Raw genomic sequence first — 113,724 nt, 5'->3', positions numbered from 1 at the left:
GACATGCTCGACGCCGACGTCAGCGAGGTGAATATCGGCCCGTACGAAAAGCTCAACTGGGACGGTCAGAAAATCCGCAGTCTGAGTACCGTGCTGCACGACCACCAAGGCCGACGCCTGGCGGTACTGTGCATCAACCTGAATATTTCACTGTTTGAAAACGCCAAGGCGGCGCTGGACCTGTTCCTGTCGCCCAGCAAGCTGATCCCGCAGCCGGACTCGTTGTTTCGCGATGACTGGCAGGAACGCATCAACACGTTTTTGCATGCCTGGATGCGCGAGCGGCAGTTGAGCCTGAATTTGCTGACCCGTGACCACAAGCGCGAGCTGGTGCTGGCCCTGCATGCCGAAGGGGCGTTCAAGGGCAAGAGCGCGTCGAACTATGTGGCCAATGTGCTGGGCATGGGGCGGGCGACGGTCTACAAGCATCTGAAAGAACTGAAGGGCTGATCGTTACGGCTGAAAACACCTCTGGACAAGTGTGGGAGCGGGCTTGCTCGCGAATGCGGTGGCTCAGTTGGCCTATCTGGTGACTGACAGTCGGTATTCGCGAGCAAGCCCGCTCCCACATTTAGTCCGCGTAGACCTCTCAATCGCCGTAGATGTCGGCCTTGAAGTACTGCTGCGAAATCTTCTGGTACTCACCACTGGCGCGAATGCCGTCGATGGCTGTGTTCAACGCGCTGACCAACTCGCTATTGCCCTTGCGCACCGCAATCCCGGCGCCCTCGCCCACGTATTTCGGGTCCTTGAGTTCCGGGCCGACGAATGCGTAGCCCTTGCCACGGGGCATCTGCAGGAAGTCATTCAGGGGGATGGTGTCGGCGAAGATCGCATCCAGCCGCCCGGCGGCCAGGTCCATGTAGATCTCTTCGTTATTGCTGTAGCGCTTGACGGTAATGCCCTTGGGCTCGAACACCTCGGTGGCGTAGCGATCCGTGGTGGTCGCCCGTTGTACGCCGACGGTCTTGCCCTTGAGGCTGGCGTACTGATCGTCCACCACGGCGCCTTCCTTCATCACCAGCCGCGATGAAGTGAAGTAATACTTGTGGGTGAAATCCACCGACTTCTTGCGGTCTTCGTTGATGGTCATGGACGACAGCGCCATGTCGATTTTCTTCACCTTGAGGGAAGGAATCAGGCCATCGAACTCACCTTCGACCCACACGCACTTGACCTTCATCTGCGCACACAGCGCATTGCCGATGTCGTAGTCGAAGCCGACGATCTTGCCTTCCTCGGTCTTGGACGCAAACGGTGGGTAAGCCGCCTCGATGCCGATGCGCAGGGTTTTCTCGGCGGCGACCAAGGGGCCGGATGCAAGCAGGCTCAAGGCCAGGACGGTGATGAGGGAGCGTTTCTTCATGATCGGGTTCTCGCAAGTTGTTGTTGGTTTGGCAAGAGTGTGAAAGAGATGAATCGCATGCTTTTGTACTTATAATTCCATCTTGGACTTTTATGTCTTAACCGTCAATCTCACTGCTGCCTGGCGCAACACCCATGACTTTTTTGCACAACGCACCGGTGTTTTTGAGCGTTCTGCTCTGATTTATGCGTGCCTATACTCGGTCCAGCCTCTCGGTCCAGCCGGGGGTCAGTCCCCACAACAATAATTAAGGACAGCCACCATGACCCAGCCCTTCCTGGCCGCTCGGGATTTTCTGCTCGCTCACCGCACCGACTACGCCACCGCTGTCCGGGATTTCCGTTGGCCGCAACTGGACGAATTCAACTGGGCTTTGGACTATTTCGACACAATGGCCGAGGGCAACGCGGCAGATGCACTGTGGATCGTCGAAGAAGACGGCAGTGAGCAGCGCTACAGCTTCCAGCAACTGGCCACGCGCTCCAACCAGGTGGCCAACCACTTGCGCGCCCTCGGCGTGCGTCGCGGTGACCGGGTGCTGTTGATGCTCGGCAACGATGTGGCGCTGTGGGACACCATGCTCGCCGCGTTCAAGCTCGGCGCCGTGGTCATCCCCGCCACCGCCCTGCTGAACCCCGACGACCTGCGCGACCGCATCGAGCGCGGGCAGGTGCGTCACCTGGTGGTCGGCGAAGCCCACGTGCATAAATTCGCCGGGCTGGCAGACGGTTGCAGTCGCGTCTGCGTGGGCTCGGCGCCGCAAGGTTGGGTCGCCCACAGCGCCGCCTTTGAACACCCCGAGCAGTTCAAGGCCGAAGGCCGCACCCTGGCCACCGACCCGATGCTGCTCTATTTCACCTCCGGCACCACGTCCAAGCCGAAGATGGTGCTGCACAGCCACCAGAGTTACCCGGTGGGCCACCTGTCGACCATGTACTGGATCGGCCTGCAACCGGGCGACCTGCACCTGAATATCTCGTCACCCGGTTGGGCCAAGCATGCGTGGAGTTGCCTGTTCGCACCGTGGAATGCCGGTTCCTGCATTTTTATCCATAACGTCGCACGGTTCAGCGCGCCAGCCTTGCTCAGCGCCCTGGAACGTTACGGCGTGACCAGCCTGTGTGCGCCGCCCACTGTGTGGCGCATGCTGATCCAAGAGGATCTTGCCAGCTACAAATCGCGCTTGAGCCTGCGTGAGCTGGTAGGCGCGGGTGAACCACTGAATCCGGAAATCATCGAGCAGATCCAGCACGCCTGGGGCCTGCCGTTGCGCGACGGCTTTGGCCAATCGGAAACCACTGCGCTGGTGGGCAACACTCCAGGACAAGTGCTCAAGCCCGGTTCCATGGGCCGTCCGCTGCCAGGCTACCAGGTGGCTTTGCTAGACCCGGATGGCAATCCCGGCGACGAAGGCGAAGTCGCCCTGCCCCTGGACGTACGTCCCCTCGGCCTGATGCTGTGCTACGAGGACAGCCCGGAGAAAACCGCCGAGGTCATGCGTGACGGCTACTACCGCACCGGCGACACCGCGCAGGTCGACGCCGACGGCTACATCACCTTCGTCGGTCGCGCCGACGATGTGTTCAAGGCGTCCGACTATCGCATCAGCCCGTTCGAGCTGGAAAGCGCCTTGATCGAACACCCGGCGGTCATGGAAGTGGCCGTGGTGCCGAGCCCCGACCCGTTGCGCCTGGCGGTGCCCAAGGCGTTCCTGATCCTGGCCCACGACGAACCGGGCAGCCATGAACTGGCCCGCCAGATCCTCGCCTTCGCCCGCGAAAACCTCGCCCCCTATAAGCGGGTGCGACGCATCGAGTTTGTCAGCGAACTGCCCAAGACCATCTCCGGCAAGATCCGCCGCGTGGAGCTGCGGCAGATGGAGGTGGTGCGGCGCCAGAGCGATACGCGGGGTGAACAGGAGTACTTCGAAGAAGACTTTGTTGTGAATACGCCCACGGTTTGAATGACTGTTACGGTAAAAATGTGGGAGGGGGCTTGCCCCCGATGATGGCTTGTCAGCCACAAATGTGCTGACTGATACACCGCCATCGGGGGCAAGCCCCCTCCCACATTGTAAGTGCCTCTGAGTTATCGGGTCAGAAGTCCACTGTCGCCGACAGCTGCAAGGTGCGCGGGTAACCCGGCGAAAACGCGCCATACGACGCCACGCCCGACCAGTACTCACGGTCAAACACGTTCTGCACCGTAGCCCGGAAGGTAGTGGGCCGGCCTTCGATCCTGGTCGCATACCGCGCACCCGCATCGATGCGCGTCCACGCGTCCAGTTCCTGGGTGTTGGCCTGGTTGACGTATTGGCTGTCGGTGTAGATCGCCCCGCCCGTGAGGGTAAAGCCTTCCAGCCACGGCGTGTCCCACTCGGCCCAGAGGTTGGCCTGGATATCCGGCACGCCCACGGGTTTGTTGCCCCGGTTGGCGGCAGTGGCGGACTTGGTCAGTTCGCCATCGAGGAACGTCACGCCGCCCATCAAGCGGGTGCCGGGCGCCACTTCGCCGAACATGCTCAGTTCGACGCCGCGGTTACGCTGTTCGGCCTGCACCGAATACACGCCGTTGGCGCCCAGTTCGCCGCTGGGCTTCTCGATCTGGAACAGTGCAATGGTGGTCATGAAGGTGCCGTGTTCGTATTTCACACCCACTTCGTGCTGCTTGGATTCATACGGGGCGAAGGTCTCGCCGGCATTGGTCGCCGTGCCCGGTGCCGCATCGCCTTTACTCAAGCCCTCCACATAGTTGTAGTAGAGCGACACATCCTCCCAAGGCTTGATAACCACCCCCAGCAGCGGCGTATTGGCGCTGGCGTCATAGCGCGAGCTGACCCCGCCGTTGCTGTTGTAGTTGCGCGATTCGATCGATTGGTGGCGCATGCCGAGGGTCAATTGCAGGCGATCATCCAGAAAGCCCAAGGTGTCACTGAGCGCCACGCCGGACAATTCGGTCTCGGAAATACGCAGTACCTTCGGGGTGTTGATGGATTGCTTGGGCGTGTCCACCGGGTGGTAGATGTTGGAACGGATCTCCTTGCCGTTGGTGATGCCCCGCGACAGTTCATCCTGGTAACGGGTCGCCATCAGCGTGGTGATGTGGGTCACCGGGCCGGTGGCGAACAGCCCGCGCAGGCCCACGTCGGCGGTCGAGCGGTCGACGTTGAATTTGTAGTAGCCGGGAATATTGCTGGTGTCGCCGGCGTCGTTGAGGATGCGTGGCACCTGGTCGGACATGCGTTTCACATCCGACCTGCCGCCACCGGCGTGGGCGAACACGCTCAGGTTGTCGTTGAGGTCGTATTCACCGCCGAGCAGCAGTGACTGTTCCTTGGTATCGGACCAACCCCATTTCTGCGGCAGGCTGGTGCGACCATTGGGCGCCGACGGCACCTCGACGCCCGGCGCAATCGTGAACGGCCGCGAGGCGCCCTCCCAGCTTTCCTTCTGGCTGATGTAATCGAGGTTCAGACGCAGCCGCTCGCCACGGTAATCCAGGGCAATCGCGCCGATGCCGACATCGCGGTTCTGATTGTCCACGACGGTGTCGCCGCCCTGCAGGCTGCCGTTGAAGCGCACGCCAAACTGGTTTTCATCACCGAAGCGGCGGCTGATGTCCAGGTGGCCGCCCACCTGCGTGTCCGACGCATAGCTGCCGGTGAAGCGGGTCAGGTCCTGGTCCAGCGGGCGCTTGGGCACGATATTGATCACCCCGCCCACGCCGCTGTTGGGTGAAATCCCGTACATCAGCGCGCCCGGCCCCTTGAGCACTTCGACCCTTTCGGCGTACTCGGTGAACGCCCGGTAGTTGGGTGCCACGCCGTACACACCGTCGTAGGCCAGCTCTCCCAGGTTGCCCTCGCCAATCGCAAACCCTCGGATGAAAAACGAGTCGACGATGCCACCGGCCTGCCCGGTGGAGCGCACCGAGGGGTCGCGTTCCAAGGCATCAGCCACGGTCACGGTCTGCAGGTCGGCCAGGGTCTTGGCGGTGTAGCTGGTGACGCTGAACGGTGTGTCCATCACGTCCTTGTTGCCCATCATGCCCAGGCGCGCACCACGGGCGACCTGACCACCGGCGAGCACCTCCGGCAGGTCGGTGGGGCCGCTGTAGCGGGCGTTGACGTTCGTCGCATCAAGCGTCAGGCTCTGCGCGCTGTCGTCGCTCGCGTCTACCGTGGCGGCCCAGGTGGGGGTGCTGGCGGCGGCCAGGATCAGGGCGGAACGAACAGCAAGGGTTAACCGGCTGGCAACGGGCATGACATCAGGGTCCTTTCATCGTGAGAAAATGAGAATTACTCCTGATGCCAGCCGACGCGGGAAAAAGTATCAGCGTCCCGCGCGTTTTTTTCATACCGAGGCCGTTTCATGCCACCGACCCGTGTCCTGATTTACCTGCTGTTCACGATCCAACTCGTGTCGATGGGCGCCATGGAAATGAGTGGGCCGTTCTGGCCTATTCATCTACGCGGACTGACCGACTCCGACACGCTGTTCAGCTTCGCCAGCATCGTGGTGTACGTGGGGCCGATGCTCGGCATCCTGCTGACCAGCGCGTTCTGGGGGCGCATCGGTGACCGTTACGGCCACAAGTGGATGATGATCCGCGCACTGGTCGGGCTGACGTTGACCCAACTGGGCCTGGCGCTGTTCAGCGACCTGTGGGCGATCCTGGTCCTGCGGTTCCTGCAGGGCGCCTGCGCCGGTTACATCGCCCCGGCCCAGGCCTATGGGGTGAGCATCGAGGCGCCGTCACGGCGGGCGCGGCTGTTTGCGCTGCTGCAGATTTCCACCAACGTCGGCTCGTTGCTCGGGGCGGTGGTGGGCGGCCTGATCCTCGACCATGCCACGTTTTTCTGGATCAACCTCAGCGCCGCCGCACTCTGCGCGGTGTGTACGCTGGTGGCGGCGGTGACCCTGCCGGATGTTGCGCCGGTCAAGAAAACCGCATCCACTGCCAAGGGCGGTGTGTGGCAAGGGCCTGCGCTGCTGCCGCTGCTGAGTGTGATGGGCCTTCTGCTGCTGGCGCGGATGCTGCCGCAGACTTCGTTCTCGCTGTATGTGAGCACCACGTTCAACCTCAGCAATGCGCTGGTGGGCCTGTGCTACGGCTTGCTGGCGCTGGGGTTCATCCTGTCGGCCACCGCGTGGTCGCGGCATTTCGAGGGGCGCACACAAGCCGACACACTGCGGCGCATCGGCTACGTGGTGGTCGGCTGCATCGCCCTCACCGGGCTGGCCGGGATCACCCACAACCCTGGGGTGTTTGTCGGCAGCTACTTCGTGTGGGGCGTGCTGTTGGGCGCGACCACGCCGGTGCTGATGGCGCTGATTTCGAAAAGCGCTGACAGCGCCCGTCAAGGCCATGTGCTGGGCATCGCCCAGGGCACCGCGCAGTTCGCATCGATTGCCGGTATCGCCCTCGGCGGATTGCTCAGCCAAGTGTATGGCCTGGCGTATACCTACCTGTTCGTATGTCTCGCGTATGCGGTGACGTTGCTTGCGATTCTCGCATTGCGCTACCGCAGGGTTGTCCCTTAGCATTGGGAATACTTCTCAATTGCACGGATCCGCGCCATGAGCGAAATCCTCACCGCCGACAAGCACCAGCACCTGCGCGCGATCGAGGCCCTGTACAGCGGCCATCACAGCTGGCTGTACGCCACGCTCAAGCGCAAGCTCGGCAACGCCATGGATGCGGCCGACCTGGCCCAGGACACTTTCACGCGTATCCTCGCCTCCCAGGTCACGGTGATCGACCAGCCAAGGGCTTACCTGAGCTGCGTGGCCAGGGGCATCCTGGTCAACTGGTATCAGCGCAAGGCGCTGGAGCGCGCTTACCTGGAGGCGCTCGCCAGCGTGCCAACCCAGGAAGTGCCTTCGCCGGAAGCGCATTTCGTGGTGCTGGAAACCCTGCACGAGATCGACGCGATGCTCGATGCCCTGCCCCCGCTGGTCAAGCGGGCGTTCCTGTTGTCACAGCTGAACGGCCTCAAGTACCAAGACATTGCCGAGCAACTGGGTGTGTCCTTGATCACCGTCAAACGCTACATGAAACAGGCGTTTGTGCAGTGCCTGATGCTGGTGGAATAAGTGCTCAGCCTGCGCAAACAACCACCACTCGCCCCCGAAATCCTCGAAGAAGCCGCCGAATGGCTGATGCGCCTGAGCGAAAACGACCTCAGCGACCACGAGCGCGCCGAATGGGAGCGCTGGAAAACCAGCAGCCCCGAACGTGATCGCGCCTGGGCCCGTGCGCAATTGCTGCAAAGCAAGCTGGGTGGCCTGCCGCCGTCCCTGGCGATGTCAGCCCTCGACCGCCCGAGCCACCCGGAACGCCGCGCCGCCCTGGGCAAGCTGGCCCTGCTGCTGGCGGTGATGCCGGTGGGCTGGGGCAGTTGGAAACTGGCGCAGACCCAGCAGTGGACCGCCGACTACCGCACTCGCGTCGGCGAGCGCCGCGAACTGACCCTGGCCGATGGCTCGCGCATCACCCTCAACACCGACTCCGCCATCGACGTGCGCTACGACAGCCAGCAACGCCTGGTGCACCTGCGCGAAGGTGAAATCCTGGTGCAGACCGCGCAGGATCCGTCCCGCCCGTTCCTGGTCAGTACGCGCCAGGGTCGCATGCAAGCCTTGGGCACGCGCTTTACCGTACGCGAACTGAGCGGGCGCACCCACCTGGCCGTGCTCGAAGGCGCCGTCAAAGTGATGCTGGCCGAGAACCCACAGAGCACGCCGCTGATCGTCAACGCCGGGCAACGCACGGACTTTTCCGCACAGACCTTTGGCACGCTCAGCGCAACCGACCGCAATGTCGGCGCCTGGGCCCAGGGCATGCTGATGGCCGACAAAATGCGCCTGGCGGATTTCATCGCCGAGCTGACCCGCTATCGCCGTGGTTTCGTGCGCTATGACCCAGCGATTGCCGACCTGCGCATTTCCGGCGCCTTCCCCATCAGCGATCCGCAGCGCACCCTGAACATGCTGGTGCAAACCTACCCGGTGCTCGTCAGCGGCCACCTGAACGGTTACTGGGTCACCCTGTCCCCCGCCTGAGTGGGCGGAAAAAATAAAGCGCCGGGCGGCTGATACTTTTTTCGATCTCGACTGGCAAACACAGCAATACCCTTTTTCCTTTCGTCCACAGGGCCCCCCTTCATGCTTGTGATTCGCAGCGCGCTGCTCAGCCTGACCCTGGTCGGTGCCGCCATGGCCGCGCAGTTGGATGCGGTCGCGGTCCGTGCCTACCAGATCGCGCCGGGGCCGCTCGGCGCAACGCTGTCGAGCTTTGCCGTGGATGCGGGCATTGCCCTGTCGTTCGTCCCGGCCCTCACCGAAGGCCTGTCCAGCCCTGGCCTGTCGGGTACTTACTCGACCCAGGAGGCGGTCACGCGCCTGCTGGCCGGCAGCGGCCTGGAGATGGTGTTGCGCAGCGACGGCACCTACACCCTGGTGCAACGCCGAATCACCCTGTCGGACACCACGGTCAGTGGCGTCGAACAGCGCGCCGACAGCCTGCCGCCGGTGTATTCGGGCGGCCAGGTGGCCGTCGGCGGGCGCCTGGGCATGCTGGGCAACAAGGACGTGATGGATGCGCCGTTCAGCGTCAGCACCTACACCGCCTCGTTGATCAAGGACCAGCAAGCCACCACCGTCGGTGACCTGTTGGAACGCGATTCCTCGGTGCGCTCCACCGGGCAGACCGGCGGCATCGTCGACTCGTTTTTCATCCGTGGGTTTCCGGTGGGCGAAGGCAACCTCGGCGAATTGGCCTTCGACGGCGTGTATGGCGTGGCGTCCAACTACCGGGTGTTCACCGAATACGCCGAACGCATCGAAGTGGTCAAAGGCCCCGGTGCCCTGCTCTACGGCATGTCCCCCAACAGTGCGGTGGGCGGCGTGATCAACGTGGTGCCCAAGCGCTCGCTGGACGAGGACCTGACCCGCTACACCGCCAGTTATACCCAGGCTGCACACCTCGGCAATCGCATCGATATCAGCCGGCGCTTTGGTGAAGAGCGCCGCTTCGGCATGCGCTTCAACGGCGGCGTGCAGCAGGGCGACACGGTGATCGACAAGCAATCGCGTGAAGTCGACATCGGTGCGCTGTCCCTGGACTATCAGGGCGAGCGCCTGCGCACCAGCCTGGACCTGATTTCCCAGGAAGAAACCTTCGACGCCGCCTCCCGACCGTTCCTGATCGCCTCAGGGGTAAAGATTCCCGACGCCGCCAATGGCCGCACCAGCGTGAGCCAGGACTGGGGCTGGTCGCGCACACGGGATCAATCCGCCCTGCTCGGCGGTGACTATGACCTTACCGACAACCTCAGCCTGTTCGCCCATGCCGGTGGCGGTAAATCGGCGGTGGCGCGCCTGTCGGACCAGACGCCGACCATTGTCAACGCGGCCGGCGACACCTCGTCGATCCCCGGTTACTACCGCTTCGAAGTGCAGCGCTATACGGTCGACACCGGTGCGCGCCTGCGCTTCGACACCGGCCCGGTCAGGCACAGCAGCACCGTGCAGGTCACCCGTTACCGCGATGAACTGTCACGCGGGATTATCTCCGGCGCACCGGTGCTGTCGAATATCTACCACCCGGTCGAGCGCCCCAAGCCGTCGATCGCCAAGCCCGACGCGCCAAAAGTCTCCGCCACCGAATTGTCCGGCGTGGCGATTGCCGACACCCTGTCGATACTGGATGAGCGCGTGCAGGTCACCGCAGGCCTGCGCAAGCAGACTATCCAGTCCCACAACTACAACACTGCCGGTGCGGTGACCACGGCCTACGACGCGGACAAGACCACGCCGCTGTTCGGCGCAGTGCTCAAGCCCTGGGCGCATGTGGCGTTCTATTACAACTACCTCGAAGGCCTGAGCAAGGGCGACGTGGCGCCGTCCAACGCCTCGAATGCCGGGGAGATCTTTGCGCCTTACGTTTCCAGGCAGCATGAAGTCGGGGTCAAGCTCGACTACGGCACGTTCATGTCCACCCTTGCGCTGTTCCAGATACAGAAACCCAGCGGCGAGCTGGCTGCCGGCCGCTTCTCGGTGCAAGGCGAGCAGCGCAATCGCGGCGTGGAAGTGAGTGTGTTTGGCGAAGTCGCCCCAGGCACACGACTGCTAGGTGGTGTGACCCTGCTGGATGCGCAGCTGACCAGAACCAGCGTCGCCGCCAACCAGGGCAATACCCCAGTGGGCGTGCCCAAGGTACAAGCCAACCTCTGGGCCGAATGGGACACGCCGTGGGTCGAGGGGCTGACGTTGACCAGCGGCGCAATCTACACCGCCAGTCAGTACGTCAACCAGGCCAACACCCAACAGCTCGACGCCTGGACCCGCTTCGATGTCGGCGCGCGCTACAGCACGCGCATCGCCGAGCGGCCGACCACCTTCCGCGCCACGGTGCAGAACCTGTTCGACCGTGAATACTGGTCCGGCGTGGCCTCCTACGGCGCGTTTTCCCAAGGCTCGCCACGCACCCTCCTCCTGTCGGCCACGGTCGACTTCTGATACCTGCAAGGGCTTACATGATGCTTTCGATTGTTCGTTGCGGCCACCGCCTGGCGGCACTGGTGTTGACCGGGTTACTCGCGCTGCCTGCGTTGGCGGCGCCCACCACCGTCACCGATCTGCTCGGGCGCCAGGTCAAGGTCAACCTGCCGGTGCAGCGGGTGATCCTCGGCGAAGGCCGTCAGTTGTACCTGGTAGCCGCGCTGGATACGCAGAATCCCATCGAGCGCATCGTCGGCTGGCGCAAGGACCTGATCCAGTCCGACCCGGACACCTACACCGCGTACCTGCGCATATTCCCAGGCATTGCCAACATCCCCACCTTCGGCGGGTTTGAAGACGGCACCTTCGACATCGAACAAGCGATTTCCCAGCGCCCGGACGTGATCATCCTCAATATCGAGGCGCAACACGCTACCGAAGACGCGCGCTACATAGAGAAACTCGACGCCCTGGGCATTCCGGTGGTGTACGTGGATTTTCGCAACCAACCCATGGCCAATACCGAACCGACCATGCGTTTGTTCGGCCAGTTGTTCGGCAAAGAGGACCGGGCCGAGGCATTCATCGCGTTTCGCAACCAGCAAATCCGCCGGGTGACCGATGTGATCGCGGCCCGGCAGCCCAGGCGCCCGGCGGTGTTTGTCGAACGTATCGGCGGCTACACCGACGACTGCTGCCTGAGCTTCGGCAACGAGAACTTCGGGCTTTTCGTCGAGATGGCTGGTGGTGACAACATCGCCAAAACCATCATCCCCAGCACCTTCGGCCAGTTGAACCCCGAGCAGGTGATCGTGGCCAACCCGGACCAGGTGGTGGTCACCAGTGCCAACTGGGAGGCGTTCGCGCCGGGCGGTCATTGGGTCGGCGTCGGCCCCGGTGCCGACATGGCCCAGGCCCGGCACAAACTCGCGTGGTACACCCAGCGCCCGGCCTACGCCGGGATCAAGGCCCAGCAAAACCAGGCCTTCCATGCCATCTGGCATCAGTTCTACAACAGCCCCTATCAGTTCGTGGCGATCCAGCAATTGGCCAAGTGGTTCCACCCGTCGCTGTTTGCCGACCTCGACCCCGAAGCGACGCTGCGTGAGCTGCACGAACGGTTCTTGCCCGTGCCCTACGCACCCGGCTACTTCGTGAGCCTCAAGCCATGAGCGCTTACCGCCAATTGGTGCTGCGCAAGCGCCTGATCCTTTGCGGGCTGGCCCTGCTGTTGCTGTGCAGTGTGCTGCTCGACCTGGCCCTGGGCCCGGCGCGCTACAGCCTCAGTGAAGTGCTCGGCGCGCTGCTGTCGCCGGACAGCGCGGCGCCGCAGGTGCGCGTGGTGATGTGGGATATCCGCCTGCCCGTCGCGCTGATGGCCGTGGCGGTGGGCGCCGCGCTGTCCCTGGCCGGCGCGCAGATGCAGACCATCCTCAACAACCCGCTGGCCAGTCCCTTCACCCTCGGGCTTTCCGCCGCCGCCAGCTTTGGCGCGGCCATGGGCCTGGCGTTCGGCGTGGCGCTGTTTCCGCTGGCGGCGCAGTACATGGTGCCGGTCAACGCGTTCATCATGGCAATGCTCTGCGCGCTGCTGATCCACTTCCTCAGCCTGCGCCGTGGCGTCACTGCCGAGACCATCGTGCTGCTGGGCATTGCCCTGGTGTTCACCTTCAACGCGCTGTTGGCGCTGGTGCAGTTTTTCGCCACCGAGCAAGCTGTGGCGGCCGTGGTGTTCTGGACCATGGGCAGCCTGACCAAGGCCACCTGGCCCAAGCTAGGCGTGATCTGCCTGGTGATCCTGATCACGCTGCCGATCTTCGCCAAGCGCGCCTGGGCCCTGACCGCCCTGCGCCTGGGCGACGACAAGGCCGCCAGCTTCGGTATCAATGTGCGCAGCCTGCGCTTCCAGACGTTGATCATGGTCAGCCTGCTCGCCTCGTTCCCGGTGGCGTTTGTCGGCACCATCGGCTTTATCGGTTTGGTGGGCCCGCACATCGCCCGCATGTTGATCGGCGAAGACCAGCGCTTCTTCCTCCCCGCCTCGTTGCTCACTGGCGCGCTGATCCTGTCGGCCAGTTCGGTGGTCAGCAAAACCCTGATTCCGGGCGCGATTTTCCCGATCGGCGTGGTCACCTCGCTGATCGGCGTCCCGTTCTTTATCTCCCTGATCCTGAGCGGGAAGAAACACCCATGGTAAGCATTCAGTTGCAGGACCTCGGCGCCAGCTACGGCCAACGCAGCATCATCAGCGGCGTGACCACGGCGCGCTTTGTCGGTGGCCAGGTGGTGGCGGTGGTCGGCCCCAACGCGGCGGGCAAGTCCACCTTGTTCAAGCGCATGGCCGGGCTGATCGACGGGCCGGGCCAGGTGATCCTCCAAGGTTCGACAAAGGGCACCCAAGCCATCAGCTACATGCCCCAGGGCCTGAATGCGAGTGCGCGGTTGACCGTGTACGAATCGGTGTTGCTGGCACGCAAGCAGCTGTCCCCCGCCTGGGCCGTGCTGGATGACGAACTGGCGCTGGTCGATGAAATGCTGGCCGCGCTGGGCATCACCGAATTGTCCTTTCGCAACCTCGGCGAACTCAGTGGCGGCCAACAACAACTGGTGTCCATCGCCCAGACCCTGGTGCGCGAACCCGAGGTGCTGCTGATGGACGAACCCACCAGTGCCCTCGATATGCATCGGCAGGTGCAGGTGCTGAACTTCATGCAGGCCCTGGCACGCAAGCGCCAGGTGATCGTGTTTATCGCCCTGCATGACCTGAACCAGGCGCTGCGTTTTGCCGACCAGGTGCTGGTGATCGCCGACGGCACCGCCCAGGGCAGCGGGCCGAGCCATGAGGTGATCAATGAGGCGATGCTGCGCGAGGTGTACAAGGTCGAGGCGCGGATCGAGCGGTGCAGTCGGGGGCAGCCGCATATTTTGATCGACGATATTGTGTGTGCCCGAACGAAGGCATGAATCGGTGGCAAGCCCAAATGCCAGTCCGTTAAGGGCGAACACTGTACCTGTGGCGAGGGAGCTTGCTCCCGTTGGGTCGCGAAGCGGCCCTAAAATGGGACTGCTGCGACGGTTCGACAAGCCCGCTCACTACAAATGGCTGCGTAGGCGAGGGTCATACCACTGGAACACGAACCATCTGCCAAGCGGCAAAGTCGCCAATTGCCCAAGCACCTCGACCCCTGATGCAAAACCGCCGTATAGCCTTGGCTACAGCGCTTTCACCCGATCCTGTTGAATACTTGCCCGATCCTCCGATTTGTCGACCATTGGGTATCTCCCCCCTTGCACTCTGGTCTAGAGTTCGACAATAAGCGGCCACTGCGTTCACACCTAAAACAGGCCGCACCTACCGATGATCAGCAGGTGAGCCATGGAATTACGAATCAACCAAAAGGCCTATCAGGTCGATGCCGACGCGGACACCCCATTGCTGTGGGTAATCCGCGATGACCTGGGCCTGACCGGCACCAAGTACGGCTGCGGCCTGGCCCAGTGCGGCGCCTGTTCGGTGCTGGTGGACGGCAATGTGGTGCGCTCCTGCGTCACGCCGGTGGCCGGGGTGGTCGGGCGGGAAATCACCACCATCGAAGCGATTGAAGACGATGAGGTGGGCAAGCGTGTGGTCGCGACCTGGGTCGAGCAACAGGTGGCGCAATGCGGCTACTGCCAGTCCGGGCAGGTAATGGCGGCCACGGCGCTGCTCAAGCACACCCCCGCACCGAGCAAGGCGCAGATCGACGCGGCCATGATCAACTTGTGCCGCTGCGGCACGTACAACGCCATCCATGCGGCCGTCGACGCCCTGGCCAAGCAGGAGGGCGCGTAATGAATATCCTCAACGAACTGCTCGATGCACCGGTCAACCTGTCACGCCGCCGCTTTCTGGCGAGTACCGCCGTGGGGGCGCTGGTCATCGGTTTCGGCCTGCCACTGGGCTCGGGCCGGGTACAAGCCGCCACTGCCGCTGAACGCGGCACCCAGGTGCCGGCCTTTCTGGAGATTCGCCCGGACGGCACGGTGCGTCTGCTCAGCCCGTTCATGGAAGGCGGGCAAGGCACCCACACCGCCATGGCGCAGATTGTCGGCGAAGAACTGGACGCCGACCCCGCCACTTTCATCGTCGAGGCCGCGCCGCCCGGCGAAGACTATGTGGTGATGGAAAACGGTATGCGCATCACCGGCGGCAGCATGTCGGTGCGCATGAGCTACCCGACCATGCGCCGCCTCGGCGCCCTCGCCCGCGCCATGTTGCTGCAGGCCGGCGCCAAACAATTGGGCGTGCCGGTGGGCGAACTGACCACCCAGCCTGGCCGTGTGGTACACGCGGCATCCGGCCGCTCGTTGGGGTATGGCGAACTGGCCAGTAGCGCCCTCGACATGCCAGTGCCCGATCCCGCCAGCATCACCCTGCGCGATCCGAGCCAGTTCCGCTGGATCGGCAAACCGGTCAAGCGCCTCGACGCCTACGACAAATCCACTGGCAAGGCGCTCTACAGCATTGACCTGAAAGTCGACAACATGCTCCACGCCGCGGTCCAGCATGCGCCACGCCTGGGCATGACCGTGGGCAGCCTGCGCAACCAGGCGCAGGTCGAAGGCATGAAGGGCGTGCATTCGGTGCACGTGCTGCCGGGTGCGGTGGCGGTGGTGGCTGAACGCTGGTGGCACGCCAAGCGTGCGGTGGAAGCGGTCCAGGTCGACTGGCAGGAAGCGGCCGCCGACTCGACACTGCGCGTGATGCCGGCGGACTTCTCCAGCGACAAGCACTTCGAATTCCTCGCTGCCCAGCAAGGGCCGGCCCGTGATGACGAAAACGAAGGCGACGTGGCCGCCGCGCTCAAAGGCGCCAAGACCCAGGTCGAAGCGACGTATCACAACCAGTACCTCAACCACGGCCAGTTGGAGCCGCCCTCCGCCCTGGCCCGCTTCAACCCGGACGGCACCCTGGATATCTGGCTGCCCAACCAGGCGCCGGACATGTTTCGCGCCGACATTGCCAAGCGCACCGGCCTGGACCCTGCGCAAATCAACCTGCACTCGCCGTTGCTCGGCGGCTTTTTCGGCCGGCATTTCCTGTATGAGTCGGCCAACCCCTACCCGCAGGCCATCGCGCTCGCCAAGGCGGTGGGCCGTCCGATCAAGCTGATCTGGAGCCGTGAGGAAGAGTTCCTGCGCGACGTATTGCGCCCAGTGGCGGTGGTCAAGTTCCGCGCCGCGCTGGATGACAAAGGCCTGCCGGTGGCCATCGAAGCGGTAAGCGCCACCGAAGGCCCGACTGAAGCCCTCACCGGCAAACAGGGTGACAAGATCGACCCTACGGCGCTGGAAGGATTGTCGGGCAAGTCCTACGCCATCCCCAACAAACGCATCGCGCAGATCTACGTCAAAGGCGCGCCCATGCTCGGCTACTGGCGTTCGGTGGGCAATTCGCTGAATGACTTTTTCTATGAATCGTTCCTCGACGAACTGGCGGACAAGGGCAAACAGGATCCCTATGAACTGCGCCTGCACCTGCTGCGCGACAACCCACGGCTGACCACCCTGCTGAAAGCCGCGGTTGAACTGTCTGGCGGCTGGAAGCGTGGCCCCTTCACAGCTGAAGACGGCAGCCGGCGCGCACGCGGCGTGGCCATGGCGTCGCCGTTCGGTTCGCACACGGCGGCGATCGCCGAGGTGTCCATGGAGAATGGCAAGGTCAGGGTGCACGACATCTGGCAGGCCATTGACCCGGGCAGCATCGTCAACCCGGCGATTGTCGAGGCGCAGGTAAATGGCGCGGTGGCGCTGGGCATGTCCCAGACCTTGCTGGAAGAAGCGGTGTACGTGGACGGCAAGCCACGGGCGCGCAACTACGACCTGTATCCGATCCTGGCACCGGCGCAGATGGCACGGGTGCATGTGCGGATCGTCGAGAGTGGCGAAAAGATGGGCGGTATCGGCGAGCCACCGTTGCCCGCCGTGGCACCAGCCGTGGCGAATGCGGTGGCGCAATTGACCGGCCAGCGTGTACGCAGCCTGCCCTTGAGCCGACACACCTTCAGCTGACTTTCAGGAAATGCCCATGAACAACCGTCGATTCGCAAGAACCGCAGGCTGGCTGGCGCTGCCCTGCCTGGTCGCGGCAGGCCTGCTGGCCTGGTACGTCACCCGTGAGCCCGCCACACCGTTTGCACAAGCACCGGCCACCGCCACCTTCGAGCCGGCCCTGGTCAGCCGTGGCGAATATGTCGCGCGCGTCAGCGACTGCGTGGCCTGCCACAGCCTGCCGGGCAAGGCGCCGTTTGCCGGTGGCCTGGAAATGGCCACGCCGTTGGGGGCGATCCATGCCACCAACATCACCCCGGACAAAACCACCGGGATCGGCACCTACAGCCTGGCCGACTTTGACCGCGCGGTACGCCATGGCGTCGCGCCGGGTGGTCGACGGTTGTACCCGGCGATGCCCTACCCGTCCTATGTCAAGCTCAGCGACGACGACATGAAAGCGCTGTACGCGTTCTTTATGCAGGGCGTACAACCGGCCAACCAGCCGAATATCCCCAGTGATATTCCGTGGCCGCTCAACCTGCGCTGGCCCATCGCCCTGTGGAACGGCGTGTTCGCACCGACCGCCCCGTACGCAGCCAAACCCAACCAGGACGAGCTGTGGAACCGTGGCGCTTATATCGTCCAAGGCCCCGGCCACTGCGGCAGTTGCCACACGCCACGCGGGCTGGCCTTCAACGAGAAGGCACTGGACGAGTCAGGTGCGCCGTTCCTTGCCGGCGCCCTGCTCGACGGCTGGTATGCACCGAGCCTGCGCCAGGACCCCAACACCGGACTGGGCCGCTGGGACGAGGCGCAGATCGTGCAGTTCCTCAAGACCGGGCGCAATGCCCATGCGGTGGTCTACGGTTCGATGACCGAAGCCTTCAACAACTCCACGCAGTTCATGCAGGACGACGACCTGGCCGCCATCGCCCGCTACCTCAAGTCACTGCCCGGCGACCCGCAGCGCGACGGCACTCCCTGGCAGTATCAGGCGGTCGCCGCCAACCCGGACACCCCCGGCGCCCACACCTACGCGACCCGCTGCGCTTCTTGCCACGGCCTTGACGGCAAGGGCCAGCCCGAATGGATGCCACCCCTGGCCGGCGCCACCTCGGCCCTGGCCAAGGAAAGCGCCTCGGCGATCAACATCACCCTCAACGGCTCGCAACGTGTGGTGACGGCTGGCGTGCCGGACGCCTATCGCATGCCGGCGTTCCGCGAGCAACTGACCGACCCGCAAATCGCCGAGGTGCTCAGCTATGTACGCGGCACCTGGGGTAACAACGGCGGCGCGGTGGATGTGAAGGCGGTGGGCAAGCTGCGCGGGCACACCGACCCGGCGAGCAGCAGCCCGATTATCTTGCACATGCGCTGAGTTCAACGCTTCAGGTTTTTCACACTGGCAAACGTTGCCTCGCCCCGCGCCTGCTCCAATACATTCATTGGCGCGGGCGCAGGCAATGTATGCAACGTCGGCTTGAGCACGATGGACCGCTCGCTGTCCGTGACGGAACGCTCGTCACTGGGCGGCACGCCGAAGTACTCGCGATAGCACTTGGAGAAATGCGGCGTGGACACAAAGCCGCAGAGCACGGCCAATTCGACGATTGAAATCGGTGTCTGCTTGAGCAACTGCCGCGCGCGGATCAGCCGCAAGCGCAGGTAGTAGCGCGAGGGCGAACAGTGCAGGTACTTCTGGAACATGCGCTCGAGCTGGCGACGCGACAGCGCGACATACGCCGCCAGTTCATCCAGGTTGATCGGTTCTTCCAGGTTGGCTTCCATCAATGCCACGACCTCCTGCAGCTTGGGCTGCTGGGTGCCGAGCATGTGCTTGAGGGGCACACGCTGGTGGTCCTGCTCGTTGCGGATGCGCTCGTAGACAAACATGTCCGAGATCGCCGCCGACAGTTCATGCCCGTGATCACGGCCGATCAGGTGCAGCATCATGTCCAGCGGTGCCGTGCCGCCTGAACTGGTGAGCCGGTCACGGTCGAGGCTGAACAGGCTGGAACTGACAGTCACCCGTGGAAACGCCTCCTGCATCGCCGCCAACCACTCCCAATGCACGCTGCATTCATACCCGTCGAGCAAGCCGGCCCGCGCCAACACAACGCTACCGGTGCAAATGCCCCCCAGTCGCTTGGCGTAACGCGCCTGGCCGCGCAGCCACTTGACCAGTTCGCCGGTCACGGTGCCCTGGATGCCGATGCCGCCACACACCATCACAATATCGGCGGGCGGCACACTGAGGATCGAACCGTCAGGCGTGATCGGCACACCGTCACTGGCCCACACCGGGTTGCCGTCCGGGCTAGCCGTGTGCCACTTGTAAAGCTCCTGGCCCGACAACTGGTTGGCCATGCGCAACGGCTCGACCGCCGCCGCCAGCGACATCAGGGTGAACTGGTCCAGCAGCAGGAAAACGATACTGCTGACCGGGCGGCCACTCATGATTGCGAAACTGCGGCCACTGGTTTTTGCGTGGGTTCCGGGTGCCGGGCGGTGAGCAAGCCGATCAAGGAAATCATCAGGGCCAAAACGAGGGTCGAAGACACTTCGAAACGGTGTTCGGGGGTCACCAGCATCACCGTCAAGGCCGCGCAAATGAACGCGATGACCAGCCAGGTCAGCCACGGAAACAGCCACATCTGGAAGCTCAGCGTGACCTTGCGCTGGCGCAGGATCTTGCGCATGCGCAACTGCGAAACCGCGATCACCAGGTACACCAGCAAGGCGATGGCCCCCGAGCTGGCCAGCAGGAACTGGAACAGCCCGGCCGGCATGAAGTAGCTGAGCAGGGTCACGCCCGCGCCGAGAATGGTGCTGGCGATCACCGCCGCCCTCGGCACACTCGCCGCCGAGGTCTTTTTCATCAGCGCCGGCGCATCTCCCCGCTTGCCGAGGGAAAACAGCATGCGCGAGGCGATGTAGATGGAAGAGTTCATGCAACTGGCCACGGCGATCAGCACCACCACGTCCACCAGCAGCTTGGCGTGGGGAATATTCATCAGTTCAAGTGCCCGCTGATAAGAGCCGACCGAGGCCAGCAATGGGTCATCCCACGGCACCACGGAGATCACCACGAAGATCGACAACAGGTAGAACACCCCGATGCGCCACATCACCGAGCGCGTGGCCCGGGCGATGTTCTGCGCCGGGTTGCTGGACTCGGCCGCCGCGATGGTGACCGCTTCAGTGCCGATAAAACTGAACATGATGGTGATAAAGGCGCCGACCACCGCCGACAGCCCGTTGGGCGCAAACCCGCCATGGTCCTGCATCAACTGGCCGAGCCCACTGGCCTCACGTTCCGGCACCCAGCCCATCAGCACCGCAAAACCCACGCCGATAAAAGCGATGATCGCGATCACCTTGGCCATGGCAAACCAGAACTCGAATTCGCCGTACTTGGACACGCTGAACAGGTTGGTGACCACCAACAAAAAGATCGACAACAAGGCAAACAGCCAAGCGTCGATCTGCGGGAACCACTGGTTGAGGATATACCCGGCGGCCAGGGCTTCGATGGGAATCACCAGCACCCAGAACCACCAGTACAGCCAGCCGATGGTAAAGCCGGCCCAGCGGCCGATGGCCTGGTCGGCGTAGGTCGAGAATGAACCGGTGTCCGGGTTGGCTACCGCCATCTCCCCCAGCATGCGCATGACCAGCACCACCAGCAGGCCGGAAAACAGATAGGCCAGCAGCACCGCCGGCCCCGCCGCCGCAATCGCATGCCCAGACCCGACAAACAACCCCGCGCCGATAATCCCCGCAATGGAAAGCATGGTGACATGGCGCGGCTTGAAGCCTTGCGCCAACTGGCCGTTCGAGTCGTTGGAATGGAGGCTATTCATTGTTTTTGTTGTTCTCGGTGATCGGCGTGAGGACTGACTGGAGGGTCAGGCGATCATCATTTTTGAATGATGAGTCACCTTACGCGGGCTGACCGGCGCGAAAATAGCCTGGAAACGGCGGGGGTTGGTCTGATATCGACATAAGACCTTATCTGGCTATGGAATCGGAATCTGACTACTTAACGCATCACCGGTTACGCACGGACATACGCGGGCACCCTCCTCAAAATCGATCCCTCACTGATAGGTAGGGATGTGCGTACCCAAATCGGGACCCGCAGACGCTGAACCAATGCCCTGACTGTCGCTTTGTCCAATTGCTTTTATATGCATATAAAATATGCATAATGAGAACTTTCAGGATTCAATACGACAAAGCAAAAAGCATCACTAATCAGCAAAAGCACAAGGGAGTGAGCCTTGCCGATGCAGAACCGGTGTTTTACGACGAGACCGCTCTAACCATACAAGACAATGATCACGACGAAGAGCGTTGGATAATCATGGGTACGGACGCAAAGGGACGCGTATTGGTAGTGGCCTACACCTACCGCGATCCAAATTTTGTACGGATTATCAGTGCCAGGCGCGCATCCAAAAATGAACGGCGCCAGTACTTGGAGGCTTGAACCATGAAAGACGAATACGACTTCAGCTCCGGCAAGCGCGGTGCAGTCGCCAGCAACAAAGGCAAAACCCGAATCACTATCATGCTGGATGATGCGGTGATTGCAGCCGCCCGCGAGCGAGCGGAAAATGCAGGTACCGGTTATCAAACCGTGATCAACAACCTACTGCGCCAAGTGTTGGTTTCCCAAGACGCGCATAACCTCGGATCCGCACTGACGAGAAAAGCCAAAACCCTGCAAGTCATCAAGGAGGGAATCAGCCTTTGCGAAGTCGAAGCGCTGGAACAGCAGCTGATCGCGCTCGCCGGAGAGTTGAATCGAGTATTAGTCACACCAAAACCGACCAAACCAAAGGCTAAACCCACTCCGCTGAGGTAATCACTTGCCTACACGCTCGATAAACATCCGCCAGGCCACGCCCGACGACGTGCACGCCCTGATCGAACTGGATGCTTACGCCACGGCCCATACCCACCGCCGTGTATTCATCCATGATGCGGTGGTTCGCCAACACTGCCTCGTCGCCGTCAATAGCGCTGGCCGGTGTGTGGGATACCTGGTGCTGACCCATGATTTTTTCGATCATGGCTTCGTGGCGCTGGTGGTTGTGTCGCCAGTTTATCAGCACCAAGGTGTTGCGCTGCGGTTGCTGACGGCGGCACAAGCAGCGTGCAAGACGCCCAAGCTGTTTACTTCAACCAATGCGTCGAACACCGCCGCCCAGGCGCTGTTTGCAAAGGCCGGGTTCGTGCCGAGCGGGCGCATCGAAAACCTTGACGATCACGACCCTGAGCGGGTGTATGTGAAATTCATCCAACCTCTGTGAGTGCTGGCCTCATCGGCTCCACGCCGCCTCCATCAAACCTCCCGCAAACATCCACCCCCCTCGCGCACACTGGCGCCTCCTGAAACCGCAAAAACGCTTCAGAGGTGCCCATGTTCCGAACCCTTGCGGCGAGTGTCCTGCTGATGTCCGCGCCCCTGGCGATAGCCACCCCGCTCACGGACGAACAGCGCTCGGCCATCGACCGCTATGTCAACGCAGAGATAACCCGGCAGCAGTTACCAGGCCTGGCCCTCGGTATCTATCGAAACGGCCAGGCCGTGCTCGTCAAGGGCTATGGCCTGGCGAATGTGGAACTCGACGTGCCCATGAGCGCCGACAGCGTGTTGCAATCCGGCTCGGTGGGTAAATCCTTTACCGCAACCGCCGTCATGATGCTGGTGGAGCAAGGCAAGGTCGGCCTGGACGACAGCATCCGCACGTACTTCCCCGAGGCGCCGACAAGTTGGGCGCCGATCACGGTTGCCCATCTGTTGTCCCACACGTCCGGCTTGTCGGCCTACGACACGCCAGCGTTGCAAAAGCCCGGTGGCCCGCTGGATATACGCCGCGACTTCACCGAAGCGCAGCTGGCAAAGGCGATCACCAAGCTGCCGCTGGACTTCAAGGCCGGGCAGCACTGGGCCTACGAAAACACCAATTTCGTGCTGCTCGGCATCCTGATCCAGCGTGTCAGCGGGATGCCTTATGGCGAGTTTCTCCAGCAGCGTATCTTCACACCGCTGGGCATGCGCTCGACACGGGTCATCTCGGACCTCGCGATTGTGCCCAACCGGGCGTCGGGTTACGAAAGGGTCGACGGTGAGCTGAGGAACCAGGAATGGGTGTCGCCGACCTTCAATGCCACGGCTGACGGCACGCTCTATTTTACCGTCCGCGACCTGGAGCGCTGGGACCGCGCCCTCTACGATGAAACCCTGCTCACACACGCCTCGCTGCAACGCATGTGGACGCCCTACCCCTACGCCGGCAAACAGCGGGCGCAAGGCTACGGGTTCGGCTGGGAAATCCGCACGGTCAACGGCCACCCCGTGGTCGAGCACGGCGGCTCCTGGCAAGGTTTTACCTCGTCCATCGCGCGCTACCTCGATGACCGGTTGACGGTGGTGGTGCTGACCAACCTGGATGCCGAACACAGTTACCCGGAGGTTATCGGGCGTGGCGTGGCCGGTTTGATCGAACCCGGATTGAAGTGATCAGGGCCAACAAAAAATGCCGCTCTCCATCATTCCTCCACAAAACCTCCCCTGAATGCGCACGTTCGTTGCGCACAATGGCTTTCATCAGAGTGCCCGGTCGACCGGGTTCACACGGAGAACGGCATGATTCCAGCCCTGTACGTCGCAAAAACCGGCTTGTCGGCCCAGGACACGCAGCTGACGACGATTTCCAACAACCTGGCGAACGTCTCGACCACCGGGTTCAAACGTGATCGCGCCGAGTTCCAGGACTTGCTCTACCAGATCAAGCGCCAGCCGGGCGCGCAGTCGACACAGAACAGTGCGCTGCCGTCGGGGTTGCAACTGGGCACTGGCGTGCAGATCGTCGGCACCCAGAAAAACTTCAGCGCCGGCAGCCTGCAGACCACCGGCCAACCGCTGGACCTGGCGGTGAACGGGCGCGGTTTTTTCCAAGTGCTGCAGCCGGACGGCACCACCGGCTATACCCGCGACGGCACCTTTCACCTGAATGCCAATGGCCAGGTGGTCACGGCCAGCGGCTTTGCGCTGGAACCGGCTGTCGTGGTGCCGGACAACGCCAAGACCTTCACCGTGGGCCAGGATGGCACGGTGTCGATCACCGTGGCCGGCAACCCCGCTGCGCAAGTGATCGGCAACCTGCAGACCGCCGATTTCATCAACCCTGCGGGCTTGCAGGCAATCGGCAATAACCTGTTCCTGGAGACCGCCTCCAGCGGCGCGCCACAGGTCGGTACGCCGGGGCTCAATGGCTTCGGCACCACCCTGCAACGGTCCCTGGAGACCTCGAACGTGAGCACCGTTGAAGAGATGGTCAACATGATCACCACGCAACGGGCCTATGAGATGAATTCCAAAGTGATTTCCACCGCCAACCAGATGTTGGGCGCCCTCACCCAGAAGCTATGATCAACACTTGCAAGCGTGGCCAGGGAGCGGCAAACACGACAAAGCTTATTCACCGAGCAGACTATGAACGATTTTCCCGTTGCATCGGCGCCCCGTCCGAACAGCGTCCGAGACGCCCAGGCGCTGATCCTGATCGCCGAAGACGAGCCCGAGATCGCCGACATCCTGATCGCCTATCTCAAGCGCAGTGGCTTTCGTACCGCCCACGCCCTCGATGGCCGGCGCGCCCTCGAACTGCACCAGACCCTCAAGCCGGACCTGATGCTGCTGGACGTGCTGATGCCGCATGTGGATGGCTGGAAGGTCCTGGCCGAAGTGCGCCATCGCGGCAATACGCCGGTGATCATGCTGACTGCCCAGGACCAGGACATGGACAAGCTGATGGGGCTGCGCATCGGTGCCGACGACTATATCGTCAAGCCGTTCAACCCGGCCGAGGTGGTGGCACGTACCCAGGCCGTGCTGCGACGCTCCATCGACTACAAATATGCCGCCGGTGCCAATGTATTGCGGGTGGATGGGTTTGAAATCGATATCGAAAGCCATCAGGTCACGCTGAATATCGAGGGCAAGGTGCTGCCGCTGCTGCTGACCGTCACCGAATTCAAATTGCTCGCCCAGTTGGCTAGGGCCCCCAAACGCGTGTTCAGCCGCGCGGAATTGCTGGCGCTGTGCTCACCGGAAAGCGACAGCCTGGAACGCACGGTCGACAGCCATATCAGCAAGTTGCGCCGCAAGATCGAAGACCTGGGGCTGCAAGGCGTGCCGGAAAGCATTCGCGGCGTGGGCTACCGGTTCGGGAGTGGCCTGTGAAAAAACTCAATGGCTTGAGTCGCCAAATCATTGCCGCCATGTCGGCGGTGGTGCTCTGCGTGATCGCCCTGGCCGTGATCGGCTCCTACGTGTTTTATGCGCTGTTATGGACCTACTGGCCGCTCTCGGACGAGCAGGCCGATGCCTGGCTGCCGGCCAATGTCGAGTGGGCGTGGATGGCCTTGACCACCTGCGTCAGCCTGGCGGTGGGTGCCTTCGTGGCCACGCGGCTGTCGCGGCGGATCCTGATGCCGCTCAACTCGGTGGCCGAGAACCTGCGCAAACTGGCGGATGGCGACCTCGACGTGCAAGCCGTCGCCGGTGACCAGTCCATCGGTGAGGCGGCGATCCTGGTGGATGACTTCAACAGCATGGCCCAGCGCTTGAAGCGCATGGCCCAGGAACAGGCATTCTGGAATGCGGCGATTGCCCATGAACTGCGCACGCCGCTGACCATCCTGCGCGGCCGCCTGCAAGGCTTGGCCGAGGGCGTATTCGAACCGGACACGGCGCAGTTCTACAGCCTGCTCGGTCAGGTCGAAGGGTTGGCGCGGATGATCGAGGACCTGCGGGTGGTGGGCCTGGGCGACAGCGGCTACCTCGAACTCAATGTCCAAGAAGCCGACCTGGCCGCCGGCATTGAAGAGGATGTGCGGCTGTTCGAACCGAGCCTGGTCGCCGCCGGTTTTACCCTGCAACTGGACCTGCAACGCCGCACCCTGCGCTGCGACCCCGCGCGGATACGCCAGGCCTTGCTGGCCCTGCTCGACAACGTGCGTCGACACGCGACACCCGGCAACGTCAACGTACACCTGAGCACCCGCGACGGCATGCACTACCTGAGGGTGCGCGACGATGGCCCCGGCATCGATGAGGACCTGGCCACGCACCTGTTCGATGCCTTCCAGCGCGGCGAAAACTCGCGTTCCCGCGCCCAGGGTGGCAGCGGCCTGGGCCTGGCGGTGGTGCGCGCGATTGCCCTCGCCCACGGCGGTGCGGTGACGTGCCGGAAAATGGAAAACGGCGGAACGCTGTTTGAACTCAGTTGGAATCTTTGAGTAACCCAGGCCCACCATGCGCATCTTTTCCATGATGTTCAAAACCACCCGGTGCTATCGATGCTTTGTCCTATTGGACGCCAAGGGTACGTGCGTTGCGTTCAAAAACTGCTTGGCACAGCCTGAAAACGGGCACTGGATAGAAGTTGAAAGCGTCAACTTGTCGTGGCTGGGCAATCCCTTTCCCAGCTACGCCCGGATAGCTCAGCGAGCATGAGAAATGAATTCGTCCTTATCACTCCTTGAAGAGTCGTTGAAACTGCACACTGCCCGGCTGAAAAGGCTGCAGCGGTTCTGGGTGCCGCTGCAACAGCGCGCGCCCAAGTGGGTATTGGCGCTGTGGATCATCGGCGTAGCCTTTTCGCTGGCAACCCAATGCTGGTGCCACTGGTTCTTCACCGCGCCGCTGATCTGCACGTTGATCATCGCGGAAATCGTGATCGACGAGGCGCAGATGACCCTGCTGTTGCGCACCGATGCCGTGCGCGATTTGTTGAGAGCAGCCCATGGCAGTTCATACGCCTGACGCTGGGGTGAGCGGGCTTGCTGTGGTTTGCGGGCTTGTTGTGGTTTGTGGGCTTGTTGTGGCGAGCGGGCTTGCCCCGCGTTGGGCTGCGAAGCAGCCCCATCCAGGCGCCCCCTATTACTTCAGACACACCGAGGTGTAGGGTTTTGGGGCGGCTTCGCCACCCAACGCGGGGCAAGCCCGCTCACCACAACAAGCCCGCTCACCACAACAAGCCCACTCACCACAATGAGCCCGCTCACCACAGCAAGCCCGCTCGCCACAATGAGCCCGCTCACTACAACTTGAACATCCCCTCGAACCGCGCCCTGTTCGCCGCGTAATACGCTGCCACCGCCTTGTCCGCCGTGCTCTCCCTTGCCTGCATCATCAGCGCTTCCAGGTCCGCCTGGGGGATGGAGAAATGCGCAAAGAAGTACGCCACCTCCGGATGCTCCTGGCTGAAGCCTTTGCGGGCCATGGCGTGGATCTGCTCGGCGCCGCCGAAAATCCGCTTCGGGTCGTCCAGGTAGCGCAGCGACCATTTGGAGAACATCCAGTGCGGGCTCCAGGCGTTGACCAGTGACCACTTGTCGCGCTTGAGGTTGCGGTCCAGTTCGTTGAGCATGCCGCTCTCCGATGAGCCCACCAGTTTGTACCCCACCAACTGGTAGTCCTCGATCGCCTTGACGGTGAGCTTGTACTGGCCGTTGCCGACTTCGGAGGTGAAGATCTTGCCGTCGAATTTCTCGCGGATACCCGGCGTGTTCAGGTCTTCCACACTGGCCACTTCAGCCACCGGCACCGACGTAGGCACGGCCATGCCGATCCGCCCTTCATACAGCACGCCGAGGTCTTCGAGGCGGTCCTTGTATTTGTCGTAGAACGCCTTGTGGGTGCTGGGCAGCCAGACCATCGGGATCAGGTCAATGTTGCCGTTGGCCAGGGCCTGGAACTGGATGCCGATGTCGGCCATCACCAACTTGACCGGTTGCTTGAGGTGCTCCTGCAAGGCCGTACTGGCGAGCTTGACGGTGATTTCAGTGTCGGACCAGTTCACCCAACCGATGCGCACCGGTGGTTTTTCCTGCGCATGGGACAGTGCAGCGCTGGCCCCCAGCACAAGGCCAAGCAGGTAGGCACAGGCTTTTTTCCGATAGTGCACATGAGCATTCATCAGGCGTCCTCCTCTAGGGGTGAAGGCGATCTTAGCGATGACCTTCGGAGGCTGCAATAAAAATGTACATACGTGTCGACCATAATTGACACACCTGTACATTTACCTTAATTTCAAATCGCCAAGCCTGATGATGCCCACGACGGAGCACACCCTGATGTCCAGCGATCCCCTGCTGCAGCCCTACAAGATCAAGCACCTGACCCTGCGCAACCGGATCATGACCACGGCCCACGAACCGGCCTACCCGGTGGACGGCATGCCGCAGGCGCTGTACCGCGCCTACCACGTCGAACGCGCCAAGGCCGGTGTGGCCTTGACCATGACCGCAGGCTCCGCCGCGGTGTCGCGGGACAGCCCGCCGGTGTTCAACAACGTGCTGGCGTACAAGGATGAAGTGGTCGGCTGGCTGAAGGATCTGACGGACGAGTGCCACGAACACGGCGCGGCGGTGATGATCCAGCTGACACACCTGGGCCGCCGCACACGCTGGGACAAGGCCGACTGGCTGCCAGTGGTGTCGCCTTCGCACCGGCGCGAGGCCTCGCACCGCTCCTTCCCGAAGAAGCTGGAAGACTGGGACATCGAGCGAATCATCAAAGACTACGTCGACGCGGCCGAGCGCATGCAGGCCGCCGGGTTGGATGGCCTGGAGCTGCAAGCCTACGGGCATTTGATGGACCAGTTCTGGTCGCCGCTCACCAACGATCTGGATGGCCTGTACGGCGGCTCGCTGGAAAACCGCATGCGCTTTACCTTTGACATCCTGCGCGGCATTCGCCAGCGGGTCGGCGAAGACTTCCTGCTGGGCGTGCGCTACACCGGCGACGAGGCGCTGCCGGGCGGGTTCGGCGCCAGCGAAGGGTTGCAGGTGTCGCACATGCTCAAGGACAGCGGCCTGGTGGACTTCCTCAATGTGGTGCGCGGGCATATCGATACCGACGCGGGCCTCACCGATGTGATCCCGATCCAGGGCATGCGCAACTCGCCGCACCTGGATTTTGCCGGCGAGATTCGCGCGTCTACTGGGTTCCCCACCTTCCATGCGGCGAAAATCCCCGATGTTGCCACGGCGCGCTACGCCATCGCGTCGGGCAAGGTGGACATGGTCGGCATGACCCGCGCCCATATGACCGACCCGCATATCGTGCGCAAGATCATCGAGCGGCGGGAAGAAGACATTCGGCCCTGCGTCGGCGCCAATTACTGCCTGGACCGCATCTACCAGGGCGGTGCCGCCTATTGCATCCACAACCCCGCCACCGGTCGCGAAACCAGCATGCCCCATGCCATTCCCAAGGCGGCGGTGCGGCGCAAAGTGCTGATTGTCGGCACGGGACCTGCCGGGCTGGAAGCGGCGCGGGTCGCCGGCGAGCGCGGGCATGACGTCACGGTGCTGGAAGCGGCGGACCGGCCTGGCGGGCAGATCCGCCTGACCGCCCTGAGCGAGCGGCGCCGCGAGATGATCGGCATCATCGACTGGCGCATGAGCCAGTGCGAACGCCTGGGGGTCAAGTTCCACTTCAACACCTGGGCCGAGGCGGAGACGGTGCTGGGCTTTGAGCCGGACGTGGTGATCGTGGCCACTGGCGGCCTGCCCCACACCGAGGTGCTGGCCCAGGGCAATGAGCTGGTGGTGTCGACCTGGGACATCATTTCCGGCGACGTCAAGCCGGGGCGCCATGTGCTGATCTTCGACGACGCCGGCGACCACGCGGCGCTGCAAGCGGCCGAGGTGATTGCGCAGAGCGGTGCCAGCGTGGAAATCGTCACGCCGGACCGCTCGTTCGCGCCGGAAGTCATGGCCATGAACCTGGTGCCCTACATGCGCAGCCTGCAGGACCTGGACGTAACCTTTACCGTGACCTATCGGGTCGAGATGGTGGAGCAACGCGACGGTCGGCTGCTGGTCACTTTCGGCAGTGACTACGGCGCGGTGCACAAGCAGCGGGTGGTGGACCAGGTGGTGGTCAACCACGGCACCCTGCCGCTGGATGACCTGTACTTCGACCTGCGTGGGCATTCCAGCAACGGCGGCGCGGTCGAGCAGCACGACTTGATCGCCGGCAACGCACAGCACCTGGTGACCAACCCCGAGGGTCGCTTCCAACTGTTCCGCATCGGCGATGCGGTGGCCGCACGCAACACCCATGCGGCGATCTACGATGCGTTGCGGTTGGTCAAGGACCTCTAAAGCGGCTCAAACTCCCCCGGTGCGGTCTCGGCGTAGCCAAACGCCCCGAAGAAGCGGTCCAGTTCGCGCCGCTTCAAGGCCTTGCCGGTGAACACACTGACGTACTGGGGAATACGCCGGAAGCGCACCACTACGTCCTCGCTGGTGTTCATCGAGATGTAGCCGATCTGCGTCAGGTAGATGGTCCGCGCGCGCACATCGGCGGCCTCGTCATCGTAGCCAAAGCGCCGGAACATGCCGGTCAGGGCGCTGATGCGGGTGTCATCGGCCAGGGCGATTTCCGCACTGACTTCTGCCGACTGCATGGCCCAACTGCGCACGGCAAATTCGAACTGCGAGTCGAACAGCTCAGGGTTCAGCCAGCATTCAAAGACGTTGAGAATCGCTTCGGAAATGCTTTCAGCGTAACGCTCGCACTGGTGCACCAGGTTGCCGGTGTTCTTGTCGCGCCAACGGGCCAGCAACGCGGCGAGCAGTTGCTCGCGGTCCTCGAAGAACCAATAGAAACTGGTACGCGACAAGCCCAACTGCTTGGCCAGCGGCATCACGCGCACGGCGTCGATGCCAGACTCTTTCAACGCGACGTAGGCGGCGTCCAGCCACACATCGACCGAGCCTCGCCAGCCCGTGTCCTGGTTCTTGCCTCGCGGTTTTGCCGATTGCGCCATCCGGGGGTCACCTTTGCCTGGGAATTGCCGGCCACTCTACACGCCAAGCACACCTGGTGCACAGCGAGTGTACAGCGGCGTACATTTACCAGCCTGCGCCCTACCCCAACTCACGCTTGAGTTGCTCGCGATCCAACGCCCCATCCCAGCGCGCAATGAACAGCGTGGCAACGCCGTTGCCGATCACGTTGATCAGCGCGCCACCCTCGGAGATAAACCGGTACACGCCCAACACCAGCACCAGGCCCGCCGCCGGGATCACATCGATGGAGCCAAGTGTGGCGGCCAGGGTGATAAACGCACCACCCGTCACGCTCGCCGCACCTTTGGATGTCAGCAGCAGAATCAACAGCAGGGTCACCTGGTGGTACAGCGACACGTCAATGTCCAGCGCCTGGGCAATGAAGATCGCCAGCACCGTCATGTTGATGCAGCTGCCATCCAGGTTGAAGCAGTAACCGGACGGCACCACCAGGCCGACGGTGGATTTCTCGCAGCCGAGCTTTTCCAGCTTGCCCATCAGGCGCGGCAAGGCCGATTCGGAGGACGACGTACCCAGCACCAGCACCAGTTCTTCACGGATGTACTTGAGGAACTTCCACAGGCTGAAACCGGCCAGCCGCGCCACCAGGTTGAGCACCACGAACACGAATACCAGCCCGGTAACGTAGTAGCACAGCAGCAGGTTCACGTAGGCGCCCAGGGACTGCACGCCGTACTTGCCCACGGTGAACGCCATGCCGCCGAACGCGCCCAGCGGCGCCAGGTACATGACGATCTTGAGCATGCGAAAGAACGCCTTGGCCACCAGGTCGATGGTGTTGAGCAGCGGTTTGCCGGTGTCGCCCAGCAGTTGCAGGCCAAACGCGAACAGCACCGAGATAAACAACACCTGGAGGATGTCGCCGTCGGTAAACGCACCGAAAACGGTGCTGGGCACGATGTGCGTGAGGAAACCGACCACGCTCTGGTCGTGGGCCGCCTTGGTGTAGCCGGCGATGGCCGAGGCGTCGAGGCTGGTCGGGTCAATGTGCATGCCCGCGCCCGGCTTGAACAGGTTGACGCCGATCAGGCCGACCACCAGGGCGATGGTGGTCAGTACTTCAAAGTAGACCAGCGACTTGAAGCCGATGCGGCCGATGCGCTTGAGGTCCTGCATGCCGGCGATACCGCTGACCACCGTGCAGAAGATGATCGGCGCGATCAGCATCTTGATCAGCTTGATGAAGGTGTCGCCCAAGGGCTTCATCTGTTCGCCCAGGCCCGGGCTGAAGTGACCGAGGATCACCCCCAGCACAATGGCCGCGAGCACTTGCACATACAGGTGCTGGTACAGCGGTGTGCGCCGTGCCGGCGCTTGATCCACGGAGTCGACGGACGAGCTGATTATTTTTGTCATGGCTCTGCCTATAGGTTTCAGGAAGGAAGTCGCTGGGGCGTTCAGGTCACCACGTTGGTCGGTCGGTGCGCCGCGAATGCCTCAATGTTGGCGGCCAGCACGGCCTTGAGGCGCGCAACGCTGCTTTGGCTGGCCCAGGCGACGTGGGGCGTGACCAGCAGATTGGGATGCTCACAATGCAGCAACGGGTGGTCGGCCTGCGGCGGCTCCACGTGCAGCACGTCCAGCGCCGCGCCGCCCAATCGACCACTGGCGAGCCCATCGAGCACGGCGTTTTCGTCCACCAGCGCACCGCGAGCGGTGTTGATCAGCAAGGCGCCGGGCTTCATCCGGGCGATCTCGGCGGCGCCGATCAGGTAGCGCGTGTGGGCCGTGAGCGGGCAATGCAAGGTCAGCGCATCGGCCCTGGCCAACACCTCCTCAAAAGAGGTGTAGCCCGCCCTCACCTGCGGCGCGCCACGGTGTTCGGCGAACAGCACGGTGATGTCGAGGGCCTTGGCCAGGCGCGCCACGCGGCTGCCGATATCACCACGCCCGACAATGCCCAGGGTCGAGCCTTGCAGGTCCTGGATCGGCGCGCCGTGCACGCAAAAATGCGACGACTGCGGCCAGCGGCTGGCCGATGCTGCACGGTACGCCAGCAGGTGGCGGCGCAGCGCAAACAAGGCGCCAATCACCGATTCGGCCACACTGACCGCGCTGTACGCTGGCACGTTGCACACCGTCACGCCCTGATCGCGGCAGGCGGCGATGTCCACGCAGTCGTAGCCGGTGGCCGCCACGCAGATCAGTTGCAAGCGCGGCAATTGCGCCAGTGTGGCGCGGTCGATGCGGACCTTGTTGGTGATCGCCACGTCGGCGTCGGCCAGGGCTTCAAGCACTTGGTCGGGGCGGGTTGTTTCGCGCGCGGTCCAGGCGCTGGCCTGGGCTGGGCGCGGCAACGCTGACGGCAGGCTCGCGCCGTCGAGAAATACGATATTCATGCAGGCACCTGCTCGGAGATTTCGATGAGGTTCAGGTCCGGGTCACGCACATACACCGAGCGGATCGGCCCGGTCACGCCAGTACGCAGCACCGGGCCTTCGATGATCGGCCAGGCCTGGGTGTTCAAATGACTGACCACCGCGTCCAGCGAGACACTGGCGATAAAGCACAGGTCCAGCGCACCCGGCACCGGCAGGTGGGCCTTGGGCTCGAACTCATGCCCACGCTCGTGCACATTGATTTTCTGGTTGCCGAAACGGAAAGCGATGCGGCCATTGCCAAAGGTCTCCAGGCGCAGGCCCATGACGCGGGTGTAGAAGTCTGTGCAGGCGGCAAGGTCAATTGTGGTGAGGACCAGGTGGTCGAGATGATCAATCATGGTGGGCTACCTGTTGGCTGAGGCTGTGCACGTGTGCAGGAATGGGATGCAGGTCCAGGCGCTTGCCGGCCTTGAGGATCTGGCTGGGGGTGGCATGGCCGATCAGCCCCGGCAACCGGGCGGACGCCGCCAGTACGCGGTCCAGGTGCAGGCCGGTGTCATAGCCCATCAGGTCGAGCATGTGCACCAGGTCCTCCATGCAGACGTTGCCGCTCGCGCCGGGGGCATAAGGGCAGCCGCCGAGGCCGCCAAGCGACGCGTCGAAGCGCTCGATCCCGGCCTGCAACGCCCCCAGGGTATTGGCCAGCGCCATACCCCGGGTGTTATGGAAATGCAGGGTCAGTTGCAGCTCGGGAAAGCGTTCGCGCACCTGCCGTGACAAAGTCTCCACCTGCGTCGGATAGGCCATCCCGGTGGTGTCGCACAGCGTAACGCCGCGCACACCCAGCTCGGCGAACCGCCCGACCCAGGCCAGCACCTCGTCGACCGGCACATCCCCCTGCATCGGGCAGCCGAACACCGTGGACAGCGACACATTGACCGCCACCGGCCCACGCCCGATCACCCCCACCACTTCCCTGAGCTGGGCGAACGACTGTTCGCGGGTCATGCGCAGGTTGGAACGGTTATGCGGCTCGCTCACCGACATCACCAGGTTGGCCTCGTCGATGCCACAGCCCAGTGCCCGTTCGGCACCCCGCACGTTGGGCACCAGCACCGTGTATTCCACGCCGCTTTGGCGCTGGATCCCGGCCATCACCGCCTCGGCGTCACGCAACGCGGGGATGGCCTTGGGCGAGGTGAACGAGGTCACTTCGATCTTGGCGTAGCCGCACTGGCTCAGCGCATCGATCAGGGCGATTTTCTGCTCGGTGTCGATAAAGCTCTTTTCGTTCTGGAAGCCGTCACGGGTGGCGACTTCCTGCAGGTACAGGCGTTTCATTGAAGGGCTCCTTGGTTCAGATCAGGCCGCGAGCGCGCCAGGCGGCGCGGGTCGGTGCGTCAATACCGATGCCGTCGAGCACCGCATCGGTGTGCTGCCCCAGGCTCGGCGCGCGCGACTGCACGCGGCCGGGTGTGGCGGTCAGCTTGGGGACAATGCCGGGCAAGGTGACGGCGGTGCCGTCGTCCAGCTGGCTGGCGAGCAGCATGTCGCGCGCCTGGTAATGGGGGTCGGCGGCAATGTCGGCGGCGTCGTAGATCTTGCCGGAGGGAATGTTGGCGTCCTTCAGCGCGGCGAGCACTGCATCGAGGTTACGCTCAGCCGTCCAGGTGGAAATCGCTGCGTCGATGCGGGCCACATGGCGTACGCGGCCATCGTTCTGCGCCAGTTCCGGGTCGTCGGCCAGGTCCAGGCGTTCGATTTTCTCCATCAGGCGCCGATAGATGCTGTCGCCATTGCCGGCGATCAATGCGTACTTTCCATCCTTGCAACGGTAGGCATTGGTCGGCGCGATCCCGGGCAGGCTGCTGCCGGCCGGTTCACGCACGGTGCCGAACACCGAATACTCGGGAATCAGGCTTTCCATCAGGTTGAACACCGACTCGTACAAGGCCACATCCACCTGCTGGCCGGCGCCGTGCTGCTGCTCGCGGTGGCGCAGGGCAAGCAGCACACCAATCACCCCGTGCAAGGCGGACAGCGAGTCGCCGATCGACACCCCGACGCGCACCGGCGTGCGCCCCGGCTCGCCGGAGAGATGGCGCAAACCGCCCATGGCCTCGCCGATCACCCCAAAGCCCGGCAGGTCGCGATACGGCCCGGTCTGGCCGTAGCCGGATACGCGCAGCATGATCAGGCCGGGGTTGATCGCCGACAGTTCATCCCAACCCAGGCCCCATTTTTCAAGGGTGCCAGGGCGGAAGTTCTCGATCAGGATGTCGGCGTCCTTGACCAGCCGCTTGACCACTTCACGGGCTTCGTCCTGGCGCAGGTCGAGGGTGACCGATTGCTTGTTGCGCGACTGGGCGGCCCACCACACCGACGTGCCGTCGTGCAGCAAGCGCCATTTGCGCAGAGGGTCGCCGGTGACCGGCGGTTCGATCTTGATCACTTCGGCGCCGAACTCGGCGAGGATCTTGGCGGCGAAGGGTCCGGCAATCAGTTGGCCCATTTCGACCACCTTGATGCCTTCCAGGGGTAGGCTCATGACGTTGTCCGTTGTTGTTGGAGGCGATGACTGGATAATCGCGCCAAAGACAGGTCGTGAGAATTTCAAAGATTTCCACTACTCTTTCCAGATTGGAAACCCAGGGCGTAAATATGATCAACCTGCTGCAACTGGACCTGGTGTCGCTGCGCCTGCTGGTGCTGGCCGCCAACACGCAAAACCTCACCCAGGCAGCCAACAGCGCGCACATGACCGTTTCCGCCGCGAGCAAGCGCCTGGCCGAACTCGAACGGGTGACCCATTGCACCCTGTTCAACCGCGTCCCCCGCGGCTTGCAACTCACGCCGGCCGGTCGAGGCCTGGCGGAGCATGCGCGCACAATGCTCGATGTCGCCCAGCAAATGGCCCATGACGCCGACGATTACGCCAAGGGTGTACGTGGGCATGTGCGACTGTTTGCCAACACCTCGGCGGTGATCCAGTTCCTGCCGGCAGACTTGGCGGCCTTTCTGGCGGCCAACCCCCACGTGCGTATCGAACTGGAAGAAGCCCTGAGCGACCGCACGATCCACGCCGTGGAAAACGGCGAGGCCGAGATCGGCATTTTTGCCGACAACGTGCCCGCACCCGGCTTGCACATGCGCCCCTATCGACGCGACCGGCTGGTGGTGCTGGTGCCGCAGACGCATGCGCTGGCGCAGTGCTCAAGCGTGTCCCTGGCCGACACCCTGGACTTTGACTACGTCGCCTTGAACCAGGGCAGCTCGCTGCTGCGGCGCATCAACGATGCCGCCGCCGGCACCGGCAAGCGCTTGAAGGTGCGTATCCAGGTCAGCAGCTTTGATGGGATCTGCCGGATGATCGAGGCGGGATTGGGGATTGGTATCCTGCCGTTGGGGTCGGTGCATCCCGAACTGTTGCAAGCGAAACTGCGGGCGATACCGCTGGAGGGGGAATGGGCGGCGCGGACCTTGTATGTCGGCGTGGCGGATCCAACGCGACTGTCACCGGAAGCGGCGAATCTGTTCGGCTATTTGAGCAGCCTTGAAGATTGACGCACATCAAAACCCACCATGAACAATGCACGCTCGAGACTGAGGAGCGTTGTACCCTGCCCCTGTACCGTGAGTATCCGGATCACCTCACACAGGATGCGGCTTGTGGTTCGCACAAGCTCGGCCCACACCTCGGATTGATGTGGCTGCCCTGCACGGCTTTTTTTGTAAAGATCGTCAAATTTGAAGTTCCCTCGCGAAGGGTCACGTGTTTCGACTGTGTTATTGGCCGTTTTCTGCCTGGGGCCCCAGCGAAAAGCAAGATCCGGCGGGACCATACATTCCTCGGTTGCATCCAGCCATTTTCGCACTAACAATCCCAGCGCAGCCCCCACCCGGCCATCGTAGATGATGATGCCCTCAGGAGCCGCAGCAGCGTAGATCTTGGTCATCGCGGAGTTCATCAGCAGGTTCGTGCCATCGAAAACCGCCAGTGACTCGTTGTTTGTAGGGTCAAGCAGTGTGATCGCATGAAGGATAGAGCGGCACAAGGTCCCCCTGGCAGCCTGCGTCTGCACCCACCGCACGGACGCATTACCGGGCCTGTTGCCTACGCCTCCCCATTTGAATATTTCCAGGCAGGCCGTTCGCGCAGCAACACACTGGTTCTTAACCAATGCCTCGCGAAGTCGCGCCGCAATACTGGCGAAGTCATCAGGTGCTTTTTTTTCCGGCCAGGAGTAATGCTTGGCTGCCTCGGCCAGGGACAAACACCACCAATCCTTGCTCTGCCGCTGATGGTGTTGCCGCCATGGCTTCCACACCCAACTTCTGGTGATCGGATAACGATGCTCGAAAGCACCTGGAGCACCTGACCAGAGTTTCGCCAGATAGTCAGCGAACGCGTGTTGAGCCGGACTCAGGTTGCCAGCGGAGGATCGTATTTGAACCGTATCCAGTTCAACCCATACTGCGCACGCCGATGAGACTGTCTGAGCCGCCAATTGCGTCATGCTGACATCCTTGCCTGGTTCAAAAATGGGATTGACGGCAAACACTAAAGGTCGCCTTGCGTCCCGCGCAAGGTTTCAATTTAGGCTGTCCTACTAAAGCTTTCATCCGCAGGGCCGATGTAGTGCTATGGAGCATGCTTTGCAAGCATGAAGTCCCACACCAACAAGGATGTTGTGAATGCCTCAGGCAACTTATTCCACGGCTCTTTTTGAGCCGATCTCGCGACGCACTCCTCCTGTACGCCTAATACCGTTTCATTGCCGCTGGACTGAACCGGCCATGGCGGCTGCCTGCGATTCACCCATGTGCCAGACCAACGAGCAGCACCCCTCCCACCGTGGGCTCGCGTAACACTCGGCACATCACCTCCTGACGTTACACCTTCATCCCTTAGACGCCAGCACACAAGGAACTGTAATGAACGCGCCCCAAGACCTTAACCGCCTGTACTCCGACGTTTCAGACAGTATCGCCAGCGCCATGGCCGATATTCTGGAACTGAATGTCGAGCACAAAGAGGGCAAGCGCGAAGTTGGCAACATGACCGAGAAGCTTCGCGCCATCCAGGTTCGTTTCGATGGTGAACTCGACCAGTTGAAAACCCATGCCGAGTGGGACGTGTTCACCCTGGCGTTTTTCGGCGAAACCAATGCGGGCAAGAGCACGATCATCGAATCATTGCGCATTCTGTTCAAAGAAGAGTCCCGGCAAGCGCTGCTGGAACATAACGCCCACGACTTGGTGAAGTATGAAAAGGCGCTGGCTGAACACATCGATGGATTGCGCGAAGGGCTGAATGCGGTTTACGCGGAGTATGCCGCGCAAATCACTGAAATCCGCCAGGGGACGCGTCATCTTTCCGAGATTTTGCAGGAAGAGGCCCTGTCCAGAAACCGCATCGCTGAGTCCGAGGCCCTGGCCCGAACCGCTCTCGCGCAGCAAGAGGCCAATGCCCGATTAAAGAATGAGCAAGCAGCCGCCGCGCAACAGTTGGAAGCCGAACAGGCAATAGCCGCCCAACAGCTGAAGGCCCAGCAGGAAGAGGCGGCGCAACGACTGCAACTGGCCCATGAACAATCCAACGCCAGAATCAGGACGAAGTTGATTGTTTTTACCTGCGGCGGACTGGTTCTGGGGGCTGCGGCATCGGCAGCGCTCTTGAAACTGGCAGGAGCGTGAAATGAGCAATTTCGAGCTCGACGAACTGTTCGATGAAGCGACCACCCTGTCGAATGAGGGGACCATCGCAAGCCCCTTCACTCACATCAAGACCGCCTCGGCCACCCTGGATGAGGTGTTGAACCAGCGGCTGGCCAGCGTGTATTCCGGGACCTTGGTCCTTAGCCGGAAAAAGGCGCTGGCCTCGCGCACAGACGGTCGCATCATTGGTACAGGCGAAGAGGACTTCACCAAGGGCAATACGTTCTACACCCTCAACTACAAGGGCAAACGCTTTCAGTTGATCGATGTGCCCGGCATTGAGGGTGACGAAGGAAAGTATGCTCATATGGTCCGCGAAGCAGTAGCCAAAGCGCACCTGGTGTTCTACGTCAATGGCACCAACAAGAAGCCTGAGAAAGCCACTGCAGAGAAGATTCGCGCCTATTTGCGCCTCGGCACTAAAGTGTGTCCCCTGGTGAACGTGCGCGGTAACGCTGACCAATTCGAATTCGACGGCGTTCCTGCATCTCTGGAAAGCGATGGCGACTCGACAAAGGCATTGCAGCAAACCATCGGTGTACTTGAGTCCGCGCTGGGCGCCAAGGCCATGCAGCCCGGACATTGCGTGCAGGGCTTGCTCGCCTTTTCATCCCTGGCCATTGCACCAGGGACCGAACGCACGAGCATCCACCCGTCCCGGGATCGGGACCTGGTCATTCACCAGCGCAATTACCGCAAGTATTTCGCCTCGTCCAAAGCCATGTATGAGTTCAGCCAGATCAAATCAGTCGCCCGCGTGCTTCACGGAAAACTGGGCACGTTCAAAGAAGACATGATCGAAAGCAACAAGACCAAAGTGCATGAATTGCTGGTGGAAAACCTCGCCATCCTGCAAGCGCTCCACACGCAGCACGAAATGTTCATCGCCCGGACAGAGCCGGAATTCAAAAAATGCCGCGCGGCTATCAAAGATGGGCTGGTCAGGTTCGAACGCCTTTTGCAGGATGGCCGAAAAAACCTGTGGAACGGACTCTTCATCGATTTGAGTGCCCGCGCCGACAACATCGTTGAGGAACATTTTGGCAACAACGATTTGATTTCCACCAAGATCCAGCGCGCCTTCCGCGAGCGTCAGGAGCAACTGAAAGACGACTTGCAGACCCAGTTCGAAAAGTACCTGGCAGAGCTCCAGGGTGACCTTGTGCAGGCCATGCAGCGCTTGCTCGAGGATGTTTCGCGGGTTGAATTCGAGCAGGCCGTGGCTTATGTAGCAGAAGACCTCAACGCCAGCTACAAGACACCCGAACTGGGCCTTGGCCTGGATCTTAAAGACTACGGCTGGATGCTGTTCAACGTTGGTTCTTATGCCCTTGCAGGAGCAGGAATCGGCACCGCGTTTCCTGTTGTCGGCAACCTGATTGGCGCGGCCGTCGGCGCCGCAGTGGGCTTGTTGATCAACCTCATGAACTTCCTTCTCAGCGAGGAAAAACGCATCCGCAAAGCCCAGGCTCAAGTCCAGGAAAAGATCGCAGAGGCACGCGCCAAGGCTGTGGACTCCCTGCGTGATGAACTCAAGGAGTTGCTCGCACCGATTCGCAGCCAAATCGAAGAGAAGGTCCTCGGACAAGTCAGCGACATCCATGCATCCCTGATTCGCCCGCTGCACATCATCAAGCAGCAGATGGCCCTGATGCAGCGCACTAAAGATCAACTGGAGAAAATGCCCCATGGAACAATTCACGCAATTTAATGTTGATAAACAGGCAGCGATCAAAGGACTGGATCAACTTCGGCTCATCTTGAAAGAGCTGGGCGAGCTAGGCGCCGACGTTAACGCCGAAATGGAAAAGATCGATTCGGCTGTCAACGCGATCGAGTCCGACGTTCTACGTATTGCGCTGCTGGGCGCCTTCTCCGACGGCAAGACCAGCGTGATCGCTGCATGGCTGGGTAAAATCATGGCCGACATGAAGATCGACATGGACGAGTCCTCCGATCGCCTGGCGATTTACACGCCAGAAGGCCTGCCGGGCAAATGCGAGATCGTCGATACCCCAGGCCTCTTTGGCGACAAGGAAAAGACTGTCGATGGCCAACAGGTGGTTTATGAAGACCTGACCAAGCGTTACATCTCCGAAGCGCATCTGATCTTGTACGTCGTGGACGCCACCAATCCGCTCAAGGATAGCCACAGTGCTATCGCCAAGTGGGTACTGCGCGACTTGAACAAACTGTCTTCGACGGTCTTCGTCATCAATAAAATGGATGAAGTGACTGACTTGACCGAACAGGCGCTGTTCGACGATCAAGCCGCCATCAAAAAAGACAACTTGAAAGCCAAGCTGCAGCGGGCCGCCAACCTGACCTCGGAAGAACTGGCACGCTTGAATATCGTCTGTCTGGCCTCCAACCCCGGTGGCCGCGGCCTGGAATTCTGGTTCAGCAAACCCGAGCATTACGAAAGCCGCTCGCGGATCAATGACCTGAAAGCCATGACCACTCGCATCCTGCAGGACAATGTACCCGCCGTGCTGATGGCCAAGACAGGCATGGACGTAGTCCGCGATGTCGTCGGCCAGCATGTGGCCCAGGCTGAAGAGCAATTGGGCAGGCTGGATGCGTTCGCACAACAGAACGCCGAGGAGTCCGAACGGATCAACCAGGACATTTCCAAGGGCCGCCGCGACGTCAAACGTCTTGCCGGGGAGTTGTTCGAGGAGCTGCGAAATATCGAAAACGAATTGCTGGGCAAGCTCCGCCCTTTGTCACTGGAGAACATCCGTGACTTTCTCGAGGACGAAATCGGCTACACCGAAGAAGGTGTCGGCTATAAGCTCAACCTGAGGATCAAGAGCGCCATCGACCGGTCGTTCGATCAATCGTCCAAGGTCACCAGCCGCATTTCCCAGGACATCGGGCGTCAGCTCGACTCAAGTGAGAGCTTCCTCAATGCCATGAGCGAGGGCGCACTCAAGTCCATGGGCGGCGCGGCGAAAGGCATCGCCAACCTGAGCCCGGACATCATCAAGGGTGCGGTGTTTGCCGCGCGCGATGTGCTGGGCTCGGTGACCGGTGTCGTTATCAAATTCAAACCGTGGCAGGCAACCAAAATCGCCGGGGCCATTTCCAAATGGGCCGGTCCTGCCGGTGCAGCCTTCACCCTGACCTCAGACCTCCTGAGTGCCTACAAGGCTCACGAACTCGAACAGGAACTCAAAACCGCCAAAGAGTCCATTACCACGGTCATCAAGAGTTCCTTCAAGGACATCTACGACCTGATTGGCGATGACGAAAAACTGCTCGATTTCTTTGCGCCACAACTCAAGACGTTTGAAAAGATTGTCGCCGCCGTTGATGAGCGCTCGGCGTTCATCCGTTCCAACCAGGAAAAGCTGATTCACGTACGTGAAAAGCTGAGCGCACTGGGGCTTCCAGGCACCACCACGCGCTAAACATGAGCGTTGACGGCTCAGCGCCCGGATTGGCGTGAAAGCACTCTTAGCCCGGGATAGGCTCACGACTGAACGCCTCGACTTCGCGAATCAGGCCCTGTGCCGCCATCATCACCAGGTCACGCCCTTTCTCCGGGGAGGCCTGCGCCGGGTCCGAGCCCATGCGCCCATCGACGTGGCGGGCGCGGAAGTCGAAGGCTTCGCGAATCGGCCCCCACGGCGCGACCTGGGGTGAGTACTCGGCGGTTTTGATCGAGTCCGGGTAGGCCCATTGGGTCACGGCGATTTCGGACGGCGTGGCATGGATACCGTGGCCGGTGGGGAACTGCTCCTTGGCCAGTTCGCCCACCCCTTCCAGGTCCCACCAGTTGCATAACTTCAGGGCGAACCCCGCCGGGCGACGGGCAAAGCTGGCTTCGGCATACAGCTCGGAAAACGCCGCTTCAATGGAGGCGACGTTGCCGCCATGGCCATTGAGAAACAGGATCTTTTCAAAGCCATGGGCCGCCAGCGAATGCACCCAATCGCTGATCGCGGCAATGAACGTCGAGGGCCGCAATGAGATCGTACCGGGGAAGCCGATATGGTGCTGGGCCATGCCGATGTTGAAGGTCGGCGCGATCAGGATATCGGCGTTTTTTTGCGCTTGGCACGCAATGATCTCGGGGCACATCCAGTCGGTGCCGAGCAGCCCGGTTGGCCCGTGCTGTTCGTTGGAGCCGATGGGGATGACGATGGTGCGGCTGCGCTCGAGAAAGTGGCCGATCTCGGCCCAGGTCGACAGGTATAGAAGCATCTTGGGTTCCTCATGGTTTTCAATGATGGCGGGCCACTCAACCCGCGCTGTACTCGCCCGCCGCGCCGGTGCGCGTTCGCGGTTTGGTCGCGATGATCACGAACGCCGCGCACAGGAACACGCAGCCCACGGCTACGACCCCCGTGTTCAAGCTGCCGGTGGCGGTTTTGGCCCAGCCGATCATGGCCGGGCCCCAGAAACCACCGGACAGCCCGATGGTGTTGATCAAGGCAATGCCGCCTGCGGCCGCATCGCCCTTGATGTGCTCGGAGGGCATCGCCCACAACACCGTGTAGGCCATGAACATCATGCTGATCGACAGGGTCAGTAAGGTCATCGACCCCACCAGGTGGCCACCCGCCAAGGGGTAGAGCATCAGCAAAAGCGCGCCGATGGCCGCAGGGACGGCACAGTGCAGCCGGCGCTCGCCCAGGCGGTCCGAGCGGCGCCCGATCCAGTACATGCCAAGGGCCGCCCCGACATAGGGAATAGCGGCATACCACCCCACTTGCTGGGTGTCTTGCAGGCCCAGCGTCTTGATGATCGCCGGCAGCCAGAAACTCATGGCGTAGATCGAGAAGATGATGCAGAAGTACGCCGATGCCAGGACATACAGCTTAGGGTCGCGCAGTACCGCACGGAATGAATGGCTGCGCGCATTCGCCGTGCCCAGTTCGATTTCCAACAACTGTTTTTCCGCCTCGTTCAGCCACAGCGCATCGGCGGGCCGGTCGGACAGCACGACGTACATGAGCACGCCGAGCAATACACAGGGCAAGCCTTCAATCAAAAACATCCATTGCCACCCAGCCAGACCGCCGACACCGGCAAGCGTGGTGATGAGCCAGGCCGACAAGGGTCCGCCCAGAATGCCGCCCATGGGGCCGGCGATAAACACAATGGCAATCGCCCGTGCCATGCGGTTCGGGCCGTACCAACGCGACAGGTAATAGATCATGCCCGGGGCAAACCCGGCCTCGAATACGCCGAGTAAAAAACGCATCGCATAAAAGGTCGGTACATCGCGCACGAACAACATGCACGCCGAGGTGATGCCCCACAGCACAAGGATTCGGCTGAAGGTTTTACGCGCCCCGATGCGTGGCAGCATCAGGGTGCTGGGCAGTTCGAACAGCACATAGCCAATGAAGAAAATCCCCGCGCCGGCGCCGTAGGCGGCATCGGACAAGCCCAGGTCACTTTGCATCTGCAGCTTGGCAAACCCCACGTTGATGCGGTCCAGGTACGCAAAGACATAGCCGATGAACAACAGCGGCAGCAGCCGCCAGTTGAGCTTGTGGTAGAGGGCAGAAATGGCTGCATGTTCTGCCGGCGCCCGGGAGGTTGGCATACGAGTCTCCAATTGTTTTTGTGGGTATGCGTGCTTGCCATTCAGGGTGCGCCGGCCCAACATCGACAGCAAGAGCAACTAAGTTCACTTAGCGTTGCTTTACAAGCAACACAACTTCCGAGGCGGATCATCCTTCATGCGTGAGATCAATCAACAACGTCTTCGCTACTTTCACGAAGTGCTGGTGCACGGTTCGATCAGGGGGGCGGCGGACAGCATCAACACCTCGCCCTCGGTGATCACCCGCCAGATCAAGCTGTTGGAAGAAGAACTGGGCGCCAAGCTGTTCGAGCGCCAGGCCCGTGGCGTTCAACCCACCGAGGCGGCGGCGCATCTGCTGGAGTTCTGGCGCGGCTATCGCTCGCACCAGGAAAAACTCGAAGACCAACTGCAAGCGATCAAGGGCCTGCAGCAAGGCCATGTGCGGGTGGTGATCAGCGAAGGCTATGTGGATGCGCTGGTCGACAACGTGCTCGCGCCTTTCAGCAAGCAATACCCCAGGCTTGAAGTCACCCTGGACATCCTGCCGGTGGACGATGTGCTCAACGAAGTCGCCGAAAACCGCGCGCATATCGGCCTGGCCTACAACCCGCCGCCCCATCCACACATCGACTACCGCGCCGCCTCGCTGCAGCCGGTGATGTTGCAGGTGCGCCCGGACCATCCGCTGGCGGTGCGCGGCACCATGGTGACCGTGACCGAGGTGTTGGAATGCCCATTGGTGCTGACGCCGACCACGTTTGGTATCGGCCATGCCATCACCCTGCTGGAGTACGCCGAGAAGATCGAAGTACGCCCGACCCTGGTCAGCAACTCCCTGGCGGCACTCAAGCGCCTGGTCGCTACTGGCGGCTTTGCCTCGCTGGCCGGGGAGTTCGCGGCCTACCGGGAAATTGAAAACGGCGAGCTGGCGTCGGTGCTGATCGACCATCCGCTGTTGCTGGGGGTGGAGGCCAAGCTGTTGGTGAAGGCCTCAAGACCATTGGCGGCGCCCGCCCAGGAACTGTTGACGTGGATGCTCAAGCGGTTGCCGATGTTTAAAGCGCAGAGCGATTCACTTCCCCGAGGTTGAGGACTTGACCCAGCGATTTATCAGTTCCAGGGAGCCCGGCGCATAGGCGTGACGCCCCAGTGCCATGAACGCGTACTCTTTCCATGCCGGCCATTGCGATACCAATTGATCATTGAACAGGCCGGCCCTCAACAAACTGTGGGTGGCGTTGGGGATGACCACAACGTGTCTATCCCGGGTGCCTGCAAACATCTTCCGGTAGACGCTTGAGTCCTCGGCCGTATTGACGTTCAGGTCCTGGTCGCCCCAGACCGCCAGCACCGGGCCCTTCATGGTTTTCACTGCGGCAGTAACGTCTTCGTTGTAGTTTTTCTGGACGAAGTTGAAATGAGCGCGGTCCATACCGGGAAACAGGTGGGGGCTGTAGGCTTGATTCGCCGTGCCGAAAACCTTGTCGTTCTTCTCGTATTGCTCTTTGACGATGGCGTCGATCTCATCCTCGGAACGGCCCTCCTCTGCCAATCGCACCTGCGTGTAGTACATGCCTTGTCGGCGCCAGCTCACGGCCCCGCCGATAATCACTGAAAAGCCTGGGTCGCCTTCACTGGCGGCACGCGGAATGACCCAGCCGCCTTGGGAAAAACCCAGAAACCCGACCTTATCCGGTGCAACCCCCTCCTGCTTGCGCACCTGGGCGAGCGCGGCCACCGCTTCCGTGGCACGGTCCGCCATCGACTGGCTGAGCCAGTGGCCTGTGCTCTCGCCGACCCCCTGTTTGTCCCAGGTAAACACGCCGATTCCAGCGTCGAGCAAACTGTTGATCAGCGGGAAGTAGCCGTGGGCTGCGAAGCGGTCCAGGGGACCATCCCCATGGATGATCAGCGCCACGGGCGGCGCCTGGACATTCAATGGCAAGGCCAGCGTCCCGACCAACTGTGCGTCGCCAGAGCGAAACGTCAGCGTCGAAACCCGAGCGTCCGTCAACTCCATATCGGAAAGGTTTTGCAGGACGAACACCACCAATCCCAGCAGCACCGCGCAGATGCCAGCGCCTGCAAACACCGTATGTTTTTTTTGCAGACTCACTGTTCACCAGAACCAATAAGGCAGGAATTTAGGCGTCGGCTCATGGGCCAACTCCAGATGGTAAGTAACGGAATTGAAGAAAAACATATCCAGTATGAGAAAGGTGACAGCCCCGAAAGAAAAGACGACGAACTCACGATGTGGATGCCCGTGAAAGCGTGATTCCAACCAGGGCCGCACGGCCACAAGCGTAATCAAACCCAGGCAGGCACCGAGGTAGTTGGGCTGCAGCGGGGTCACCGCATACAAGCTGTACCCATAGGCAAGTAACAGCATCACGAGGCCTATCAGCGGCAACTCCAAGCAGAACCCAAGCAGTTTTCTCCGGGTGTTTGCAAACACTTCACTGCGGTCCACGAAGACGTAGGCCGCCAACAACGAAATAGCCGGGGTGATCGACAGTATGTAACGCGCCTTTTTCGAACTTGGAATCGTGAACAGCACAATGATCACAAGGAGCCAGCCAGTGAGGTACAGGAGCATGTTCGTGGCGGGATGCGGCGTACGCTCGAAAAAGTGTTTGCCCTGCTTGATGATCACGCTCACCGCAATGATTGCAGTGACACCGTAGGTCAGCAGGCCTGCCGAAAAGTAGAAGTAATAACGGGGCGCGTGGTCACTGCCGAACCGCCCCAGTCCTTGCATGATCAACACCTCTTGCAGAAAAGCATCACCGCCCTGCACGTAGGCCGCCCAGGTCAGCAGCGCGATACCCGTGGCCAGGACCACGCCAGCCAACAACGAGAACACCACCAGCATGCGCCACTGCCGGCTCAACAGGTAATAAGAGGCAACCACACTGGCAGGTCCGATCAGGCCGATCGGGCCACGAAACGCAAAGCCCAGTGCCAGGCCGGCGAGCACCAGCAGCAACCGATAACGCTGTTTATGCACCTCGCCCGCGTAGGCCAGGTAAAAGCACATCACCGTGAAAAGTGCCGGGTACACATCCAGCGCCAGGGAGTTCACACCGTCCAGAAATGACCAGGTGAACAGTGCAAACACCACCGCGTAGGCGCCCCATTTCTTCTCATGCAACGCCCCCAATTTATAAATAAACACCAACATCAAGGCGGCAGCGACGCAAAAAGGCACGCCCATCGACAGAATGGACACACGGCCAAACGGCAGGGACACCAGATACACCAGGAGTGTATTGATCACGGTGTAATCGGGGTAAGGCTGCAGATCTTCAGCGATTGGAAACAGCGTGACGCCGTGCGCAAGCATGTATTGGGCAAAGTCGACAAAGCGCGTGGTGTAATTGAGCACTGCGGGCTTGTATTGCAGGACAGCCAATACAATAAACGCAACGACAAAAATAAATGAACAGGGCTTTTTTATAGCCACTTCCGTTAGCGTATTCATGCGACCTTGCTATCCCTGAAAAACCGCAGACTAGCACTTTACTTTTCAGGCGAGCCAGTTGGTAAAAGTGAAGAGTTGTAAAGCCCGTGCAACTTGTTTATTCAAACTGGCCACGGGCTTAACAACTCTGAACATCGGCTGAACACAGCTTAAAAAGTGCAAACTCAACCGATGACAACGGTTGATTCCCGCACCAATATCCTATACGACACCCGGGCGCGATTGTACGAGCTTCCGTAAAAACAAAACGCGCAGACCCGGTTTATCCAGAGAAGCTTTTTCCCTATAGTCCCTGCACGCCTCGACACCTGAACCGCCGGGCCTGCTCATCGTAGTCAAGGCCCTCTGCCTGAACACTGCACGCCCAAATCAACCTGAACCCACCTTTCAACTGAATTTAATTTAGCGCCTTGTTGTGCGCGCAACTTGAGAAACCCGTATGAAACTCGCCTCCAACTTGATGATTGCCTTTGTTCTAACCCTGCCCGTTCTTGCACAGGCGTCCGACGGCGCGGAAGCACTTCAACGCTTCCACGAAAGAACTAAGGCCCTGTTTGACAAACACGCCGCAGACCTTGAAAAAGATAAACAGAAAGCGCAACAAAAAGCGCAACAAGAGCAAACAGCACCAGCAGAAGCCCAGCGGCAGAACGATCAGTGACACGCACATTAAAAACCATGCCCCCCATCAATCCCTCTTCATAAGGATGATCCTGTGCGCACCCGATTAGTCGCTGTTACCGGAGTAATCACCACTGCTTTACTGATCAGCGCTTGCAACAAAGAGCCCAGCCTGGCACCTGCGGCCCCCGCTCCCAGCGTCGAGGTGACCGGCGTCACCTTGCAGACCCTCAAGACCTGGAACCGCTTCAATGGTCGGGTCAGCGCCACGGATACCGTGACAATCCTCCCCCGCGTAGGCGGCTACATCACCAAGGTGGCGTACCGCGAAGGCAGCGAGGTCAAAAAGGGCGACCTGCTGTTCGTCATCGATCAACGCCCCTATCGCACTGAACTGGACAGCGCGCGGGCACAGCTGGAGCGTGCGCGCGCTGCGCTGTCCCTCGCCCGTCAGCAGGACCTGCGTGCGCAGCAATTACTCACCAGCAATGCCGTCTCCAGGGAAGAAGCCGAGCAGAAGCGGGCCATGCGTGACCAGAGCCTGGCCGATGTGCATACCGCCGAGTCGGCCGTGGCTGCCGCCGCGCTGGACCTGGAGTTTACCGAGGTCCGTTCACCCATCGACGGACGCACCGGTCGCGCGCAGTTGACGCTCGGCAACCTGGCGGTCGCCAATCAATCCGCGCTGACCTCCGTCGTCTCCCAGAACCCGGTCTACGTCTACTTCGACCCGGACGAGCAGAGTTTCATCAACTATCAGAAGGCCCTCAAAACATCCGCTGAAACGTCCGTGCGGATTGGCCTGGCCGATGACAAGAGCCTGCCTTACACGGGCGACCTGAACTTCGTGGATAACCAGGTGAACGCCACGACGGGCACCGTCCGGGCACGCGCAATCGTCAATAACGATGAGCGTCTTCTTACGCCAGGTCTCTATGCGAACGTTCAGCTGTCGGTCGGTGAACCCGTGGCCGCCTTGCTCGTACCGGACCGGGCGATCCTGACCGACCAGGACAAACAATACGTTTATGTTCTAGGCCACGATCACCTGGCGCAAAAGCGTTACGTCGAAACAGGACGACTCGTCGACACACAACGTGTCATCACTGCCGGGCTGGAGCGCGACGCCACCATCATCGTGTCCGGCCTGCAAAACATCTATGCCTCCGGCACACCGGTGACGCCTCACGAACGTTCCCCGCACAACGGTGAACGGCATGTTCCCAGTCTCGTGAACAACGAAAAATAATCGCCAAAGGCTCCTGTTATGGACTTTTCCAAGTTTTTTATCGACAGACCGATCTTTGCGATTGTGCTGTCGATCATTATTTTCGCGGCCGGGCTGGTGGCCATCCCGCTGCTGCCCGTCGGCGAATACCCGGAAGTCGTACCGGCGACCGTGGTGGTCAAAGCCACTTATCCGGGGGCCAACCCCAAGGAAATCGCCGAGTCGGTGGCCGTGCCGCTGGAAGAAGCGATCAATGGCGTCGAAGACATGATCTACATGAAGTCGGTGGCCAGTTCCAACGGCACGCTGCAAGTCGTGGTCACGTTCAACGCCAAGGTCGACCCGGACACTGCTGCCGTGCGCGTGCAGAACCGCGTGAGCCAGGCGCTCTCGCGCTTGCCCGAATCGGTGCGCCAATACGGGATCACCACCCAGAAGCAATCGCCGACGCCGTTGATGTACGTCGACATGTACTCGAACAATGACCAGTTCGACGCGCTTTACCTGCGCAACTACCTGCGCCTGCATGTGAAGGACGAGTTGTCACGCATCCCCGGGATCGGCGACGTCATCCTCTATGGCGCGGGCGACTATGCCATGCGTATCTGGCTCGACCCCGACAAACTCGCTTCGCGCGGCATGACCGCCCAGGACGCACTCACCGCGATTCGCCAGCAGAACGTGCAGGTATCAGCCGGCCAACTGGGCGCGGAACCCACGCCACAAAGCACCGAGTTCCTGATCTCGATCAACGTTCAAGGCCGACTGAAAACAGCGCAGGAATTTGGCGACATCATCCTCAAGGCCGGTGATGACGGCCAGGTCACGCGCCTGTCACAGGTGGCACGCATCCAGCTGGACTCCGACGACTACACCCTGCGGGTGTTCCGTGGCAAAAACAGCGAAGTCGCCGTGGGTATCTTCCTGACCCCTGGCGCCAATGCCATTGAGGTGGCAAACGCGGTCTACGCCAAGCTCGACAAGCTGTCGAAGGCTTTCCCCGAGGGCATGCATTACGTCAGCGTCTGGGACCCCACCGTGTTTGTGCGTGAGTCCATCAGCTCCGTGCAGCACACCCTGTTCGAAGCGATGGTGCTGATCGTACTGGTGGTAGTGCTGTTCCTGCAGACCTGGCGGGCGTCGATCATTGCGCTGATTGCCGTGCCGGTGTCCATCGTCGGGACGTTCGCGTTCCTCTACCTGTTGGGCTACTCGATCAACACCTTGACCTTGTTCGGCCTGGTCCTGGCGATCGGCATCGTGGTGGACGACGCCATCGTGGTGGTGGAAAACGTTGAACGCAACATCGAGCTGGGCCTCAGCCCGCTGCAGGCCGCGCACCAGGCCATGCGCGAAGTGTCGGGGCCGATCCTGGCCATCGGGCTGGTGTTGTGCGCCGTGTTCATTCCGATGGCGTTCATGAGCGGTGTCACGGGGCAGTTCTACAAGCAGTTCGCTGTCACCATTGCGATCTCGACGGTTATTTCGACGATCAACTCGCTGACCCTGTCGCCGGCACTGGCCGCCAAGCTGCTGCGCCACCACGACGCCCCGCCCGACCGTCTGACCCGCTGGATGAACAGCGCACTGGGCTGGTTGCTGCGCCCGTTCAACCGGTTTTTCAAACGCAGTTCCGAACGCTATGAGGGCGCCATTGCGCGGCTGTTGCCACGGCGTGGAGCGGTCTTTGCGGTGTATGCCTTATTGCTCGGCGCCACCGGGATGCTGTTCAACACGATCCCCAACGGCTTTATCCCCAACCAGGACAAGCTTTACCTCTTTGCCGGTGCAACGCTGCCACCCGGCGCGTCGCTGGCGCGTTCCGAAGCCGTCGCCCGGGAAATGTCAGCGATTGCCTCGACCGTCGAGGGCGTCGACTATGCCAACGCCTATGTCGGGATGAACGCGCTGCAGAGCACCACCACGCCCAACCTGGTGACCTCCTACATTCTGCTCAAGCCGTTTGCAGAACGCTCACGCAGTGCCGAGCAAATCAACGCCGAGCTCAACCGCAAGTTTGCGGCCATCAAGGACGGCGCCGCCTATGCGCTGCTACCCCCGCCGATCCAGGGCCTGGGCAATGGCTCGGGTTATTCGTTGTTCCTGACCGACCGAGGGGGCCTGGGTTATGCGGCCTTGCAGAAGGCACTCAACGCCTTCCAGGCTGAAGTGACGAGTACCACGGGCATGACGTTCCCGGTCAGTTCCTACCAGTCCGATATTCCGCAATTGGACGTCAAGCTGGACCGCACCAAGGCCCAGGCCCAAGGCGTGGAATTGACCGCCATCTTCGACACCTTGCAGGCCTACCTCGGCTCGGTCTATGTCAATGACTTCAACCTGCTGGGCCGTGTCTACCGGGTCATTGCACAAGCCGACACAGGCTTCAGGCAGAACGCGCAGGATATCGGCAACCTGCGTGTGCGCAACGCACGCGGCGAGATGGTGCCGATCAGTTCGATGGTGGAGGTCGTGCCCGCCTTCGGGCCGGACCCGGTCATGCGCTACAACGGTTACCCGGCGGCGGACCTGATCGGCGACGCCGACCCGCGAGTCCTGTCCTCGGGCGAAGTCATCCGGAAACTCGAAGAGATCGCCGCCCGCACGCTGCCCAAGGGCATCGAGCTGGAGTGGACGGACCTGAGCTATCAGCAGGTGACCCAGAGCAACACCGCTGCCATCGTCTTCCCGATTGCCGTCATGCTCGCGTTCCTGGTGCTGGCCGCCCTGTACGAAAGCTGGACATTGCCCCTGGCGGTGATCCTGATCGTACCGGTCTGCATGTGTGCGGCGCTGACCGGGGTCTGGCTGGCCGGCGGCGACAACAATGTGTTTGTGCAGGTGGGCCTGGTGGTGCTCATGGGGCTGGCATGCAAAAACGCCATCCTGATCGTGGAGTTCGCCCGCGAACTGGAGATGCAAGGCCGAGGTACTGTCGAGGCGGCCTTGGAGTCCTGCCGTTTGCGCCTGCGTCCGATCGTCATGACCTCGGTGGCCTTTATCGCCGGTGCGGTCCCGCTTCTGGTCGGCTCCGGGGCAGGCAGCGAAGTCCGCCACGCCACCGGTGTCACCGTGTTCTTCGGGATGCTCGGGGTGACGGCCTTCGGCCTGTTCCTGACGCCGGTGTTCTATGTGGCCCTGCGCAAACTCGGCGCCACCGTCCCCGCTCATCCCTCAAACCTCACGCGGCACGCCGAGGAGGGCCTGCGCCATGATTAAGCTGAAACACTGGCCCCTGTCGGTACTGGTCGCCCTGTTGCAAGGCTGCACCGTAGGGCCTGACTATCACCGGCCACAGACGCCGGATATGCCGGCAACCTTCAGCCCGGTGAATGCCGAGCCCACGGCCGGCCCGCAGGCAAGCGCGGCCGGCGATGAGTTCTGGAACCGCTTTGAGGACCCCGAGCTGACGTCACTGGTGAAGGCGGCCCTGGCGGCCAACTACGACCTGCGAACGGCGCTGGCCAATTACGATGCGGCGAACGCGCTGCTGCGCCTGGCCCGATTCGATCAGTTGCCGACCGTCACCCTGTCCGCGCAAGCGGGGCACCAGCGCAACAGCACCGATGAAGCAAATGGCGCGGCACGCAGCCATGACGTGTTGGCGAACAAGGCTGCCTTGAGTTGGGAACTGGATTTCCTCGGGCGGGTGCGGCGTGCGGTGGAGTCCCAGCAAGCCGAAACGGAGGCCAAGGCCAATGACCTGTACGCCTTGCAGGTCGCCGTGGTCCGCCAGGTCGCGTCCACTTACATCGACCTGCGCGCGGCGCAGAAGATGCTGGCGCTTTCCACCATGAACGCCGATAGCCAGCGGGAAACGCTGACGATTGTGCGGGGCCGGCTGGACGCCGGGCGGGGCTCGAGCTACGACCTGTCCCGGGCACAGGCCTTGCTCGACACGACGCTGTCGCGCATCCCATCACTTGAAGCCCGCATGGCCATGGACAGGCACCGGCTGGCGGTGCTGGTCGGGCTGACACCCACAGCCCTGGATACGCGCCTGCAACACGCCGCCGACACGCTGTCGGTGCCAGCGACCATCGAGCCCGATACACCTGCGCAGATCATCCGACGGCGCCCGGACGTTGCTTCGGCCGAGCAGCAGTTGCATGCAGCCACCGCCCGAGTCGGTGTTGCCACGGCGGATCTCTTCCCCCGGGTCAGCCTGGGCGCGGCTGTTGGCACCTATGCGTTCAGCGGCGGTGCGCTGTATTCCAGCGGTGCAGAATCAAACCTGGCGTTGCTGGGCATCGACTGGTCATTCCTCGACGTGGGACGGGTCAAGAGCCGTATCGCTGCCTCCGACGCCGCCGCATCCGGCCGCTTGGCGGCGTATCAGCAAACCGTGCTGAGCGCGCTGGAAGACGTGGAAAACGCCTTGGTCCGTGTCACCAGGAGCAAGGAGGAAGATGCGCGACTGGCGAGTGCTGCCAACGCGCTGGAGGACGCTGCCACGATTGCCGGCGCCCGGTATCAGGCCGGGGCCATCGACCTGTTTGAACTGCTGGACGTGCAGCGGTCACTCTACAGCGCGCAGATCTCGGCGGCGGACAGCCAGGCCCGCAGCGCCACCAGCGCCGTGGACCTGTTTGCTTCGCTCGCCGGTGGGTGGCCACTGCAGGCGCCTGATCGGCAGCAAGCCGAACCCATCAAGCCTGCTCAAGCGCCCACAGCGGATCATTGGCCATCAACGCGGCGACCCAGTCGGTAAAGGCACGAACCCTGGCAGACAGGTGCCGCGTTTGGGGGTACACAATGGACATCGGCATACTTGCCATCTGCCATTGCGGCAGCAGTTCAACCAGCGCACCGGTGTTGAAATGAGGCGCGGCTTCGGCGGCCGGCAGGAACGCCACCCCAAGCCCCGCCAGCGCCGCTGCGGCCATGGCGCTACCGTTGTTGAAGTACATGCTCGGCGGGTGATCCAGCACGAAGCTTTGATCGCCACGCCTGAGTGTCGGCACGTAGCGCCTGTCGGTCGCGGGGAATTTAAAGCCCAGGTGTTTGTGCTTGGGTAAATCCGCCGGCTCATTGATAGGCGGCACGTCCGCCAGATAGGCGGGAGCCGCACAGAAACAAAACCGCATCTGCCCCACCGGGCGACAGACCTGATCCGCGTCCGCGACCACACCGCCGCGAACCGCACAATCGATCCCCTCCTGAACCAGATCCGCCACGCGCTCACTGCAACCGATATCGAGGTGGATATCGGGGAACCTGGCCGCAAAATCCGGCAGCGCCGGCACAATCAACAGAATGCCGACCGGTGAAGGCATCTCGACCCGCACCCGTCCACGCACAATATTGCGGCTCTGGGAGACGGACGTTTCCAACTCGTCCACGTCGTCAATGACCGCACGCGCACGGCTGTAGTAAGCCGCGCCCTCTGTCGTGGGCGAAACCTTGCGTGTCGTGCGGTGCAGCAGCTTGATACCGAGCAGGTGTTCCAGTGCCTGTACCTGGCCCGAAATCGTGGTTTTGGCCAACCCCAGCGCGTCAGCGGCACCACTGAAGCTCCCCACTTCGACGATGCGGCAAAACGCGCGCATCGCCTCTAACCGATCAAGCGCCATTGTACGAAATTCCGTAATAACAAAACGATTCAGGCGAGTTTATCCGGGATATCGTGATTCCAACAATGCCGCCATGCCACGGCATGGGGGGACATCAACGCAAATTCATCATAAGCAGCAGACCTTCCAAGGTCTTTGAAAAACCGTCTATATCGGGCTGATACCCTCCCACTAAGGGCGAACACCGCTCACCACAGGGTATTTAGCGCCAATAGCACGGTCTCGGCAGCCGGCGCACGAGAGCTCAACATCAACGGGCCGGGCTCAGCAGGCTTTGGACGCCTCGCCCAGGCGGTGATAAGCACGGTTGAAATACACCAGCCCTTCGTCGGCATTTCCCTGGCGGATGGTCTGGATCTCACAGTAGAAAATGCTGTGGGATCCGACTTCATGGACCTGGGCAATACGGCAGTCGAAATTGACCAGCGCATCGATCATCACCGGCGCGCCGCTTTCCAGGGTGGTCCACTGCGTCACGGCAAAGCGTTCATCCATCGTCAACGTACGGTTCGCGAATGCCCCGGACATTTCCTGATGATCACCACACAGAATGTTGACGCACACCGCGCCATTGCGCTTGAAGTGCTCGTTGGAATGGGACGATCGGTTCATGCACACCAACAGCGTGGGCGGTGAGTCGGTCACGCTGCACACCGCTGACGCGGTGAACCCAAACCGACCCGCCACGCCGTCAGTGGTGATGACCGTCACGGCGCCGCCGAGCATGGCCATTGCATTACGAAAACTGCTTACGTCTACCATGTCGTTCCCCTTAGATATCCAGCACGAGTTTTTTTGATTTGGCGCGAGAGCAACACACCAGGATTTGGTCATTGCCGGCTTTCTCGTCATCCGTGAGGTAGACGTCGCGATGGTCCGGCTCACCTTCAAGCACATCGCACAGGCAGGTTCCACACACGCCCTGCTCGCAGGAAATCTCGATCTTGATCCCCACTTGCGCCAGTGCGGCGAGGATGCTTTGCCCTTCTGCCACCTGGACGGTCTTGCCGCTACGCGCGGCCACCACTTCAAAGCTGGCGCCGGAACTGTCCACCTCTACCTGGAAATACTCCTTGTGGATGTGCTCCTCGGTATAACCCTGTTCACGCGCACCTTGCATCACCCACTCCATGAAGCCTGCGGGCCCGCAGGTGTAGAGGTGCACCCCGGCCTCACCCGACCCCAACACGTGGGCCAGGTCCAGCCGCTGTTCAAGCCCTTCATCATCGAAATGGGTGAACACCTTGGCGGCAAACGGCGAATCCGCCAGATCTGCCAAAAACGCGCTGCGGCCGCGCTCACGCCCGCAGTAATGCAGTTCGAAGGCGTGACCCGATGCCTGCAGCGTGTAAGCCATGGCAATCATCGGTGTGATACCGATACCGCCGCCCAGCAGGATCGAGCGCCGCGCATCGCCGGCCAGCGGAAACAGATTGCGTGGTGCGCTGATCTGCAACTCGCAACCTTCCTGCAACGTATCGTGCACACCGAGCGACCCGCCGCGAGAGGCTGGGTCCTTGAGCACGCCCAGCCGATAGACGCTCTGATCGGCGGGGTCGCTGCACAGCGAATACTGGCGCACCAGGCCCGGCTTTATGTGAATGTCGACATGTGCACCGGCTTCGAACAACGGCAGCGGTGCACCGTCACGACGGGTCAAATCCAGGACGACAACGCCGTCCCCTTGCAGCTCGCGCTTGTGCACGACTACATCCAACAGTTGTTCAGTCATGGCCATGATTCCATGGAGTTCGTGAAGGTCGCCGTGGCGACCCGGTAATAGTCAGCGCATTAACAGGCCGCCATTCACGTCCCAGGTAGCCCCGGTGGTGAAATAGGCTTCGGGCCGCGCCAACTGCACGATCAGGTCACCCAGAAAATCCGCATCGCCCAGACGCTGCACCGGGATATTGGCCAGCAGGCCCGGCAGGCGCTCAGGCGGCACAGCCGCATGCACGGCGACGGAGTCGATGGGGCCAGGCGCGATGGCGTTGACTGTCACCCCGCGCGAGGCAAACTCTTTGGCGAATATCTTGGTCAGCGTGATGATCGCGCCCTTGCTGGCGGCGTAATGCGCGCCTGTCGCGGTGCCGCCGTTCTGCCCTGCCAGGGACGCCATGTTGATGAGTCGTCCGTAACCGGCGTCAGCCATGTGCCCGCCCAGCACCTGGCACCCCAGGAATACGCTGCGCAGGTTCAGGCCCACCACGGCGTCAAACTCCTCAGGGCTGATTTGCATCAACGGCGTGGTCTTGGTCACCGCAGCGTTGTTGACCACCACATGCAGCGCACCGAAGCGTTCCAGCACACTGGCCAGGGCACGCTCGAAGTCATCCTTGCGGCCGGCGTCCAAGGGCAGGGCCAGGCTGCGCGCGCCACCGGGGTCCAATTGCGCCTGGCAAGCCTCTGCGGCCGCCTGCTCGATGTCGGTAATGACCACCGAATAGCCGGCCCGCAGCAGGCTGGCGCAAAAACGCTGGCCCAGGCCCTGCCCTGCGCCGGTTACCAATGCGATCTGGTTCATGTCGGCGCGCCTCAAAGGATGTAGCCGATACCGGCGAGGGCATCGTCACTGTTGATAAGGCTCACCACTTTGCGGTGAATCTCAAAGCCACCCCCAGCCCGCACCAACTCGTAGGTCAGGTCGGCGCTGTAGAGTTTCAGGCTCTCCTTGCGGAACTCACGCACGTTCTGTGCGCAGCGCACCGTCACGTTCACACCGTCGTCACTCAGCACCCGAAAGCGCGATTGCGTGCGCACCGTACGCGGCTGCGGGCTGGTGGAGATCGACTCGCCACCGATCAGGCGTTTTACCCGCAACTCACGCATATGATGGTCGTCGTACGCATAGTTGAGCGTGTTCTCGAAGTCGGTTTCCTTCGGGTTGATCGGGATGATGTAGGTGCCCTTGGGCGTCCACATCTTCAACCAGGCGGCGTACTCGCCATGGTCGAGCATGTCGCCCTCCTGCCAGATGAAGGCGGTGACTTCTTGCAGCACTTGCAGATTCATAAGGTTCTCCACGGCTCAGGCCGACATCATCTTTTTCCACTGTTGGTACGCCGCGCGCATGCCCGTTTCAGCACTTACGTCGGACACCCGGCCGTCGGCACTGGCACGCTCGCCGGGCAGGCCGCGGTTGAGCATGATCCACAGCTCATCGCCGGCGCTTGCGCCCTTCTGCACACGCTCCCAGGCTTCGGAATCGTCCGGCGTGCCAAACCCCATCGGTCCTTGAAAGTGCTCATGCAGGCGCAGGCGGTAGCGGTTGGCCGCGGCCGGGCCGCCGTCCATGGTGATGACCGAATGGTGAATCTCGGTCTCGGTCACCGATAGCGGTTGCAGCACCCGGAAAAACGCCATCGAACAGGCCACGTTCGGAAACAGATTGAGGTTGAAACCGGTGCCACCCACCGCACGCACAATGCGGCGCACCTGCAGTTCCTCGATGCCTTCATCACGCAGCTCGGCGGCCAGTGCTTCAAAGCGCTCGGGGATGGGCTTGTCCAGATCCGCCTCCAGGTCGATCAGGTCCGGAATCATCACCATCACACTGTGCCCGTTGCCCAAGTCCTCGACATAACCAGGGCCTTTGACGAAGTCGAACAACGCCAGGGTCTGCTCGTCCACCGACGACAGGAAGCTCTTGTGCACCAGCGGGAAGTGATAGGCGTCGGTGGTGTTTTCCAGCTGGATCTTCCAGTTGCCCGGAAAACGGAAGCGATGTTCGCCCGGGACCTTGATGCCGTATCCCGCGCCCTGCTTCATGAACAGGTCCATCCATTTCTTCGCCGCGCCGAGGTAGTCTTCCAGCGGCTGGATGTCATCCTTGAAGGTGGCGAAGATCATGCCGGCGTAGCTTTCGGTACGCAGGCTGACCAGCGGCAGCTCGGCCTTGTCGATGCAATCGGCGTAGCTTTCCGGATGCGGGATGCCGCGCAGCGAGCCGTCCAACGCATAACCCCAACCGTGATAGGGGCAGACGAAACTGTTGGTCTTGCCTTTTTTGTGTTCACACACGGTGGCGCCACGATGACGGCAGCGATTGAGCAGCACATGGGTGTCTTTCTTGCGATCACGCACCACGATCACCGGCTGCTTGCCGATGTAGGTGGTTTTATAGCTACCGCCGTCGGGGATCTCGCTTTCATGGGCGACCCAGATCCAGGTGCTGTAGAAAATCTTTTCAAGCTCGGCGTCGAACAACTGGGCATCGGTGTACATCGAGGTGTGCACGCGATCGGACTGCACCAGGTCGGCAGGATCGACGGCGAGGTTCACGGCAGGAATCAGCTTGTTCATGGGATGGCCTCCTCGGCATCAAGTGCGCTGGATGATCAGCTCGCGCCCGACCCGGGCTTCGACTTTGGTGTAGCGCCACAATTTGTACGGGCCATCGCCGACCGGCGTGCTACGGAACAGGTTGCAGGCGGCATGTACGGTGTCGATGTCCGGCACATCGGCCAGCAGGTAAGTGGTCCAGGGAAAACCGTCGGAGGGGCCGACCATGCTCTGGTCATCATCCATATTGCCGAGCACCTGCACGCCCGCCAGGTCGTGAATGCCGTTCCACATCGCGCTGAAGGCTGCCCAGACCTGCAATTGCTCGTCACGGGGCGCATCGAAGAAATTCTGGTTGATCCCCATGCAGAACAGCACGCGGAGCATTTTTTTATCGTTCATTTTCAGGGTCTCGACGGTTAGAGGTAGCCAGACAAGGGTTGTTTACCGAAGAACATGGCTCCGGCGTTCTGATAGGTGATGTCGCCCATGAAGGCGTGCTGGGTCACGACCTGGGCATCGTTGACGCAGCGGGCCAACGGGCTGTCGTTGAACACACCACTCATGCCCGAGAGCATTTGCGCGGTACGGGCGACATCGGCGGCCACGCGTGTGGCGTGGGTGGAAGACAGGCGCAGCAGATTGGTGGCTGCCACCGGCACTGCATCGCCCGCCAGCACGTACTCCCAGGCGCGCTCGATGGATTCGTAGAAGAATGCACGGGCTGCCCGCAGGTCGGCTTCCGCCCGGGCGATATCGACTTGAGCCAGCGGTCGATCGGCAATCGCCGGCGCACCGGTGACCGATACGCGGCCGCAGGCCATGTCCGTCAACGCATCCAGGGCGGCGCGGGCAACACCCAGGCCGACCACCGAGAGCACTTGGGTGGCGAATGACAGTGACGGGTAACGAAAAAACGGCTCGTCGAGATTGGGCAGGCCACCGCGCACAAAGGTCCACTCTTCGGCGACCCGCACATGCTCGGCCACCAGGTCATGACTGCCCGTTCCCAACAGGCCGACGGTGTCCCAGGTTTCTTCGATGCGAATGGCGCTGCGCGGCATCACGGCAATACGCGGCAAACCGAAGGTATCGCCGTCTTTGGGTGCGATACCGACGCCGACAATATCTGCCCCCAGCGACCCACTGGAGTACTTCCAGCGACCGTTGACCATGAAGCCACCGGCAACCACTTCGGCCGGTTGCGGCGGGAAGATGCCGCCGGCAAAGACCAGGTCAGGGCCATTGGCGTACACCTGGGCAATGCTCTCGAGGGGTAATGCCGCAAGGTAGACCGGGCTCATGCCGAAGCTCGCGACCCAACCGGCGGACCCGTCGGCCTGGGAAATACGTTCGATGACCCGGCAGAATTCGGCCGGTGAGCATTCCAGCCCACCAAAGCGTTTGGGCACCAGGGCCCGGTACACGCCGTGCTGCTTGAAGGACTCGATCACGTCCCGCGAGATGTGCCGCTGGCGGTCGAACTCACCGGCTCGGGCACGCTTACGAATGTCGTCAAGCAACACCTCGAAATCGGCACCTCCGACAAGCGAGCTCGCGACCCCGGTCGCTGAGGCAATTAGCGCATGCATATAGTTACTCCGTCGTCAGGAACGGTATGGGCTTGGGCAGGATTCAGTGCCGGAAAAACCGGGCATCTCGGAGGAGGGTTCTGGGCGCGGCGGATGTGCCTTCGACGCGAAGGGGCGCTACGCAAGCAGGGCAAACGGGATAGATCGGCATAGGGTTACCTTTATTTTTGTGGGTGCCGTTGCCATAAATCTGCGCTGATTTACGTGAATAGTCAATGGAATATTCACGCAATATTTTTGCTTGAAACGCCTTTAATTTAAAAAATGACACTCAATTAATTTTTCAAATTATTGTTATATAAAGATTTTTTTAGAACCTTGATCTTTCCAGAAAGAAACCAGGCGCCTTGGAAAAAAATATTTTCCCAACGAAATTAATTAATCAACCCTAAACTGCGCGCACGACAACGCCACCCCCCCGGCAGACCGGGGGCGGGTACTTACAAAAGGACGTGAGCGGTGTCAGCGATGCAGGTCGATCATTCGACGGCAGCCTGGGGCACCGGCAGGTCGTCTTCGCTGTTCCAGGCCTGCACAGGGCGACCGAACAGGTTTTCGGTCTGGAAGTGCGCCATGCGCCACACGCCCTCCTCCAAGGCAAAACGGACCGTCAGCCGAGCGGCATTGAGGTGGGAGGCGCCACTGGCAAATGTCGACGTCTGCAACATCACCCAACTGCCCATGACGTGATCATCGTGCACCTCGATCAGCTCACTGGTCAGAAAATGCACATTGAGGGCAAAGTGCGCGGGTGACTTCATGTAGCCGCAGAACATCGCGGTAATGGCCTCACGCCCGCGATAGCCGCCGAAACTCTTGGCGTATTTGGCGCCCTTGCCCTCCCACACCGCGTCCTGCGTAAACAGCCCGGCCAACTCTTGCAGCGGCGAGTGCGCATCCAACCCGTCACACAACACCATGTAGCGGTTCATGCAGGCACGCACGCTGTCCTGGGTTTCGAAACGGCGCAAGCGTCTTTCAAGTGCCGCCAAAGAGCGTGGTTCACTCATGTTCAACTCCTCGGCCGATCAGCCCTTATGGTTGGCATACAGGCATTCGAGCAGGTGGCCGGCGATAGCCAGCAGTTGTTCGTCCGCACCTTTCGCCCCCACCAGTTGCAACCCAACCGGCAGGCCCTCGGCGCAGCCCAGGGGAATGCTCAACGCCGGGTGCCCGCTCAGATTGAAGGGCCGCACAAATCGGGTCATGCCCAGTACGGCTTGCGTGTCGGCGGCATCGGCGAGCCTCAACGGGAAATCCGGCATGGTCGGCAACACCAGTACGTCGACTTGACGCAACGCCGCGTCAACTTCGGCCGTGAACTGTTTGCGCACCTCTTCGGCGTGCATCAGGGCGTGTGCCGTGGTGGTGCCGGCAGCGGCCAGGCGACTGGCGATATCGGCCCCCACCAGACCGGTCGCCAACAAGTGCCCACAGGCGTCGAACGTTTCACGATTGATGACCACCATGCCGGCAGCATAGGCGGCATCGAGGCTCGGCAGGGTCACGGGTTGAGTCGGCAAACCACTGTCTGCCACGGCAGCATCGATCACACGTTGCACCGCAGCACTTGCCTGGACCGCCAGGACGCCGAGCCGTGGTGGCTGCTGCAGAGGCACCGGATGGAAGGTGGGGTCAATGACCTGCATGGCCTTGAGCAGCATTGGCAGGCTGGCCGCAAATGGCCCGACACAATCGAGACTGCTTTGCGCAGGCATCACGCCTCGACGGCTGACACGGCCGAACGTCGGTTTGAAGCCGAACACCCCACAACAACACGCCGGGACACGCACCGAACCACCGGTATCGGTGCCGAGGGTAAAGTCCGCCAACCCAGCGGCCACGGCCGCTGCCGAACCGCTGGAAGACCCCCCGGGGATACGCCCAGGAAAACGCGGGTTCGGCGCCGTACCCGTCCAATGGTTGATACCGGTGGTGCCGAACGCCAGTTCATGCAGGCTGGTCTTGCCCACCAAGTGACAGCCCTTGTCCAATAGGGCCTGCACCACATCGGCATGGGTGTCGGCGGGTGCCGCGCCATCAAGCGCCTGACTCGACGCCCGAGTCACCCTGCCGGCGATATCGATGGTGTCTTTCACCATCACGCTAAGCCCGTTGCCGCCAAGAGAAAGCTGTTCAATCACGATGGTCATGTCACGTTTTCCTTCGCTGTAAAACTCAGTGAACGAAGCCTGAAACGCCGGCTGCCTTCTTTCACACTCCCTGACTATTACGTGAATTGTCAATTAAATCCACTCACACGCCCCGACGTCATGGCTTGCGTTTCACCCGGTGATAACCGTGCCGAATTCACGACAAAAGTCTATGATTGCTTGCCTCCTCCGACATGAGCTGACCATGACGTCTCCGAAAACACACGCCAGTCGCTACGACCCCGGCAGTGAAGACTTTCACAAAGAAGATTTTCCGTTCTACTGGCTGGCGATGGTGCATGGCCGCTATAGCCAATACATGGAAAAATCCCTGAAAAAAATCGGCCTGGATATCCCCCGCTGGCGCGTGCTGTTCATCCTCAAGGAAAACGGCCAATCCAGTATTTCCGAGATCTCCACCCACGCCATCGCCAAGCTGTCGACCATCACCAAAACGGTGTACCGCATGAAGGACGATGGCCTGGTCGACACCGCGCCCTGCGAGGACGATGGACGGGTTACCCAGGTACGGATCACGGACGAGGGCCGGGCCGCCATCGAACGCATCCAGGCCGCCACCGGCGACGTGTTCAAACGCAGTTTCAGCGGCATGACCGAAGCCCAGATCCAGCGCCTCAACCGCATGCTGGAAACGGTGTTCAATAATCTGGGAGAGCCTTAGCGCGAGGATTCACCCTGTGCTGTCAGGCATCTCCAAGTCTCAGGGTTGAAACGGCACAGGCTGTTCATCCCGCGTAACCACAGGCGTGAACGGCGCGCGCCGCGCAATGGCATACGCCACCAGGCAGCCCAGCCCGCAACAGCCCACCACCAGGCACATGGGCCATGGGGTGCCATCCGCCAGGCGACTGACCCACAGACTCGCCAGCGCCCCACAGGCAAACTGCATCGAGATCCCCAGGGCGACGCTCGCCCCCGCTTGCCTCGGGAACATGCTCATCAGGCTCGCCGTGCAGTTGGCCCCCAGCAAGCCCGTCACCCCCATGTACAGCATCAGGCACAGTACGATGCTGGTCAGACCGCCCCATTGCGTGTAACCCGCCACCAACAACGCTATTGCGGCGATGCCTGCCAGCGCGGTTCCTACGCCCAGCATGCGCAGCGGCCCCAGGCGCGTGACCCAGCGGGCATTGATAAAGCTCACGACGATGATGCCCAGAATGTTCAGGCCAAACAGCGCACTGAACAGGCGCGGCGAGACACCGAAGTACTCCACGTACACAAAGGGTGAGGCGGTGATAAAGGCGAACACGCCGCCAAACGTGAAGGACATGCACAGAATCAACGCAACCGCCCGAGGCTGGCGGAGAATGCCCGGGTAGGCCGCAAAGGCGGCCTTGAGCGAGTGGCCGCGCGCCCGCGGCGGCAGGCTTTCGTCCAACCCCACACCGACCATCAGCAGACAAAACCCGCACAGGATGAACAACACGGCGAATATGGTGCGCCAACCGTCGACCAGCACCAGCCAGGTGCCGACCATGGGCGCAACCAACGTCGCCATCATTGTCAGCATTTGCATCCAGGACAACACTTTGGCGGCCTGCGCCAGACCGAACAAATCCCTGGCCACGGTCCTGGCCAGCACCATTGCGCCGGCCCCGCCCAGTGCCTGGATAAAGCGCCAGGCGATCAGTTGATCGATGCTTGCGGCAAACAGGCACCCCAAAGTCGCCAGGCCATACAGCGTGAGGCTGCCCAACAATAAGGTGCGACGTCCATAGCGGTCCGACAGCGGGCCGTAGAACAACATGCCCAGGCATAAGCCAGCGAGAAACGCGCTGATCGTGTGTTGCACTTGGGCCGTGCTGCTCGACAGCTCAACGGCAATCTGCGGCAGGCTGGGCAAGTAGGTATCAATGGAAAACGGCACAAAGGCCGTCAGCGAGGCCAATAACGCAATCATGCGGGCTGTGGGCTTCATTCCGGGCGCGCAAGGCTTTCAAGAAACTCCGCCACCAGGGCATTGAACACCGGCCCTTGATCGTCGTGCACATAGTGACTGGCGTCGGCGACCTCCACCGTGCGCACCTGCGGATTGCAGGCAGTCATTGCGTGCAGTGTCGCAGGCGGCAGGAAATCCGAGCGTGCGCCGCGAATGAACAGGCTCGGGCAATCCAGTGCGCGCACCGCCGGCCACAAATCCGTCGGTTCAATGCTAAGGCGCGCCTCGGCAATCCCCTGCTGATCATGACGCCAGGTGATCGCGCCGTCGCGCTCTTGCATCGAATGCGCGAGCCTCGATGCCAGCCCCTCGTGCGACAAGCCTGGACGCGCAGCCTGCCAGAATGCGCGGGCCGCCTCCCAGCTCTCGAACTGCAACGGTGTCTGGCCCATCTCGCGACGAATACGCGCGGCGCCATCGCCCTGGCTTGAAGAGCCGGGGCCGATGTCTTCAATCAGCAAACCGAGCAAACGTCCCGGATGTTGCCGCGCATATTCAAGGGCATTGGCACCGCCCAATGAGTGCCCGAGCAACACAAATCGCTGCAGGCCCACGTGGGCGACCAAGTCTTCGAGGTCTTCGACATACGATTGAGTGTGGTAGCTGGCAGGCGCAGCCCAGTCGCTCAACCCCCGGCCACGCTGATCCAGGGCGTAGATGCAGTAGCCCGCGCCCAAGGCTTGCACCAGCGACTCCCAGGTTTGTGCATAGGCCCGCAAGCCGTGCAACAGCACCAGGGGCACGCCGCTCGAATCGCCCCAGCGCAAGAAGTGCAGGCGCAGGCCTGCACGGTTAGTGAAAAAACAGCTGTCGGCAGGCATGGGCATGCTCCTTAGAAACGATCGAAGCGATAAGGGCTTGGGTCAATGATCGGCGTATGCCCACTGACCAGGTCCGCCGCGAGATGGCCCGCCGCTGGCGACGTGCCGAAGCCATGCCCCGAGAAGCCGGTGGCCACGGTCAGCCCCGGAATCTGCGCGACCGGCCCGATGACCGGATTGGAATCGGGTGTCACGTCGATAGTGCCGGCCCAGGCCTGGGCGATCTGCGCCTGCTCAAACACAGGCCAGGCCGCCATGAGGTTGTTCATCGCGTCGTTATTGAGCCGCGGGTTGGCGGCTGGATCCTGCACCCTGACACGCTCGAACGGGCTGACGCTATCGGCGCCCCAACGCCGAGCCAGTGCCAGGTCATTGATAAATGGCTTGCCCAGCGACACGTTCAATACGCTGCGTTGCGCACGGAACTGCGGCATATATTGCTTGGCGAGCAACAAGTGATCGAGGGTCAGGAAGGCGTCCAACTTACCGCGCTGGGTAATGATGAAACCGCCGTCCTTGTGCTTGCGAAACGAAAAATCAGGCGCACCGACAGCGATCTGCGTCGGCCCCTCCATGGGGTGGGTGCGCAGCACCGAGCAGGTCAAAGGCAAGGTCGGCAATGACACACCGAGGTTACCCAGAAAACGCCGCGACCACATACCCCCCGCCAGCAACACATGGTCGCAGCGGATTTCGCCTTTTTCCGTGACCACGCCACTGACCGCACCGGCAGACATCTGCAGCGTGCGCACCGCGCATTGCTCGATAATCACCACGCCCATGGCCATGGCCGCCTTGGCAATCGCACTGCTGGCCAGCGTCGGTTCGGCACGCGCGTCGGACGCGGTGAAGATACCGCCGGCCCACTCACCCACGCCGCCTGGCACCATCGCGTCAATCTCACGCTTGCTGAGCAGCCGCGAATCCAGCGACAAATGCTCCACCGACTTGAGCCACCCTTCGTGCATCGCCATCTGCGCAGGTGTGCGCCCCAGAAACATAATGCCTTCCTGGCGATACCCGACATCCGCCCCGACCCGCTCGGGCATTTGTGCCCACAGCCGGTCAGCCGCAAGCGCCAGCGGGATGTCGGCGGCGTGGCGGCTGGTCTTGCGTACCCAGCCCAGGTTGCGTGATGACTGCTCGGCGGCGATACGGCCTTTTTCCAGGACCACCACCGCGATGTTGCGCTCAGCCAGGGTCAGCGCAGCCGTCAGGCCGATGATCCCGCCGCCAATGATGACGACGGACGTGGCGCTGGGAAACACGGTGGAGGTTGTCACGGGCGCTATTGTCGGTGCCATGGTCAAGACTCGGTAAGCGAATAAGGGCGGCCACGCCTGCGCCTGGCCGCGTGACGATCATTGCGACAGGCGAATGACTTCGACCTGCGCCTTCGACGCGTTGCGATACGCGGTCACTTCCAGCTCCACCTTGTAGACCGTCGAGCCCAGGGGTGGACAGGTGACAGTGCTCGCTGGGTCGACGCCGCGAAACTTTTCGCCGATCAGGCCCATGACCGCGGGCACGTCCTTGGGGTCCTGGATGAACACCCGCGAACACACCACGTCGGCCAGGCTCGCATCAACGGCCTTGAGGGCCGACTCGATATTGGCGAAGACCTGGTGCGTCTGCTCAAGGATGTCTTCTGGAATCAGCTTGGTCTGCGGGTTGCGGCCCGCCGTGTTGGACACATAGATCCAGTTATCCACGACCACCAGGCGCGAATAACTGGCCTGATCTTCAAACGGCGAACCGGTCTTGAGCTTGATGATTTTTGTCATGTCGAATGCCTCGCAAAGGAAAGTGTTGGGGTGGCTCAGCGCAGTTCCGGGGTTTCCCACAGGTTCAAGGTCACACCGATGCCTTGCTTGATGGCGTTGCGGTAAATCACCGTGCCCCAGGCCACGTCCTCCACGGGCATGCCGCCCACTGACATGATGATGATTTCGTCATCGCTTCTACGCCCTGGCGCGGCACCGGCGATGATCTTGCCGATGTCCTCGACGTCATCGAGCTGCATCGTGCCTTCGGCAATCATGTCCATGAAGCGCACGCCAATGACGGGCACGGTGTGATGCGCAGGCTTGGGTAATTCTTCAAACCAGGCCTGGTAGAGACCGGTGTTGTCCAGCACCTTGCGCACGTCGGGCTGTTCCATGCCCGCGTCGAGCGAGCAGGACGCCGGCATCGCGAGGAAGGCGCCTGGCTTGACCCATTCACGTCGCACAATTGGGTAGATCGAGGGGTCGCCCACCTCACCGGAGCTACAATAAGTAACAAGGTCCGAATCGCGGACGACTGCCTCCAGGGTGTCGACCACCTCAATCGTGGTGATCTGCGGATAAGTCGCTGTGACCCACGCGATAAAATTGTCGAGGCTCTTCTGACCACGCCCCTTGATCTTCAGTGTGTCGATGTGCGGACACACCGCGATAAATGCCGCCAGCGTGGTCTTGCCCATGACACCCGGGCCAAGCAGACCAACGACTTTCGAGTCTTTGCGGGCCAGGTGGCGCGCACCTACACCGGGAATCGCACCGGTGCGGTAGGCGGACAGCAGGTTGGCCGACATATGCGCCAACGGCGCGCCAGTGTCGGGGTCATTCAGGGTGAACATCAGGATGGAGCGCGGCAGGCCCTTTTCGCGGTTGGCGATATTGGAGCCGTACCACTTCACGCCAGCGGTGCAAAAGCTGCCGCCCAGGTAGGCCGGCATGGCCATCATGCGCCGATCCGCCGTGGGCTTGGGCATGTTCGGGAACGGCGAATCCTGCGGAAAAACCACCATCGCCCCATGGGAGTCATTGTTCGGGCCGGCCATGCGGTAGTCACCGGCGTACAGCAGGCCGAACATCTCTTCCATGGTATTCACGCAGGCCAGCATGTCGGTCACCCCCGCGCGGATCATGTCCTGCTCGGAGAGGTAGATGAAGTCGATTTTTGTATTTGTAGACATAGTTATTCTCGCGCTGAAGGTGACATCGCTGCGGTAGGCGCAGCTCCACGCTGTCGAGGTCGAGTATCGGGCGGACGTTGTCGACGGTATTGTAAATTTCGGACATGCCCTCAGGCCGGCGCAGCGTCAGTTGGCGCGATTAATGCGTGATTTTTCCCGCAGCGCTGCCTACCCAAGGTGCAACCATGATCAAACCGAATGTGCCGGCTCCCCGGCACCACACCGCGAACGAACAGCCTTGGTTCGTGCTCAACTCTTCACGCTATTCGGTGATGCCCTCCGCGCACCCGGCGATCTCGCATTTCTATGCCTTCGACGTCGCTCAATCGAGCGACCTGCTGGCCGTGCCGGATGGCTGCGTGGACATCGTTTTCGACTGCGATGCCACTCGACCCAGCGCCAGGATCTGTGGCACACCGCTGACCGCCCAAGCCGTGCATTTGCATCAGCACCATCACTACTTCGGCGTGCGCTTTTCACCGGGCGTCATTCCCGGCTTCATCAATGTGCTGGCCGAAGAACTGACCGAGCGGGAACTCGACCTGCTGGAGGTCTCGGGGTTCGCCCATCGCATCTTCGAAAGCATCGTCCAGGCACCGCTGCTGGGAGACCAGATGCGGCTGTTCAACGACTACCTGGCCCCACGCCTGATGGGCAAGACATCGGGACTCACCGCCATGATCATTCAGCAGGCGCTGCGTCATCGCGGCGATATTCGCATCCAGCAACTCGAAGATCTCAGTGGCTATACCAGCCGTACCTTGCACCGCCAGTTCAATCAGGACACCGGCATGTCACCCAAGACGTTTTGCCGGATCATCCGCTGCCAGGCGGCACTGGACACTCTCAATACCCAGCAGGATGTTTCGTTCTCGCAGCTGGCCCTGGACCTGGGCTTTTCCGATCAATCCCACTTCCTGCGCGACTTCAAAAAACTGGTCAGTACCACACCCTGCGACTACCAACGCAAAATGCTGCAAAACGCCTACACCGACAGGATCAGCTACGCCTGATCGCGAGCTACGCAGATAAACCCCGGGTCTCCAGGGTTCCTCCATGAAAGCTCGTTGATTTCTTCGAGAGACACGTACCCACGTGGCGATCAGGCCGTGGGTCGGCCTGGCGTGTCTTGTGCCACTGGGGCTGTGCAGGGTGGTAGTGCCAGGCTCCGCGTGGTGCAACCAGCGATTGCATGAGCGCCCGGACAACTGTCTGGAAGATGACTTACCTGTGGAGGGTATAGGCGACCCCGTCGCCTGAACCCCGGTGACTCAGACCATCGCTCGACGTGTTTCAGACGGCGACTCGCCAAACAGCGCCCGGTAATGCGCTGCAAAGTGGCTCAGGTGGAAGAAGCCCATCGCCACCGCCACCTCGCCGACGTTCTGGGTGCAGGCCGGGGTGGCGATCAGGCGTCGACGCACCGCATTCAGACGCAGGTTTCGCAGGTACTCCACCGGACGCATGCCGGTCACCGCCTGGAAGCTGTTCTGCAGGGTCCGCCGGCTGACCCGCAGGTGTTCACACAGATCGAGAATACTCAGTGGGGTATCGCCACTGGCATCGATCAACTCCTGGCAACGCTTGACCAGGTAAGCACTCACGGCAAAATTGCCGCGACGGCAACGCACCTCATCGGTGGCGTTGCTGAACAAATCGAGGAACGCGTTGAGCAGTTCGTCCTCGAGCATTTTTTCGGCGGTTGCACTGATCGCATCGGTTTGTTGCAAAAGGTGACGAAACAGCGGGTAGATCCGCTGGCGGATGCGCAACAGTAACGCGTCATCCACACAGAGTTGGGAGCGGGTGGTGAGGCGCTTGAGCTGATCGCCGGACAACTCGAAGGCGGCCAGTTTGGCGAAGCGTACCGTATCGACGTTAAGGGCGAAGAAGTGCGTACCTTCAGGCGCATGCAGCACAAACTCTTCGCCATCGCGCAACAGCACGACGCTGTGCGCCCCCACTTGCTGACCCTGCACCACAGGCGCACTGCCCAATGACATGGCCGCGCACAGCCGGTCTTTGGGCGCATAGCCGCGCTGCACCACGCGTTTGTCCAACACTTCCTGGAAGATCTGAAAGCGGTCGGCGGACAATTGCCGCAGCTCGCTGGTCAGGCAGCCACGGCCCAACTGGTCATAGACCTGCCGCCAGCCCTGGATGGAACCGGCGTGCAATTGAGGGTCATTGAAGGTTCGAACTTCAGCAAGCATGGTCGTCGTTCCTAGGTGCCCCGTTGTTGTTATCGGCCTGAGGGGGACTCAAGTCATCCATGACGGCAGCTGGCGTTCACACAGGGGCGGTGTCCGCCGTGAAAAGCAAAGCCAGTTCCGTGCCAAACATATGCAAGCGGTACGTAGCGGCCTGGATATCCATCGGCGCCAAGAGCGCACCGGACAGCACCACTTGCCCGGCCTCCACCGGTTGGCCGTCAGCCAACAGACGGCGAATCAGCCAGCAAAGGTTGGCCAGTGGTGGATCCTCACGGCCCTCGGTGTTGCCTTCGCCGCGAAGCGCGCCAGCACTTTCCAGGCGATAGGCGACGTTGGCATGCGCAATGGGATCGAAAGCCATCAACGGCCCGAGGCAATACAGCCCCGCCGCCGCGTTATCGGCAAGAAAAGCCCCTGCCCCAAACGTCCAGCCTTGCCAACGGCAATCGGCAATCTCGAACGCCGGCGCCACCTCTGCAATGGCCGCCAGGATCTCCTCGTCACGGTAGTCACCCGGCGCGAGGCTGCGGCCCAGCACGATTGCCACTTCGATCTCCAGCTTGGGCTGGATCAACCGCGAAAGCGCCACTGCCGTGTTCGGCAGCACACGCATGCGGTCAGTCAGGCCGCCATACACGGGCTCCTCCAGGCCGAAACGCCTTTGCGCGGCGCTGCCGGCGAAGGCGATCTTCCAACCGCTCAGTTGTTCGCCCGCCGCCAGGCGCAGGTCCAGCGCCTGGCGTTGCAGCGCGTACCCTGAGCGCAGGTCCAGCGCGTCAGGTGCCAGCGGCGCGATGGCCTGCACCGTGCGCGTGGCGTGGTGCAAGCGGCTCAACACGGGGTTGTCAGCGCTCATGACAGTTGCTCCGCCAACTTGCGCAACACACTTTCCAGCCGCTCGGGCGTGGTAATGGCCGCGACAAAACGGTCCGGGCGCACCACCACGATGCAATCGCGCACCTTGGAGAACCATTCGCCGAGGCGATTATCCACGTCCTCCACGCTGATGGCGTCCATCGCCGTCAACGGCTGGTGACGGCCCAGGCCGCTGCGCGAACGATTGACCTGTATGAAGCGTGTGTCCCAGCGCGCCCAGAATGTCGCCATCTCGTCACTGAGTTGCTCGCGCGGGTTGACCCGGTAACCCAGCACCGCATAGGAATGACCCAACACGTCATCCAGGCGCCGACGCTGACCCTTGGCGTCTTCGATATAGGGCTGCACAAACAGCTGGCCGACCAGGTCGTCCTCACGCAGTTCGGCACGTTCGTGATAGACCAGGCCCTTGGTGATGGTGGCCTTGGGTTTGAACTTGAACTCCAGCAGGTGCGAGCGCAGGTTGTCGACGCTGTTCACTGCCTGGAACAACCAGTCGCGCACGCCGGCCATCAACGGGTTGGTCAAGCCCAATACGGTGCCCATATTGTCGGCCAGGGCCACCAGCTCGGTGGCATGCCCACGGCGCTCCTGGTCGTAGCTTGCGAGGATCCCATGGGACGCGCGCCCCTGGATGATTGCCGCGAGTTTCCAGACCACGTTGGCCACGTCGCGCAAACCTGAATTGAGGCCCTGCCCGGCCCAGGGTGGCGAGATATGCGCGGCATCCCCCACCAGCGCCACACGCCCTTGGACAAAGCGTGCCGCCACCCGGGAGTGGTGGGTGTAGGCGCGGATGCGGATGATGTTCAACTGGTCGACGGCGTCGCCGATATGCCCACGGATCAGGTCACGGATGGTGCTTTCTTCGCACATCTTTGCCTCATCTTCGCCTTCCATCAGCATGAACTCCCAACGCCGCTGCTGGTAAGGCAGGTAGATGCACACGAACGGGCGCTGCGGGTCGGCATGCAGTGCGGTATAGGGTGCATCCAGGGTGTCATTGGCGGTGTCGACCACCACCCATTTACGCGGATGGGTCAGCCCCAGCAATTCAACGCCGACCTTTTTGCGTACGGTGGAGCGCCCGCCATCGGCGCCGATCACATAGTCGGCGCGCAGCTCATAGACCTCGCCCTGGGCATTGCGCACCTGCAAGGTCACACCCTCGCCGTCCTGCTCCAGTTCGAGCATTTCATGGCCCTGGCGCAACTCCACACAGGTACGCTGCCCCAGGTTTTCGCGCAGCGTGCCTTCAAGCAACTGCTGCATGAAGATATTGCGCATCGGCCAGCCGTAGTGAGCGGTGCTCGGCTTGACCTCGGCGAAACACACACCGCGTGCGTTGTAGTAGCGCAACGGCACGTCGCAGATCATGTCGCGCACGGCCAGCTCGGCGATGCCGATACCCTGCAACACGCGCAGGGCTTCATCATCCATGCCCACCGCACGCGGGTAAGGCAGGATGCAATCAGCCAGTTCAAGGACGACGCAGTCGATTCCGTACATCCCCATATAGTGTGCGGCCGTGATCCCGTTGGGCCCGCCGCCGACAATGACAACCTGGGTCTTCTCCTGCTTCATCGCTCATCACCGCTTTCTTGTTGTGGTTGTAACCCGGCACAGCTCAAGGCGCACGCCTGCTGTCAGTGCAGCCCATCCAGACCTTTGACATCTTTAGCCTGCAGGCCGCCCAGGCGTGCATGCAAGCGTCCACGCGTGGCGAAGGCCCAGATGATCACGACTTCGTCGGGCGCAGGCCCGTCGCCAAACATCAGCGACATGCTGTCGTAATGGGAACGTACATACAGGGCATCCTTGTGCGCCAGCGGCACATCGATGGTCGAACCCGGCCCGCCACGCTTGCCGGTGGACGGTACCCAGGACTTGCCGCCGCCCAGCGCGACGCGGATCGGATCGGCGGCCGGGTTGGTCAGGAATGCATTCCCGTGCTCGTACTCGCCCTCGCTGCCCACCAGGATCGCCTTGCCATAGCTGACAATCTCATGGGCACCGGCCAGTGCCTGGATGCGCCGGCCAAATTCTTCGCCCAGCAGCGGCGAAGGGTCGACCAGTTCGGCCAGCGACTCGCTGTAGCGACCGGCATAAGGGTTGGCGATCACGGCGGCAATCGCATATTTGAACAGTGGCTCGCCATCGGCCAGCTGGCCGGTTTCGTTGGCCAGGGTTTCTTCGACGAAGCTGTACCATTTACGGATGTGATAGGTCGCAAAATTAGCGGTTTTCATCAGGGTTTGCCTCAAAGTGGGTCCAGTGGGTCAAGGTTGAAATGTCGGCTCGGCGCGCCAGCGGCCTTGAACCGGGCCTTGCCGCGCGCATCGTCGTGTTCGGTCTCGAGGAAGAATTCCATGCGGTTGCCGTCGGGGTCGTTGAAGTACACGCCATGGCCGATTTCGTGATCGGTGATCTTCACCACCTCGACGCCCTTGCCCAGCAACATGCCGTAGAGCTGGCGCAGGGTGGTCATGTCCCCATCGATTTCCAGGCCGTAGTGTTGCAGCCCCAGCCCGCCCTGATGGGCGCCGGGGTCGGCGCGGATCAAGGCAATGTCGTGGTGCTTGCCGCCAAACGCCATCATGACCCAGCTCTCGCCCCGGGCACTTTCGTGCATGCCCAGGATGTCGGCGTACCAGCGGGCCGACACGTCCGGGTCAGCGACCCAGAGCGATAGGTGAGTACGCAGGATCTCGACTTTCATGGCGATATACCTCAGTGCTTCTTGACGATGGATTGATGCCCGGCCTTGATCTGCGCCACAGCCGGCGTCCACAGCACATCGGCGATCTCGCTGAAGTCGCGCCACTGTTTCTGCCAGCCGTCACCGCCGTTGTCGGAGGTGAACAGGTGCCCGTACTTGGTGCCCGCCACGATCTGCCGTGGGTTGGCCGGGTTGAAGGCAATCGCCCACACACAGGAATTGGGCTGCTGGGAAAGCGGCAGCACTTCCCAGCTGAGCGCCGCATCGCGGGACACCAGGATCTTGCTGGTAGTGCCCGGCGTGCCATCGGAAATGCTCAGGTACAGGTCGCTTTGCGAGCCCAACGGTGCATTCATGGCGCGGATGTAATACAGGCCGAAGGCTTCGCGGCCGATAATGCCGGTCCAGGTCAGGCCTTCGTCCAGGCTGCGGTAGACCGCGTTGACGCACACCACCACGATGACTTTCTGGCCATGGTTGGGCAGTACCAGGATGTTGTGCACGTCCGAGTTGAACTCCCACAACAGGCGGTCATCGACGCGGGTCCAGCTGTCGCCGCCGTCGCGGGAGTGGAACAACCCACCCTCTTCAAGGCCGAACCACAACTGGTCGGGGTCGATCGGGTCGTAGGCAAACGCCAGCAGGCGTGGGCGACTGACGCCGTCGCAGAACTCCGGAATCTCCACCGGTGCGCGATCCCAGCTCAGCCCACCGTCCAGGGTGCGCCACAACACGGCGCGGGACGGTGCCCCGGTGCCGACGAAAATCCGTTGTGCGTTCTGCGGGTCCACCGCGACTTTCCACACGGTCTGCCCGTTGAACGGCGAGTCGACGCGCCGCCAATGGCCGCCGGTGTCGCGGCTGACGCACAAGCCCACGTCGGTGCCGGCGTAAATCACCTCGGGCGCGTCGGGGTGCAGGCTCAGTGAGCGAGTGATCGCATCGAATTCCAGGTCCTGCCCCAGACCCAGGCGATGCCAGGTACGGCCATCGTCGGCACTGCGGATCACCGCTTGCCCGACGGTGGCAACCAAAAGGGTTCCGTTACTCATCACAGATGCTCCTCAGATATAGATACCACGGGTCAAACCGCCGTCGATGCCGATGGACTCGCCGGTCACCGCGCCGGCCTTGGGCGACGCCAGGAAACCAATCAACCAGCCCATTTCAATCGGTGCCAGGGTGCGGCGAATCGGCGTCGCGTCGATATAGGCTTGCTCGACCTGTTCCGCGGTCTTGCCTTGCTTGACCGCTTCACGGTCATACAGCTCCTGGATATGCGGGGTATCCACCACGCCTGGGTGAATCAGGTTGACCGTGATACCCGACGGGCCAAGCTGGTCGGACAGGGTCTTGGTCATGTGCGCGATGGCCAGGTTGCGCATGCCCGACAGCACCTTGCTGCTGCGTCCGGTGAGGCCACCGATGTTGATGATGCGCCCGAAGCCAGCGGCCTTCATGTGCGGGGTCACGGCCTTGGCGCAACGGAAGTAGCCGATCACCTTGGTGTTGAGGTCCGACAGCAGCTCATCGTCGCCGGCGTGCTCGATGTCATTGCGCACGACGCCGGACGGCGCAGCGGCACCGTTGACCAGGATGTCGATACGGCCGAAGTGCTTATAGGCGGCCTCGACCATCTCCGACACGGCGGACATTTCATTGGTGTCGCAGAACAGCGGCAGCACTTCGTTGCCGGTCTGGGCGCTGATCTCTTCGGCGGCCAGTTGCAGGAACGCCATGCGACGCGCGCAGATCACCACCTTGCAGCCTTCTTCGGAGAGAAAACGTGCGACTTCCTTGCCGATCCCCATGCCACCACCGGTGACAATGGCCACGCGGCCTTTCAATTCCAGATCCATAACAATTACCTCGTGTGATTATTCAGTTCAGGCCAGATCGACAAACACGCTTTTGGTCTCGGTGTAGGCATCGATCACGTTCTTACCCATTTCCCGGCCCCAGCCGGATTGCTTGTAGCCGCCGAATGGCGAGGCCGCATCGACCACGTTCCAGCAGTTGACCCACACCGAGCCCGCCTTGAGCTGCGCCGCCACGCGGTGCGCCGAGCGCAGGTCGCGGGTCCACAGGCCGGCCGCGAGGCCGTAGGGCGAATCGTTGGCGCGCAGCACCAGGTCGTCGATTTCGGTCCAGCTCATCACCGTCAGCACTGGGCCGAAGATTTCTTCGCGGGCCACGCAGGCCGCCTCGGCGCGATCCAGGAACACGCTGGGCGCAATAAAGTGGCCGCGCTCCAGGTGTTCCGGACGCCCGCCACCGCAGATCAGTTCGGCGCCCTCCTCCTGGCCGCGTTGCAGGTAGCCCTTGACCGTCGCCAACTGGCGCCCGGACACCAGCGGGCCCATGCTGCTGGCCGGGTCCAGGCCATTGCCGAGGACGTGGGCGGCGGCGTGCCGTTCGAGTTCCTCAAGGACCTGATCCAGCACGCTGGCGTGCACGTACAACCGCGAAGCGGCCGTGCACACCTGGCCCTGGTTATAGAAAATGCCATCGGCGGCGCCTTTGGCGGCGCGCACGATATCGGCGTCGGGCAGGATGATGTTCGGCGACTTGCCGCCCAGTTCCAGCGAGACCTTTTTCATGTTGCGCGTGGCCGCTTGCGCGATCAGCCGGCCGACCTGGGTCGAGCCGGTAAAGGCGATCTTGTCCACATCGGGATGCTCCGCCAGCGGCGCGCCGGTTTCGGCGCCCAGGCCGGTGACCAGGTTGACCACACCGGCCGGGAACCCTGCCGCCTCGATCAACTGCACCAGGCGGATCGCGACCAGCGGCGTTTGTTCAGCCGGCTTGAGCACTGCCACACAGCCGGTGGCCAGTGCCGGGCCGAGCTTCCACACGCACATGTTCAGCGGGAAGTTCCACGGCACGATCAGCGCGCAGACCCCCACCGGTTCACGCAGGGTGTAGTTGAGCATCGGCGCGCCGCTGGCCGGTGACACGGGCAAGGTGCTGCCTTCGATCTTGGTCGGCCAGCCGGCGAAGTAACGCAGGATGGTCGCGGCGCTGGCCGCTTCACCGCGCGCTGCGGCAATCGGCTTGCCGTTCTCCAGGGTGATCAGTTGCGCCAGTTCTTCGCGGTGCTGGTCCAACAGGTCCGCCAGGCGGAACAGCAACAGGCCGCGCTGGGCCGGTGACTGCAACGACCAGGCGCCGTTGAACGCCGAGCGTGCAGCGGCAACGGCCGCGTCCACATCCCGCGCACCGCCCTGGGCCACTTCGGTCAGGGTTTCTTCGGTGGCCGGGTTTTCCACTGCGAAGCGGCGGCCATCGGCGGCGTCCTGCCAATTGCCACCGATAAACAGACGACCCGGCTGGGACAGAAAGGCCTGGACGGCGGGTAACACTTCAAACAGCTTCATGGTCGACTCCTTCACAGCGCCATTTCGATCAGGCAAGGCCCGCCGTCGGCATTCGCATTGGCCAGCGCCCGTTGCAGTTCGGCATTGGTGTGCACCGTGCTGGCCGGTACGCCATAGCCTTTGGCCAGGGCTTTCCAGTCGATGCGCGGGCTGTCGAGCACCGTCAGCTTCAGGGCTTCAGGGCCGAGTTCGGTCATGCCGAAGCGGCGCAACTCGTTCTGCAGAATCGCGTAGCGATGGTTGGCGGCAATCAGGATCACCACCGGCAATTGCTCGCGGGCGATGCTCCACAGGGTTTGAATGGTGTACTGGGCACTGCCGTCCGATTGCAGGCAGTACACACGGTTGCCGCGCTCGGCCAGGGCGGCGCCGAAGCCGACCGGGATACCCTGGCCGATCGCGCCACCGGTGTTGGTCAGTACCCGGTGCCGTGCGGCGCGGGCCGAAGCGGTGAAGAACGGATAGCCGCAGGTGCCGCCTTCCACGGAGACAATGCTGTCGTCCGGCAGGGAGGCGGCCAGCACCTGGCCCACCGACTGCGGGGTCAGCTCGGCATGGCCGGGCGGCAGTTCGATGCCCTGGGGCGTCGGTATATAGGCCGGCGCATCGAGGGCGTCGGCCAATGCCGTCAGCGCGCCGGCGACATCGTCACCGACATCGGCCAACGCCAGCAGGCGCTCACGTTCGGCCAGGCGCGACGGGATGCCTTCGTAGCCGAAGTAGCTGATGGGCTCCGGCACGCCGGCGCACACCACCAGGTCGTATTGCTCGAGGATTTCAATCGCCACTTCCGGGAAGTACGGCAGGCGGTCCAGGTCCGGCAAGCCACCGCCACGGTAGCTGAGGCGCGGAAAGGTCTCGGCGAACAGACGCACGCCCGGCAGTTGCGCCAGGCGCCCCGCCGCTTCCAGGCCGGCCACCGACAAGCCTTCGTCGCCGACGATAAACACCAGCCGCAGGCCGTCACGCAGGGCCTTGGCCACGCTCTCGATGCGGTCACCGGCAAAGCGGCGCACCGGCGGGCGGATCGGGGCGAACACACCGGTGTGGGTCACGGCGTGAGCTTGCAGGTCCATGGGCAGGATCAAACTGGCGATCTGCCCTTTGGCCTGCCAGGCCGCGCGCATGGCTTCCTGCAGGTCTTCGCCAACCCCCGACGCGGTGCGCGAGGTGCGCACCCAGCCGGAAACCGCGCCGGCCAGGGCCTGGATGTCACTGGCCAGCGGCGGGTCGTAGTTGACGTGCCAGGAGGCGTGGTCGCCGATCACGTTGACGATCGGGGTGTTGGCACGGCGTGCATTGTGCAGGTTGGCGATGCCGTTGGCGAACCCAGGCCCCAAGTGGGTCAGGGTCATGGCCGGTTTGCCGGCAATCCGGCCATAGCCATCGGCCGCACCGGTGCAGACCCCTTCGAACAGCGACAACACCGGCTTGAGAGCGGGTGCGCTGGCCATGGCGGCCACCAGGGGAATCTCGGTGGTCCCGGGGTTGGCGAAGCAGTACTCGATACCGCTTGCCGCTGCCGCATTCACTATCAGTTGCGCACCATTCATTTTCAGCCCTCTTGCTTGAGCGTTTGCAGTGATGAGATTTATCACACACAAAAATTCAATAAACAAGCATTTTATTTTGATTTGTCTCATTTAATGAGATTTATGTGATTTTTTGATGACCGATACAGCACAAAAGATTGCGTTTTTCTTTCACTGCGGTAGTGTTGCGCCCACGGAATGCGGCACGTGCCCCCCCTTTTAGGAACGAAATGAGCAGCCTGAGCAAATTGCTGAGCGTCCTGGACCTGTTCGGCCCCCAGACGTTGAAGATCGACCCCGACACCATCGCCGAGCGCATGGGCCTGTCACGGGCCACCGTGTACCGCTACGTCAAGGACTTGTGCGACGCCGGCCTGCTGACCCGCGTGGATGCCGGCAGCTATGGCCTGGGCCCACGAGTGATTGAGCTGGACTGGAAGATGCGCCAGTACGACCCGATCCTGCTCGCCGGGCGCGAGCTGATGCACGAGCTGTCCGCGCAAACCGGCCTGGCGGTGTTCGCCAGCGTGTTTTACGACGGACGCATCATCAACACCTACATCGCCGAACCCGCCGACACCTATCACTTCGCGTTCGGGCGTGGGCAGCCGTTGCCGTTCTTTCGCGGTGCACAATCGAAGGTTTTGATCGCCTATCAGAAAGGTCGCCGCCTGCAACGCCTGTTCGACGAACACATGGCCAGCGACCCCGACAGTCCCTATGACTGGGCCGGTTTCAGCAAGGCCGCGAAAAAGATCCGCAAGGACGGTTACTGCCTGACCCACGACGAGCTCAACCTGGGCCTGACCGGTATCGCCGCACCGATCATCCAGACGGACCTCGACGAAGTGGTCGGCAGCCTGTCGGCCGTCGGCAGCACCCAAAGCTTCAAGCTGCTGCGCCAGGAAACCGTGATTGAAATGGTGATGGACACCACCCGGCGCATTGCCGAAAACATGCATAACGCGCCGAGCGGTATCGCGCCCTAGCCCGCGCCCTTCAGAACGGCACGGCCACCGTCAATTGGCTGTACAGGTTGGTGCCGTTGCCGCCGACCTGGTTGCCACCGGTGGTCGAGTCCTGCTTGGGTTTGTAGAGCCCCACCAGCGGGGTGATGATCAAGTGCGGGTTGACCACCCACTCGGCGTACACATCCAGCTCGCGGGCGTCGAGGTTCAGCGCCGTGCTTTTACGCACGGTGTCGTAATCGAAATACAGCGCGCCCAAACTCAGGTTTTCCAGTGGGGTTGCCTTCAGCCCGACGTGATGGATACGCGTGTTGCTGTTGAACGGTCCGGCGTAGTTACCGGCCACTTCGCCCTGGAACCAGGTGCCATAGCCCATGCTCAAGCCAGTGAACAGCGCATCCCAGTTCTGCGAGTAACGCGTATAGCGATAGGTCACCTTGGGTGCCCAGGCGGTATCGGCAAAGGTGTAGCCCGCTTCGCCGTACCAGGCTTTCTCCGGCCCGGCGTCCTTGTCCTGCCAGGCGTATTCAAACGCCAGGCTGAGGTTCTTGACGCCCGCATCGCCCTCTGCGCGCAGGCTGTAGATATTCATACCCTTGCGCTGGCGCTGAAAGTCGCTGGCCCATCGATCGTTCACGTCAAGGCCATGCACCCAGGTCAGCCCAAGCGTGCCCGGTTGCGCGGTGTAATCCAGGGTGCCGGCGGCCAGTTCGGTTTCGGCCTGGACGCGGTTGTCGGACTTGAGCCACAGCACGCTGCCGTGCAGGCCCTCCTGCCCACCCAGGCGCAGCACAGCGGTTCGGTCGAACGCATGCCGGGCGGCCAGGTAGTAAGCGCCCCCACGGTTCATGGTGCCATCGGCCGGACCTTTGCCCAGGTTCAGTCCGTCGTCGTTGATCAGGAAGCCGCGACCGACCTTGACCACCTGACGCCCGCCGGAGATATCCACGCCGTCCTTGCCCAGCGCCGGAAACAGATCGCCGGAGCGCCACCCCAGGTAGGCGTCTTCGATTTTAGTCGTACGCTCTGTCCCCACGCTGTTTCCGCCCGGATCACCGTCGCCCCAGGTGGCAGAGCTGACCAGCGCGAATGCCCCATACGCGGAGCCATTGCCGCCCAAGGCCTGGTCACCGCTCAGGCCGTATTTGATAAAACCCTCGCGCCATGTGGAGCCGCCCGAGGTGCCATCGTAGTTCTTGCGGCTGTTGAACTGACCGAATACCGCTGTCATGTCCGCGTTGAGGTGACGGCTGTCGTCGCTGTACACCTCATAGGCCTGGGCCTGTTGAATGGCGCACAGCGCCAATGTGCACACGAACGTGCTACCGAACACGGGACGACGCAATGGATACCGCATGGCTCAAGCTCCTGGAGGTGCGCCTTTCAAAAGGCTGTCTTAAGTATTGGCATGACGTGGGTGCAGCCTTTGCCGCACCGTTTTCACGGGGACTAGCCGTAGCTGGTGAAGGCGATATCCAGCGCAGAGACGATCAAGTCCGCCTCATCGGTCGTGAGGGTCAATGGCGGCGAGAGAATGATCTTGTTGCCGATCGGTCGCACCAGCACACCGGCACGCCGCGCCTCGTCGGCGATCCGCGAGGGTTGGCCGCCAGCCGGGTCGAGGGGTTGGCGCGTGGCCTTATCGACCACCAGGTCCAGCGCGATCATCAGGCCCTTGCCACGCACTTCGCCGATCACCGGATAGCGCTCGGTCAACGGTTTGAGCTGTTCCAGCAAGTACGCGCCCACTCTGGCCGCGTTGCCCGGCAGGTCCTCGGCTTCGACGATGTCCAGTACCGCCAGCGCGGCCGCACAGGCGGTCGGGTGGCCGCTGTACGTGTAGCCGTGCATGACCATGCTGCTGAAGCCAGGCCCGTTCTCGATTGCGTCGACGATGCGTTGGTTGAACAGCGTGGCGCCCAGCGGGATGTACCCGGCCGTGATGCCTTTGGCCAGGCACAGGATGTCCGGCGCGACGCCCCAGCCACGACTGCCGAGCATGCAGCCGGAACGGCCGAACCCCGTGACCACTTCGTCGGCGATCAACACAATACCGTGGCGGTCACACACCTCCCGCAGGCGCGGCCAGTAACTGGCGGGCGGTACGATCACCCCGCCGGCCCCCTGCACCGGCTCGGCGATCAATGCGGCAACCGTCTGCGCGCCCAGCAACGCGATCTGCTCCTCCAATTGCCGAATACAGTGCGCCGTCAGCGCTTCGGGATCGCGGCAATCCCAGGGGTTGCGATACAGCCATGGGGTGTCGAGCAAATGGCAGCCGGCCAACAGCTGCCCATGGTTGTAGTGGTAGACACCGTTACCGCCGACCGATGTGCCGCCCATGTGCACACCGTGATAGCCGTTGCGCAGCGACAGAAACCGCGTGCGCCCCGGTTCGCCACTGGCGATCCAGTATTGGCGGGCCATTTTCAGCGCGGTTTCGACTGCATCGGAGCCGCCGGAACTGAACAGCACGCGTGTCATGCGTTCCTGGGCGAACAAGGTGGTCAGCCGTTCGGCCAGGTCGAATACCCGAGGGTGGGCAATGCCGTCGAAGGTCTGGTAATACGCCAATTCATCCAACTGCGCGGCAATCGCTGCCTTGACGCTGGCACGGTTGTGCCCAATGTTCACATTCCACAGGCCGCCCACGCCATCGAGCATGCGCTGGCCGTCGATGTCCGTAATGTAATTGCCGTCACCTCGGGCGATGATCAGCGTCTTGGAGCGCTGCGCCGGGGCACTGGACCCCATGGGGTGCCAGAACTTTTTCTCGGCGGTCTTGTATTTTTCGTACATGTTCAAGCTCCCTGTACGGCATCGCGCTTGCGCACGAACAGCAGTTGCTGGCCCGTGAATTCCAGCAACCCCTCAAGGCCGAACTCGACACCGAACCCGGACATTTTGCTGCCACCAAACGGCGTATTGGGCTGGATCTGCGCATGGCAGTTGACCCAGGCAACGCCGCTCTCCAGGCGACTGGCCAAGGCCTGGGCCTGCTCGACATCCGGCCCCCAGACCGAGCCACCGAGCCCCATTTCGCCAGCGTTGGCGCGCTGCAGCACATCTTCGACATCCCGGTAGGCAATCAAGGGCAACACAGGGCCGAACTGTTCCTCATCGACCAGTCGATGGCCGTCGGTGACGTCCGCCACCAGCGTAGGGGGATAGAAAAAACCCGGGCGGTCCAGGCGCGCACCGCCACACAACACCCGTGCACCGTTGGCGCGTGCGTCGGCGACCAAGGCCTCCACCAGTTCCAGTTGTTCCAGGTTCTGCACCGGCCCGAACGTGACACCGGCGTCGAGACCATCCCCCACCACCTGGCGCGCTGCGATCTGCGTCAGCGCGTCAGCAAAGGCCTGGTACTGTGACTCATGGATGTACAAGCGTTTGAGGGCCGCACAGGTCTGGCCCATATTGAGAAAGGCGGCCTGGAAGATCTCTTCGGCCACTGCCTCGACCGGCGTTCCTGGCAATACAATTGCCGCATCGTTACCACCCAATTCCAGGGTCAGGCGCTTGAGGTTGCTGGCGGCCCCCCGCATCACGCTTTGCCCGGTGCTGGTGGAACCGGTGAAGACAATTTTCTGGATGCCGGTATGCGCGGTGATTGCGCTGCCGAAGCCCTGCTCGCCCGTCACGCAGTTGATCACACCGCGGGGCACGTGGCGGGCAATGATTTCAACCAGGCCCAACGTGCTCAACGGGGTCAGGCTCGACGGCTTGCTGATCACACAGTTGCCGGCACGCAGCGCCGGCATGATGTGCCAGACGGCGATCATGAACGGCCAGTTCCAGGGGGTGATCGAGGCCACGACGCCCAACGGTTTGCGGTGCAGCTCGATGCGTTGGGTGGGGGTTTCTTCCACCAGCTCCACCGCAATGTCTTGAGCCGCTGCGTAGCGGGTCCACGCCGCGGCCCCCATGACCTCGCCAAACGCCAGCTCCAGCGGCTTGCCTTGCTCCTGCACAATCAGGCGAGCCAGCGCGTCGGCCTCGCGCTCGATATCGGCGGCAATCGCCAGCAAACGTTCACAACGGTCTGGGTGGCTACTGTGGCGCCAGCTTTTGAAAGCCGCCTGCGCGGCATTCACCGCCTGGTCGAGTTGCCCCAGCGAGCCTGCCGGGCATTGTGCAAATGCAGCACCGGTGGCCGGGTTGATCACGTCAAACTGGCCTCGTTCACCGGCCACTTGAACCCCATCGATGAGCATCTTGTAGTTGTGCATTTGAAACCTTCCTTTCACACGCTGACGAGCCATGCTGAGCAACGACAGGCTGTAATTGTCTGGTTAGTCGAGCGATAAAACCGCTGCGCTCTTAAAGCTTGTGGCTGCCCAAGGCGAGGAACCGTTGCGGCGAGCGCGTTCGCAGTCGCATTGCGAGCACAATGCCGATAATCAGCGCCGCAGGAATAATCGCGCAGAGGCTGTAGGACAGCAGTTGGCTCGCGCCAGTGAGTACGTCGAAATGCACCACGGCCAGCACCAGCACGAGCACCAGCGCCAGGCATGAGAACCCGGGCAGGATGCGTCCGCGCAGCAGCCCGACCTTAAGCTCGGGATGGCGATGGAAGTACACACATACCGCCACCGAGGTCAGCGCCATCAGTAAAATCACGCACAGGGTGGCGAGGTTGGACAGCCAGGCAAACAGTTGCAGGATCGGGTCGGCGTCCATCGCCGCGAAAATCAGCACCACCACCGCCGCAATCAAGCTCTGCAACGCCGAGCCCATATGCGGGCTCTGGTGCACGCGATGGGTGGTGCCCAACACGCTGTGCAACAAGCCGTCGCGCCCGATGGCATAGAAGTAACGCGCGGCGGCGTTGTGAAAGGCGAGCAGCCCGGCATAGATACTGACCATGAACAGCACGCGGATGACCTGGGTCAGGTGCGGGCCGACAAAATGGTCGGACATGCCGTAGATAAACGTGGTCGGGTCCTGCAAGGCCTGCAGCATCGGCACGATTTTGTCCGACCCTACCCCCACCACCATCGACCATACCGACAACGCGTAGAAACCACCGATCAGCAACACCGAACAGTAGGTGGCAATCGGGATACTGCGATGCGGATCCTTGGCCTCTTCGCCGTAGATCGTCGTTGCTTCAAAACCGATAAAGGCGGCGAAGCAAAACAGCAAGCCGATTGACGGGGTGCCGCTGAACACATGGCTGCGGTCGAACGAATCCAGGTTGATGCCACTGTCACCGCCGGACTTGAGGATGGCGAAGTCCAGGATCAGGATCGCCAGGTACTCGGCGATCACCACCACCGACAGCACCCGCGCCGACAGGTCGATCTTGCGATAACCCAGGATTGCAATGCTCGCCATCGCCATCAGCGAGTAGGCCCACCAGGGCAACACCAGGCCGAACGTGGCTTCCATGGTGCCACTGACGACCCCGCCGAACATGCCATACAAGCCGACCTGCAGGATGTTGTACGCAAACATCGCCAGCACCCCGGCAGCACCGCCGGCCAGACCACCCAGCCCACGGGCGGTGAACGCGTAGAACCCGCCGGCATTGGTGAGGTGTCGGGACATGGTGGTATAGCCCACCGAGAACGCCAGCAGCACCAGCAAGGCAAGGATCAGCAGCGCCGGGGTGCCCGCGCCGTTGCCCAGCATGATGCCGATCGGGAAGCCGCCGGCGATCACGCTTAACGGACTTGCCGCGGATATTACGAAGAAGATGATGAAGCCCACACCCAGGGCGCCACGCTTGAGCTCCGTGGAGCTGTTGACCGGGATAGATACACTCATGTTATTGACCTTATTGTATGAGGCAGTCGCTTTAGGGTTGGCCCGACCACACCGCATCGGCACCGGGTAGCGTCTTGTTTTGGTTACGCGCTGAATTTGATCCTATGCCCGCCCCCGAACCGCTCGCTATCCCAAATCGGTAGCATCCACAGCCCCGCCCCAAAACAGGTCGGCGCTGCGCGGGCAACCTCACCGGCCTTGCCGATTTGGGATAGCCGCCTGGCCTGTCATCCCCGCAACCTAGGATCACCCGCGCTATGTCCGGGTGCCGGCAACCAGCATAAAAACCAGGGCTCGCTGCCCAGCCCATCGCCGCCAAAGCCCTCTGTAGGAAGCCTCAGCCATGCGTCTAGCTCACCTCACCCTCCAATGGCGTATCACACTGCTGAGCGGACTCTGCCTGCTGGCGGTGGTGGGGGCGCTGATTGGCGCCAGCGCGTACCAGAACAAAACCAGTGCAAAGCTGCTTAAAGACCAGAGCAACGCGTTGCTCGGGCAGGCTGCGCTGGAACGCTTGCAGGCCCAGGCCGTTGCGCATGGCCAACAGGTGGAGCGTTTTTTCAACGAAACCGCCTTGTATGGCGAAGGGTTCGCGCAACAGGTTCTGCAACTGCGCGAACAGACGCTCAATGGGCGCCTGACGGTCGCGCAATTGCGCGAAGCATTGATCGCTACGGCCCGTGAAACCCTGAAACAGCGCGAAAAAGTCCTCGGACTGTACGTCATCATGCTGCCTGATGCGCTGGCCGGCACGGATGCCGATTGGCGCGGTCAACGCGCGATGGCGGGGAACGACAGCGGGCGCTTTGCGCTGTATTGGTCGCAGAGCCAGCCGGGGCAATTGGTGCAGGAGGTGTTGAGCGAGGCACAAATCGCCGCCAACACCGCACCGCCCGGCAGCGAACCCGGAAACGCCTGGTACGCCTGCCCTCAAGCGCAAAGACGGGTGTGTGTGATCGAGCCGTACACCATCGAAGTGGAAGGCCGGAACACCCTGATGAGCAGCATTTCCATCCCGTTGATCGTCAACGGTAAGGTGCTCGGCGTCGTGGGCATGGATATCAGCCTCGATACGTTGCAGAAGCTGGCCGCCAACCTCGGCCAGGACCTGTACCAGGGCGACAGCGAAGTCGCCATTGTGTCGGCCTCGGGCCAAGTGGCGGGACGCAGTGGCGAAGTCTCCGGGGACACCCTCGATATACGTCAGTCCGTGCAGACCGTGGCAGGCGGCCCGGCCTGGCAACTGGCGATCAAAGTCCCGCAGGCACGGGTGCAGGCACCTGCCCGGCAAATGCAAAACGACCTGGACAGCAAAAGCCGTGAGTCCAACTGGCTCAACCTGGGCCTGGGCATGCTTGCCAGCAGCCTGGGCATGTTGCTGATCTGGCTGGCCGCTCACGGCGTGACACGCCCACTGCTGAAAATGGCCGAGCTGCTGGATGCGATTGTCGAAGGCGACGGCGACCTCACCCAGCGCCTGCCCGTCGGCAGGCACGACGAGTTGGGCCACTTGGCCAATGGCTTCAACCGGTTCCTGGACACATTGCAGCCGATTATCCGCGATATCCAGAGCGCGTCGCTGGACACCCGCAACAGCGCCGACACCTCGTCTGGCATTGCCCGTGAAGTCAGTGCCGGCATGCAGCGTCAGTATCACGAGGTGGAGTTGGCGGCCACCGCGCTGCACCAAATGAGCGCCAGTGCACAGGAAGTAGCGCGCCACTCCCACAGTGCTGCCGACGCCGCCACCGCCGCAGAAAGCGCGAGCCGCTCAGGCCAGGCGGTGTTCTCGACCGCCGAGCGCAGTATCGAGGCCCTTGACCAGCGCCTGGAAACCACCCTTGGGCAGGTCAGCGCGCTGGCCGACAGCAGTGCCCAGATCGGTCAGGTCCTCGACGTCATCAGTTCCATCGCGCAGCAGACCAACTTGTTGGCCTTGAATGCGGCCATCGAAGCGGCAAGGGCCGGCGAGCAGGGTCGTGGTTTTGCGGTGGTGGCCGACGAAGTCCGGCACCTGGCCAGCAACACCCAGCATTCAGTCGAACAGGTGCGCACGGTGATCGAGACGTTGCAACAGCTCAGCCAGTCGGTGGTGCACAGTACCCAACTGAGCCGCGAGCAAGCCAGCGGCAGCGTGGTCCAGGTGCAACAGACGCGGGTGGCACTGGAGCGCATCTCCCAGGCCGTAGACGTGATCGAACAGATGAATCAGCAGATTGCCAGTGCCGCAATGGAGCAAAGCACCGTCGTAGAAGACATCAGCCATCGGGTCAGCGACATTCGCGGTATCAGCGAAACACTCGCCAGCCGGATGGACGATGCTTCAAAAGCCAGCGACTCACTGCATCACATGGCCAATCACCAACAACAACTGGTGGCCCATTTCCGTGTGTAAGGGGTCGGCGGCTTAGACAGATTGACCGGCACCGACTTTGCACTTTCCCTCACCGAGCGCGTCCCATGACCTCTCCTCGACGCTGGCTGATCCTCGCGATTATTTCCAGCGCATTGCTGCTCATCGTCATCGATATGACGGTACTCTACACCGCCCTGCCCACGCTGACCCGCGAGCTGAACGCTTCGGCTTCGCAGAAGCTGTGGATCGTCAACATTTATGCGCTGATCGCCGCCGGCCTGCTGTTGGGCATGGGTACGCTCGGTGATCGCCTGGGGCACAAACGCCTGTTCATCGGCGGGCTCGGCGTGTTTGGCCTGTTCTCGCTGATCGCGGCGTTTTCGCCCACCGCCGGCGTACTGATTGGCGCGCGTGGGTTTCTGGCGGTCGGCGCGGCGATGATGATGCCCGCCACGCTGGCGATCGTGCGCGTGACGTTCATCGACCCACGCGAACAGGCCATGGCATTTGGTATCTGGGCCTCGGTTGCGTCAGGGGGCGCTGCGTTCGGCCCGGTGGTGGGCGGCCTGTTGCTGGAGCATTTCTGGTGGGGTTCGGTATTTCTGATCAATGTGCCGATTGTGCTGGTGGCGCTGGTGGTGGGCGCGCGGTTGATCCCCAATCATCCGGGGGATATCAGCAAACGCTGGGACTGGCTGGGGTCGCTCCAGGTGATGATCGGGTTGATCAGCGTGGCGTATGCCGCCAAGGAACTCGGCAAGCGGGCAGCGTCGTTGGAGGGCATGCTGGTGGCAATGGCCTTGGGCACGCTGTTTCTGACGCTGTTCATTCGCCGCCAGCGCCGAGCCACCCAACCGATGCTTGACCTCGAGCTGTTCAAGGCGCCGGGGTTCAGAAACGCGGTTATTTCAGCGGTGGTATCAGCCGCGGCGTTGATCGGCATGGAACTGGTGTTCAGCCAGCGCCTGCAACTGGTGCTGGGCTTGTCGCCGCTGGAGGCGGCATTGTTCATCCTGCCGCTGCCCCTGGGCTCGTTCATCTCCGGGCCGCTTGCCGGGTATTACCTGCCTCGCCTCGGCAACCAACGCATGCTGTTCTGGACATTGCTGTTGTCGTCAGCGGCGATGCTGTCCTACCTGTTGCTCTACAACGCTGCGGCACCTGCGCAAATCATCAGCCTCGCGCTGCTGGGCTTTACGATTGGCGCGGCGCTGACCGCTTCATCCAGTAGCATCATGCTCAGCGTGCCTGCAGACCAGGCGGGCATGGCGGCGTCCATCGAAGAAGTGTCCTTTGAGCTGGGCGGCGCGGTGGGCGTGACGCTCGCCGGCAGCCTGCTGTCAGCGATCTATGCCAATGCGGCGGGCGTGATGATCCCAGCGTGGCTGACCCGCAACCCGGCGACATTCGAGAGTCTTGACGATGCGCTGGTGGTCGCTGAAACCTTGTCGCCCGAAGGCCGCGCGATGTTGAGCGCGGCCGCCCGTTCGGCGTTTGACGCAGGCTTTGTCGCGGTGCTGGCGGCGTCCGCGGCACTGCTGTTGATTGCAGCGCTGCTGGTCAAGCGGAGCAAGCCACCGGTGCAGGCCGCGCCTTAAAGTTTGTGGCTGCCCAGGGCCAGGAACCGCTGAGGGGATACCTTGCGCAACCTGGCCGCCAGGAACACGCCACCCAACAAGGCCAGCGGAATAATGGCGCAAAGGCTGTAGGACAACATTTGGCTGGCACCGGTCAATACATCGAAATGCACCACCGCCAGTACCAGCACCACCCACAGTGCAAGGCACGAGAAACCGGGGAAAATCTGCCCGCGCCAAACACCGACCTTGAGCTCGGGGTGGCGCCGGAAGAACACCAGCACCGCCGCAGAAGTCAGCGCCATCAGCAAGATCACGCACAACGTCGCCAGGTTGGACAGCCAGGCGAACAGTTGCAGGATCGGATCGGCATCCATCGCCGCGAAAATCAGCACCACCACCGCCGAAATCAGGCTCTGCAAGGCCGAGCCCATATGCGGGCTCTGGTGCACGCGATGGGTGGTGCCCAACTGGCGGTGCAACAAACCGTCACGGCCAATGGCGTAGAAGTAACGCGCGGCGGCGTTGTGAAAGGCGAGCAACCCGGCATAGATACTGACCATGAACAGCACGCGGATGACCTGGGTCAGGTGCGGGCCGACAAAGTGGTCGGACATGCCATAGATAAATGTGGTCGGATCCTGCAACGCCTGCAGCATCGGCACGATTTTGTCCGCCCCTACCCCCACCACCATCGACCATACTGACAACGCGTAGAAACCACCGATCAGCAACACCGAACAGTAGGTGGCAAGCGGGATGGTGCGCTGGGGATCCTTGGCCTCTTCACCGTAGATGGTGGTGGCCTCAAAGCCGATAAAGGCGGCGAAGCAGAACAGCAAACCGATGGACGGCGTGCCGCTGAATACCTGGCGGCTGCTGAATGAGTCAAGGTTGATGCCGCTGTCACCGCCAGATTTGAGAATGGCGAAATCCAGGATCAGGATCGCCAGGTATTCGGCGATCACCATCACCGACAGCACCCGCGCCGACAGGTCGATCTTGCGATACCCCAGGATCGCAATGCTCGCCATCGCCATCAGCGAGTAGGACCACCAGGGCAATACCAGGCCGAATGCGCTTTCCATGGTGCCACTGACCACCCCGCCGAACATGCCATACAAGCCGACCTGTAGGATGTTATAGGCAAACATCGCCAATACCCCGGCAGCACCGCCGGCCAGGCCACCCAGCCCACGGGCGGTGAACGCGTAGAACCCGCCGGCGTTGGTGATATGTCGGGACAGGGTGGTATAGCCCACCGAGAACGCCAGCAGCACGAGCAAGGCGAGGATCAGCAAAGCCGGGGTGCCCGCGCCATTGCCCAGCATGATGCCAATGGGGAAACCGCCGGCGATCACACTGAGCGGACTCGCCGCCGACACCACGAAGAAGATGATGAAACCGACACCCAGGGCGCCACGCTTGAGCTGCGTAGAGCGGTCGGGCGACGTCGTGTCGAGGGTTTCGTCGGGGGCTTTTGGGGGCGCGTTGTGGGGCGGGTTGTGGGGCAAAATCACGCTCATTTTGTTGACCTTATAGGATGAGGCAGTCGCCGTAGGATCGGCGCAGTCCATCTCGCACCGTCACCGAGTCGCTTGTCGTTCTGATCGCACGCAGGGCCTGATCCTAGGCCTGCCGGGAACGCTTCGGTAGCCCAAATCGGTCATCTGTCGCACCGCTTGCCCCGCCGCCCTCAGCGCAAGGCGATGCGGCTGGTCAACTCCGACGCCGCGCCGGTCACCAGGTAACGCAGGTAGCTCTGCTGGAACGCATGGAAGCGTTCACTGCGCCCCACCAGGGTCATGCTGCCGATGACACGCCGCTTGTCGTCGAAAATCGGCGCGGCGACACCACTGCGTCCCGGGTGCAGTTCACCGTCGCTGACGCAGTAGCCTTGCTTGCGAATGGCAAGCAGGCTCTTGGTGAAGGTCTTCCATTCCAGCCCGTGTTGCGGGCTGTCAGCGACCGGAGCGTGAGCGTCATACACGCGTCGGATCTGGCGTGGCAGCAAGTGAGCCAATACCACCCGGGACGTCGCACTGTGGAAAAGGCTGATCGGCTGCCCCCTGCCGCCGCCCACTGGTCCGGCATCGGTGCCACGCTGGACCAGTACATTGACCACTGAGTCGCCATGCCACTCACTGACCAACGCATCCAGGCCTGTGTCGGCGACCAACTGTTCGACCAAGTCCTGACTGCACGCCAGCAGCGGATCATAGTGAGTCATCAATTGCTCCAGCGTGACAATGCGCGGGCCCAGCGCATAACCCCGGGGCAACCGCTTCAATAAACCCGCATCCCCCAGCTCTCGCAGGTAACGGTAGGCAGTGGCCGGTGTATAACCGAGTTCCCGGCAAATGATGTCGACGTCAATGACGGGCTGGTCCGGGCGAAACAAATCGAAGACCGCCAGCAGGCGGCGCAGGCTGTTCATGTTCTACATCCTTGTGAATTCGATCAGGCAGAAGCACAACGCGTAATGGCGGCACGGGCAGTATGGGAGGGCAATTCCGCAAACAGCTCATGGTACTCGGCGGCAAAATGGCTGAGGTGAAAGAAGCCCCATTGAGCGGCGGCATCGCCAATGGTGAGGTGGGACGCGGGAGTGGACATCAGGGTGCGACGCACACCGTTGAGCCTGACCGAGCGCAAGTAGTTGAGGGGGGTCGTCTCAGTCACCGAACGGAAACTGTTCTGCACCGTGCGCCGACTCACCTGTAGACGCTGGCACAACTCGATGACGCTCGGCACATTCAGCATCTGCTCGGTCGCCAGGCGATGGCATTTCTCCACAATAAAACTGCGCGTGGAACTGGTGGAGCGCTGTTGCTTGTCACAGGCCGGGTCAGTCATCAGTTGCAGCAGCTCACCCAGCATGGCCTGTTCCAGCGCCTGCTCGCGTTGCAAATCGCGCGTGCTGTCCAGCTCTTCCTGCACCAGGGCCTGAGAGAACAGCGTCAGCAAACGACGACGCGCCTGGGCGAACCGTGTGGCCGAAACCCGGATCACCGGTTGGCGCAATAACAGGTTGAGCTCCTTCGCCGAAGCGGTTTGCGCCAAGGCCTGTTCGAACAGTTCACGCTCGAAGGTGATGGACAACAGCTCCATGCCCAGCGGCATATGAAACATGAACTCCTCGCCGCCATGGAGAAAGAACAGGCTGCTGTCGTCCACCTCCCGCCCCTGCATGCGAATCGGACCGGGAACATTGATCGGCACCGCAAAACACATCTTGCCTCGGGGAGAGACGCCGTGTTGCACGACACGCTGGTTGATCTGCTCACGGAATACGTGGCAACCGGCGGTCGTCAACTGCATGAGTGAGCATTCGGCGGACCCAGCCGTCAATTGGCTGTAGTCCTGGCTCCACTGCTGAACAGTGGCGGCGTGAACGTGAATGTCCTGGGAATGGCTGATGGTCTGGTTTTTCATAATGCCGAAAGCCTCTGCCGATATTCTTGTTTTTAGCTTGCCTTCCCAGGTGATATTCGCACATAGCAGAAATCCTGCAAATTATTTGTCACTTTTCCGATTGGCTGCAGCCCGCCACGGACGCGCTTTCCCATGTGCCGATTCGGGCTACCCGTCTGGAATGCACCCCGGAGATGATCGGCACACTTGAATCGACATTCCAGAGAGACCGTCATGAGTGAAGCCAAACTAGAATCCCTGCATTTTGCGGATGCCCCACGGATCATCTCCGAGACCATTCCTGGGCCCAGGACCCTCGAAGCTCTGGCGCTGTCAGCGCGCACCGAGTCAATGGCACGCGGTGGCGGACGTATGCCGGTGGCCATGGACCGCGCACTGGGCGCGACCTTCAAGGACCCGGACGGCAATACCTATATCGACCTGTCCGCCGGGGTGGGCGTCAGCAGCGTGGGCCGCTGCCATCCGAAGGTGGTGCAGGCCATTCGCGAGCAGTCGGAAGTGCTGATGCATGCCCTCGAGATCAACAGCACCCGACGCACCGAGCTGGCCGCCAAGCTCTCCGAGATCGCGCCCGACGGCTTGCGTGGCGACTGCATCACTTTCTTCACCCAGAGCGGCAGCGACGCGCTGGAAGCCGCGATCAAGTTCGCCAAGCGCATCACCGGACGCCACCAGATCATCGCCTTCCATGGCGGCTACCACGGTGTCTGGAACGCATCGGGCTCCCTGACCACGGGCACCGCCTACCGCAAAGGCTACGGTGCCCAGATGGGCGGCGTGATCCACGCCCCCTACCCTTACGCCTACCGGTTCCCCTTCGACACCACCCACAAAAGCGCCGAGCAGATCGCCGGCGAGTACATCGACTACCTGCTGAACACCCCCTACACCGCCGCCGATGACGTGGCCGCCGTGATCGTCGAGCCGGTGCAGGGCGAAGGCGGCTACGTGCCGCCCTCACCCGAATTCCTGCAACTGTTGCGCAAGGCCTGCGACCGCAGCGGTACGTTGCTGATCGTCGATGAGGTGCAATCCGGCGCGGGGCGTACCGGCAAGATGTGGGCGGTCGAACATTCAGGCGTGAAACCGGACATGCTCACCTTCGGCAAGGGCATCGGCAGCGACCTGCCCATGGCCGGCCTGATCATGCGCTCGGACCTGGCGGCGCAGATTCCCGACGGCTCCATGCCCAACACCTTCGCGGCAAACTCTTTGTCGGCGGCGGTGGCACTGACCAACATCAGCATCCTCCAGGACCCGGAACTCGACCTGCTCAACCGCGCCCACACATTGGGGCTGGAGGCACAGGCGCATATTCGTGGTTTCAACAGCCCGTTGGTGGGCGAAGTGCGCGGGCGCGGCCTGATGATCGGTATCGAGCTGATCGAAGACCCGCTCACCAAGGCGCCCCTGGCGGGCGAGAAAATCGGCCAACTGATGGGCTACCTGCTCAACCACGGCGTGCTGATGATTCCTTGTGGCCGTTACAGCAACGTGATGCGCGTGATGCCCTCGCTGACGATCTCGCGTGAGCTGTTCTTCAAGGCACTGGACATCTTCGGCGACGCCCTGGCTGCCCTCAAGGCTTGATTTTGCCCATCACTCAAGGACCCCAAAATGACTGAGCACTTGAACCATTTTATCGAAGGTGCGTCCTGCGAAGCCTTCGACCGTCGTCGAATCGACCTCGTCAACCCCGTGACCGAGCAGGTGTACGGCGACTGCGCACGGGGCACGAGCGAGGACGTGGACCGTGCCGTGGCCGCTGCACACCGCCAACTCGAAAGCGGCGACTGGAGCCAGCTCGATGGCGCCCAGCGTGGCCGGCTGCTGTCGAAACTGGCCGACCTGGTTGAGCGTGACAGCGACGTGCTGGCCGATCTGGACGCCAACGCCATCGGGCGCTCGCCCATCGAACCACGCCGGATGGACCTGCCCAACGCAATCGCCAACCTGCGCGCCGCCGCCGGCTGGGCCAACCAGCTTGAAGGTCGCACCATTCCGACAGGGGGCTACTTCGGCACCAAGACCCTGTCGTACACGGTGCGCGAGCCAGTCGGCGTGGTCGGCGCCATCGTGCCCTGGAACTCACCGTTGATGATCACGGTGTGGAAGCTCGCCGCCTTGCTGGCGGCAGGCTGTACCGTAGTGATCAAGCCTTCCGAAGAAACCCCGCAGTCAGCCCTGTACCTGGCGCTGCTGGCGCAGGAAGCAGGCTTCCCGGACGGCGTGATCAACGTGGTCACCGGCTACGGCAATGAAGTGGGTCGTGCCCTGTGCGAACACCCGGATGTCGCCAAGATCAGCTTCACCGGCAGCCCCGAGGCCGGGCGCGAAATCCAGCGCACCGCCGGCGTGCTGTTCAAGCGCGTGGCCTTGGAACTGGGCGGCAAGAGCCCGCAGATTGTGTTCGACGATGCGTCCTTCGACGACGCCCTGCGCGGCTGCGCGCTCGGCCTGTTCGCCAACCAGGGCCAGGTGTGTGCCGCCGGTTCGCGTATCCTGGTGCAGCGCAGCATCGCCGAGCGGTTCGGCGCGGCGCTGGCCGAGGCTGCACAGGCGGTGAACGTGGGCGATCCTCGCCAGCCCGGCGTGCAGATGGGCCCGGTCGCCAAGAAAGCCCAATTCGATCGCGTCAACCGCTACATCCAGCTGGGCATCGACCAAGGTGCGACGCTATTGGCTGGCGGCGTATCGACACCCAAGCAGGGCTGGTTCGTGCGTCCGACGATCTTCGCCAACGCGCGCAACGACATGCAAATCGCCCGGGACGAGATCTTCGGGCCGGTCGGCACGCTGATTACGTTCGACGACGAAGCCGAAGCGATCGCCCTGGCCAACGACAGCACCTACGGCCTGGCGGCGACGGTCTGGACCGGCGACCTGGCCAGGGCACACCGCGTCGCCGCGGCGGTAAAAGCCGGCGCTGTGGGGATCAACTGTTGGAGCCCGTTGGACGCCAACCTGCCGTGGGGCGGCCTCAAGACCAGCGGGATCGGCCGTGAGGGCGGGTTCAGCGGCGCACTGGCCTACACCGAGGAGAAAGTCATCACCGTGCTGCTGCCCGCCTGATCACCGCGTCCTGACCGAGCCACCCTCCCACGTCGAGGGTGGCCATTGAACCGTGCATCGCTCCGTGGAGAGCCTGATATGAACCCAATAGATCAATCGACAATCGATCGGTACCCGACCTCCCTGCGCGTGCTGCACTGGGTACGTGCCGTGCTCGTCCTGGGCCTGCTCTGGGTCGGCTGGCATATGACCGGCATGAACGATGAGGTGGCGAGCAAATACGAGCTTTACTACCCCTGGCACAAGTCCTTCGGGGTGTTGACGTTCCTGGTGGTGCTGGTTCAGCTCGCTGTGCGCTTGCGCACGCCCAGGTTGCCGCAGCCGCTGGAAACGCTGGCGGGGTACGAAAGGGTTTTGTCACGCCTGACGCAGCGCGTCATGTATGTACTGCTGGTGATCGTGCCCTTGATGGGGTACTCCATGTCGAGCACGTACACCATGAGCGACGGGGTGTTCTTTTTTGGGGTTAACCTGCCGGAGCTGTTGCCAAAGAATGACGATTGGTTCGCGGTCTTCCAATGGCTGCACAAAGTCCTCGCCTACACCTTGCTTGTCCTGATCGTGCTGCACGTGGCGGGCGCGCTCAAGCATCGCTTCTACGACCGGGACCCTCGCAACGATGTGTTGCGCCGCATGCTCTGACGGGATGAGGCGTTGACGCAAAACGTCAACGCCTGCTCGGCCCCGCAACACACCTCAATGAATCATCAGAACGTCGCCCACACAATGAACTGCATGTACGTGTTGGTTGATGCGTCGCCGCTCTGCCGGCCTCCGTTGCCCAGCCACTTCTGCGGCTTGTAGAAGCCGACCAGCGGCGAAAGCGTGATGTTCTCCGTGACCGCCCAATCCACAAACAGATCGAGCTCCTGCGCAGCGAAATCCAGCTCATGGCGGCGGGAAAGCTGGTGGTAGTCGAACGCCATCGCGTTAAGGGTCAATTTCTCGGTCGGCTTGACCGAGAGCAGTACGTCGTTGATCTGCATGTTCGATGTCACGGAGCCCGCGTAGTTAAGCCCGACTTCGCCCTGCAGGCGCTTGCGATAACCGCCCTGGAACAGGAAGTCCCAGCCTTCGGAGTAGCGCGAATAACGGTAGCTGACGGTCGGTTGCCATGGCGTATCGACGAAGGTGTAACCCGCGTCGAAGAACATCGCCCGCTGTGAGCCCGAACGTTTTTCCTGGCGGGCCACCTCGAACGCAAAATCGGCGTTCTCGATCCCGGCGTTGCCCTGCCCGCGAATGCTGTAGACGTTCATGCCCTTGCGCTCAAGCCGATCGCCGAAGGCGTATTTCTCGTCCACATCCAGGCCGTGCACGTAGGTCGAACCGATCGAACCGATGGGGGTGGTGTAATCGATGGTGCCCACGGCCAGTTCGGTCTTGGACTGCCCAGGGTTATCGGACTTCAGCCATATCAAGCTGCCGTGCAGCCCTTCCTTGCCACCCAGCTTAAGCACCGCCGTGTTGCCAAACGCCAGGCGTTGGCCCAGGTAAAAGGCGCCCCCCCGGTTGAAGCGGCCATCCTGCACGCCCTCGATGGGGTTGAACGCGTTACCCGGGTCAAATCCATCGTCGGTGATCAGAAAGCCGTCCACCGTGACAATCTGGCGTCCGAATGAGAAATCCACGCCATCCTTGCCCAGGGCGGGTAGCAGGTCACCTGATCGCCAGCCCAGGAACGCGTCTTCCACGGCGGTTCGTCGCTCATTGCCCGCCGTGGTCGCCCCCATGTCTCCGTCACCCCATGACCCGCTGCTGAGCAGGCTGAAGCCACCATATACCGAACCGGCAACCAGCTTATCCGTGGTGCCGGTCAGACCGTATTTGACGTAACCCTCCTGCCAGTGCATGCCGCCGGATTTTTTCTGCGGATCGCCCAGGTAGTTATGGGTACTGCCAAACCAGCCGAATGCGGCGCCCAGGTCGGCATTCAACACGGTTGCTCCGTCGTCTTCGTTGTACAGCGTATAAGCCTGTGCCTGTGAGCCGACTGCACAGAGTGCAACCAGCGACAGTAATGGCGCGTAGGGGGGAATGCGCATGACGTCTCTCCTGTTTTTATAGTTGTGAGGCGAGACACGAGTGTTCCGGCAGGGGTCGCCAACGCGGTAACCCAAATCAGCATCTGCACGGGCCGGTTCTTCGATCTGTCGTTGCGCGATACCTCACCTGCGCCAAACCCTCTGAAGACCTTCAATGGTTGCCGTTTTCGGCTACGGCCAGTGAGCGCGAGCACCCTATGCTGGGCCCATAAGAACCATAAAAACCGAGGCACCCGTCATGACCCCTTCGTCACGCTTTCCGTCGCTCCGTCAAAGGCTTTGCCTTATGACCCTCATCGCCTGCAGTGCCTTGGCGCCTGTTGCCAGTGCCCACCATTCCTTCGCGCTGTTCGACCAGACCCAGACGATCACGATCCAGGGTGTGGTCGAGCGCTTCGCCTGGACCAACCCGCACATCACGATCTACGTCGATGTTCCCGGCCCGCCGGCCCAGCGCTTCAAGATCGAGACGGGCAGCGTCAACGCGCTGCAGCGCACAGGCTGGACTGCCGACTCGGTCAAGGCCGGCGCAAACGCCGAGGTGTCGTTCAAACCGTTGAAAAACGGCGAACCGGGCGGGCTGCTGGTGGAGATCAAGATGGGCGACGTGGTGCTCTCGGGCGGCGGTTAAACGCAACCCTTTGCGAGTGCGACAACAACAGAACTGGGCCAACCAGCAACGCGGAGACATTTCAATGAAACCAGCACGCACCGCCAACACCGCCATGGTCTTCCTGGGGGTGGTCCTCGTGACCTTCGCCGCGATGAGCAGCGCCGCGACAGCGTCAAAACCCCCAACCGACAAGCACAGCGTGGCCACACGGCCAGACATCAGCGGCACCTGGGAAAGAACCCCGGACGACTGGTTCGGCGAGAACCCGGACGACCCGGTGCACCCCGGCGGCCCAATGGACCTCAAGGCGTCCTACGCCGCCGAGTACGCCGAACTCAAGAAGAAAGAAGCCGTGGCCAACGAGGCCGGCACACCGATTGCCACCACCAGCTCCAAGTGCCTGCCCGAGGGCATGCCGACGATGATGGCAGCGCTGTTCCCGATCCAGATCATTCGCGACGACAAGCAAGTGATCATCCTCGGCGAGTATCTCCAGCAGGTGCGGCGGATTCTTTTGAACCAGCCCATGCCGCCCCTGGAAAAGCTCGACCCGTTGTACCAGGGCCATTCGCGTGGCCACTGGGAAGGCGACACGCTGGTCGTCGAGACCCAACGCGTGCGAACCGATGTGCGCTTCTACGACGTGCCCCATGGGCCGGCGATGAAGATCACCGAACGCATGCGGTTGCGCGGGCCGGATCACCTGGAAAACCAGGTCCTGATCGAAGACCCGCAGGTACTCAACGCTCCGTATCGCTTTACGTTCGAGTACAAGCGCTCCAACTACGCCATTCAAGAGTACGTGTGCGAGAACAACCAGATCGTGATCGACAGCGAGGGCAAGGCTTCCCTGAGCCTTGAGTGACGCCACCCTCCCACCCCTGCCGGAGCTTTTGTGAATGAAACGCCTGACCCCCATCAGCATCGCGTTGTCGCTGTTCATCGCGTCGAGCGTGCTCGCCGAGGTGCCGCGCATGCCCACGGCCATCGCAGTGCCGCCTTCCGACAAGCCGCCGCTGTCGTCGGCGACACGCCCGGGCACCGAATACAGCGACCTCGACCACTACGGCTACATCGAGCAAGAGTACTACCTGCAAGGCGTCGCCCCGGCCATCACTGCCGCCGGTAAAACCTTGCTGGAAGCGCCTTACACCACGCGCATTCTGGTGCGCAAACCGGCCGACCCGGCGCGCTTCAATGGCACGGTGGTGATCGAGCCGTTCAGCTGGTTCGGCGAGCGTGGCGCAGGCTGGATCCTGACGCGTGACTACTTGCTGCGGCGCGGCTATGCGTACGTCGGGTACACCCTGAATGTGAACAAGCCGTCAGTCGACCCCAAGTTCATTTCGGACACCCCGGCGGCCGAGGCGGCGCAAATCGACCAGTACGGACGGATCGTCAATTTCGAATTCATGCGCCGCTTCGACTACGCGCGCTATGCGCCGCTGGGCACCTACTACGACCCGGCACGGTTCACCCGTGGCGCAGCGCCCGATCCCTTCGTGCCACAGTCCCAGGGCATCGGTGCGCAACTGGCACTGCTGCTCAAGAGCAATGGGGCGCAGAGTCCGCTGGCGGGCCTCGATGTGCAGCGCGTGTATGTGAATAGCTGGGCCGTCACCGCGCAGGTCTGGATGGACTATCTCGACCAGGGGCGTCACCAGCAATGGCGCATGCCCGACGATACGCCGCTGATCGACGCTTACATGACGGGCCGCATGGCCTACGGAGAAGTCGGCGGCGATGTGCTGCGAGTACCTCGCCAGATGCCCGAAGGCGTGCCGTTCGTGACCGTCTTCAGCCAGTCCGAACTGATGCACGACGTGATCGAAGGTATCCCACTGCCTCCCGACACCGACACCCCGCAGCTTCGCTACTACGAAGTGACCGGCATGCCCCATCTGCGCCTGGCCGACCTCGGCACGGAGCACACCGAACCGCTCGCGGCCGACGTCGGCAAGGGCGACGACCCGCGCTGCCAGACGCTGTATGACGAACCGGTCGAGCACGTGGTCTCGGCACTGCTCGACGGCATGGACCAATGGGTACGCGACGGCAAACCCATGCCCCGCGCCCCCCGGGTGGTACGTGACGGCAAGGCCGCCGCGCGGGCGCCCGCCACCGGCAACTTGCAGGGCGGTGTGCGCCCGCCGTGGATCCAGGTGCCCAGCGCCACCTACCTCACCGATCAAGAGACCGGCTGCGGGCTGATCTACGACACCAAAGTGCCTTACTCGAAGGAAGTGCTGGGCAAGCACTATGGAAGCTTCAGCCGCTATGCACAGAAATTCGAAGACGCCAAAGCGGTTTCGATCAAGGAAGGCTACTTGCTGCCGGAGGACGCGGCGGGGCTGCATCCGATCGCATCCCCTCAAGACTTCTAACCCACTGCGGAAGAAAAGCCGATGTCATCTTCACTCATCATTGCCTGGATCTACGCCTCACCGTTCAGCACTGCGATCCGCGACATCCTGTGGGTCATCCCCACGGTGCAGAGCATTCATATCATCGCCATCACCGTGCTCTTCGGCTCGGCGCTCATCTCCGACCTTCGACTGGCGGGTGTGTTCGCCCGCGAGGAACCCTTGCGCGGCATCGTTCGCCGTTACTACCCGTGGATGCGCAATGCACTGATCGTGCTGCTGTGTACCGGGTTGCTGATGATCATCGCCGAGCCTGACCGGGTACTCGTCAACTCCACGTTCTGGCTGAAGATGGTCCTGGTGGTGACGGCGTTCAGCGTGACCTGGCTGCTGCGGCGTCCGCTGCTGCGCCCTGCCGGCACGGCAGGCAGCGACGACGCGACGCGCTCGGTCAAGGCATGCGCATGGCTGTCGATCGCTTTGTGGTGCGTCGTGATCATTTGCGGTCGCTGGATCGCCTACACGATCTAAGTGTGTTCAACGAAAGTTCTCAGGTATTCGCCATGGATATTCAACCCCTGCTGCAAGCCATCCAGGACACGCCTGTCGCGACGTTCATCCGCGAGTCAGGCTCGGCCTTTCCAATGCTGGAATCGGTACACGTGATCGGCATCGCCATTGTCTACGGCACCATCGCCGTCGTTGACCTGCGCCTGCTGGGCGTAACCGCCCACCGACGCGGCGCGCTGAAACTGATCCAGGATTTGCTGCCCTACACCTGGGTCGCGTTCGTGACCTGCGTGATCACCGGCCTGCTGATGTTCTGTGCCAATGGCACGACCTATGTGCAGAACACCGCGTTCCTGCTGAAAATGGGCCTGCTGATGCTGGCCGGCGCCAACATGGCGGTGTTCCACTTGGGCGCCTTTCGCCGAATTGCCGAATGGGACACGACGCTGCCGCCTCCCCGTCAGGCGCGTGTCGCCGGGTTCAGCTCGTTGCTGTTGTGGGCCGGCGTGGTCTTCCTGGGCCGCTGGATTGCGTTTCTCTGATGGCGCGCCCAGCCGCTGCGATCACCCAGGTGCGACCACGCTCCGGCGCATGGGAGTCGCTGGGCCTGCTGCTGGCGACCCTGGCCGTAATCGCCAGCGTGGCCGGCTATGTGATGCTGCGCCCGGAAAGAGTCGGCCCGCCCACCCCACTGAGCTGGCAGGTGCGTTCCTTTGACGGCTTGGGTGCGGTCGACCAGGCCATCCACAGCGCCTTGCTGCCGGCCGGCGAAGAAATCATCTGGAACAACAACGATACCGGCGGCTGGATCACCCTGGAGCGTGCACAGGAGCTGTTGCTGCCGCCGTTCTACCGTGATGCCTTCTGGAAGGCCAATGGCGAGGTGCACTGGCAATTGATTCTGCCCGGCACCCACCTGGCCCATCCGGGTGGCGCGGACGACGCCACGGCGGCGGCACCTGCCGTGAGCGATGTGTCCAAGGCCACCCTGGGCCAGGGCGCCACGGTCTATTACGGCTCAGCCGGCCACGCGCCGGGCCAGAGCGCCTACCTGCTGATCATCGGCCACGCCCACGCCGGTGTGATGTGGGCCAACCAGGCGACGATCTGGGTCCACCGTGACCCGAACGCGCCCTACCCCGCCATCGTCAAGCCGGAATCGCTGGTCGGCGATGGTTGGCGCCAAGTCATCCCGTACGACGGTGCCAGCGAAATCGAACGCGTAAAAGGAACCCAGCCATGACTGTTTCTACGAAACATCGCGCCGTGTGGCGCCGTTGCATCGCGCTGTGGGTGCTGATCAGCGCCATCGCACTCGCCGGCCCGGCCTTCGCCTCGGCGAAGCCACTCAGAATCGGTATCACCCTGCATCCCTACTACAGCTTCGTGGCCAATATCGTGGGCGATCGGGCGCAAGTCATTGCGCTGATTCCGGCAGAGGCCAACCCGCACAATTACCAGCCGCAACCCGATGACATCACCCGCGCGATGAATATCGATGTGCTGGTGGTCAACGGTATCGGGCACGATGAATGGGCCTTCCAGATCATCAAGGCCGCCGGCCGCACGCAAACGCTGCCGATTATCCAGGCGAATGCCACGGTGGCGCTGATTCCCATCGGCGGTGACCAGGAAGGGGTCAAGGTGGTCAACCCGCACACCTTCGTCTCGACCACGGCAGCGATCCAACAGGTGTTCGAAATCGCTCGCCGGCTGGGCGAGCTGGACCCGGACAACGCGGGCGAGTATCGCAAGAATGCGCTGGCGTATGCCGGCCGTATCCGTGCGCTGCGCGCAGGCTTCATGACGCGCTTCGCCGCACTGGACCTGTCGTCGTTCCGCTGTGCGACGACCCATGCCGGCTACGACTACATGATGCAGGAGTTCGGCTTGTTCGTAAGCGCCGTGATCGAGCCGCGCCATGGCGTTGCACCGACGGCACGCCAATTGGCCAACACCATCGAGGCGATCAAGAAGGCCAACGTCAAGGTGCTGTTCGCCGAAAAGAACTTCTCCCTCGACCTGGCCAAACCCATCGAAGCTGCCACCGGCGTGAAGGTGTTCGCCCTGTCTCATATCACCGGCGATAGCTACAGCGCGGACGAATTCGAGGTCGCGATGCGCGAAAACCTCGAGACCCTGGCGCAAGCCGTCGAGTTTACGCAGCAATGAACGCGCTGAAGGAGCAACACGCGATGCGCGGCCCCGCCATTGTGTTCGACAACGTCTCCCTGCGACTGGGAGGCACGCAGGTGCTCGATCAAGTGAGCATGCGCATCGAGGCCGGCGCATTGCACTGCCTGGTCGGCCCCAACGGCGGCGGCAAAACCTCACTGGTGCGTGCGCTGCTGGGCCAGATGCCGCATTCGGGAACGATCCGGCTCGAGGGTGAACTCACGACGCCCATGGGGTATGTGCCGCAGTTGCCGGACTTCGACCGCAACGTGCCCATGACAGTGAACGATCTCATGGCCCTGTTGGGTCAACGCCGGCCCGCCTTCCTGGGCGCAGGCCGCGCCGCCAAGGCGGCCCATGCCCAGGCCCTGGAGCGTACCGGCATGGCGGGGATGGGTAAAAAGCCCTTTGGCAGCCTGTCCGGTGGCCAGCGTCAGCGGGTGCTGCTGGCCCAGGCGATCAGCCCGATGCCGTGGCTGCTGATCCTCGATGAACCGACCGCCGGGATCGACGAGCCCGGTGTGCGCCTGGTAGAGGCGCTGGTGGCCGAGCTGAACCGCCGTGGGGTGACCATTTTGTGGATCAACCACGACCTTGAACAGGTCAAGCGTATCGCGCAGTCCGTGACCGTTATCAATCAACGGGTGCTGTTTCACGGCCCTGCCGATCAGCTCGACAGCCGACTGGAGGCCATTCGATGAATGCCCTGTACGACTTCATTCGCGACCACCTCCAGGCGCTCGCCGCGAGCCAGGTGTTGCCGCAACCGTTCGAATACGAGTTCGTGATCAATGCACTGATGTGCTCAGTGCTGATCGGGCCGTTGCTGGGGGTGCTGGGTTCGATGGTGATGATCAAGCGGATGGCGTTCTTCAGCCAGTCCGTGGGCAATGCGGCGATGACCGGCGTGGCCATTGGCGTGCTGATCGGCGAGTCCTACACCTCGCCCTACTTCTCGATGTTCGGCTTCTGCCTGCTGTTCGCCCTGACCCTCAAGTACACGCAGCACCGCACCACCCTGGCCAATGACACGTTGATCGGCGTGTTCCTGTCCATCTCGCTGGCGGTCGGTGCCTCATTGCTGCTGTTCGTGTCAGCGAAAATCAACACACACGTGATGGAAGGCGTGCTGTTCGGCTCGATCCTGGCGGTCGACCACACCGACATGAACGTACTGCTGGGTGTGACGGTGATTTGCACGCTGATCGGGCTGCCCCTGTACAACGGCATGTTGCTCTCCAGCCTCAATCCGAGCCTGGCGCATGCGCGAGGCGTCAAGGTGCGCAGCGTCGAGTACCTGTTCGTGGTGTTGGTCACCCTGGTAACGGTCGCCTGCTTGAAGATCATCGGCGCCGTGTTGGTCGAGGCCTTGCTGCTGATACCGGCAGCCGCGGCCCGCAACATCAGCCGCTCACTGCCGGGCCTGGTCACGTGGGCGGTCCTGATTGCGACCTTTTCCTGTGTGGTCGGGATTCTGGCACCGATGCAGTTCCATATTCCGGTCCCCACGGGTGGCGCCATCGTGATCGTCGCAGCCTTGGTATTTGCCTTCACCACCCTCATCCGCGGCACCGCGCCGCAGTTCAAAGGGGCCAGCGTATGAAAAGGTTCAACCGCTCAATTCGCCCTTGGCTGGCGCTGTTCGCACTGCTGCTGGGTGGCGCGCCGTCAGCCTTTGCGCAGGAGCAACAGCAAGTGCTCGTCGCCCTGCCGGCGATGTATGCACTCACCTCGGCACTCGGCGAAGGCACGCACATCGAGGTCGTACGTGTCCCGCTGGACGCCGCCGTGCCCATGGAAAGCCAGGCCAACGCGCTGTCGCGCCTGGAGCCGGCGGTGTTCCAGAGGGCCGTCGCTGTGGTCACCCTGAGCAGCCTGTGGCGCGCCGACCCGTTGTATGCGACGGCGCGGCGCCACAACCTGCGGATCGTCGAGATCGATGCGTCGCACTCTTGGGACAGCCTCAAGCCCGGCGTGGCCGTGACACGCGTGCCGGCAAACGATGTGCCTTGGGCAGACGCCCGCAACGGCGAAGGCGGCCCATCGCCTTACGCCTGGCTGGGGCCGATCAATGCCATGCGCATGTCGGCATTGATTGCCGCCGACCTGGCACGGCTGTCCCCGACCGACGCGCCACGGATCGCGCGCAACCTCGCTGCGCTCGACGGCCGCATGCGCCGCCTGAAGGCCGACTACGGCGATCGACTGCTGAAAGTGCCGGACCTGCGCGTGCTGTCGCTGGTCAGCGAACCGGTCTACCTGTTCGGCGAGTTCGGCGTGTATGTGGACGGTTGGTTCGTGCGCCAGGACATCGACTGGACGGACGCCGACCGCGCCGCCCTGACCCGCTACCTTCGCGAGCGAGATATCCGCGTGGTGGTTCACAAATGGGCGCCTGACGCCAGGATTGCACAGGCCATCGAGGACGGCGGCGCACGCCTGCTGATCCTGGATAGCGGCAACCCGGGCATGCTCGCCAACCAGGCCAACAGCTACGAGGCGCTGCTGAGTGCCAACCTCGACGCCTTGCTGGCGGCCTTCGCGCCGGCCGCTCCCGCAATGGCTGCCGCCCAAACGGCGACGCCGCAGTGATCCACTTCGACCATGGAGAACGAAACCTTATGAAACCGCGAGATTTGGCCCACCCGATACTGCTGGCAGGTGCCCTGCTGTTCTGCCAGGCCGCGCTGGCCCACGGCCCCGTTTTCGACTGCTACATCGAGCACGATGACTGGGTGAAATGTGAAGCCGGCTACACCGACGGCAGTTCCGCCGCAGGTCGAAAAATCCATGTCCAGGACCCCAGCAACAAGCTATTGCTCGAAGGGACTGTCGACAAGGACAACAGCTACACGTTCCAGGCCCCCGCCGGCGCGTACTCGGTGGAATTCCTCGGTGGTGAAAACCATGGCGCCACGATCCAGTCCTCTGACATCTCAAAGTGAGCCCGACCATGCTGATCAAACGACGACTGCTCCAAGCCTTTGCCGCCGCAACCTTCGGTTGCATGACCTGCGTCGCGAAAGCGCACTTCCAGATGCTCTACCTTGACGAAACCGCGCTGCAGCGTGCGGCCGACCTGGACTTTGCCATAGTGTTCACGCATCCGTTCTCCGGTGGGCCGACGATGGCCATGGGTGAACCCAAGGCCTTCAGCCTCATCAGCGGCCACGGCGGAAAAACAACCGACCTGCGCCAATACCTCAAACCTGTCCAGTGGCAGGGTCGCGAAAAACCAGTGGCCGCCTATCGCGCGTCGATTCCACGGGAGTTGGTGCGGCCCCTGGGCGACCATATTTTCGTACTCGAACCTGAGCCGTATCTGGAAACCGAGGAAGGCGTCTACATCCAACAGTTCACCAAGCTCGTCGTGAACGTGGGCGGCGTGCCCGGCAATGGGTCAGAACCCCAAGGGTTGGCGGTTGAGATCCAACCCCTGAACAAGCCGTATGCAAACTGGACGGGTGGCGTGTTCCGCGCGTTGGTCCTGGCTGACGGCAAGCCTGTTCCATTCGCCGAGATCGAAATCGAGTACGTCAATCATGCGGTCGACATCAAAAACAACGCCTTTGGCCAGAAGGACTATGTCACTGCCCCCCAAGCCGCCTTCAAATCCTTGAGTACGTACTCGGATGCCCAAGGCATCGTGACCATCGGCCTGCCACGCGCTGGCTGGTGGGGCATTGCGGCGCTCAACATCGGCGCGACCAAAACCTACAAGGGCAAACCTCTGTCCCAGGATGCGGTGCTGTGGATCCAGGCCAGGGACATGAAATGACGTGCGGTTATCGGTATCGGTCAAAGCGCCGCGTTCTGTCGAGTCGCCTGCCAGCAAAACAGCGAACCGACTGTCACCCTGACGGCCCCCTGCCAGAACGGTGCCTGCGAACTGACATCCACCCACTGATGCCCTGATACGCCAACAGCAGTGCACCGGTCAGCAACAAGGTCCACTGCACGCTGAAGGCCGCTGCTGCCAGCCCTGCCAACAACCCGCCAATCGCTTCGAAGCCGAAACGCATGGCGATGTAGAACGCAATCACCCACCCACGCAACGCCTCGGGCGCGGTGCTTTGCAGGGTCATGTTGCTGCTGACATTGCTCACGGTGATGCCAAACCCCAAGCCCGCCAGCGCGATCAGCGAACGCCCTACTCCCTGGCGGCAAAAATGATGAAACCGATCTACGCCGTGGGCGCCACGGACCCGCACGCCTCCTCAATGGCACTGCCGATTTTCGGCCCGAGGGAAAACCTGATTGGCGCGCTGGTACCCTCCGGCCCCGCGAGCCGACTGACCGCGACGCTTATCTGGTATGACGTGGCTTACGACCTCCTGGCATCAGGCACTTCAAGACCTGACAACAGCTCATCGGTTGCGCGATCGAACTGTTCGATAAGGAAATCCAGCAAGACCCGCACACGGGGAACCCGGTAACGGTTGCCATGTAGTACCGCGTAGACACCAGCCTCCGGGACACAAAAGTCAGGCAACAGGACTTTCAGTCGTCCAGCACGGATATCGGCTGCCGCATCCCAGATGGTCTTACGTGCAATGCCATGCCCGGCCAATGCCCATGCGCGCGCGAGTGCGCCATCATTGGTTTCCCATGCCTGGCTCATGGGTACGGTGTGGTTCCATTCCTGACCGTCCACCACAAAGTGAAAGGTGTTCAATGGCCCTGCGCCAGTCACCAGCACGATAAATTTGTGGTTAACCAGGTCAGCTGGGGTCTGGGGTACACCGTATCGCGCCAGGTAGTCAGGCGAAGCGCACAGTACTCGCCAGTTGGGCGCCAACTGCCTGGCGATCATCGAGCTTTCATGTGGCTGCCCAAACCGGATTGCCAGATCAATATCGTCCTGCAGCAGATTCGACAGCGAATCCGATAACGTCAGCGCGACGCACAGTTCCGGGTGCAACGCACTGAATGCCTCAAGCCAGTCATTCAAAAGATTGCGGCCAAAGTCGGCAGACGCGGATATCCGCACCTTGCCACGCACTTCAGTTCGACTGGCTTGAAGCCCCGCTTCCGCCTCATCGATAGCCCGTAATGCGACCCAGCACTGCTGCAAGTAAAACCGACCTTCTTCCGTAAGGCGCAACTGACGGGTTGTGCGATCAAACAATCTGGTGCGCAGCGCCGCCTCAAGCTTGATGAGGCGCGCGCTGGCCGCGGCTGGCGACAACGCCAGTTTGCGTCCTGCGGCAGACAGACTGCCGAGTGCTGCCGCCTCGACAAACAAACGCATATCACCCAATCGGTCAGTGGCCATATTCAATTCAAATTTGATAAATCATCAAATGGTAGGCCAATTATCAAATCTGTGACAATTCATCACACTCGTGCCTCCCTTCCTACTGAGCACAGGTCATGACTGGCAAATCACATGTTGAAAATGGCTCTTTCACGACATCTAACACGCGCGAACATCTCACTACCGGGCGTCTGCCACTGGCGGCCCTGTTGGCGCTGACAATGGGTAGCTTTATCGCCACCGCCAATGAAACACTGCCCGCAGGACTTTTGCCACAGATCGCCGAAGCATTGGGTGTGTCGCAAGCGTGGGCCGGCCAGATGGTGACGCTGTGCGCACTGGGCTCAGGGTTGGCGGCTATTCCTTTGACGCTCGCGTTGCAAGGTTGGCGTCGGCGCTTGTTGCTATTACTGGCGGTCGGGGTGTTTTGCGCCTGCAATGCGGTGACCGCCCTGTCGCCCTGGTTTGCATTGACGCTGGCGGCTCGCTTCATGGTGGGCATTGCCACCGGTCTGGCCTGGAGCCTGCTGGCCGGCTACGCCAGACGGTTGGTCACCCCACAATTGCAAGGTCGCGCCATGGCGCTGGCCATGCTCGGCATCCCTTTGGCACTGGCCCTGGGCGTACCGCTGGGTGCTTGGCTCGGCAAACTGCTGGGATGGCGATGCGTGTTCGGGACACTCTCAGGACTCAGCCTTTTGCTGATGGCCTGGATCTATCTGAAAGTGCCTGACTACCCCGGACAACGCGCCGATCGACGCCTGCCGCTACGCAGGGTCTTGCAAACCCCGGGGGTGCGGCCGGTGCTGGCGGTGGTCATGCTCTGGATCCTGGCCCATTACACCTTCTATACCTATATTGCTGCGTTCCTGGCTTCGGTTGGTTTGGCCGATCAGGTTGATCGGGGCCTCCTTGCATTCGGTATTGCGGCCTTGTTCGGCCTATGGGTGATCGGCACGCTGATTGATGGCAGGCTGCGCAGCCTGGTACTGCTCAGCCTGACAGCATTCACCCTGGTGTCGTTTGCCCTTGGGCTGGGTGACCTGCCCGCCAGCGCGATCTATATCAGCATCGTCTTGTGGGGGATGAGCTTCGGCGGCGCGCCAACCTTATTGCAAACCGCCTTGGCGGAAGTTGCCGGAGACGGCGCTGACATTGCGCAATCCATGCTGGTCACCGTGTTTAACCTGGCATTTGCAGGCAGCGGTGTGATCGGCGGTGTTCTCCTGGGAACCCGAGGGGCGAGCGCTATTCCCTGGGTAGCATTGGCGCTGCTGCTGCCGGCGCTGTTGATTGTCTGGGTGGCCAAGAGGCAGGCTTTCAGGCGTTGACCGTTGGGCCGCGCTAACAATCGGCAATCGAGACCGCCCGAATGGCGGACACGATTCTGGACGGAACAGCAGGCAAAAAAAAAGCCACTCGTTAGAGTGGCTTTTTCTTTGTGTTTGGAGCGGGAAACGAGACGTGCATTAGGCGACTTAGTCTTTGATTTAAATTGCAAGCGTGACCCAGCATAAGGAGACACTGCTGGGTAAATTCGTGATGCTTGATGAGCGCATGCGTGAACTCAAACAACGGGAAGAGGACATGGCTGTGCGCGAACGCTCATTCGACAGGCGCGAAGAGGAACTCATCGCCGGTATGAATGCGCTGAAAATAGCGGAAGAACAGCTTAACTCACTGATGAAGGATGGTTGAATACGTCACAGGCGCGCACGTTGAATTCAGTCCCGCAACCTGCGCGCTTCATCACGATATTCACGTGCTTGTTTAAGGCTGACTGCGGGGTAGCAGCCAAAGGACATTTTGACTTGCTGACACGCCCAGTAAAAACGGAACAGTGATCATGCATCATGATCGGCTACTCGATGTGATTGAGACGTGAGTGTGGCTGGCCGAGGCTCACATGCTTGCTCGCCGGCTTACCACTTGATTTTGTCTAAGCCCTCTAACCGGGCACTTATCTGCTGACAGTTTTTCCGAAGGGAATCAACAAAATGTTCCACGGTAGACGATTCGGGTCGGTGCAACGGCCGTACAACACTTACACAGTAAGAAATTGAATGTGAAAAGCGACGAATCTGCAAACCTCGCCCGACATAGTCGAGGGCGGTGATCGGATTCACAATGGCAACGCCCACCCCAAGGTTAACAGTCGCACACACAGCGCTCGCGCTATGCGTCTCTACCACCAGCCGTCTTTCAATGCCTGACTGGTGGAAGATAGCGTCCGTTTTTCTTCTGTAGGGATCATCCGCCGCAAGGTAAACAAAATTTTGCCCCTCGAAGTCTTGTGGTGTGAGGACTGTTTTCGCATTTAATTCGTGATAAGAGGGTAAAACACACACCACGTCGAGGTTCAAGAGTGTTTCGATGTAGGTGCCCGGAGGTGTTTCCAGGGTTTCAGTCAACCCCAGGTGATAACGCTGAGCAGTTAGCGACTCCTCGAGGGCGGGCGAATCCTGGGGCGTGATATTGATGCTGACGCCAGGAAATTTACTGCAGAAATCCTGGCAGACCTGCGGCAACAAGGCATTCGAGAAAGCCGGTATGCACGTCAACGAAATTTGCCCTTGCCGAAAATGCTTGATGGCCTCGACGGCATTTTTTACTCGGGCTAACCCCACATAGCTGCGTTGAACTTCATCGAACAACATCAGCCCATGCTCAGTCGGAATCAACTTTGCACCCGCGCGCTTGAACAACGTCAACTGAGTCAGCGTTTCGAACCGGCTGAGCTCTCGGCTAATGGTGGGCTGCGAGGTATGCAGAAGTTCAGCGGCACCCGTCGCGCTGCCTGTCGTCATTACCGCCCAAAATACTTCCACATGGCGAAAACTGAAATTCATGAGCCAACCCCGCGATGAATCGAATAAGCCACACCATATCAGAAATGAATAGCCAGCCACTAAATTGATATTTTTACTTTGTTTTTTTGCTGAGCATACTTTCCAGGTACTCGAGACGTTAATGATCAGGGTGATCACTACATGAGTGCGCTTATCGCGTCCTGAATAAAATAACCCTACAGCGAGCGGGCGATGAAATACCGGCGATTTGGACGACTGGAATGGAATGTTTCTGAAGTTGGATATGGAATGTGGGGGGTCGCGGGAGGTGAAGGGGGTTGGACCGGCTCATCCGATGTCAGCGGCATTTCGGCGTTGGAGCATTCGATTCAACTAGGCTGCAACTTTTTCGAGCTTGGGGAAGCATTACGACACCAAAAAGGTTACCTGACTTGCGTGTTGGACGGGGATAACGTACGTCATGGGCTATGACTTGACCTGGATTTCACCCACCAAGGGCGAAGTGAAAATATTCGACGGGTGAGTGAAGTCAGCAAGTTGCTTGCTGACGCGGGCTTGATTGTATTGACCGCGTTTATTTCTCCTTTTCGACATGATCGCGCCCTGGTGAGAGCGCTGATTGGCGACAGTGATTATGTGGAAATCTTTATCAATGCCTCTTTTGATGTGTGCGAGGCACGCGATCCAAAAGGGCTCTATAAAAAGGCCAGGGAGAAACAGGTCGCCGAGTTTACCGGCATCGATTCTCCGTATGAACCACCGGTACATCCCGAACTCATCATCAACACTGACACTCAAACCGCAATTGCTTGCGCTGAAAAGATTGTCAACTATTTGTACAGCACGGGTCGGTTGTTATTGGAATCAACGGATGACTGCTTATCCCGCGAGCGTATCAGTGCACGCAGTTAAGCTCATCAACTGGAGGAAGCAAGATGGACCATTTTAATTTTGTCGACGGTCATTTACATGTGGAGCACCTTGATGTTCGTCA

At 61.8% G+C, this 113,724-nt stretch carries 105 protein-coding genes and 2 pseudogenes (2 of these 107 only partly in view); 55 read left to right on the top strand and 52 right to left on the bottom strand.

Annotated features, from left to right (window positions below):
* Positions 1–450: the 3' portion of a helix-turn-helix transcriptional regulator gene (locus tag BLR69_RS02160; RefSeq protein ID WP_071494936.1), read on the top strand. Its footprint begins 177 nt before the window's first position; the window shows 450 of its 627 coding nt (coding positions 178–627); its start codon lies off the left edge, out of view; it ends in the stop codon at positions 448–450.
* A 139-nt stretch (positions 451–589) separates the two neighbouring features.
* On the opposite strand, the gene BLR69_RS02155 is transcribed toward BLR69_RS02160, so the two are convergent.
* The gene (locus tag BLR69_RS02155; protein ID WP_071494937.1) at positions 590–1,366 is read right to left on the bottom strand and encodes an ABC transporter substrate-binding protein; all 777 of its coding nucleotides are present in this window, start codon (positions 1,364–1,366) and stop codon (positions 590–592) included.
* 262 nt (positions 1,367–1,628) lie between these two features.
* Between BLR69_RS02155 and BLR69_RS02150 the strand changes: the two genes are divergently transcribed.
* Positions 1,629–3,329 carry an AMP-binding protein gene (locus BLR69_RS02150; protein WP_071494938.1) on the top strand — a complete coding sequence of 567 codons (1,701 nt, stop codon included), beginning with the start codon at positions 1,629–1,631 and terminating at the stop codon, positions 3,327–3,329.
* Between the two features lie 133 nt (positions 3,330–3,462).
* On the opposite strand, the gene BLR69_RS02145 is transcribed toward BLR69_RS02150, so the two are convergent.
* Positions 3,463–5,628: a TonB-dependent receptor gene (locus BLR69_RS02145; protein ID WP_071494939.1), complete on the bottom strand. Its 2,166-nt coding sequence runs from the start codon at positions 5,626–5,628 to the stop codon at positions 3,463–3,465.
* Between the two features lie 108 nt (positions 5,629–5,736).
* Here BLR69_RS02145 and BLR69_RS02140 point away from each other — a divergent pair, with 108 nt between their 5' ends.
* The 10 genes from BLR69_RS02140 to BLR69_RS02095 all read left to right on the top strand — a co-directional run bounded on the left by BLR69_RS02140 (position 5,737) and on the right by BLR69_RS02095 (position 18,280).
* Complete coding sequence (locus tag BLR69_RS02140; RefSeq protein ID WP_071494940.1) at positions 5,737–6,909, top strand: MFS transporter; 1,173 nt, start codon at positions 5,737–5,739, stop codon at positions 6,907–6,909.
* Positions 6,910–6,945: 36 nt separating this feature from the next.
* Positions 6,946–7,461, top strand: a complete 516-nt coding sequence (locus BLR69_RS02135) for a sigma-70 family RNA polymerase sigma factor (RefSeq protein WP_071494941.1) — start codon at positions 6,946–6,948, stop codon at positions 7,459–7,461.
* On the top strand, positions 7,462–8,430 hold the full coding sequence (locus tag BLR69_RS02130; protein WP_071494942.1) for a FecR domain-containing protein: 969 nt from the start codon (positions 7,462–7,464) through the stop codon (positions 8,428–8,430).
* A 102-nt stretch (positions 8,431–8,532) separates the two neighbouring features.
* On the top strand, positions 8,533–10,887 hold the full coding sequence (locus BLR69_RS02125) for a TonB-dependent receptor (protein WP_071494943.1): 2,355 nt from the start codon (positions 8,533–8,535) through the stop codon (positions 10,885–10,887).
* Between the two features lie 20 nt (positions 10,888–10,907).
* Entirely contained in the window at positions 10,908–12,041 is a 1,134-nt protein-coding gene (locus tag BLR69_RS02120; RefSeq protein WP_071494944.1) for an ABC transporter substrate-binding protein, read from the top strand.
* On the top strand, positions 12,038–13,066 hold the full coding sequence (locus tag BLR69_RS02115) for a FecCD family ABC transporter permease (protein ID WP_071494945.1): 1,029 nt from the start codon (positions 12,038–12,040) through the stop codon (positions 13,064–13,066). Before BLR69_RS02120 ends, BLR69_RS02115 begins: the two co-directional genes overlap by 4 nt.
* Positions 13,060–13,833, top strand: coding sequence for an ABC transporter ATP-binding protein (locus BLR69_RS02110; protein WP_071494946.1), 774 nt, complete (start codon positions 13,060–13,062; stop codon positions 13,831–13,833). Before BLR69_RS02115 ends, BLR69_RS02110 begins: the two co-directional genes overlap by 7 nt.
* 412 nt (positions 13,834–14,245) lie before the next feature.
* Positions 14,246–14,701 (top strand): (2Fe-2S)-binding protein, encoded by a 456-nt coding sequence (locus BLR69_RS02105; protein WP_071494947.1) that lies wholly within the window; start codon positions 14,246–14,248, stop codon positions 14,699–14,701.
* Positions 14,701–16,920 carry a xanthine dehydrogenase family protein molybdopterin-binding subunit gene (locus BLR69_RS02100; protein WP_071494948.1) on the top strand — a complete coding sequence of 740 codons (2,220 nt, stop codon included), beginning with the start codon at positions 14,701–14,703 and terminating at the stop codon, positions 16,918–16,920. The genes BLR69_RS02105 and BLR69_RS02100 overlap by 1 nt, the downstream gene beginning before the upstream one ends.
* A gap of 16 nt (positions 16,921–16,936) precedes the next feature.
* Positions 16,937–18,280, top strand: coding sequence for a c-type cytochrome (locus tag BLR69_RS02095; protein WP_071494949.1), 1,344 nt, complete (start codon positions 16,937–16,939; stop codon positions 18,278–18,280).
* A gap of 2 nt (positions 18,281–18,282) precedes the next feature.
* Here BLR69_RS02095 and gbdR read toward each other — a convergent pair whose 3' ends face one another.
* Positions 18,283–19,359 (bottom strand): choline metabolism transcriptional regulator GbdR, encoded by a 1,077-nt coding sequence (gene gbdR / locus BLR69_RS02090; protein WP_071494950.1) that lies wholly within the window; start codon positions 19,357–19,359, stop codon positions 18,283–18,285.
* Entirely contained in the window at positions 19,356–20,765 is a 1,410-nt protein-coding gene (gene gabP / locus BLR69_RS02085; RefSeq protein WP_071494951.1) for a GABA permease, read from the bottom strand. The genes gbdR and gabP overlap by 4 nt, the downstream gene beginning before the upstream one ends.
* Positions 20,766–21,112: 347 nt before the next feature.
* Between gabP and BLR69_RS02080 the strand changes: the two genes are divergently transcribed.
* The 8 genes from BLR69_RS02080 (at position 21,113) to BLR69_RS02040 (ending at position 26,743) form a co-directional block, all read left to right on the top strand.
* Positions 21,113–21,394 carry a BrnT family toxin gene (locus BLR69_RS02080; protein ID WP_058427065.1) on the top strand — a complete coding sequence of 94 codons (282 nt, stop codon included), beginning with the start codon at positions 21,113–21,115 and terminating at the stop codon, positions 21,392–21,394.
* Positions 21,395–21,397: 3 nt separating this feature from the next.
* The gene (locus BLR69_RS02075; RefSeq protein WP_058427066.1) at positions 21,398–21,772 is read left to right on the top strand and encodes a BrnA antitoxin family protein; all 375 of its coding nucleotides are present in this window, start codon (positions 21,398–21,400) and stop codon (positions 21,770–21,772) included.
* A gap of 4 nt (positions 21,773–21,776) precedes the next feature.
* Complete coding sequence (locus BLR69_RS02070; protein ID WP_071494952.1) at positions 21,777–22,220, top strand: GNAT family N-acetyltransferase; 444 nt, start codon at positions 21,777–21,779, stop codon at positions 22,218–22,220.
* Positions 22,221–22,330: 110 nt separating this feature from the next.
* Complete coding sequence (locus BLR69_RS02065) at positions 22,331–23,434, top strand: serine hydrolase domain-containing protein (protein WP_071494953.1); 1,104 nt, start codon at positions 22,331–22,333, stop codon at positions 23,432–23,434.
* Between the two features lie 126 nt (positions 23,435–23,560).
* Positions 23,561–24,346, top strand: a complete 786-nt coding sequence (gene flgG / locus BLR69_RS02060) for a flagellar basal-body rod protein FlgG (RefSeq protein ID WP_071494954.1) — start codon at positions 23,561–23,563, stop codon at positions 24,344–24,346.
* A gap of 63 nt (positions 24,347–24,409) precedes the next feature.
* The gene (locus BLR69_RS02055; protein WP_076955222.1) at positions 24,410–25,159 is read left to right on the top strand and encodes a response regulator; all 750 of its coding nucleotides are present in this window, start codon (positions 24,410–24,412) and stop codon (positions 25,157–25,159) included.
* On the top strand, positions 25,156–26,217 hold the full coding sequence (locus tag BLR69_RS02050; protein ID WP_071494955.1) for an ATP-binding protein: 1,062 nt from the start codon (positions 25,156–25,158) through the stop codon (positions 26,215–26,217). Before BLR69_RS02055 ends, BLR69_RS02050 begins: the two co-directional genes overlap by 4 nt.
* Before the next feature lie 220 nt (positions 26,218–26,437).
* On the top strand, positions 26,438–26,743 hold the full coding sequence (locus BLR69_RS02040; protein WP_071494956.1) for a hypothetical protein: 306 nt from the start codon (positions 26,438–26,440) through the stop codon (positions 26,741–26,743).
* Positions 26,744–27,020: 277 nt separating this feature from the next.
* On the opposite strand, the gene BLR69_RS02035 is transcribed toward BLR69_RS02040, so the two are convergent.
* Complete coding sequence (locus BLR69_RS02035; RefSeq protein ID WP_071494957.1) at positions 27,021–27,899, bottom strand: glycine betaine ABC transporter substrate-binding protein; 879 nt, start codon at positions 27,897–27,899, stop codon at positions 27,021–27,023.
* Between the two features lie 157 nt (positions 27,900–28,056).
* Here BLR69_RS02035 and BLR69_RS02030 point away from each other — a divergent pair, with 157 nt between their 5' ends.
* Positions 28,057–30,093: an NADH:flavin oxidoreductase gene (locus BLR69_RS02030; protein WP_071494958.1), complete on the top strand. Its 2,037-nt coding sequence runs from the start codon at positions 28,057–28,059 to the stop codon at positions 30,091–30,093.
* Here BLR69_RS02030 and BLR69_RS02025 read toward each other — a convergent pair.
* The 6 genes from BLR69_RS02025 to BLR69_RS02000 all read right to left on the bottom strand — a co-directional run bounded on the left by BLR69_RS02025 (position 30,090) and on the right by BLR69_RS02000 (position 35,673).
* Positions 30,090–30,761, bottom strand: a complete 672-nt coding sequence (locus BLR69_RS02025) for a TetR/AcrR family transcriptional regulator (protein WP_071494959.1) — start codon at positions 30,759–30,761, stop codon at positions 30,090–30,092. The genes BLR69_RS02030 and BLR69_RS02025 overlap by 4 nt on opposite strands.
* Positions 30,762–30,861: 100 nt before the next feature.
* Positions 30,862–32,160, bottom strand: a complete 1,299-nt coding sequence (gene dctA, locus BLR69_RS02020; RefSeq protein WP_071494960.1) for a C4-dicarboxylate transporter DctA — start codon at positions 32,158–32,160, stop codon at positions 30,862–30,864.
* Between the two features lie 41 nt (positions 32,161–32,201).
* Positions 32,202–33,143, bottom strand: coding sequence for a D-2-hydroxyacid dehydrogenase (locus tag BLR69_RS02015; RefSeq protein WP_071494961.1), 942 nt, complete (start codon positions 33,141–33,143; stop codon positions 32,202–32,204).
* Positions 33,140–33,523 carry a VOC family protein gene (locus BLR69_RS02010; protein WP_071494962.1) on the bottom strand — a complete coding sequence of 128 codons (384 nt, stop codon included), beginning with the start codon at positions 33,521–33,523 and terminating at the stop codon, positions 33,140–33,142. The genes BLR69_RS02015 and BLR69_RS02010 overlap by 4 nt, the downstream gene beginning before the upstream one ends.
* The gene (locus BLR69_RS02005; RefSeq protein WP_071494963.1) at positions 33,516–34,466 is read right to left on the bottom strand and encodes a hydroxymethylglutaryl-CoA lyase; all 951 of its coding nucleotides are present in this window, start codon (positions 34,464–34,466) and stop codon (positions 33,516–33,518) included. Before BLR69_RS02005 ends, BLR69_RS02010 begins: the two co-directional genes overlap by 8 nt.
* Before the next feature lie 16 nt (positions 34,467–34,482).
* On the bottom strand, positions 34,483–35,673 hold the full coding sequence (locus tag BLR69_RS02000; RefSeq protein ID WP_071494964.1) for a CaiB/BaiF CoA transferase family protein: 1,191 nt from the start codon (positions 35,671–35,673) through the stop codon (positions 34,483–34,485).
* 113 nt (positions 35,674–35,786) lie between these two features.
* Here BLR69_RS02000 and BLR69_RS01995 point away from each other — a divergent pair, with 113 nt between their 5' ends.
* A complete protein-coding gene (locus tag BLR69_RS01995; RefSeq protein ID WP_071494965.1) occupies positions 35,787–36,689 on the top strand; it encodes a LysR family transcriptional regulator in 903 nt (300 codons plus the stop codon).
* Here BLR69_RS01995 and BLR69_RS01990 read toward each other — a convergent pair.
* Complete coding sequence (locus BLR69_RS01990; protein WP_134434933.1) at positions 36,665–37,687, bottom strand: hypothetical protein; 1,023 nt, start codon at positions 37,685–37,687, stop codon at positions 36,665–36,667. The two genes, BLR69_RS01995 and BLR69_RS01990, sit on opposite strands and share 25 nt — an antisense overlap.
* 373 nt (positions 37,688–38,060) lie before the next feature.
* Between BLR69_RS01990 and BLR69_RS01985 the strand changes: the two genes are divergently transcribed.
* From BLR69_RS01985 to BLR69_RS01975, 3 genes are read left to right on the top strand one after another with little or no spacing between them, the layout of a single operon-like run.
* Entirely contained in the window at positions 38,061–38,822 is a 762-nt protein-coding gene (locus BLR69_RS01985) for a hypothetical protein (protein WP_071494967.1), read from the top strand.
* A 1-nt stretch (position 38,823) separates the two neighbouring features.
* A complete protein-coding gene (locus BLR69_RS01980; RefSeq protein WP_071494968.1) occupies positions 38,824–40,554 on the top strand; it encodes a hypothetical protein in 1,731 nt (576 codons plus the stop codon).
* Positions 40,532–42,256: a LeoA/HP0731 family dynamin-like GTPase gene (locus BLR69_RS01975; protein ID WP_071494969.1), complete on the top strand. Its 1,725-nt coding sequence runs from the start codon at positions 40,532–40,534 to the stop codon at positions 42,254–42,256. The genes BLR69_RS01980 and BLR69_RS01975 overlap by 23 nt, the downstream gene beginning before the upstream one ends.
* Before the next feature lie 46 nt (positions 42,257–42,302).
* Here BLR69_RS01975 and BLR69_RS01970 read toward each other — a convergent pair whose 3' ends face one another.
* The gene (locus BLR69_RS01970) at positions 42,303–43,052 is read right to left on the bottom strand and encodes a creatininase family protein (protein WP_071494970.1); all 750 of its coding nucleotides are present in this window, start codon (positions 43,050–43,052) and stop codon (positions 42,303–42,305) included.
* Between the two features lie 37 nt (positions 43,053–43,089).
* A complete protein-coding gene (locus BLR69_RS01965; protein ID WP_071494971.1) occupies positions 43,090–44,403 on the bottom strand; it encodes an MFS transporter in 1,314 nt (437 codons plus the stop codon).
* 136 nt (positions 44,404–44,539) lie between these two features.
* Between BLR69_RS01965 and BLR69_RS01960 the strand changes: the two genes are divergently transcribed.
* The gene (locus BLR69_RS01960) at positions 44,540–45,475 is read left to right on the top strand and encodes a LysR family transcriptional regulator (protein WP_071494972.1); all 936 of its coding nucleotides are present in this window, start codon (positions 44,540–44,542) and stop codon (positions 45,473–45,475) included.
* Here the strand turns inward: BLR69_RS01960 and BLR69_RS01955 are convergent.
* Positions 45,458–46,501 (bottom strand): alpha/beta hydrolase family protein, encoded by a 1,044-nt coding sequence (locus tag BLR69_RS01955; RefSeq protein ID WP_232000946.1) that lies wholly within the window; start codon positions 46,499–46,501, stop codon positions 45,458–45,460. The two genes, BLR69_RS01960 and BLR69_RS01955, sit on opposite strands and share 18 nt — an antisense overlap.
* A gap of 3 nt (positions 46,502–46,504) precedes the next feature.
* Positions 46,505–47,869 (bottom strand): ArnT family glycosyltransferase, encoded by a 1,365-nt coding sequence (locus BLR69_RS01950; RefSeq protein ID WP_083365762.1) that lies wholly within the window; start codon positions 47,867–47,869, stop codon positions 46,505–46,507.
* 439 nt (positions 47,870–48,308) lie between these two features.
* Between BLR69_RS01950 and BLR69_RS01945 the strand changes: the two genes are divergently transcribed.
* From BLR69_RS01945 to BLR69_RS01930, 4 genes are read left to right on the top strand one after another with little or no spacing between them, the layout of a single operon-like run.
* Positions 48,309–48,530 carry a hypothetical protein gene (locus BLR69_RS01945; protein WP_071494973.1) on the top strand — a complete coding sequence of 74 codons (222 nt, stop codon included), beginning with the start codon at positions 48,309–48,311 and terminating at the stop codon, positions 48,528–48,530.
* 54 nt (positions 48,531–48,584) lie between these two features.
* Positions 48,585–49,739, top strand: a complete 1,155-nt coding sequence (locus BLR69_RS01940; protein ID WP_071494974.1) for an efflux RND transporter periplasmic adaptor subunit — start codon at positions 48,585–48,587, stop codon at positions 49,737–49,739.
* A gap of 18 nt (positions 49,740–49,757) precedes the next feature.
* The gene (locus BLR69_RS01935; RefSeq protein ID WP_071494975.1) at positions 49,758–52,937 is read left to right on the top strand and encodes an efflux RND transporter permease subunit; all 3,180 of its coding nucleotides are present in this window, start codon (positions 49,758–49,760) and stop codon (positions 52,935–52,937) included.
* Positions 52,930–54,429: an efflux transporter outer membrane subunit gene (locus BLR69_RS01930; protein WP_083365760.1), complete on the top strand. Its 1,500-nt coding sequence runs from the start codon at positions 52,930–52,932 to the stop codon at positions 54,427–54,429. Before BLR69_RS01935 ends, BLR69_RS01930 begins: the two co-directional genes overlap by 8 nt.
* On the opposite strand, the gene BLR69_RS01925 is transcribed toward BLR69_RS01930, so the two are convergent.
* The 10 genes from BLR69_RS01925 to BLR69_RS01880 form a co-directional block, all read right to left on the bottom strand.
* Positions 54,368–55,267 carry a LysR family transcriptional regulator gene (locus BLR69_RS01925; RefSeq protein ID WP_232000945.1) on the bottom strand — a complete coding sequence of 300 codons (900 nt, stop codon included), beginning with the start codon at positions 55,265–55,267 and terminating at the stop codon, positions 54,368–54,370. The genes BLR69_RS01930 and BLR69_RS01925 overlap by 62 nt on opposite strands.
* A 288-nt stretch (positions 55,268–55,555) precedes the next feature.
* The gene (locus BLR69_RS01920) at positions 55,556–56,053 is read right to left on the bottom strand and encodes a flavin reductase (protein WP_071494977.1); all 498 of its coding nucleotides are present in this window, start codon (positions 56,051–56,053) and stop codon (positions 55,556–55,558) included.
* A 10-nt stretch (positions 56,054–56,063) separates the two neighbouring features.
* Positions 56,064–57,023, bottom strand: a complete 960-nt coding sequence (locus tag BLR69_RS01915) for a PDR/VanB family oxidoreductase (protein WP_071494978.1) — start codon at positions 57,021–57,023, stop codon at positions 56,064–56,066.
* Between the two features lie 51 nt (positions 57,024–57,074).
* Positions 57,075–57,815, bottom strand: coding sequence for an SDR family NAD(P)-dependent oxidoreductase (locus BLR69_RS01910; protein ID WP_071494979.1), 741 nt, complete (start codon positions 57,813–57,815; stop codon positions 57,075–57,077).
* Positions 57,816–57,826: 11 nt separating this feature from the next.
* The gene (locus BLR69_RS01905; protein WP_071494980.1) at positions 57,827–58,303 is read right to left on the bottom strand and encodes an aromatic-ring-hydroxylating dioxygenase subunit beta; all 477 of its coding nucleotides are present in this window, start codon (positions 58,301–58,303) and stop codon (positions 57,827–57,829) included.
* Positions 58,304–58,318: 15 nt separating this feature from the next.
* Complete coding sequence (locus BLR69_RS01900) at positions 58,319–59,593, bottom strand: aromatic ring-hydroxylating oxygenase subunit alpha (RefSeq protein WP_071494981.1); 1,275 nt, start codon at positions 59,591–59,593, stop codon at positions 58,319–58,321.
* A gap of 18 nt (positions 59,594–59,611) precedes the next feature.
* Positions 59,612–59,974: an IacB protein gene (locus tag BLR69_RS01895; RefSeq protein WP_071494982.1), complete on the bottom strand. Its 363-nt coding sequence runs from the start codon at positions 59,972–59,974 to the stop codon at positions 59,612–59,614.
* 17 nt (positions 59,975–59,991) lie between these two features.
* Complete coding sequence (iacA, locus tag BLR69_RS01890) at positions 59,992–61,164, bottom strand: indole-3-acetate monooxygenase (protein WP_071494983.1); 1,173 nt, start codon at positions 61,162–61,164, stop codon at positions 59,992–59,994.
* 479 nt (positions 61,165–61,643) lie between these two features.
* The gene (locus BLR69_RS01885; protein ID WP_071494984.1) at positions 61,644–62,174 is read right to left on the bottom strand and encodes a nuclear transport factor 2 family protein; all 531 of its coding nucleotides are present in this window, start codon (positions 62,172–62,174) and stop codon (positions 61,644–61,646) included.
* Positions 62,175–62,192: 18 nt separating this feature from the next.
* The gene (locus BLR69_RS01880) at positions 62,193–63,317 is read right to left on the bottom strand and encodes an amidase (protein ID WP_071494985.1); all 1,125 of its coding nucleotides are present in this window, start codon (positions 63,315–63,317) and stop codon (positions 62,193–62,195) included.
* Positions 63,318–63,522: 205 nt separating this feature from the next.
* On the opposite strand from BLR69_RS01880, the gene BLR69_RS01875 reads away from it, so the two are divergent.
* Positions 63,523–63,999 carry a MarR family winged helix-turn-helix transcriptional regulator gene (locus tag BLR69_RS01875; RefSeq protein WP_071494986.1) on the top strand — a complete coding sequence of 159 codons (477 nt, stop codon included), beginning with the start codon at positions 63,523–63,525 and terminating at the stop codon, positions 63,997–63,999.
* Positions 64,000–64,038: 39 nt separating this feature from the next.
* Here BLR69_RS01875 and BLR69_RS01870 read toward each other — a convergent pair whose 3' ends face one another.
* From BLR69_RS01870 to BLR69_RS01850, 5 genes are read right to left on the bottom strand one after another with little or no spacing between them, the layout of a single operon-like run.
* Positions 64,039–65,259, bottom strand: coding sequence for a multidrug effflux MFS transporter (locus BLR69_RS01870; protein ID WP_071494987.1), 1,221 nt, complete (start codon positions 65,257–65,259; stop codon positions 64,039–64,041).
* Complete coding sequence (locus tag BLR69_RS01865; RefSeq protein WP_071494988.1) at positions 65,256–66,101, bottom strand: alpha/beta fold hydrolase; 846 nt, start codon at positions 66,099–66,101, stop codon at positions 65,256–65,258. The genes BLR69_RS01870 and BLR69_RS01865 overlap by 4 nt, the downstream gene beginning before the upstream one ends.
* Positions 66,102–66,112: 11 nt before the next feature.
* Positions 66,113–67,405 carry an NAD(P)/FAD-dependent oxidoreductase gene (locus BLR69_RS01860; protein WP_071494989.1) on the bottom strand — a complete coding sequence of 431 codons (1,293 nt, stop codon included), beginning with the start codon at positions 67,403–67,405 and terminating at the stop codon, positions 66,113–66,115.
* A gap of 57 nt (positions 67,406–67,462) precedes the next feature.
* The gene (locus BLR69_RS01855) at positions 67,463–67,885 is read right to left on the bottom strand and encodes a RidA family protein (RefSeq protein ID WP_071494990.1); all 423 of its coding nucleotides are present in this window, start codon (positions 67,883–67,885) and stop codon (positions 67,463–67,465) included.
* Between the two features lie 35 nt (positions 67,886–67,920).
* Positions 67,921–69,060, bottom strand: coding sequence for a tyramine oxidase subunit B (locus tag BLR69_RS01850; RefSeq protein WP_071494991.1), 1,140 nt, complete (start codon positions 69,058–69,060; stop codon positions 67,921–67,923).
* 185 nt (positions 69,061–69,245) lie between these two features.
* Between BLR69_RS01850 and BLR69_RS01845 the strand changes: the two genes are divergently transcribed.
* On the top strand, positions 69,246–70,073 hold the full coding sequence (locus tag BLR69_RS01845) for an AraC family transcriptional regulator (protein ID WP_071494992.1): 828 nt from the start codon (positions 69,246–69,248) through the stop codon (positions 70,071–70,073).
* Positions 70,074–70,331: 258 nt separating this feature from the next.
* Here BLR69_RS01845 and BLR69_RS01840 read toward each other — a convergent pair whose 3' ends face one another.
* The 9 genes from BLR69_RS01840 to BLR69_RS01800 all read right to left on the bottom strand — a co-directional run bounded on the left by BLR69_RS01840 (position 70,332) and on the right by BLR69_RS01800 (position 79,798).
* Positions 70,332–71,273, bottom strand: a complete 942-nt coding sequence (locus BLR69_RS01840; protein WP_058427096.1) for a helix-turn-helix domain-containing protein — start codon at positions 71,271–71,273, stop codon at positions 70,332–70,334.
* Between the two features lie 76 nt (positions 71,274–71,349).
* Positions 71,350–72,129: a 2-keto-4-pentenoate hydratase gene (locus BLR69_RS01835; RefSeq protein WP_071494993.1), complete on the bottom strand. Its 780-nt coding sequence runs from the start codon at positions 72,127–72,129 to the stop codon at positions 71,350–71,352.
* Positions 72,126–73,733 (bottom strand): bifunctional 3-(3-hydroxy-phenyl)propionate/3-hydroxycinnamic acid hydroxylase, encoded by a 1,608-nt coding sequence (locus BLR69_RS01830; protein WP_071494994.1) that lies wholly within the window; start codon positions 73,731–73,733, stop codon positions 72,126–72,128. Before BLR69_RS01830 ends, BLR69_RS01835 begins: the two co-directional genes overlap by 4 nt.
* 62 nt (positions 73,734–73,795) lie before the next feature.
* Positions 73,796–74,398: an amino acid synthesis family protein gene (locus BLR69_RS01825; protein WP_058427099.1), complete on the bottom strand. Its 603-nt coding sequence runs from the start codon at positions 74,396–74,398 to the stop codon at positions 73,796–73,798.
* 11 nt (positions 74,399–74,409) lie between these two features.
* Complete coding sequence (locus BLR69_RS01820; RefSeq protein ID WP_058427100.1) at positions 74,410–74,868, bottom strand: VOC family protein; 459 nt, start codon at positions 74,866–74,868, stop codon at positions 74,410–74,412.
* Positions 74,869–74,879: 11 nt separating this feature from the next.
* Complete coding sequence (locus BLR69_RS01815) at positions 74,880–75,920, bottom strand: YCF48-related protein (protein ID WP_071494995.1); 1,041 nt, start codon at positions 75,918–75,920, stop codon at positions 74,880–74,882.
* 12 nt (positions 75,921–75,932) lie between these two features.
* A complete protein-coding gene (locus BLR69_RS01810) occupies positions 75,933–76,727 on the bottom strand; it encodes an SDR family NAD(P)-dependent oxidoreductase (RefSeq protein WP_071491533.1) in 795 nt (264 codons plus the stop codon).
* 27 nt (positions 76,728–76,754) lie between these two features.
* On the bottom strand, positions 76,755–78,245 hold the full coding sequence (locus tag BLR69_RS01805; protein ID WP_071494996.1) for an aldehyde dehydrogenase family protein: 1,491 nt from the start codon (positions 78,243–78,245) through the stop codon (positions 76,755–76,757).
* Between the two features lie 11 nt (positions 78,246–78,256).
* Positions 78,257–79,798: an acetolactate synthase large subunit gene (locus tag BLR69_RS01800; protein ID WP_071494997.1), complete on the bottom strand. Its 1,542-nt coding sequence runs from the start codon at positions 79,796–79,798 to the stop codon at positions 78,257–78,259.
* Between the two features lie 209 nt (positions 79,799–80,007).
* On the opposite strand from BLR69_RS01800, the gene BLR69_RS01795 reads away from it, so the two are divergent.
* A complete protein-coding gene (locus tag BLR69_RS01795; protein WP_058427105.1) occupies positions 80,008–80,766 on the top strand; it encodes an IclR family transcriptional regulator in 759 nt (252 codons plus the stop codon).
* A 10-nt stretch (positions 80,767–80,776) separates the two neighbouring features.
* Here the strand turns inward: BLR69_RS01795 and BLR69_RS01790 are convergent, their stop codons facing one another.
* From BLR69_RS01790 to BLR69_RS01775, 4 genes are all read right to left on the bottom strand, one after another.
* Positions 80,777–82,102, bottom strand: a complete 1,326-nt coding sequence (locus tag BLR69_RS01790; RefSeq protein WP_172832124.1) for an alginate export family protein — start codon at positions 82,100–82,102, stop codon at positions 80,777–80,779.
* Between the two features lie 92 nt (positions 82,103–82,194).
* Positions 82,195–83,544: an aminotransferase class III-fold pyridoxal phosphate-dependent enzyme gene (locus BLR69_RS01785; RefSeq protein ID WP_071494998.1), complete on the bottom strand. Its 1,350-nt coding sequence runs from the start codon at positions 83,542–83,544 to the stop codon at positions 82,195–82,197.
* A gap of 2 nt (positions 83,545–83,546) precedes the next feature.
* On the bottom strand, positions 83,547–84,977 hold the full coding sequence (locus BLR69_RS01780; protein ID WP_071494999.1) for an aldehyde dehydrogenase family protein: 1,431 nt from the start codon (positions 84,975–84,977) through the stop codon (positions 83,547–83,549).
* Positions 84,978–85,068: 91 nt separating this feature from the next.
* Positions 85,069–86,517: an APC family permease gene (locus BLR69_RS01775; RefSeq protein ID WP_071495000.1), complete on the bottom strand. Its 1,449-nt coding sequence runs from the start codon at positions 86,515–86,517 to the stop codon at positions 85,069–85,071.
* Between the two features lie 343 nt (positions 86,518–86,860).
* Between BLR69_RS01775 and BLR69_RS31440 the strand changes: the two are divergent.
* The 3 genes and pseudogenes from BLR69_RS31440 to BLR69_RS01765 form a co-directional block, all read left to right on the top strand.
* Positions 86,861–88,054 (top strand): annotated as a pseudogene (locus BLR69_RS31440) (PDC sensor domain-containing protein); the annotation flags it as partial.
* 102 nt (positions 88,055–88,156) lie between these two features.
* A complete protein-coding gene (locus tag BLR69_RS31435) occupies positions 88,157–88,912 on the top strand; it encodes a methyl-accepting chemotaxis protein (RefSeq protein WP_408003529.1) in 756 nt (251 codons plus the stop codon).
* A 65-nt stretch (positions 88,913–88,977) separates the two neighbouring features.
* A complete protein-coding gene (locus tag BLR69_RS01765) occupies positions 88,978–90,471 on the top strand; it encodes an MFS transporter (RefSeq protein WP_071495002.1) in 1,494 nt (497 codons plus the stop codon).
* Here BLR69_RS01765 and BLR69_RS01760 read toward each other — a convergent pair.
* The 3 genes from BLR69_RS01760 to BLR69_RS01750 form a co-directional block, all read right to left on the bottom strand.
* On the bottom strand, positions 90,468–91,976 hold the full coding sequence (locus BLR69_RS01760) for an APC family permease (protein WP_232000944.1): 1,509 nt from the start codon (positions 91,974–91,976) through the stop codon (positions 90,468–90,470). The genes BLR69_RS01765 and BLR69_RS01760 overlap by 4 nt on opposite strands.
* 170 nt (positions 91,977–92,146) lie before the next feature.
* On the bottom strand, positions 92,147–92,887 hold the full coding sequence (locus BLR69_RS01755) for an IclR family transcriptional regulator (protein WP_071495003.1): 741 nt from the start codon (positions 92,885–92,887) through the stop codon (positions 92,147–92,149).
* Between the two features lie 23 nt (positions 92,888–92,910).
* Positions 92,911–93,885: a helix-turn-helix domain-containing protein gene (locus tag BLR69_RS01750; RefSeq protein WP_058427112.1), complete on the bottom strand. Its 975-nt coding sequence runs from the start codon at positions 93,883–93,885 to the stop codon at positions 92,911–92,913.
* Positions 93,886–94,098: 213 nt separating this feature from the next.
* Here BLR69_RS01750 and BLR69_RS01745 point away from each other — a divergent pair, with 213 nt between their 5' ends.
* The 3 genes from BLR69_RS01745 to BLR69_RS01735 all read left to right on the top strand — a co-directional run bounded on the left by BLR69_RS01745 (position 94,099) and on the right by BLR69_RS01735 (position 97,599).
* A complete protein-coding gene (locus BLR69_RS01745; RefSeq protein ID WP_071495004.1) occupies positions 94,099–95,475 on the top strand; it encodes an aspartate aminotransferase family protein in 1,377 nt (458 codons plus the stop codon).
* 27 nt (positions 95,476–95,502) lie between these two features.
* Positions 95,503–96,957, top strand: a complete 1,455-nt coding sequence (locus BLR69_RS01740) for an aldehyde dehydrogenase family protein (protein ID WP_071495005.1) — start codon at positions 95,503–95,505, stop codon at positions 96,955–96,957.
* Positions 96,958–97,035: 78 nt separating this feature from the next.
* Positions 97,036–97,599 carry a cytochrome b gene (locus BLR69_RS01735; protein ID WP_071495006.1) on the top strand — a complete coding sequence of 188 codons (564 nt, stop codon included), beginning with the start codon at positions 97,036–97,038 and terminating at the stop codon, positions 97,597–97,599.
* 65 nt (positions 97,600–97,664) lie between these two features.
* On the opposite strand, the gene BLR69_RS01730 is transcribed toward BLR69_RS01735, so the two are convergent.
* Positions 97,665–99,002 (bottom strand): alginate export family protein, encoded by a 1,338-nt coding sequence (locus tag BLR69_RS01730; RefSeq protein ID WP_071495007.1) that lies wholly within the window; start codon positions 99,000–99,002, stop codon positions 97,665–97,667.
* Positions 99,003–99,288: 286 nt separating this feature from the next.
* Here BLR69_RS01730 and BLR69_RS01725 point away from each other — a divergent pair, with 286 nt between their 5' ends.
* The 12 genes from BLR69_RS01725 to BLR69_RS01670 all read left to right on the top strand — a co-directional run bounded on the left by BLR69_RS01725 (position 99,289) and on the right by BLR69_RS01670 (position 108,441).
* Positions 99,289–99,633 (top strand): DUF6152 family protein, encoded by a 345-nt coding sequence (locus tag BLR69_RS01725; protein ID WP_232000943.1) that lies wholly within the window; start codon positions 99,289–99,291, stop codon positions 99,631–99,633.
* A gap of 64 nt (positions 99,634–99,697) precedes the next feature.
* Positions 99,698–100,480 (top strand): hypothetical protein, encoded by a 783-nt coding sequence (locus BLR69_RS01720; protein ID WP_071495009.1) that lies wholly within the window; start codon positions 99,698–99,700, stop codon positions 100,478–100,480.
* 34 nt (positions 100,481–100,514) lie between these two features.
* Complete coding sequence (locus BLR69_RS01715) at positions 100,515–101,999, top strand: alpha/beta hydrolase domain-containing protein (protein WP_083365759.1); 1,485 nt, start codon at positions 100,515–100,517, stop codon at positions 101,997–101,999.
* A gap of 21 nt (positions 102,000–102,020) precedes the next feature.
* Positions 102,021–102,509 (top strand): DUF6644 family protein, encoded by a 489-nt coding sequence (locus BLR69_RS01710; RefSeq protein ID WP_071495010.1) that lies wholly within the window; start codon positions 102,021–102,023, stop codon positions 102,507–102,509.
* Positions 102,510–102,541: 32 nt separating this feature from the next.
* A complete protein-coding gene (locus tag BLR69_RS01705; RefSeq protein WP_058427167.1) occupies positions 102,542–103,030 on the top strand; it encodes a DUF6644 family protein in 489 nt (162 codons plus the stop codon).
* Complete coding sequence (locus BLR69_RS01700; protein WP_071495011.1) at positions 103,030–103,731, top strand: DUF6162 family protein; 702 nt, start codon at positions 103,030–103,032, stop codon at positions 103,729–103,731. The genes BLR69_RS01705 and BLR69_RS01700 overlap by 1 nt, the downstream gene beginning before the upstream one ends.
* On the top strand, positions 103,728–104,660 hold the full coding sequence (locus tag BLR69_RS01695; RefSeq protein ID WP_071495012.1) for a metal ABC transporter solute-binding protein, Zn/Mn family: 933 nt from the start codon (positions 103,728–103,730) through the stop codon (positions 104,658–104,660). Before BLR69_RS01700 ends, BLR69_RS01695 begins: the two co-directional genes overlap by 4 nt.
* Positions 104,657–105,364 (top strand): metal ABC transporter ATP-binding protein, encoded by a 708-nt coding sequence (locus tag BLR69_RS01690; RefSeq protein WP_071495013.1) that lies wholly within the window; start codon positions 104,657–104,659, stop codon positions 105,362–105,364. The genes BLR69_RS01695 and BLR69_RS01690 overlap by 4 nt, the downstream gene beginning before the upstream one ends.
* Positions 105,361–106,266 carry a metal ABC transporter permease gene (locus tag BLR69_RS01685; RefSeq protein ID WP_058427123.1) on the top strand — a complete coding sequence of 302 codons (906 nt, stop codon included), beginning with the start codon at positions 105,361–105,363 and terminating at the stop codon, positions 106,264–106,266. Before BLR69_RS01690 ends, BLR69_RS01685 begins: the two co-directional genes overlap by 4 nt.
* A complete protein-coding gene (locus BLR69_RS01680) occupies positions 106,263–107,255 on the top strand; it encodes a metal ABC transporter solute-binding protein, Zn/Mn family (RefSeq protein WP_071495014.1) in 993 nt (330 codons plus the stop codon). The genes BLR69_RS01685 and BLR69_RS01680 overlap by 4 nt, the downstream gene beginning before the upstream one ends.
* A gap of 29 nt (positions 107,256–107,284) precedes the next feature.
* Positions 107,285–107,608 carry a hypothetical protein gene (locus BLR69_RS01675; protein ID WP_058427124.1) on the top strand — a complete coding sequence of 108 codons (324 nt, stop codon included), beginning with the start codon at positions 107,285–107,287 and terminating at the stop codon, positions 107,606–107,608.
* 8 nt (positions 107,609–107,616) lie between these two features.
* The gene (locus BLR69_RS01670; protein ID WP_071495015.1) at positions 107,617–108,441 is read left to right on the top strand and encodes a DUF4198 domain-containing protein; all 825 of its coding nucleotides are present in this window, start codon (positions 107,617–107,619) and stop codon (positions 108,439–108,441) included.
* Between the two features lie 73 nt (positions 108,442–108,514).
* Here the strand turns inward: BLR69_RS01670 and BLR69_RS01665 are convergent.
* Both BLR69_RS01665 and BLR69_RS01655 read right to left on the bottom strand, forming a co-directional pair.
* Positions 108,515–108,808: pseudogene (locus BLR69_RS01665) on the bottom strand (MFS transporter); the annotation flags it as partial.
* Positions 108,809–108,987: 179 nt separating this feature from the next.
* Positions 108,988–109,938: a LysR family transcriptional regulator gene (locus BLR69_RS01655; RefSeq protein ID WP_071495017.1), complete on the bottom strand. Its 951-nt coding sequence runs from the start codon at positions 109,936–109,938 to the stop codon at positions 108,988–108,990.
* Between the two features lie 98 nt (positions 109,939–110,036).
* Here BLR69_RS01655 and BLR69_RS01650 point away from each other — a divergent pair, with 98 nt between their 5' ends.
* Positions 110,037–111,251, top strand: a complete 1,215-nt coding sequence (locus BLR69_RS01650) for an MFS transporter (protein WP_071495018.1) — start codon at positions 110,037–110,039, stop codon at positions 111,249–111,251.
* 172 nt (positions 111,252–111,423) lie between these two features.
* Positions 111,424–111,618: a hypothetical protein gene (locus BLR69_RS30660; protein ID WP_134434934.1), complete on the top strand. Its 195-nt coding sequence runs from the start codon at positions 111,424–111,426 to the stop codon at positions 111,616–111,618.
* Positions 111,619–111,644: 26 nt separating this feature from the next.
* On the opposite strand, the gene BLR69_RS31335 is transcribed toward BLR69_RS30660, so the two are convergent.
* The gene (locus BLR69_RS31335; protein ID WP_331716267.1) at positions 111,645–111,761 is read right to left on the bottom strand and encodes an Arm DNA-binding domain-containing protein; all 117 of its coding nucleotides are present in this window, start codon (positions 111,759–111,761) and stop codon (positions 111,645–111,647) included.
* An 81-nt stretch (positions 111,762–111,842) separates the two neighbouring features.
* On the bottom strand, positions 111,843–112,769 hold the full coding sequence (locus tag BLR69_RS01645) for a LysR family transcriptional regulator (RefSeq protein ID WP_071495019.1): 927 nt from the start codon (positions 112,767–112,769) through the stop codon (positions 111,843–111,845).
* A gap of 438 nt (positions 112,770–113,207) precedes the next feature.
* Here BLR69_RS01645 and cysC point away from each other — a divergent pair, with 438 nt between their 5' ends.
* The gene (cysC, locus tag BLR69_RS31025; RefSeq protein ID WP_083365757.1) at positions 113,208–113,642 is read left to right on the top strand and encodes an adenylyl-sulfate kinase; all 435 of its coding nucleotides are present in this window, start codon (positions 113,208–113,210) and stop codon (positions 113,640–113,642) included.
* 23 nt (positions 113,643–113,665) lie between these two features.
* Positions 113,666–113,724, top strand: the 5' portion of a protein-coding gene (gene lysA, locus BLR69_RS01630; protein WP_071495021.1) for a diaminopimelate decarboxylase. The gene runs 1,264 nt beyond the window's last position; only the first 59 of its 1,323 coding nucleotides appear in the window; its start codon is at positions 113,666–113,668; its stop codon lies beyond the right edge, outside the window.

It is taken from the genome of Pseudomonas azotoformans, from assembly GCF_900103345.1.
In the GTDB taxonomy this organism is placed as follows: Bacteria; Pseudomonadota; Gammaproteobacteria; order Pseudomonadales; family Pseudomonadaceae; genus Aquipseudomonas; species Aquipseudomonas azotoformans.
The sequence above is the reverse complement of the archived record's forward strand: the minus strand, read 5'-3'. Positions and strand labels throughout refer to the sequence as shown.

What these genes read in the sequence shown, in the direction of transcription:
- BLR69_RS02155 (WP_071494937.1), bottom strand. Translation starts at nt 1,366, where the DNA reads ATGAAGAAACGCTCCCTCATCACCGTCCTGGCCTTGAGCCTGCTTGCA.
- BLR69_RS02150 (WP_071494938.1), top strand. Translation starts at nt 1,629, where the DNA reads ATGACCCAGCCCTTCCTGGCCGCTCGGGATTTTCTGCTCGCTCACCGC.
- BLR69_RS02145 (WP_071494939.1), bottom strand. Translation starts at nt 5,628, where the DNA reads ATGCCCGTTGCCAGCCGGTTAACCCTTGCTGTTCGTTCCGCCCTGATC.
- BLR69_RS02140 (WP_071494940.1), top strand. Translation starts at nt 5,737, where the DNA reads ATGCCACCGACCCGTGTCCTGATTTACCTGCTGTTCACGATCCAACTC.
- BLR69_RS02135 (WP_071494941.1), top strand. Translation starts at nt 6,946, where the DNA reads ATGAGCGAAATCCTCACCGCCGACAAGCACCAGCACCTGCGCGCGATC.
- BLR69_RS02125 (WP_071494943.1), top strand. Translation starts at nt 8,533, where the DNA reads ATGCTTGTGATTCGCAGCGCGCTGCTCAGCCTGACCCTGGTCGGTGCC.
- BLR69_RS02120 (WP_071494944.1), top strand. Translation starts at nt 10,908, where the DNA reads ATGCTTTCGATTGTTCGTTGCGGCCACCGCCTGGCGGCACTGGTGTTG.
- BLR69_RS02115 (WP_071494945.1), top strand. Translation starts at nt 12,038, where the DNA reads ATGAGCGCTTACCGCCAATTGGTGCTGCGCAAGCGCCTGATCCTTTGC.
- BLR69_RS02110 (WP_071494946.1), top strand. Translation starts at nt 13,060, where the DNA reads ATGGTAAGCATTCAGTTGCAGGACCTCGGCGCCAGCTACGGCCAACGC.
- BLR69_RS02105 (WP_071494947.1), top strand. Translation starts at nt 14,246, where the DNA reads ATGGAATTACGAATCAACCAAAAGGCCTATCAGGTCGATGCCGACGCG.
- BLR69_RS02100 (WP_071494948.1), top strand. Translation starts at nt 14,701, where the DNA reads ATGAATATCCTCAACGAACTGCTCGATGCACCGGTCAACCTGTCACGC.
- BLR69_RS02095 (WP_071494949.1), top strand. Translation starts at nt 16,937, where the DNA reads ATGAACAACCGTCGATTCGCAAGAACCGCAGGCTGGCTGGCGCTGCCC.
- gbdR (WP_071494950.1), bottom strand. Translation starts at nt 19,359, where the DNA reads ATGAGTGGCCGCCCGGTCAGCAGTATCGTTTTCCTGCTGCTGGACCAG.
- gabP (WP_071494951.1), bottom strand. Translation starts at nt 20,765, where the DNA reads ATGAATAGCCTCCATTCCAACGACTCGAACGGCCAGTTGGCGCAAGGC.
- BLR69_RS02080 (WP_058427065.1), top strand. Translation starts at nt 21,113, where the DNA reads ATGAGAACTTTCAGGATTCAATACGACAAAGCAAAAAGCATCACTAAT.
- BLR69_RS02075 (WP_058427066.1), top strand. Translation starts at nt 21,398, where the DNA reads ATGAAAGACGAATACGACTTCAGCTCCGGCAAGCGCGGTGCAGTCGCC.
- BLR69_RS02065 (WP_071494953.1), top strand. Translation starts at nt 22,331, where the DNA reads ATGTTCCGAACCCTTGCGGCGAGTGTCCTGCTGATGTCCGCGCCCCTG.
- flgG (WP_071494954.1), top strand. Translation starts at nt 23,561, where the DNA reads ATGATTCCAGCCCTGTACGTCGCAAAAACCGGCTTGTCGGCCCAGGAC.
- BLR69_RS02055 (WP_076955222.1), top strand. Translation starts at nt 24,410, where the DNA reads ATGAACGATTTTCCCGTTGCATCGGCGCCCCGTCCGAACAGCGTCCGA.
- BLR69_RS02040 (WP_071494956.1), top strand. Translation starts at nt 26,438, where the DNA reads ATGAATTCGTCCTTATCACTCCTTGAAGAGTCGTTGAAACTGCACACT.
- BLR69_RS02035 (WP_071494957.1), bottom strand. Translation starts at nt 27,899, where the DNA reads ATGAATGCTCATGTGCACTATCGGAAAAAAGCCTGTGCCTACCTGCTT.
- BLR69_RS02030 (WP_071494958.1), top strand. Translation starts at nt 28,057, where the DNA reads ATGTCCAGCGATCCCCTGCTGCAGCCCTACAAGATCAAGCACCTGACC.
- BLR69_RS02025 (WP_071494959.1), bottom strand. Translation starts at nt 30,761, where the DNA reads ATGGCGCAATCGGCAAAACCGCGAGGCAAGAACCAGGACACGGGCTGG.
- dctA (WP_071494960.1), bottom strand. Translation starts at nt 32,160, where the DNA reads ATGACAAAAATAATCAGCTCGTCCGTCGACTCCGTGGATCAAGCGCCG.
- BLR69_RS02015 (WP_071494961.1), bottom strand. Translation starts at nt 33,143, where the DNA reads ATGAATATCGTATTTCTCGACGGCGCGAGCCTGCCGTCAGCGTTGCCG.
- BLR69_RS02010 (WP_071494962.1), bottom strand. Translation starts at nt 33,523, where the DNA reads ATGATTGATCATCTCGACCACCTGGTCCTCACCACAATTGACCTTGCC.
- BLR69_RS02005 (WP_071494963.1), bottom strand. Translation starts at nt 34,466, where the DNA reads ATGAAACGCCTGTACCTGCAGGAAGTCGCCACCCGTGACGGCTTCCAG.
- BLR69_RS02000 (WP_071494964.1), bottom strand. Translation starts at nt 35,673, where the DNA reads ATGAGCCTACCCCTGGAAGGCATCAAGGTGGTCGAAATGGGCCAACTG.
- BLR69_RS01995 (WP_071494965.1), top strand. Translation starts at nt 35,787, where the DNA reads ATGATCAACCTGCTGCAACTGGACCTGGTGTCGCTGCGCCTGCTGGTG.
- BLR69_RS01985 (WP_071494967.1), top strand. Translation starts at nt 38,061, where the DNA reads ATGAACGCGCCCCAAGACCTTAACCGCCTGTACTCCGACGTTTCAGAC.
- BLR69_RS01980 (WP_071494968.1), top strand. Translation starts at nt 38,824, where the DNA reads ATGAGCAATTTCGAGCTCGACGAACTGTTCGATGAAGCGACCACCCTG.
- BLR69_RS01975 (WP_071494969.1), top strand. Translation starts at nt 40,532, where the DNA reads ATGGAACAATTCACGCAATTTAATGTTGATAAACAGGCAGCGATCAAA.
- BLR69_RS01970 (WP_071494970.1), bottom strand. Translation starts at nt 43,052, where the DNA reads ATGCTTCTATACCTGTCGACCTGGGCCGAGATCGGCCACTTTCTCGAG.
- BLR69_RS01965 (WP_071494971.1), bottom strand. Translation starts at nt 44,403, where the DNA reads ATGCCAACCTCCCGGGCGCCGGCAGAACATGCAGCCATTTCTGCCCTC.
- BLR69_RS01960 (WP_071494972.1), top strand. Translation starts at nt 44,540, where the DNA reads ATGCGTGAGATCAATCAACAACGTCTTCGCTACTTTCACGAAGTGCTG.
- BLR69_RS01950 (WP_083365762.1), bottom strand. Translation starts at nt 47,869, where the DNA reads ATGAATACGCTAACGGAAGTGGCTATAAAAAAGCCCTGTTCATTTATT.
- BLR69_RS01945 (WP_071494973.1), top strand. Translation starts at nt 48,309, where the DNA reads ATGAAACTCGCCTCCAACTTGATGATTGCCTTTGTTCTAACCCTGCCC.
- BLR69_RS01935 (WP_071494975.1), top strand. Translation starts at nt 49,758, where the DNA reads ATGGACTTTTCCAAGTTTTTTATCGACAGACCGATCTTTGCGATTGTG.
- BLR69_RS01930 (WP_083365760.1), top strand. Translation starts at nt 52,930, where the DNA reads ATGATTAAGCTGAAACACTGGCCCCTGTCGGTACTGGTCGCCCTGTTG.
- BLR69_RS01925 (WP_232000945.1), bottom strand. Translation starts at nt 55,267, where the DNA reads ATGCGCGCGTTTTGCCGCATCGTCGAAGTGGGGAGCTTCAGTGGTGCC.
- BLR69_RS01920 (WP_071494977.1), bottom strand. Translation starts at nt 56,053, where the DNA reads ATGGTAGACGTAAGCAGTTTTCGTAATGCAATGGCCATGCTCGGCGGC.
- BLR69_RS01915 (WP_071494978.1), bottom strand. Translation starts at nt 57,023, where the DNA reads ATGACTGAACAACTGTTGGATGTAGTCGTGCACAAGCGCGAGCTGCAA.
- BLR69_RS01910 (WP_071494979.1), bottom strand. Translation starts at nt 57,815, where the DNA reads ATGAACCAGATCGCATTGGTAACCGGCGCAGGGCAGGGCCTGGGCCAG.
- BLR69_RS01905 (WP_071494980.1), bottom strand. Translation starts at nt 58,303, where the DNA reads ATGAATCTGCAAGTGCTGCAAGAAGTCACCGCCTTCATCTGGCAGGAG.
- BLR69_RS01900 (WP_071494981.1), bottom strand. Translation starts at nt 59,593, where the DNA reads ATGAACAAGCTGATTCCTGCCGTGAACCTCGCCGTCGATCCTGCCGAC.
- BLR69_RS01895 (WP_071494982.1), bottom strand. Translation starts at nt 59,974, where the DNA reads ATGAACGATAAAAAAATGCTCCGCGTGCTGTTCTGCATGGGGATCAAC.
- iacA (WP_071494983.1), bottom strand. Translation starts at nt 61,164, where the DNA reads ATGCATGCGCTAATTGCCTCAGCGACCGGGGTCGCGAGCTCGCTTGTC.
- BLR69_RS01885 (WP_071494984.1), bottom strand. Translation starts at nt 62,174, where the DNA reads ATGAGTGAACCACGCTCTTTGGCGGCACTTGAAAGACGCTTGCGCCGT.
- BLR69_RS01880 (WP_071494985.1), bottom strand. Translation starts at nt 63,317, where the DNA reads ATGACCATCGTGATTGAACAGCTTTCTCTTGGCGGCAACGGGCTTAGC.
- BLR69_RS01875 (WP_071494986.1), top strand. Translation starts at nt 63,523, where the DNA reads ATGACGTCTCCGAAAACACACGCCAGTCGCTACGACCCCGGCAGTGAA.
- BLR69_RS01870 (WP_071494987.1), bottom strand. Translation starts at nt 65,259, where the DNA reads ATGAAGCCCACAGCCCGCATGATTGCGTTATTGGCCTCGCTGACGGCC.
- BLR69_RS01865 (WP_071494988.1), bottom strand. Translation starts at nt 66,101, where the DNA reads ATGCCTGCCGACAGCTGTTTTTTCACTAACCGTGCAGGCCTGCGCCTG.
- BLR69_RS01860 (WP_071494989.1), bottom strand. Translation starts at nt 67,405, where the DNA reads ATGGCACCGACAATAGCGCCCGTGACAACCTCCACCGTGTTTCCCAGC.
- BLR69_RS01855 (WP_071494990.1), bottom strand. Translation starts at nt 67,885, where the DNA reads ATGACAAAAATCATCAAGCTCAAGACCGGTTCGCCGTTTGAAGATCAG.
- BLR69_RS01850 (WP_071494991.1), bottom strand. Translation starts at nt 69,060, where the DNA reads ATGTCTACAAATACAAAAATCGACTTCATCTACCTCTCCGAGCAGGAC.
- BLR69_RS01845 (WP_071494992.1), top strand. Translation starts at nt 69,246, where the DNA reads ATGATCAAACCGAATGTGCCGGCTCCCCGGCACCACACCGCGAACGAA.
- BLR69_RS01840 (WP_058427096.1), bottom strand. Translation starts at nt 71,273, where the DNA reads ATGCTTGCTGAAGTTCGAACCTTCAATGACCCTCAATTGCACGCCGGT.
- BLR69_RS01835 (WP_071494993.1), bottom strand. Translation starts at nt 72,129, where the DNA reads ATGAGCGCTGACAACCCCGTGTTGAGCCGCTTGCACCACGCCACGCGC.
- BLR69_RS01830 (WP_071494994.1), bottom strand. Translation starts at nt 73,733, where the DNA reads ATGAAGCAGGAGAAGACCCAGGTTGTCATTGTCGGCGGCGGGCCCAAC.
- BLR69_RS01825 (WP_058427099.1), bottom strand. Translation starts at nt 74,398, where the DNA reads ATGAAAACCGCTAATTTTGCGACCTATCACATCCGTAAATGGTACAGC.
- BLR69_RS01820 (WP_058427100.1), bottom strand. Translation starts at nt 74,868, where the DNA reads ATGAAAGTCGAGATCCTGCGTACTCACCTATCGCTCTGGGTCGCTGAC.
- BLR69_RS01815 (WP_071494995.1), bottom strand. Translation starts at nt 75,920, where the DNA reads ATGAGTAACGGAACCCTTTTGGTTGCCACCGTCGGGCAAGCGGTGATC.
- BLR69_RS01810 (WP_071491533.1), bottom strand. Translation starts at nt 76,727, where the DNA reads ATGGATCTGGAATTGAAAGGCCGCGTGGCCATTGTCACCGGTGGTGGC.
- BLR69_RS01805 (WP_071494996.1), bottom strand. Translation starts at nt 78,245, where the DNA reads ATGAAGCTGTTTGAAGTGTTACCCGCCGTCCAGGCCTTTCTGTCCCAG.
- BLR69_RS01800 (WP_071494997.1), bottom strand. Translation starts at nt 79,798, where the DNA reads ATGAATGGTGCGCAACTGATAGTGAATGCGGCAGCGGCAAGCGGTATC.
- BLR69_RS01795 (WP_058427105.1), top strand. Translation starts at nt 80,008, where the DNA reads ATGAGCAGCCTGAGCAAATTGCTGAGCGTCCTGGACCTGTTCGGCCCC.
- BLR69_RS01790 (WP_172832124.1), bottom strand. Translation starts at nt 82,102, where the DNA reads ATGCGGTATCCATTGCGTCGTCCCGTGTTCGGTAGCACGTTCGTGTGC.
- BLR69_RS01785 (WP_071494998.1), bottom strand. Translation starts at nt 83,544, where the DNA reads ATGTACGAAAAATACAAGACCGCCGAGAAAAAGTTCTGGCACCCCATG.
- BLR69_RS01780 (WP_071494999.1), bottom strand. Translation starts at nt 84,977, where the DNA reads ATGCACAACTACAAGATGCTCATCGATGGGGTTCAAGTGGCCGGTGAA.
- BLR69_RS01775 (WP_071495000.1), bottom strand. Translation starts at nt 86,517, where the DNA reads ATGAGTGTATCTATCCCGGTCAACAGCTCCACGGAGCTCAAGCGTGGC.
- BLR69_RS31435 (WP_408003529.1), top strand. Translation starts at nt 88,157, where the DNA reads ATGCAGCGTCAGTATCACGAGGTGGAGTTGGCGGCCACCGCGCTGCAC.
- BLR69_RS01765 (WP_071495002.1), top strand. Translation starts at nt 88,978, where the DNA reads ATGACCTCTCCTCGACGCTGGCTGATCCTCGCGATTATTTCCAGCGCA.
- BLR69_RS01760 (WP_232000944.1), bottom strand. Translation starts at nt 91,976, where the DNA reads ATGAGCGTGATTTTGCCCCACAACCCGCCCCACAACGCGCCCCCAAAA.
- BLR69_RS01755 (WP_071495003.1), bottom strand. Translation starts at nt 92,887, where the DNA reads ATGAACAGCCTGCGCCGCCTGCTGGCGGTCTTCGATTTGTTTCGCCCG.
- BLR69_RS01750 (WP_058427112.1), bottom strand. Translation starts at nt 93,885, where the DNA reads ATGAAAAACCAGACCATCAGCCATTCCCAGGACATTCACGTTCACGCC.
- BLR69_RS01745 (WP_071495004.1), top strand. Translation starts at nt 94,099, where the DNA reads ATGAGTGAAGCCAAACTAGAATCCCTGCATTTTGCGGATGCCCCACGG.
- BLR69_RS01740 (WP_071495005.1), top strand. Translation starts at nt 95,503, where the DNA reads ATGACTGAGCACTTGAACCATTTTATCGAAGGTGCGTCCTGCGAAGCC.
- BLR69_RS01735 (WP_071495006.1), top strand. Translation starts at nt 97,036, where the DNA reads ATGAACCCAATAGATCAATCGACAATCGATCGGTACCCGACCTCCCTG.
- BLR69_RS01730 (WP_071495007.1), bottom strand. Translation starts at nt 99,002, where the DNA reads ATGCGCATTCCCCCCTACGCGCCATTACTGTCGCTGGTTGCACTCTGT.
- BLR69_RS01725 (WP_232000943.1), top strand. Translation starts at nt 99,289, where the DNA reads ATGACCCTCATCGCCTGCAGTGCCTTGGCGCCTGTTGCCAGTGCCCAC.
- BLR69_RS01720 (WP_071495009.1), top strand. Translation starts at nt 99,698, where the DNA reads ATGAAACCAGCACGCACCGCCAACACCGCCATGGTCTTCCTGGGGGTG.
- BLR69_RS01715 (WP_083365759.1), top strand. Translation starts at nt 100,515, where the DNA reads ATGAAACGCCTGACCCCCATCAGCATCGCGTTGTCGCTGTTCATCGCG.
- BLR69_RS01710 (WP_071495010.1), top strand. Translation starts at nt 102,021, where the DNA reads ATGTCATCTTCACTCATCATTGCCTGGATCTACGCCTCACCGTTCAGC.
- BLR69_RS01705 (WP_058427167.1), top strand. Translation starts at nt 102,542, where the DNA reads ATGGATATTCAACCCCTGCTGCAAGCCATCCAGGACACGCCTGTCGCG.
- BLR69_RS01700 (WP_071495011.1), top strand. Translation starts at nt 103,030, where the DNA reads ATGGCGCGCCCAGCCGCTGCGATCACCCAGGTGCGACCACGCTCCGGC.
- BLR69_RS01695 (WP_071495012.1), top strand. Translation starts at nt 103,728, where the DNA reads ATGACTGTTTCTACGAAACATCGCGCCGTGTGGCGCCGTTGCATCGCG.
- BLR69_RS01690 (WP_071495013.1), top strand. Translation starts at nt 104,657, where the DNA reads ATGAACGCGCTGAAGGAGCAACACGCGATGCGCGGCCCCGCCATTGTG.
- BLR69_RS01685 (WP_058427123.1), top strand. Translation starts at nt 105,361, where the DNA reads ATGAATGCCCTGTACGACTTCATTCGCGACCACCTCCAGGCGCTCGCC.
- BLR69_RS01680 (WP_071495014.1), top strand. Translation starts at nt 106,263, where the DNA reads ATGAAAAGGTTCAACCGCTCAATTCGCCCTTGGCTGGCGCTGTTCGCA.
- BLR69_RS01675 (WP_058427124.1), top strand. Translation starts at nt 107,285, where the DNA reads ATGAAACCGCGAGATTTGGCCCACCCGATACTGCTGGCAGGTGCCCTG.
- BLR69_RS01670 (WP_071495015.1), top strand. Translation starts at nt 107,617, where the DNA reads ATGCTGATCAAACGACGACTGCTCCAAGCCTTTGCCGCCGCAACCTTC.
- BLR69_RS01655 (WP_071495017.1), bottom strand. Translation starts at nt 109,938, where the DNA reads ATGGCCACTGACCGATTGGGTGATATGCGTTTGTTTGTCGAGGCGGCA.
- BLR69_RS01650 (WP_071495018.1), top strand. Translation starts at nt 110,037, where the DNA reads ATGACTGGCAAATCACATGTTGAAAATGGCTCTTTCACGACATCTAAC.
- BLR69_RS01645 (WP_071495019.1), bottom strand. Translation starts at nt 112,769, where the DNA reads ATGAATTTCAGTTTTCGCCATGTGGAAGTATTTTGGGCGGTAATGACG.